Below are 113,091 nucleotides of genomic sequence, written 5' to 3' on the forward strand. Positions count from 1 at the left end.
GTCGAACAGTGGATGGGCGGCGCGGTCGAGACGCCGGGCTCCTGGTGGCCGCACTGGGCCGAATGGCTGCGCGCCAAGTCCGGCGGCCTCGTTCCAGCGCGAAATCCAGCGACGGGCAAGCTCGCCCCTATCGAAGAAGCCCCCGGCTCCTATGTGAAGGTCAAGTCGTAGGCGGCTGAGCGTTCGGGGGCGTGATGTTCAAGACGATGGCGCTGGGGCTGGCGGCTCTGCTGGCCCTGTGGATCGGCGCGGGTCTCGGGGTCGTCGCCCTCTCGGGCTCGTTCGAGCCCAGCGGCCGCTATATCGACATCGGCGGGCGCAAGTTACGGCTGGTCTGCGCAGGGCCGAAGTCCGACCTACCGGTGATCTGGATGGAGGCCGGCGCGTGGGGGCTGGCCGCTGACTTCGCGGCGATCCAACAACGGCTGGCCGCCAAGGGCATCCGGTCCTGCGCCTATGACCGCGCCGGCATGGGTTTCTCCGACCCGGGTCCGAAACCCCGCGACAGCGCCGCGGTCGCAGCTGACCTCGCCAAGCTGATCGCCGCTTCGGGAGAACGCGGACCGTTCGTATTCATGGCCCACTCGATGGCCGGTCAGCACATCCGGCAGTACGCTGGCCAGCACCCTGAGCAGGTCGCCGGCCTGGTGCTGCTCGAAGCGACGACTCCAGAGATGGCTGAGCGCCCAGAGGCCCAGAAGTTCCTCCACCGCGTCCAAATGGTCGCCCGGGCCAGCGCGATCGCCGGCAGCCTGCAGCTCACCAAGATCGCCTACTATATGGGCGACCGCATTGGCCTGCCGCCGCAAGGCCAGGCCGAGAAGCGTCACGCCTTCGTCTCCGGCCGCCATGCGCGCACCGCTGCCCACGAAGTGATGGTCTGGCCGCAGGGCGCCGTGCAGGCCGCCGCCGTACCGCTTGACCCCAAATGGCCCGTGGCGGTCATCACCGCTGGGAACGCCGAACTGATGGCGGGGTGGAACGTCGTCCGGCGTGCGCCCGAGCGAAATTCACGCGCCGGCTACTACGAGAACGAGCCGGCCGCCCAGCACGCAAGCTTGCTCGGCCTGACCCATTCCGACGCCGTGCTGCGCGGGGTCGACCACGTCCTCGCCGCACTGGCCAAGACGCCTTAGTCGGGAATCGCCTGCCAGGTCCGGCGGATGGCCAGCGTCCGCCGGTCGATCTCCAGCCAACAACCGCCGCCTGGATGCGCCGGCCGATCTTCCTGGCCGATTTCCACGCCTTGAAGGCTGGCCGCCAGCAGGCGTCCGACGCCGCCGTGCGAGACCACGAGAATGTCGCCCGTCGACTGTTCATTCGCGACTAGGCGCTTCACCGCACGGACGATCCTGTCCTGGGCGGCGCGAGCGGGCTCCCATCCCCGGATGCTCTCGTCAGGATGCTGGAAGAAGAGCTCGACAACCTGCCAGAATTCCGGCGGCGCGAGGTAGCCGGTGGACGAGCGATCGTTCTCGCCAAGCTCGGCGTCGATCACGTGAGGGATCCCGAGCACCGTCGATGCGATAGCCGCGCCGTCCGTCGCCTTACGTTCGGCGCTTGAATAGACCGCTGTCAGCCCTTGGCATCTGGCGTCGCCGATAAATCGCTCCATTCGTCGCCGGCCGACATCGGACAGCCCCCACTCGGCAATCGGGACCGCCGGATCGATGATGACTTCAGGATGAGTCAGGAAGTAAAGCGTCGCCATGGCGCGAAGCTAAGCGGGTATGAACCTCAATGCATCGCCATTGTTGCAGTAGCGCAGGCCCGTCGGCCGTGGGCCATCCGGGAAGACGTGGCCCTGGTGCCCCAGGCAGCGCGCGCAGTGGTATTCGGTGCGCGGCACGCCGATGGCGAAGTCGGTCTTCTTGCCCAGCGCGCCCTTGATCGCGGTGTAGAAGCTGGGCCAACCGGTGCCGCTCTCGAACTTCCACTGCGATGCGAACAGCGGCAACGCGCACCCAGCGCAGACGTAGGTCCCTTTCCGCTTTTCCTTGTTGAGTGGACTGGTGCCGGCCATCTCGGTCGCCTCGCGGCGCAGGACATTGTAGGTCGGCGTGTCGAGCCGCCGACGCCAGTCGGCGTCGGACAGCTTGCGCCACGGTGAAGCCGCGTAGGGATCTTCATTGGCGAGGGCCAGCGCCGGTGCGAACGCCAGGGCTGATCCCATCAGGAAGGCGCGTCGGTCGATCTTGCTCATGCAAGGAGATACGGCGCTCTCCTTGGACCGGATGCAAGCCTAGCGGCCGGCCCAGCGGTAGAGGGCATCCGGCGTCTTTTCTTCGTTGTCTGCCCCGTCCGTCAGGCGGACGAGTTCGAAGCCGCGCATCTCGTAGAATCGTCGGGCCCGCGCGTTTTGCTGGAACGTCCAAAGTTCGCGCGCAGTCCCATCCTCAAGCGCCTTCGCCAGCAGCTGCGGCCCGAGGCTTCGCCCCTGATGATCGGGATGTACGTAGAGGTGGCTCACCCAGCCTGGCTTGAACGCCACGTAGCCGACGATCACGTCGCCGGCTTCAGCGACCCAGACCTCGTTTTCCAGAAACAACCGCTCGCTGAAGAACCACAGGTCCTCCTCGGCCGTATGGAGCTCAGGCAAGTACGGCAACGATACCCGCATGACGTGGCGGTGCAGCCGGGCGACCGGCGCCGCATCAGCGGCGATCGCCCGGCGCAGGATCACAGCCCCTCGCCTTCCGCCAGGCCGAGGATCAGGTTCAGGTTCTGGACCGCGGCCCCGGACGCGCCCTTTCCCAGGTTGTCGAGCACGGCCACCAGCCGCGCCTCGCCCTCAGCCTCATTGCCAAACACGTAGAGCTTCATGCGATTGGTGCCGTTCAGCGCCTCCGGATCGAGATCGGCGTTGTAGCCGGCCGCTCCTGAGCGAGCCTTTTCAAGCGCCGCACACTCGGCCTCCGAGGCCACCGACACGAAAGCCTCGCCCTCATAGGCGGCGGCCAGCGAGTCGCGCAGCGCGCCCAGGGTCGGCCGCTTGGGCATCGCCCAGAGATGAAGCGGGATCTCGACCAGCATGCCCTGAGCGTAGCGCCCGACAGCCGGCGCAAACAGCGGCCGATGTTGCAAGCCGGTGTAGCCCATCATCTCAGGCAGATGCTTATGGGTCAGCGTCAGGCCGTAGGCGCGGTAGGCGTCCTGAGTGCCCTTCGGCGCAGGCTGCTGCTCGAACTCCTCGATCAGCCCGCGACCGCCGCCCGAGTAACCAGAGACGCCGTGCACGCTGAGCGGCGTGTCGGCCGGGACCAGCCCGTCCCGGACTAGGGGCGCCATCAGGCCGATGAACCCGGTCGACCAGCAGCCGGGATTGGTGATGCGCTTGGAAGCCACGATCGCCTCGCGATGCCCCGGCTTCCATTCCGGAAAGCCGAACACCCACGCCGAGTCCACCCTGTGCGCGGTCGACGGGTCGACGATCTTCACGGCCGGATTGGTGATCAGCGAAACAGCCTCGCGCGCGCCGTCGTCGGGCAGGCAGAGGATCGCAGCGTCCACGCCGTTCAGCAGTTCGGCCCGCGCGGCCGGATCCTTTCGCTTGGCCGGATCGATCGAAACGAGCTCGAGATCGCGACGGCCTTCAAGCCGCTGCCGGATCTGCAGGCCGGTGGTGCCGGCTTCGCCATCGATGAAGACTGTATGGGCCATGGTCGGAAATCCAGAACGGGTGGATCAGATAGCAGAAAGGGCGCCTCGGTTTCCCGAAGCGCCCTTCCCAAACGCGATTTCTCGCGCAGCTCTTAGCGCTTCGAGAACTGGAAGCTGCGGCGGGCCTTGGCCTTGCCGTACTTCTTACGCTCAACGACGCGGCTGTCGCGGGTCAGGAAGCCGTGCGGCTTCAGGACCGGGCGCAGCGCCGGTTCGTAATAGGTCAGAGCCTTGGACAGGCCGTGGCGGATCGCGCCAGCTTGGCCCGACAGGCCCGAGCCTTCAACCGAGACGATCACGTCGAACTGGCCGACGCGGTCGGTCACTTGGAACGGCTGGGCGATCATCATGCGCAGCACCGGGCGAGCGAAGTACACTTCCTGGTCGCGGCCATTGATCGTGATCGTGCCCTTGCCGGGCTTAATCCAGACCTTGGCGATCGCGTTCTTGCGCTTGCCGGTCGCATAGGCGCGGCCTTGAGCGTCGATCTTCGGCTCAGCCGGAGCAGCCTGCGGGTTGGACGAGAGGCCTTGCAGGGCCTCGAAACCTTGGGTCTCGGACATCTGTCTTACAGGCTCCGCACGTTCTTGGCGTTCAGCGAAGCGAACGCGATGGTCTCGGGGTTCTGCGCTTCGTGCGGATGCTCGCCGGCATTGTAGATGCGCAGGTGCGTCATCTGCTTGCGGGCCAGCGGGCTTTCCTTCGGCAGCATACGCTCAACGGCCTTTTCCAGGATGCGCTCCGGATACTTGCCGCCGAGGATCTTGTCCGCGGTGCGTTCCTTGATGCCGCCCGGATAGCCGGTGTGCCAGTAGTAGGTCTTGTCCTGCAGCTTCTTGCCGGTGAACTTCACCTTGTCGGCGTTGACCACGACGACGTAGTCGCCGCAATCGACGTGCGGGGTGTAGTCCGGGCGGTGCTTGCCGCGAAGACGCATGGCGATGAACGAGGCGAGACGGCCGACCACGGCGTTCTCGGCATCGATCACGATCCACTTCTTCTCGACGTCGGCGGGCTTCAGCGAAGCCGTCGTCTTCATCATGGGAACGGGTCCGTTAGGTTGGCGGGACGAGAAAGGTCCCGGCGAGGGCGCGGCTAGTACGGGGTTACCAACCGCCTGTCAACACCAATTGCATCGACTGAAGCGCAACGCGTTGCCACACAAGGCTTTGCCGCATCAGGTATTATAATACCGCCCGTTTCGGCGCTCAAGCTTCTATGGTCGCGGCCTGTCCCACAGTCCAGCTGGAAAGTCCTTCATGTTCGCGTCGCGCCGCCAGTTCCTTCAGACCGCTGCAGCCTCGGCCGCCTTCTCTGGGCTGGCGCGCTATGCGAACGCCCAGGTCACGGCCGACTCGGAGGACTACTCCAGCCCCGGCTATGCCAGCGAAGTCCACGGATACGGGCCGCTGCGCCGCGATCCGGCTGAAATTTTCGACCTGCCCGAGGGCTTTTCCTACGCGGTGATTTCCCGCGCCGGCGACAAAATGGACGACGGCCTTGTCGCCGCCGGCAAGATGGACGGGATGGGTTGCTTCCCAGCCGGCCGAAATCGGGTCGCCCTGGTCCGCAATCACGAGATCAGCCCCCCACCCCGCGACGTCCAGATCACCGCTTTTGGCGACGACCGCAGCCTGGCCGGCAAGGTCGACGCCGCCGACCTCTACGACACCGACAGCGGGGGCCTGCCCCTGGGCGGCGGGACCAGCACGCTCATCTACGATCTGAAGACGCGAGAGTTGAAGGCCCAGCACCTCAGCCTGGCGGGTACTGCAGTCAACTGCGCCGGCGGCGTGACCCCATGGGGATCGTGGCTGACCTGCGAAGAGACCGTCGTGAAGGCGGGTCAGGGCGTGAAGAAGGACCACGGCTGGGTCTTCGAGGTCCCGTCCCGCCTGCGCGGCCTGGCCGAGCCGGTCGCCCTCACCGGGATGGGCCGCTTCAAGCACGAGGCCTGCGCCGTCGATCCGCGCACGGGCGTCATCTACATGACCGAGGACGAGATCGACGGCAAAGGACTGTTCTATCGCTACCTGCCCAATGACCGGCGCAAGCTGCAGGCTGGCGGCCGCCTGCAGGCGCTAGCGGTGGTCGGCGACGGCGACCCGCGCAACTGGGATGCAGTCTCCTGGAAGCAGGGCGATTGGCGCAACGTGCGCTGGGTCGACCTGGACGGCGTCGACAACCCCAACAACGACCTGCGCCAACGCGGCAAGGCGGCCGGCGCCTCCTGGTTCGCCCGCGGCGAAGGCATATTCTTCGGCCAAGGCGAGCTTTACTTCACCTGCACCAGCGGCGGGCCGAAGTACCACGGCCAGGTGATGCGCTACGTGCCGAGCGCCCACGAGGGCCAGCCGGGCGAGATTGATGAACCCGGCCGCCTGCAACTGTTCGTCGAGCCGTCGGACATCCGGGTCATGGAGATGGCCGACAACCTGGCGATCTCGCCATGGGGCCATATCGTCACCTGCGAGGACAAGGTCGGGGGCACCAACTATCTGCGCGCCATCACGCCGAAGGGGCAGGTCTATACGATCGGCCGCAACGCCCAGACCCTGGCCGGCGCCAAGATCCGCGGCACGTCGGAGCTAGCCGGCGTCTGCTTCTCGCCCGACGGCTCGACCCTGTTCGTGAACATCTACGCGCCCGGCTGCACGCTCGCGATCACCGGGCCGTGGAGATCCCTTCAGGCCTAGGGACGGCGGACGCGCCAGGCGAAGGCCACCGCAAGCGAAAGCACCAGCGCGGCCGTCACCTGGTGCGCCATCCCCAGCCACACCGGGACGCCGGCGACCAGGGTGATGACGCCCAGCAGCGCCTGCAGCAGGATCGTCCCGCCGACGGCCAGAGCCAGCAGCTTGGCCTCGGCGGGCAGATATCGCGAGCGCGAGGCCACCCAGGCCATGACCAAGCCGACGACCGTCAGCAGGTAGGCCACGATGCGGTGGTTGAACTGCACGGCGGCCTGACTGTGCGCCAGCGTCGCCCAGAGCCCGTCATTCGCGTAGTCCTGTGGGAACAGTGCGCCGTTCATCAGCGGCCAGTCGTTGTAGACGAACCCAGCGTCGTTGCCGGCCACCAGGGCCCCCAGCAGGATCTGGAAGAAGATCAGACCGATCAAGGCCCAGGCGCCTCGCATCCAGGCGCTGGGCACGGTCTGGCGTGGGGCGCCGGACCAAGCGTCCAGCGCCGTCCAGACCAGCGCGCCGAGCAGGGCGAACGCTAGGCCAAGATGGATCGCCAGGCGCTCCGGGGCCACTGAGACCCGATCGACGAGCCCGCTGGCGACCATCCACCAGCCGACTGCACCCTGCAGTCCACCCAGGACGAACAGGCCTGCGCACCGCACGATGAGTCGCCGCGGCAGCTCCCGACGGATCAGGAAATAGGCGAACGGCAAGGCGAACGCCGCGCCGACCAGACGGCCGAGCAGCCGATGGCTCCACTCCCACCAGTAGATCGCCTTGAAGGCCTCCAGGGTCATGCCCTTGTTGACCTGCTGGTACTGCGGGATCTGCTTGTAGAGCGCGAACTCGTCGGCCCAGTCCTGAGCCGACATCGGCGGCAGCGTGCCCGTGACGGGCTTCCACTGGGTGATCGACAGACCCGAGTCGGTCAGGCGCGTCGCCCCTCCGACGACCACCATCGCCAGCACCAGGACGGCCACTATGGACAACCAAATCGCGACCGGGCGTGACCGATCGGAACGAAGGAACGAGGTCATGACTTAAAGTGCAGGCTCTTCAGGGCGTTCTTACGGCGATCCGCTATCGGAGATCGCGTCGCAGGTCCATGCTCGGAAGGCGGAACCACGGAAGCTTGACTGCATTTTGGGGAGTGGATCTCAACCAGAGGGCAAGACAATGCAGGGCGTGGGTATCATCGGGTGGATCGTCATCGGCATCGCCGCTGGCTTCGTCGCCGAAAAAATCATGAAGCGCGACCATGGTCTGATCACCAACCTCCTCGTCGGGGTGGTGGGCGCGTTGCTCGGCGGTTGGATCGCGGGCCTGGTCGGCTTCAGTTTCGGCGGCTGGATCGGCAGTTTCATCGTCGCCACGATCGGCGCGGTCCTGCTGCTGTTCCTCTTGGGGCTCATCAAGAAGCGCTAGGGGCTTAACGGCGCGCGCGCCGGCGCCTATAGGCATGGCATGAGCGCGCGCGTCCGGAAATTCATCGGTGGAATCGGCATCGTCCTGTTCCTGGGCTTCTACGCCTGGATCATGACGATGATCGGAGAGCGGTTGCCCGACCATTGGGCTGCACAGCTGGCGTTCTACGGAATCGGCGGCCTCGCCTGGGGCGTGCCGATCCTGCCGCTGATCAGCTGGATGAACCGCGGCCGGTGACGAGGCCGCCCGCAGCGGGCGACCGACACGTCATGCGCTGGCGCGGCAGGTAGCGATAGCCGAGATCCAGGCTGAACTTGTCGCTGACAGGAAAGGCGCCGCCGACCGGCGCCGTCGCTGGTCGCTGGTCGCTGGTCGCTGGTCGCTCTCGCCCGCGCATCCGCTCGCTGGGCGCAAGCTCGATCACGAAGGCAGGGGAAGAGACGACCATGAAGGTCAATTCGCCGATGGTCGGAGCGACAGGATTCGAACCTGCGACCCCTTGACCCCCAGTCAAGTGCGCTACCAGGCTGCGCCACGCTCCGACATCGGCGAGCGGCCCTTCTAACCACTTGGGCACAGCGGGCAAGCTGTATTTCGAAATCCGACCACGATCGCGCTCGGAAGCGTGACCTCATCCCTTGTCCAGCAACAGATCCAGTCGTCGCTTGGCGCTTTGCAGGTCGTCCAGCGCGAACAACAGGCGCTCGCGGCCTTCCTCGGTCAGGTCGTTGTTGGCGAGATCCAGGGCCAGGCCCTGGCGCGGGCCGACGTCCCCGTCGGCGGCGGCGAGAAGCCGTTTCAGCCCCTGCTCCTTGTGGAGCTTCTGCACGCCCTTGATGGTATAGCCGGCGTCGTGCAGCAGCACGCGAACGCCGCGCAGAACCGCAATGTCCTGCGGGCGGTAGAATCGCCGGCCGCCCGCGCGTTTCATCGGCCGGATGAAGGAGAATTTCGTCTCCCAGAACCGCAGCACATGCTGCGGAACGTTCAGCTCGTCGGCTGCTTCCGAGATCGTCCGAAAAGCGTCCGGCCCCTTGGCCACGTGGCCGCCTTCCTCACTTCGCCAGGGCGCGGTCCACCCGCGCCTTCATGACCTGGGAGGCCCGGAAGCCGATCACTCGGCGCGGCTCGATCGCCGCCGGTTCCCCGGTCTTAGGATTACGGCCCATGCGGGCGCGCTTCTCGCGCACCTGGAAGACCCCGAATCCGGAAAGCTTCACCTGCTCGCCCTTTTCGAGAGCCTGGGCCATGAGTTCCAGCGTCCGCTCGACCAGCTCGGAACAATCCTGCCGGGTCAGCCCCACTTCCTCATGAACCGCCTCGCACAGGTCGGCCCGCGTCACAGTAGCGCCTTTCATGAACGCCCCTACCCCGAAAAACACCGTTACTCTAATAGTCGACCCGCCGTCACTACCTGATTGTCACATCAGGTCAAAGACTTCAGGCCGCTCTCCTGAATGCACCCTCGCGCCTACGCGCGCCAGACGCAAGCGTCTCGCAACAAACGTTACAGTCGAACGACGCAGGCGCCCCAGGTCAGACCGCCGCCCATCGCTTCCAGAAGCAGCATCTGACCAGGCTTGATCCGGCCGTCCTGCGTGGCCTTCCACCACGCGAGCGGGATCGACGCCGCCGAGGTGTTGGCATGCTCGGAGACGGTTGAGACCACTTTCGATTCGTGGATGCCGACGCGCTTGGCGACACCCTCCAGGATCCGCTGGTTGGCTTGGTGCGGAATGAACCAATCGACGTCCTCGACCGCAACGCCGGCGTCGGCGGCGGCGGCGAAGATCGCCTCGGAGATGTTCACCACGGCATGGCGGAAGACCTGGTTGCCTTGCATGCGCAGATGACCGATCTGGCCGTTGGTCGACACCCCGCCGTCGACATAGAGCAGGTCCTGCTTCGTGCCGTCGGCGCGGAGCGCAAAGCCGAGCAGGCCGCGGTCCGCCGTGGTGCCCTCGCCTTCCTGCGGTTCGAGCACGACCGCACCGGCGCCGTCCCCGAACAGGACGCAGGTCCCGCGATCGGTCCAGTCCATCAGGCGGGTCATGGTCTCGGCGCCGATGACCAGCGCACACTTGGAGCGGCCGCGGGCGACAAAGCCGTCGGCGGTCGACAGCGCGTAGACGAAGCCAGAACAGACGGCCTGCACGTCAAAGGCCACGCCGACCGGGCACCCGAGCTTGCGCTGGACGATGGTGGCGGTCGCCGGGAAGGTCAGGTCCGGCGTGGTCGTCGCCACGATGATGAGGTCGACGTCGGCAGCCGTCTTGCCGGCCGCCGCGAGCGCCATGCGGGCCGCCTCGACGGCCAGGTCCGACACGGGCTGATCCTTGGCCGCGCGATGGCGCTGGCGGATGCCGGTTCGCTCGACGATCCACTCATCGGAAGTGTCGACGAACTCGGCCAGATCGGTGTTGGTGACGATCTCGTCGGGCAGATAGCCCCCGACGCCGGTCACGACGCTACGCAGAACTTTGGTCACTCAGGCGGCTCCATCCACGGCCGGCGGCTGTTGTTCGGCCACCGCGGTGGTGAGCCGCGTCATATTCCGTTCGATCTCCGCTGCGAAGTCGCTTTGAGCGAGTTTCGAGGCCATGCGGATCGCAGCGGCGATGTCCCGGTCTGACGCGCCGCCGTGGCTCTTCACCACCACGCCATTGAGGCCAAGCAGAGGCGCCGCGGCGTCGGGACTGAGCTTCTCGCGGAACTTCAAAAGGCCCGAGCGGGCCATCAACGTCCCCAGCTTCGCGGTCAGAGTGCCGGTGAGCGCCGCGCGCAGTTCGCCGGCGAGATACTTTGCAGTGCCCTCCGCGGTCTTCAGGGCGATATTGCCGGTGAACCCGTCGGTGACGACCACATCGACCTTATTCTGCGAGAGCTCGTCACCTTCGACGAAGCCGCGATAGTCCAGGTCGAACTTGCCCGAGCGCAGAATGGCGTGCGCCTGGCGCACCTCCTCGTGGCCCTTCATGTCCTCGGACCCGACGTTCAGCAGCCCGACAGTCGGCTTGGCCACGCCATGAGCCGCGCGATGGAACGCCTCGCCCATGATGGCGAATTCGACCAAGCGCTCGGCGTCGCAATCGACGTTGGCGCCGACGTCCAGGACCGTGGTGGTGCCCTTCACGCCCGGCCACCCGACGACCAGGCACGGACGCTCAACGTCCACGCTCATTCGCAGAATCAGCAGCGAGATGGCCATCAAGGCGCCAGTGTTGCCGGCCGAGACAGTGCCGTCGGCCTCGCCGGATTTCACCGACTGGATCGCGGCCCACATCGAGGTGCCCTTGCCCCGGCGCAGCGCCTGGGCGGGCTTCTCGTCCATAGCCACTACGCGGTCGGCGTGGCGAACCTCAACCCGATCCTTCAGGGCAGGATGCTTGGCGAGCTCGATCGAAATAGCCGCCTCGTCGCCATGCAGCAGAAAGCGGAGCGCGGGCGCCTCAGCCGCAGCCAGGGCGACGCCAGGGACCACGACGGAGGGACCGTGGTCGCCCCCCATTGCATCAATTGAAATGGTCAGGGATTTCGTCACGGCGCCGTTTCACCCCTCACAGCGTCGCGCCGCAAGCGAGGTCAGGATATGGCCCGAGGCGCCGCGATGCAAATGGAGAGCCGATCACGCACCGTCATCCTTCAAGCGCTTCAGGACCGCGAACGGCGAATCCTCCACGGTGTCCGGTTTGTAGTCGAATTCGACGCCGGGCTTACGCGGAAAGGGATCGATCTCAAGCGCCAGGTACTCGACCAGATAGCCCGCTAGGTCGATGTCATCTGAACTGAGGACGTCCGGCGGATCCGGCGCATCGAGATCCATCTCGATCTCGCCGCCCTCCGATTCGGCCGGAGCGTTCGGGCTGCCAGCCGGCACCGCCTGAACCAGGAAATCGCCTTTGAGCTGGGATTCGAACGGATCCAGCGTCACGCCGCAGATTTGTTCGACGCTAGCTGTGAACCGACCATTGATCTCAGCCCCGTCAAGCCACGGACGGACGCTGATCCGCCCCTGCAGGGCCGGCAGGCTCTCCAGGCCAAGTTCCTTGGCGAGGGTCGCGCGCGTCTCGGCGTCAGGCTCGAGCGAGACGCTGATCGAGCCGCGAGCCAGATCCGACAGGCGGATCATATGACGCCAGGCGCTCACGCCGCGCTCCAGTTCGGGCGACCGTCCAGCAGGGTCTCGAGCTTCTGCTCGGCAAGCGCTGCGCGCTGGCGCAGAACGTACTCGCCCAACTTGGCCACGTGCTCGGCTCCGCCCTGGGCGTAGACCGTCCGACCCAGCAGAGCGTGAAGATGGTCGGTTTGCGGCAAGGCTGCGAACGCCGACTCGTAGGATTTCACGCGGCCATAGAAGGCCTCGCCCAGCTTGCGCATCTTCTTGCCGACCGACAGATCGCCGACGCCCATCTCGCGCAAGGCGTCGTCCAGCGCGCCGAGATAGGTGTCGAACAGGGCCTGCGACGTTTCGCCCGCGCGGGCTCCCTGCCCGCGCAGCCGATCCAGCAGCAGGAAGACGTGCACGGTGTAGAGCTCGAATCGGCCCTCGACAGTGTCGGGCACGCCGTAGGCCTCGTAGAGTGCAGGCGTGCGCGCCTGTGCGACGACGCCGACGTACAACTTCTGACCCATGGCCAGGGTCGCGCGTGGGCGGAAGAAGCGGTCCAGGAACATCTCGGCCTCGATTTCGCCGTCAGGCGCAGATACAGGCGGCATTGAACTAAGGGGCGGCGAGCGATAGGTCAAAGCCTCGAAGAATTGAACAGGTCCGGTTCGCACATGTTTCGCCGCGTCGCCTATGCCGCACTCGCCGTCGGTCTGCTGACCTCCGCTACGGCTTGCGCGCCTATTACGACCTATTCCGGCTTCCAGGCCATCGAGGCCAATCCCAAGGACGTCAAGGTCGGGACGGACACCAAGTCGACCGTGCGCGCCAGCCTCGGCTCGCCGTCGGCGACTTCCACCTTCGACCCGAACGTCTGGTTCTATATCGACCAGGTGAAGGAGCGTGTGGCGTTCCGCCGCCCCGTGGTCACCTCTCGCAACGTCGTCGCGGTGACCTTCGACAAGGACTCCGAGGTCGTGAAGACCGTGGACACCATGACGCTGAAGGACGGCAAGGTCATCGCCTTCAACGGCCGCGAGACCCCGACCCGGGGCCGCGAGCTGACCATCCTCGAACAGCTGCTGGGCAACGTCGGCCGCGGCGGCATGCTTCCCAACGCCGACGACGAAGGCGTTCCCGGCACACGTCCTGGCGACCGCCGCTAACACAGCGAACGCCGCAGAATCAAAACAGGCCCCGGAGATCGCTCTCCGGGGCCTGAGTATTTTAGCGCGAACTGTCGGCTAGCCGACCGCGCCGTGCGCCAGCACCGCCAGCAACAGCAGCGCCACGATATTGGTGATCTTGATCATCGGGTTCACGGCCGGGCCGGCGGTGTCCTTGTAGGGGTCGCCGACGGTGTCGCCGGTGACCGCCGCCTTATGCGCCTCGGACCCCTTCCCGCCGTGATGGCCTTCCTCGATCAGCTTCTTGGCGTTGTCCCACGCGCCGCCGCCCGAGGTCATCGAGATGGCGACGAACAGGCCCGTGACGATCACGCCCATCAGCATCGCGCCGAGGCTGGCGAAGGCGTTCACCTTGCCGGCGATGGCGTTGATGATGAAGAACAGCACGATCGGGGAGAACACCGGCAGCAGCGACGGCACGATCATCTCCTTGATCGCCGCCTTGGTCAGGATGTCCACGGCGCGGCCGTACTCCGGCTTCACCTCCCCGGTCATGATGCCCGGGTTCTCCTTGAACTGACGGCGAACCTCGGCGACGACTGATTCAGCCGCCCGGCCAACCGCGGTCATCGACATGCCGCCGAACAGGAAGGGCAGCAGCCCCCCGATCAACAGACCAACGACGACGTACGGGTTCGACAAATCGAAGGCTACGGCTCCGAGCCCGTCGAAAAACGAGCCTGGGGTGGCGTTGGCCGCGAAATACTTCAGATCCTCGGTGTAGGCGGCGAACAGCACCAGGGCGCCGAGACCAGCCGATCCGATGGCATAGCCCTTAGTGACGGCCTTGGTGGTGTTGCCGACCGCGTCGAGAGCGTCGGTCGTGACGCGGACTTCCGGCGGGAGGCCGGCCATTTCCGCGATGCCGCCGGCGTTGTCCGTCACCGGACCGAAAGCGTCGAGCGCGACAATGAAGCCGGCGAGCGACAGCATCGCAGTCGTGGCGATGGCGATGCCGAACAGGCCCGCCAGGCCGTAGGTGACGATGATCCCGACCACGATGACCAGCGCCGGCGCAGCCGTGGATTCGAGCGACATGGCCAAGCCCTGGATCACGTTGGTGCCATGACCGGAGACCGAGGCCTTGGCGACCGACTTCACCGGACGGAAGCCGGTGCCGGTGTAGTACTCGGTGATCACGACGATGAGCGCCGTCACGATGAGGCCGGTGACGCCGCACCAGAACAGGCTCATGGCGTCGAAGGTCTTGTCGCCGACGGTCACGGGACCAGTGACCAGCGAGGTGATCACCCAGTAGATCGCCGCCACCGACAGCACGCCGGTGACAATCAGGCCCTGGTAGAGCGCGCCCATGATGTTGTTGGACTTGCCCAGGCGCACGCCAAAGGTGCCGATGATCGAGGTCACGATGCAGACGCCGCAGATGGCCAGCGGCAACAACATCATGTTGCCGACAATATCGCTGCCGCGGAAGAAGATCGCCGCCAGGACCATGGTGGCGACGGTGGTCACCGCGTAGGTCTCGAACAGGTCGGCGGCCATGCCGGCGCAGTCGCCGACGTTGTCGCCCACATTGTCGGCGATGGTCGCGGCGTTGCGGGGGTCGTCTTCGGGAATGCCGGCTTCGACCTTGCCGACCATATCGCCGCCGACGTCGGCGCCCTTGGTGAAGATCCCGCCGCCGAGACGGGCGAAGATCGAGATCAGCGAGGCGCCGAAGCCAAGCGCCACCAGCGAGTCGACGACCTCGCGGCTGGTGTTCTCATGGCCCAGCGGACCAATCAGGAAAGCATAGTAGCCGGCGACGCCGACGAGGGCGAAGCCTGCGACCAGCATGCCGGTGATGGCGCCTGATTGGAAGGCGAGCGACAGGCCCTTGGCCAAGCCCTCGGAAGCCGCCTGAGCGGTGCGCACGTTCGCCCGCACCGAGATCAGCATTCCGATGAAGCCGGCCGCGCCCGAAAGGATCGCGCCGATCGCAAAGCCAACGGCCGCGAGCGGACCGATCAGCAGCGCGGCGGCAAGCAGCACGACGATGCCGACGATGCCGATGGCCGTGTACTGGCGACGCAGATAGGCCTGCGCGCCTTCCTGGATCGCCGCGGCGATCTCCTGCATGCGTGGATTACCAGGTGAAGCTTGTAACAACTGCGCAGTTCGCACGATGCCGTAGAGCACCGCCAATAGGCCGGCGGCGATCACCAGCGTAAGCGTAAGACTCATGTTCTAAGCGCCCCTATCGATTGCGCGAAGACGCCGGCCGCCGCCCACGATTGGGCGGTGCTCGACGCTCCAGGCCCCTGTCGTTTTTCCCTCAAGTGGAGCGCCGTTGGTCCGCCGCTCGTTATTGATGGGCGAGACGTTGCCAGTTGTGACGGGTGCGTGCAACGCCCCGTTGACCACGGTTACGCGACGACAAGTGCGGGGACGCTGACCGTCAGGGCCGAATTTCAGCCCTAACGGGCCTCGGCCCCGGCTTCGGCAGGCCGCGGCGCTGTTTCGCGGTCTGGGCGGTGATCACGACGTTCTTGACGTCATTGCCGGCGATGGTGACCGCTTCACGCTGGAAGGCGGCGATCAGGCGCGGCGCATCGACCGCCGCGTAATCCTTCGAGTCGCCGAATGATCCCCGGCTCCCCAGCCGCGCCAGGGCGTCTCGGAAGAACGGTTCCTTGCCGCGCCACTTGCTGGCGTTGGCGCTCGACGTAAGGTTCACGCGCATCGTGACGAAGACGTAGTTGACCAGTTGTCCCTCCGCCAGGATGGGCACGGCCACCGGCAAGAGATCGACATACTGCCCGATCGGCGCGTCCTTCGACGGCTCCTCGGACTTAGCTGCGAGCGCCGGATGAACCGTAACGGCGGCGAGCAGAGCGGCGATGAAGGCGCGGCGGATCATGCGCCGATCCTTAGCGCTAAGGCGTTTCCGGAAGCTTTCCCGTCATTTGTGACGCCAACCGCCGGCGCCCGCCTCGACAGCGTCGCCACGGTAGACGACCTCCACCCCCTCGCCCGCGAGCACCTCGCCGATAACAGTGAACCCAGGGATCGCCGCAGCGCCCGTGCAGACGATCTCATAGTCGTCGCCGCCGGCCGCGAGCGACGTCAGGGCCTTCAGCCGCTCTGGCTGCCCCACTAGCCAGTCCTGGGCCGCGTGTGACAGCGGCAGAGCGTCCAGGTTCAGGCGCAGACCCACGCCGCTAGCGCGTGCGATGTGGCGCGCGTCGGCGATCAGACCGTCGGAGACGTCCGCCGCGCCGCTCGCGCCCGCACGGAGCGGCTCGCGCAGGTCCAGGCGCGGAGTCGGCAATCGGAAGCGTCCGGCCAGGAAGCCGTCGGGATCGGCGATCTCGCCGCGCGCGGCCGCCAGACCCAGCCAGCCGTCGCCGATCGCGCCCGAGACCATCAGGAGATCGCCAGGCTGCGCGCCGCCCCGGCGGATCATCTGTCCGGCGGGGACCCAGCCGAGCATCGTCAGCGAGACGGTCAGCGGCCCAGGGGTAGAGACGGTGTCCCCGCCCAGCAACACCAGCCCATAGGTCTCGCCGTCCTGAGCCAGGCCGGCGGCGAAGCGCCGCCGCTCCTCCCAGCCGAAGCTCGTTGGCCAGGCCGTCGCCAGGAAGTAGCCGTAGGGCTCAGCGCCCTTGGCGGCGAGGTCGGACAGGTTCACCCGCAGCAGCCGGCGCGCCACGATCTCAGGCGCCTCGCCCGCCAGGAAATGGACGCCCTCGACCATCGCGTCCTTGGTCACGATGAGATCGCATCCCTCGCGCGCCGGAATCGCCGCAGCGTCGTCGAGCAGGTCGAACGCCTCGGGCGCGCCCCGCGTCAGGGGGCGGTAAAGACGAGCGATCTGCCCGAACTCGTCGGGCAGATCCTCGGGCGGCTCGTCAGCCGCGGACATCGCGGGCCACCGCGTCCAATGCGCCGTTGACGAACCCGGCCTCGGGACCGTCGAAGAACGACTTGGTCAGTTCTACGTACTCGTTGATCGCAACTTCGGTCGGCACGTCGGGGCGATGCGAGAGCTCGAACACGCCCGAACGCAAAATGGCCCGCACCGTGGCGTCGAGACGCTCCAGGCGCCAGTTCGCCGCCAGCCGGCCGGCGACCGTCGCGTCGATCTCGCGCTGGTGGCCGACAACGCCGCGCACCAGATCAGCGAAGAAGGCTTCGTCGGCGGCGGCCAGGGTCGCCCCCTCGCCTTCAGGGTCGCCTTCCAGCGTCCGGTCGAACCGATGGTCCGAGAACTCGCGGATGACGGCCTCAACGCCGACGCCAGAAACCTCCATCTGGTAGAGGGCCTGGATGGCGGCGAGACGCGCGACGGATCGTTGGCTGCGGCTCATCAATCTTGTCCAAGCAGTTGGCGCTTGAGGCCGATCATCGCGAACGCCGCACGCGCCGCGCCGCCGCCCTTGTCGCCTTCGCTGGCCTTGGCGCGCGCCCAGGCCTGGTCTTCGTCCTCGACAGTCAGGATGCCGTTGCCGATCGCCAGGCGCTTGCCGACGGTCAGGTCCATGATCCCCCGCGCCGACTCGTTCGAGACGATCTCGAAGTGGTAGGTCTCGCCACGGATCACCGTGCCGAGCGCGACGTAGCCGTCGTAACGCTTGCCGGCCGGCCCTTGCCCGCCCTCTTCGGCGATCGCGATCGCGCCGGGAATCTCCAGCGCGCCGGGCACGCTGATGACGTCGTACTCAGCGCCGTGGGCGGTGATCACGTCAGCGGCGGCCTTCAGCATCTCGTCGGCCAGATCGTCGTAGAAGCGTGCTTCGACGATGAGGATGCGGATTTTGTCTTCGAGCATGGGGCTCCAGTCTCTGTTTGGAGGGACCCTTTAGGCCGTTTCTCGCCAGCGGGCGAGATAGCGAGCGAGCATGTCGATCTCGAGATTGACCTTCACACCCGGTTTGAGCCGTCCCAGCGTAGTCACATCCCAGGTGTGCGGGATCAGATTCACGCCGAACACGTCGTCCTCGACCTCGTTCACGGTCAGCGACACGCCGTCCACCGTGATCGAGCCCTTGGGCGCGATGAAGCGATGCAGCGGCCGCGGCACGCGGATCTTGACGCGATGCGAACCGCCCTCGGATTCGACCGATGTCACCTCGCCGACCCCATCGACGTGGCCCGAAACGATATGACCGCCCAACTCGTCACCAACGCGCGCGGCGCGCTCCAGGTTGATCGGATCGCCTTCTTTCCAGGTCCCCAGCGTGGTCAGGCTGATCGTTTCGCCAGAGATCTCGACCGCAAACCAGTTGTCGCCCTTCTCGACGATCGTCAGGCAGCAGCCCGCGTGGCTGATTGAAGCGCCCATATCGATCGTCGCCAGATCGAAGCTGGTCTCGACCTCGAAACGCAGGTCGCGGTTGGTTTCGCGGACGGCGCGCAGCCGGCCCACATCGGTGACAATGCCGGTGAACATTCAGATCCTCTCGTAACGCTCCCAAAGGTCGTCGCCGACCTCACGGATTTCAACTCGGCGCAGCCGCGGCGCGTCGGCCAGCGCCTCCAGCGCCAAGGCGCCGATCCCCGGCCGGCCCTCGCCGCCGATCACCATCGGCGCGCGAAACCATTCGATGCGGTCGACAAGGCAGCAACGCAGGAAGCTGCCTGCGACCTGGCCGCCGCCTTCGACAAACAGCCGCGGCAGGCCTTCTCTTGCCAGCGCTTCCACAACGTCATGCAACTCCGGCCGCGCCTCGCCGATGGCGTGGACCTGCAGCACGCGAACGCCCGCGTCCACAAGCCTTGGCTCTGGGGGCGTTGTGGCGATGACATAGGTGGGAATGTCGCGGGCGGTGGCCACCAGCTTGCAGTCGTCGGCGAGGCGTTGCCGGCTGTCGAGCACGACACGCGCCGGCTGACGGCCGGCCCAGCCATCCAGCCGCACAGTCAATTCAGGATCGTCAGCCAGGGCGGTTTCCACCCCGACCAGCACCGCATCGTGCGCGGCGCGCAGCTCGTGCACCGCCTGCCGCGCCTGCGGTCCCGTGATCCAGCGGCTTTCGCCGCGCGACGTGGCGATGCGACCATCGAGCGAGGTCGCGAGCTTGAGGGTGACGCTAGCGGCCATCCTCATCGCCGTCGCTCAGGCCCTCCTGGCCCAGGAAGGTCGCGAACTCGCCCGCCTCGCGGAAGTCCCGATAGACCGACGCGTAGCGGACGTAGGCGACATCATCGAGCCCCTTCAGGTGCTTCATGATCAGTTCGCCGACGACCGACGAGGGCAGCTCGGTCTCGCCCATGCTTTCGAGTTGCCGGACGATCGCCGAGATCATCTTCTCGATCCGGTCGGGCTCGATCGGCCGCTTGCGGGTCGCCAAGGCGATCGAACGCGCGAGCTTGTCGCGATCGAAGGGCGCGCGGCGGCCGGCGCGCTTAACGATCGTCAGCTCGCGCAGCTGCACACGCTCGAAGGTCGTAAACCGACCTTCGCACTCCGGGCACATACGCCGGCGACGGATGGCCGCGCCGTCTTCCGACGGGCGGCTGTCCTTCACCTGACTTTCGGCGTGGCCGCAGAACGGGCACCGCATGATCTAGCCCCTTCCGGCCAAGCAGACCCCTAAATACAGGGACTAGCTGTAGATGGGGAAGCGTTTCGTCAGCGCCAGCACTTCGTCGCGGACCTTGGCTTCAACGGCGCTGTTGTCACCGCCCTGGGCCAGACCATCGAGGACCTCGCCGATCCAGGTCCCAACCTGACGGAATTCTCCGGGGCCGAAGCCGCGGGTGGTCCCCGCCGGCGTGCCGACGCGCAGGCCCGAGGTCTGCATCGGGGGCAGCGGGTCGAACGGGATGCCGTTCTTGTTGGTGGTGATGTGCGCGCGCTCCAGCGCCACTTCGGCGTCCGAGCCCGACACGCCCTTCGGCGTCAGGTCGACCAGCATCAGGTGGCTGTCGGTCCCGTTGGAGACGATCTTGAACCCTGCGGCCTGCAGGCTGTCGGACAGCGCACGGGCGTTGTCGACCACCTGACGGGCATACTGCTTGAACTCCGGCTTCAGAGCTTCGCCGAACGCGACGGCCTTGGCGGCGATCACGTGCATCAGCGGGCCGCCCTGCAGCCCCGGAAACACTGCGGAGTCGATCTTCTTGGCCAGCTTCTTGGAGTTGGTCAGGATCATGCCGCCGCGCGGACCGCGCAGGGTCTTGTGGGTGGTGGTGGTCACGATGTCGGCGTGCGGGAACGGGTTCGGATAGACGCCGCCGGCCACCAGACCCGCATAGTGCGCGATGTCGACCATCAGCAGCGCATCGACGCTGTCGGCGATTTCCTTGAAGCGGGCGAAGTCGATGTGGCGGCTGTAGGCCGAGCCCCCGGCGATGATCACCTTCGGCTTCTCAGCCAAGGCGACCTCGGCGGCCATATCGTAGTCGATCAGGTGATCCTGCTGGCGCACGCCGTAGGCAACCGGGCGGAACCACTTGCCCGACTGGTTCACGTTCTTGCCATGGGTCAGGTGGCCGCCGGCCGCCAGGTCCATGCCCATGAAGGTGTCGCCCGGGCTCATGGTCGCCATGAACACCGCCTGATTGGCCTGGCTGCCGGAGTGCGGCTGCACATTGGCGAACTCACAGCCAAAGATCTGCTTGGCGCGGTCGATGGCGATCTGCTCGGCGACGTCGACGACCTCACAGCCGCCGTAGTAGCGCTTGCCCGGATAACCTTCGGCGTACTTGTTGGTCAGCACCGAGCCCTGAACGTCCATCACCGCCTTGGACACGATGTTCTCGGACGCGATCAGCTCGATCTGGTCCTGCTGGCGCTTCAGCTCGCCCGACAGCACGGCGGCGATGTCCTGGTCGGTGTCGGCGACGCTGGCCGAGAAGAAGGCGTCTGCGGGGGTCTGGGCGTGAACGGTCATGGGCGGGCCTTTCGGGAAACCTGGGAGGCGGATGGGGGCTGAGCGCCTCGTGCTGCGCTCTTTAGCGCCATCGGACCTACGATCCAACGGCATGGAACGATCTTCTGTGTGCGGCGTTGCAACCCCCACGGAGGGGCGCGCGCCGACGCGCCCGCTTCGCGTGTCATTGCGTTCTCAGGGGGTCCTGAATGAGTATTGAAGCCGAGCCCGAGGTTCGTTCGGGCGAGGAATTGATGCGGCTTGGGGCCGATATCGTGGCCGCCTACGTCAGTCGCAACGCTGTCGCCGCCGAGGCGGTCCCCGAGATCATCAGGTCCGTCTACGGCGCGCTCGAAGGCCTCAGCAAGGGTCCGGCGCCGGCTCCCGAAGAGAAGCCGAGGCCTGCGGTCCCGGTCGGTCGGTCGATCCAGCACGACTACATCATCTGCCTGGAAGACGGCAAAAAGCTGAAGATGCTGAAGCGCTACCTGCGCTCGCGGTACGACATGAGCCCGGAAGACTACCGCCGTCGTTGGGGCTTGCCGCCCGACTATCCGATGGTCGCGCCGGCCTATGCGGCGCGCAGGTCCGACTTCGCCAAGCAGATCGGCCTTGGCCGGGGCGTACGTCGCGGGAAGTAGGCGGGGCGGCTTGGCCGCCCTTGCTCTCGTTTGATCAGTGAACCCGGTGGGTCTCCAGAAAATCGAACTTGGGCGGGTATGCGCCCGCCCCGCGCCGGCGGCAAGGAAGAACCTTAGGCCGCCTGCCCGCCGACGCGGGCGACGTTGCAGTGAACCCAAAGCTTTTCAAGGGCTTCAGCCAGGGCGTCCATCATTCCGTCGGTGTGGGCCGGCGACGGCGTGAAGCGCAGCCGCTCGGTGCCGCGCGGCACGGTCGGATAGTTGATCGGCTGCACATAGATCCCGAAGTCGGACAACAGGATGTCCGAGATCATCTTGCAGTGAACCGGATCGCCGACCAGCACCGGCACGATGTGGCTGACCGACGGCATGACCGGCAGGCCGGCCTTCCGCAGGCGCGCCTTCAACGCTTCGGCGCGCTCCTGGTGGGCCACGCGGACCTCGTTGTGCTCCTTGAGCCAGCGGATCGAGGCCACCGCGCCCGCGGCCAGCGCCGGCGGGATCGAAGTCGTGAAGATAAAGCCGTCGGCGTAAGAGCGGATCGCGTCGACGATCACGGCGTCGGCGGCGATGTAGCCGCCCATGACGCCGAACGCCTTGCCCAGCGTACCTTCGACGATGTCGATCTGATCCATGACGCCGTCACGCTCGGCCACGCCGGCGCCGCGCGGGCCGTACATGCCGACCGCATGGACTTCGTCCAGATAAGTCATCGCGCCGTACTTCTTGGCCAGCGCCACGGTGCCGGCCATGTCGGCGATATCGCCGTCCATCGAGTAGACGCTTTCGAACGCGATCACCTTCGGCGCGTCGGCCGGAGCTTCGGCCAGCAGCTGCTCGAGATGCTCGAGGTCGTTGTGACGGAACACCCGGCGTTGGGCCCGGCCGCCGGCGCGAATGCCCGAGATCATCGAGTTGTGGTTCAGCTCGTCCGAAAAGATGATCAGGCCCGGAAGGATCTTGAACAGCGTCGAGAGCGAGGCTTCGTTCGAGACATAGCCCGAGGTGAACAGCAGCGCCGCTTCCTTGCCGTGCAAGTCGGCGAGCTCGTGCTCGAGTTCGACGTGGTAGTGCGTGGTGCCCGAGATGTTGCGCGTGCCGCCCGAGCCGGCGCCGGCCTCATCGATCGCCTTGTGCATGGCGTCGGTCACGATCGGGTTCTGGCCTTGGCCCAGATAATCGTTGGAGCACCAGACCACGACGTCCGACTGTCCGCCGTCCGGCCGGGTCCAGGTCGCCTGCGGGAATTGCCCGCGGTGGCGCTTCAAGTCGGCGAACACCCGGTAACGGCCTTCCGAACGAATCTGTTCGAGGGCGGTGCGGAAGGCGTTCTTATAATCCATCGACTTGAACTCCGCCCGAGGCGTTCGACGATCTCGCGCCGCGGGAGCGGTCCCCTTGCAATTGCCCGGCTTATCGCGCCGCGGGCATCGATTGTCTACAATTCGTCATACGTAATCATTCAGATTTCGATGACGTACCGTAAGCTCGCGCGTTCAGCCGTGCAGCTCGTCTAGCCGACCGCGCAGCATCTGCAGAACTCCGGAAAAGTCCGTAGTCCCGAAGCCGAGACGGTCAAATAGGGCATAAAGTCCCTCGGCCTGCGCGCCCATCGGAGCCGCCGCGCCGGCCGTGGCGGCCGCCTGCTGAGCCAGTTTCAGGTCCTTGAGCATCATCGCCGTGGCGAATCCGCCCTGGTAACCGCGGTTGGACGGCGCGGTCTCCACCGGCCCCGGCCAGGGGTAGTAGCTGGTGATCGACCAGCATTGGCCGGACGACTTGGAAGCGATTTCGAAGAAGCGCTCGGGATCGAGGCCGAGCTTCTCGGCCAGGGCGATCGCCTCGCAGACGCCCAGCATCGAGATGCCCAGGACCATGTTGTTGCAGATCTTGGCCGCCTGCCCGGCGCCGTGATCGCCGGCGCGGATCACCGCACGGGCCATGGGTTGGATGACGGCCTCGACGTCGGCGAAGTCGGCCTCGTCGCAGCCCACCATGAAGGCCAGGGTCCCGGCGTCCGCCGCCGCCGTGCCGCCCGAAACCGGCGCGTCAGCAAAACGAAACCCCCTGTCGCGGGCCATTTCAGCCACCGCTCTGGCGCTGTCGACGTCGATGGTCGAGCAGTCGATCAGCAGCGCGGTCTTCGGTGCGTTGGGGAGAATCTCCTCGGCGTAGACCTTGCGGACATGAGGGCCTGCCGGGAGCATCGTCACCACCGCGTCGGCGTCGCGAACGGCTTCGGCGACCGATCCGGCCGCCGTGCAACCGGCGGCCTTGGCGCGGTCGAGGGCCGCGGCGCCGAGGTCGAAAGCGACGACCTGGTGCCCGGCCTTCGCCTGGTTGGCGGCCATGCCGCCGCCCATGTTTCCCAATCCGATGAAGGCGATACGCATGTCAGATCCCTAATGCCGGTCGCCCTGAGCCGAGCGATCCTTGTTGTCTCTCAAGGTAGCGGCGACCACTCCTGGTCGGAAGGAAGCGGCGCGAAAATCTCGTCGAGCATCGCTTCGGTGACGCCCTCGGCGCTCGCGGGGTTCCAGCGGGGCGCATTGTCCTTGTCGACGATGACCGCGCGCACCCCCTCGATGAAGTCGTGACGCTGCACGACGCGGGCGCCGATACGGTATTCCATCGTCATGTTTTCGGCGAAGGACTCCATCTTCCCGCCGAGACGCAGCTGGCGCAGCGCGACCTTCATCGTTTGGGGCGACTTGGTCGCCAGGACCTTGAGCTGCTCGTCAGCCCACTCCGTCCCGGCTAACTTCAAGCCGGCGAGGATCTGCTCCAACGAGTCGGCGCCGAAGATCCGGTCGATTTCGTCCTGGTGTGCAGCCAAGGGCGGACGACCGGCGTCGCCTTCATACTCGGTCAGCAGGCCGTCGATCGCGGCCGGGTCGGCGACGATCGCCGCTTTCAGCGCTTCGATCTTGCCGCTCTCGACGAAGTCGGTGGCCACCCCGATCAACTCGCAGTCGGCCGCCTTGATGCGTCCACCGGTCAGGGCCAGCCAGGTTCCGATATGGCTGGGCATCCGCGGCAAGAACCAGCCCCCGCCGACGTCCGGAAAGAGGCCGATGCCGGTTTCCGGCATGGCGAAAGTCGTCCGTTCCGTGGCGACCCGGTAGCCGGCCGGCATCGCCAAGCCGACGCCCCCGCCCATAGTCACGCCATCCATGATCACCACCACCGGCTTGGCGTACTCGAACAGCAGGTGATTCAGGCGGTACTCGATGAAAAAGAACTCGCGGGCGTCCTTGCCGTCCGAAGCGCCGCTTTCGGCCAGCATGCGGATGTCGCCGCCCGCGCAGAAGCCGCGCTCGCCGGAATGGTCCATGAGCACAAGCTTGACCGCCGGATCATCGCGCCAGGCCAGCAGGGCCTCGGTCATGGCCGTGCACATAACGGTCGTCAGGGCGTGCAACGCCTTGGGTCGGTTCAGGGTGATTCGCCCGACTTCGCCTTCAACACGGATCAGGACTTCATCGGTCATTGCCGGGGTCATTGCCGGAACATCTCCCGGGCGATGATCACCCGCATGATTTCGTTGGTGCCTTCGAGGATCTGATGGACCCGCAGGTCGCGCACGACTCGCTCGAGCGGATAGTCTTTCAGATAGCCGTAGCCGCCGTGAAGCTGCAGCGCCTGGTTGGCGACGTCAAAGCCGGCGTCGGTGGCGAAGCGCTTGGCCATGGCGCAGTACTTGGTGGCCTGCGGATCGCGGTTGTCGAGCGCATTCGCCGCCCGCCGCACCATCAGACGCGCGGCCTCCAGTTCGGTCGCCATGTCGGCGATCTTGAACTGCAGCGCCTGGAAGTCGGCGAGCTGTTTCCCGAACTGCTTGCGCTCGGCCATGTAGGCCTGGGCGGTGTCGAGGGCGAAAGCTGCCCCCCCCAGCGAACAGGAGGCGATGTTCAGCCGCCCGCCGTCGAGCCCCATCATCGCGAAGCGGAAGCCCTCGCCCTCCCCGCCGATCCGATTCTCGACCGGCACGCGGACATTGTCGAAATTGACCTGGGCGGTCGGCTGGGCGTTCCAGCCCATCTTCTTTTCCTGGGCTCCGAACGAAAGGCCCGGGATCCCGTTCTCGACCACGATCGCCGAGACCCCCTTGGCGCCCGACTCGCCGGTGCGCGCCATGACCACGTAGAGGTCCGAGACCCCGCCGCCGGAAATGAACGCCTTGGAGCCGTTGAGCACATAGTGGTCCCCATCCAGCGTGGCCGTCGTGCGCAGGGCGGCCGCGTCCGACCCCGAGCCGGGCTCGGTCAGGCAGTAGCTGGCGATCAGCTCCATGGTCGTCAGCCGCGGCAGATACTTCCGCCGCAGGTCCGGCGAGCCAAAGCGGTCGATCATCCACGAGGCCATGTTGTGGATGGTCAGATAGGCGGCGACCGACACGTCGCCATAGCTCAGCGCCTCAAAGACGATCGAGGCGTCGAGCCGAGTCAGGGCCGAGCCGCCGACATCCTCGCCGATGTAGATTCCGGCGAAGCCCAGTCCCGCCGCCTTGCGCAGCACGTCGGTCGGGAAGTGCTTGTCCTCGTCCCAGCGCGCCGAATTCGGGGCAAGTTCAGCCTCAGCGAAGGCCTGAGCCGCCTCCTGTATTGCGCGCTGATCGTCGGAGAGGGTGAAATCCATTCGGTGGAACCCAGGTTTGAGAGGCTGACTTGAGCAAGTCGCTCCGCTGGAGCAACCTGTCAACGACGTGACGCGCGGGGGCGTGTCTTTCTCGGGGGCTTTTGCATGGCGATCCAAGGGGTCGACGGGCGCGTCGGCGAGTCCGCGCGCAATCTCGCCTTCATCAACTACGCCCTATTGTTCTCGGCGATCTTCTTCGCCGGCGTACCGGCGCTGGTCGCCGCGATCATCGCCTACTCGCAGCGCGACGAGGCGCCGCCGCTCATCAGCTCGCACTACAGCTTCCAGATTCGAATTTTCTGGGTGGCGTTCGCCATCGCGCTGACCGCCGGCCTCTGCTTCCTCGGAGCGGTGATCAGCATCGCCGGGGAGCTCTTCCAGGTAACGCGCCTGGAAGGATGGCGGGCGCCCGATCAAGTCCAGGTCAAGCTGTCCGACGTCACGGTCGACCGAACGCTGATCGTCCTGTTCGCCGGTACGGGCCTGTTTTCCGCGATCGGCGGCCTCTGGCTGGTGTTCGCGCCGGCCTTGGGCGTCATCAAGCTTGCGTCGGCGCAGGGGATGGGTCACAGCGCGCGCTCATGAGCATGCCCCCCCTCGCCGCCTACCCCGCCCTGCGTCTTCGTCGCTTGCGCCAGGCCGACTGGGTCCGACGCCTGGTCCGCGAAAGCGTCCTCACCCCTGCCGACCTGATCTGGTCGATGGTCGTCCACGAGGGCGAAGGCGAAATCCCGGTCGCCTCGATGCCGGGCGTTTCGCGCCTGTCAGTCGACCTCTGCGCCCAGGCCGCCGTCGAGGCCCGCAAGCTGGGTATTCCGGCCATCGCCATCTTCCCGCACATCGACGGCGCCAAGAAGGATGCCGCCGGTTCGCTGGCCGCCGATCCGAACGGCGTCGTCTGCCGCGCCGTGAAGGCGATGAAGGAAGCCGCGCCCGAGGTCGGCATCATGTGCGACGTCGCGCTTGATCCCTTTACCGATCACGGCCACGACGGCGTCATCGAAGACGGCAAGATTGCCAACGACGCCACCATCGACCGGCTGATCGAACAGGCCCTGGTCCAGGCGCGGGCCGGCTGCGACATCCTTGCGCCGTCCGACATGATGGACGGCCGCTGCGGCAAGCTGCGCGCGGCGTTGGAGGCTGAGGGCCTGCAGGACGTGATGATCATGTCCTATGCGGCCAAGTTCGCCTCGGCCTTCTACGGCCCCTATCGCGACGCGATCGGCTCGGGAAAGCTAGGCACCGCCGGGCCCGCCGACAAGAAGACCTATCAGATGGATTCGGCCAACACCGAGGAAGCCCTGCGCGAGGTCGCTCTGGACATCGCCGAGGGCTCGGACATGGTCATGGTCAAGCCGGGCATGCCCTATCTGGACATCGTCAGCCGCGTGGTGCGCGAGTTCAACATGCCGACCTTCGCGTTCCAGGTCTCGGGCGAATACGCCATGATCATGGCCGCCGCCCAGAACGGCTGGATCGACGAAGAACGCGCCATCCTGGAAAGCCTAGGCGCCTTCAAGCGCGCCGGCGCGGCCGGGATCATCACCTACTTCGCTCCGCGCGCCGCGCGGATGCTGGGGGCGTGAAGGCCGTCGAGATCGTCGCCGGCGTTATTCGTGACCACGGCGGCCGGGTGCTGACCGTGCGCAAGCGCGGCACGACCGCGTTCATGTTGCCCGGCGGCAAGCGCAACCCCGGCGAGGCCGACATCGACACGCTTTCGCGCGAGCTGGGCGAGGAACTCGGCTGCGACCTGATCAGCGCCGAGCACCTCGGCACCTACGACGCGCCGGCCGCCAACGAGCCCGACACCCGGGTTTATGGCGCCATCTACCTGGCCGAAGTCGCCGGCGGCGTGCTGCCGAAAGCCGAGATCGAGGAACTGCTCTGGATCGAGCCGAAGTCGCCGCCCAGCGTGCGGCTGGCGCCGCTGCTGGAGCGGCAGGTGCTGCCGCGGCTGGGGTGAACTAGCTGAAGGTCTTTTCCGGGCCTTCGGCATTCAGGCGATCCAAGATCGCCATAATTGTCGTCACCCAAAACACCGGAATGGCGATCAAGTTGACCAGGGGCAGGACACAAGCGATCGCCCAAGGCCAGGGGGTCACCCGACGCTTCAGGCAGGTCCTGTACACGGGGACCACCCAGATGAGCCCGATGACGAGGCTCGGAATGAACTGGATAATCATGTCTGCCGGCGTAACTGCATCTGGCATCGGTTTCCCCTCGACTGCAGCGAACCGAACTTGCCGGGATTCGCAACTCCACCCCTAATGGTTGCGAGACAACGATTAGGCGCGCGCCAGGACGCTCGCTACTTCTCTAGCCGCGCCACAAGGCTCGAGGTATCCCAGCGATGGCCGCCGAGCGCCTGGACCTCGGCGTAGTAGCCGTCGACCAGGGCGGTCATGTCGAGCTTGGCGCCGTTGGCCTGGGCTTCGTCGAGCACCAAGCCCAAGTCCTTACGCATCCAGTCGACGGCGAAGCCGAAGTCGAAGCGGTTCTCGGCCATCGTCGTCCAGCGATTGTCCATCTGCCAGGACTGCGCCGCGCCCTTGGAGATCGCCGCAGCCACCTCCAGCGGATCGAGACCCGCGCGCTTGGCGAAGTGCATGCCCTCGGCCAGGCCCTGGACGACGCCGGCGATGCAGATCTGGTTGACCATCTTGGTCAGTTGTCCCGCGCCTGGCCCGCCCATCAGGCGCGTGGCCTTGGCGAAAGCGTCGATCACCGGCTCGGCGCGCGCGAAAGCGTCCGAGTCGCCGCCGCACATGACGGTGAGCTGGCCGTTCTCGGCCCCCGCCTGACCTCCCGACACCGGCGCGTCAATGAACCAGCGGCCGCCCTCCTGGGCCAGCGCCGCCATCTCGCGCGCGACCTTGGCCGACGTGGTCGTGTGATCAACGACGATCCCGCCCGCCGCCATGGCCGGCAGCGCCTCCGCGACCACGCCGCGGACGTCGTCGTCATTGCCGACGCAGAGGAAGACGATCTCCGCCCCTTCGGCGGCCTCGGCGACGGTCGTGGCCGCGCGCCCGGAGTGTTGAGCCGCCCAGGTCTGAGCCTTTTGCGGACTGCGGTTGAACACCGCCACCTCATGGCCGGCCTTGGCCAGGTGCCCGGCCATCGGAAAGCCCATGACGCCCAGGCCCACAAACGCGACTCTCATTCCAACTTCCTTCTTAAGCTCAACGCCATCTTAACGGCCTCGCTCGCATTTTGCCGGAAATCAGGGCTTCCGAGGTAGAACACCATGGCGATGGGCGAAGCGCCTATCCTGATCAAGAAGGTCAAGAAAGGCCACGGGCACGCCCACCACGGCGGCGCCTGGAAGGTGGCCTATGCCGACTTCGTGACGGCGATGATGGCCTTCTTCCTCTTGATGTGGCTGATCAACACCACGAGCCCCGAGCAAAAGCGCGGCATCGCCGATTATTTTGCGCCAGCCAGCGTGTCGGAAAGCACATCCGGTTCCGGCGGCATTCTCGGCGGCACCGCCCTGGGCGACGACGGCGCCATGGCCGCCGGCTCGCAATCGATCGTCGAGGAAATGGCGCCTGAGTCGCGCAATCCCAACGACGGAACCCAGACCGACGCCGCCAAGGAGATGGCGCGCGAAGCCTCGACCGAGGCGCTGCGCGAAGCCGTTCTCCAGCGCGAGCAGGCCGCTTTCGCTTCGGCCGCCCAGTCGCTGCGCCAGGCGCTGCAGGACATGCCTGAGCTGGCCGAGCTCTCGAAGAACATCCTCATCGACGTGACGCCCGAGGGCCTGCGCATCCAGCTGGTCGATCAGGAAGGCCGCTCGATGTTCGCCAACGGTCGCACCGAGCCGAACGACCGCGCCAAGCTGCTGCTGCGCGCCGTGGCCCGGGTGATCAACCAACTTCCCAACCGGATAAGCGTTTCCGGACACACCAGCATGTCGCCAAACGGCGCCAAGGCCGATGGAGACTGGCAGCTTTCCGCCAGCCGGGCCGATGCGTCCCGCCGCGTCCTGCAGTCATCAGGCGTCGATCCCGACCGCGTCTATCAGGTTTCAGGCAAGGCCAATTCCGAACCGTTGTACCCTGACGATCCGACCCTGGCCGGCAACCGCCGCATCGCCATCGTGCTGCTGCGCGAGGCGCCGGTTCTGCCGCCGGATCATGGTCTGCAGTGAGGAGTTTGCATCGCTGACGCATGGGACCTTGCGCCCGAGCTTCCCATGACGCCTAATCGGTTCAGGCGCCCTGTTTTGAGAGCCGTCCGTGACGCAACACTTCCCGACGCGACAGCTCAGGTTCTTCCTGACCGCGCCAAGTCCGTGCCCCTACCTGCCGGACCGACACGAGCGGAAGGTCTTTGCACATCTGCCGCTGTCCGACGGGGCCACCGTCAATGACAGCCTGACCCAGGTCGGGTTCCGCCGCTCGCAGAACATCGCCTATCGCCCGGCTTGCGAAAGCTGCTCAGCCTGCGTGTCGGCGCGTATCCCAGCCCGTGACTATGAGTTCTCGCGCTCGGAGCGTCGCGTGCTGGGCCGCAACGAAGACCTGGAACGTCACCTGGTCGAGGCCGAGGCGACGATGGAGCAGTTCGACCTGCTCCGCCGCTACCTCACCACCCGACACGCCGATGGCGGCATGGCCGAGATGACCTGGCCCGACTATGTCGCCATGGTCGAGGACACTGCGGTCCGCACCCACATCATCGAGTACCGTCTGCGCTCGAAGGACGGCGGCCCTGGCGACCTGATCGCCTGCGCCCTCGTCGACCTGATGAACGACGGACTGAGCCTAGTCTATTCGTTCTACGACCCGGCGCTCGCTCGCCGGAGCCTTGGCTCGTTCGTGATCCTGGACCACGTGGTCCAGGCGCGGCTGACGCAGATCCCTTATGTCTATCTTGGCTACTGGGTCCGCGGCTCGGAGAAAATGGACTACAAGGTCCGCTTCTCGCCGATCGAGCTCCTGCGCCCAGAGGGCTGGTCGCTGATGTCGGCCCGCGACCGCGTTCGGCCGGCGGAAGTCTGAGCCCCCCGCCGGCGCACACGCGATTATTGCCGCGCCATCGCCACCTTCAGCCGTTCCTCAGGCGTCACCAGATGGTCGTGGTCGTCGCCGTTCTGGTCGAGCTGCACCCACTCGATCTGGCCGGTGAAGCTGTTGCCGGTGACGCCGTACTCGGGCGACGCCGGTGAGCCCGTGTCAGCGCCGACGTCGCAGGCCTCATCGGCTGAGTAGCCCATCGGCTGGGTCTTCTCGACACGCCCCTTGCCGGCCGGCTTGCCGTCATAGAACAGCGTGACGTCGCCGCCCTTGGCCAGCCCACCGCCATCGTACTTGAACTCCATCCGCACCTGGTGCGCGCCGGCCGACAGCGGAGCATCCGCGCCGACGATGAAGTACTCGATCCCGAAGAAGTTGACGCAGTACTTGAGCTTGCCGTCCTTGAAGTACAGCGACCAGCCCCCGGCTTCGCCGCCCTGGGTGATCACCACGCCGTTTGCGCCTCCTTCCGGAACCGTCAGCTGGGCGGTCACGGAGTAGGACTTGTTCTTGAGGGCCAGCACACACGACTCCGACACCCGCATGCCCGGGAACAGCAGCTGGCTGTCGCCCACAATCAGCTGCGGTCGGCCGGCTATGTCAGGATTGACCCGCTCGAAGCCTCGGTCGTCCATCGGCACCACGTTGTACTTGGTGGCCTCGATCAGCCACAGCCGCTGAAGCTCCAGGAGCTTCTTGGGCTCCTTGGCGACGATGTTGTTGGACTGGGTCCAGTCGTCGGGGCCGTAGAGTTCCCAGACGTCGTCGTCGAACGGCGGCGGCGCGTCGGCCTTCCAGGGCGTCCGGTGCCGGGTGCAGGCTGTCCAGCCGTTGTGGAAAATGCCCCGGTTGCCCATCATCTCGAAGTACTGGACGACGTGTGTCTCCTCGGCCTTCGGGTCGGTGAAGGTCGGAGACATGCTGACGCCCTCGAACGGGGCCTGGGCGATGCTGTTGACGATCGCCGGCTCGGGCAGACCGCAGACCTCAAGCACGGTCTTGGCGACATCGATCACGTGATGAAACTGGGAGCGGATCTCGCCCTTGGCCTTGATCATCCTCGGCCAATGAACGATCGCCCCGTTGCGGGTGCCGCCCCAGTGCGAGGCGATCTGCTTGGTCCACTGATAAGGCGCGCAGAGGGCGTGGGCCCAGCCGACAGCGTAGTGGTTGTAGGCCTTCGGCGTGCCGAAATCGTCGATCTTGCTGAGCAGGAACTCCGTGGTCTCAATGCCCGGCAGGCCGTTGAGCGTGCACATTTCGTTGAAGCAGCCGTTGATCGTGCCCTCCGCCGACGCGCCGTTGTCGCCGATGATCAGGTAGATCAGCGTATCGTCCATGATGCCGAGGTCATCGATTGCATCGAGCACTCGTCCGATCTCGTGGTCGGTCTGCTCCATGAAGCCAGCATAGATCTCCATCTGCTTGGCCAGGACCGGCTTGAGTTCGGCCGGCATGTCGTCCCAGGCGGGAATCTCGTCGTGGCGCTTGGTCAGCTGCGCATCCTGCGGGATCACGCCGAGCTTCTTCTGCCGCGCGACCGTCTCCTCGCGCAGCTTGTCCCAGCCGCCGTCGAACTTGCCCTTGTACTTGTCAGACCACGCCTTCGGCACATGGTGCGGGGCGTGGGTGGCGCCGGGGGCGTAGTAGACGAAGAACGGCTTGTCCGGCATCAGCACCTTTTGCTGACGGATCCAGGTGATCGCGCGGTCTGCAAGGTCCTCGTTGAGGGTGTAGCCCTCCTCCGGGGTCTTGGGCGGCTCGACCGCCTTGGTGCCTTCGTAGAGGCCGGGATAGTACTGGTTCGCCTCGCCGCCGACGAAGCCATAGAAGTGCTCGAAGCCCGATCCTGTCGGCCACTGCGTGAAGGGGCCCATCGGCGACACTTCCCAGATCGGCACCTCGTGGCACTTGCCGAACTGCGCCGTCGAGAAGCCGTTCAGCTTCAGAATTTCGGCCAGCGGCGCCTTGTTCTTGGGCCGCACGCCGCTGTTGCCCGGCGCCGAGGTGGCCATCTCGGTGATCGCGCCCATCCCGACCGAGTGATGGTTGCGGCCAGTCAGCAAAGCCTGGCGGGTCGGCGAGCAAAGCGCCGTCGTGTGGAACCGGTTGTACTTGAGGCCCCCAGCCGCCAGCCTCTCGAAGTTCGGCGTATGGCACGGCCCGCCGAACACCGATGAGGAGCCAAACCCAGCGTCGTCGACCAGGATGATCACCACGTTCGGCGCCTCCTTGGGCGGGCGCAGCGCCTTGATCGCTGGATACTTGGTGTTCGGATCCTTCGCGTCATAGGTCGTCAATCCGACGTGCTGCGCATCGGGAATGGGAAGGATCGTGCGCGACAGGGGCTGTTCGGCGGCCATGACGGAGCTCCATTGGGGTTTGCTCCATTTGACGGCCCCCTCGGGGTTCTATCCCTCAGGTTTCCACCTGAGCCCTTAGGGGGAAACCACCTGTGGCGCGGATTTCTCCCATGAAAACCGCAAGTCATCCCCAAGCCCAGCTTGCCGGCGCGGTGACCGGTCCGGTCCGACTTGGTAAATGAACAGCCTGTTTCAGTGGTCCGGACCTGGCGCATGACGCGGCAACTACGCCTGAAGCTGCGACGTCCTGTTTCGCACCGGCGCGAAGACTTCGTCGTCGGCCCTTCGAACGCCCAGGCCATTTCGGCCCTCGACGCCTGGCCGGCATGGCCGGGCGGCGCGCTGGCGCTGTTCGGGCCAGAGGGCAGCGGCAAGACGCACCTGGCGCGCGAATGGGCCCAGCGGGCCGGCGCGCTGATCATGGACCGCGTCATCCCCGACGTCGCCGCGGCCGCGGGTCGCCCTGTGCTGCTGGAAGACGTCGACCAGGGCGTCGACGACGAAGCGTTGTTCCACCTGATCAACATGGCCGGCCGCGAGGGCGCGGGCCTGCTGCTCACCGCGCGCGAGGCGCCGGCGGCGTGGCGCGCCGGGTTGCCGGACCTGCGCTCGCGCCTCAACGCCCTGCTCGTCGCCGAGATCGAGGAGCCGGACGATGAAGTGCTGGAGGGCGTTCTAAGAAAATTCTTCCGCGAGCGGAGCATTCGCCCGCCCAAGGAGGTTTATCCATATCTGCTGCGCCGCATGGAGCGGTCGATCCCATGCGCGCGTGAAATCGTGAAGCGGCTGGATGAAGCCGCTGACGATGAACAACGCCCCATTTCGCGCACGCTTGCGCGACAGATTCTTGAAGATGATACGGAGAATCTTGACCTTTTCGAGTGACGACTTGCGAGACCCGAACGGCTGGTCCAGAACCAGCCCATGTCTACGGAAGCGCCCTCGATGACCTATGCCGCCCCCGCGCCGCGGCCGGCCGACGCCGGCCCCCTGGCCCTCGACCCTGAGCTCTTCGGCTCCCCTGACCGCTTCTTCAATCGCGAACTCTCGTGGCTGGCCTTCAACGAGCGCGTGCTCGACGAGAGCAAAAACCCCCGACATCCGCTGCTCGAACGCCTGCGCTTTCTGTCGATTTCGGCCAACAACCTCGACGAATTCTACATGGTGCGCGTCGCCGGCCTGAAGGCCCAGGCCCGCGAAGGCGTGCGCGCCGTCAGCCAGGACGGCCTGACCGCTGCCGAGCAACTGGTGCGGGTCAACGCCGAGGCCGCCAACCTGATGGCCGACCAGCAGTCGCAATGGCGCCGGCTGCGCGAAGAGCTGGCTGGTGAAGGCCTGACGGTCGTCATGGCCGACGACGTCACGCCCGCTGAGAAGCAGGCGCTGGAAGGCATCTTCCTGTCACGTGTGTTCCCGGTGCTGACGCCGCTGGCCATCGACCCGGCGCATCCCTTCCCGTTCATTCCGAACCTGGCCTTCTCGATCGTGCTCAAACTGAAGGGCAAGTCGGACGGGCGCATGCTCTACGCATTGGTGCCGATCCCGGCGCAGGTCGCCCGGTTCTGGGAGCTTCCGGCCGCCACCAGCCGCCGGAAGCGGCCCGAGCGCCGGTCGATCAGCCTGGAGAGCCTGACCGCGCTCTTCCTGGACCACCTGTTTCCCGACAGCGAGGTCGAGGCCCTGGGTGTGATCCGGCTGATCCGCGACAGCGACGTGGAAATCGAGGAAGAGGCCGAAGACCTGGTCCGCGAGTTCGAGGTGCGTCTGAAGCAGCGTCGCCTGGGCTCGGTCGTGCGCGTCGAGATCGAGGCGACGATGCCTCAGGAACTGCGCAACTTCATCGTCGAGAACCTGCACGCCAAGGACGAGGACATCATCCTCATCGATGGCCTGTTGGGCCTAGACGAGCTGTCGCAGCTCATCCCGTCCAACCGGCCTGATCTGAAGTTCAAGCCGTTCGAGGCGCGCTTCCCCGAGCGGATCCGCGACTATGGCGGCGACTGCTTCGCGGCCATCCGGGCCAAGGACATCCTGGTCCACCACCCATTCGAGAGCTTCGACGTGGTGATCCAGTTCATCCGTCAGGCGGCTCGCGACCCCAACGTGCTGGCGATCAAGCAGACGCTTTATCGGACCTCCTCGGACAGTCCGATCGTCGCGGCCCTGATCGAGGCGGCCGAGAACGGCAAGAACGTCACCGCCCTGGTCGAGATCAAGGCGCGCTTCGACGAGGAAGCGAACCTGAAGTGGGCGCGCGATCTGGAACGCGCCGGCGTGCACGTCGTCTTCGGCTTCGTGGAGTACAAGACCCACGCGAAGCTCTCGATGGTCGTGCGCAAGGAAGGCGACCAGCTGCGCACCTACTGCCACTTCGGCACCGGCAACTACCACCCGGTTACCGCGCGCATTTACACCGACCTGTCGCTGTTCACCTGCGACCCGGCGCTCGGCCGCGACAGCGCCAAGGTGTTCAACTTCATCACCGGCTACGCCCGGCCTGAGCACCTGGAGAAGCTGTCACCCTCGCCGCTGACGATGAAGGCCGACTTGCTGACGTTCATCATGCGCGAGGTGCAGAACGCCCGTGACGGCAAGCCTGCCGGGATCTGGGCCAAGCTGAACTCTCTGGTCGATCCAGTAATCGTCGACGCCCTCTACGAAGCCAGCCAGGCCGGTGTTTCGATCGACCTGGTGATCCGCGGCATCTGTTGCCTGCGCCCCGGCGTGCCCGGCCTGTCTGAGAACATCCGCGTCAAGTCGATCGTCGGCCGCTTCCTGGAGCACGCCCGAATCGTCACCTTCGCCAACGGCGCGGCGATGCCCTCGGCCGAAAACCGGGTGTTCATCTCGTCGGCCGACTGGATGCCCCGCAACCTCGATCGGCGCGTGGAATGCCTGACGCCCGTCGAGAACCCGACGGTCCACCAACAGGTTCTGCAGCAGATCATGGTGGCCAATCTGAAGGATGAAGCGCAAAGCTGGACGCTCGACGCGGACGGCCGCTATACCCGGGACCCGTCGTGGGACCACCCGGGCGCTTTCTCCGCGCACGAGTACTTCATGACCAATCCCAGCCTGTCAGGCCGGGGGCAAAAGGTGAAGGACATGCCGCGCGCGATTGATCATGTGGCCCCGCGCGGATAGCCGGGCGTTTCAGGGCGACCCTGGGGCTAATGCGTTTCAGGATCCAAGTTCGCGCCAGACCGCCGTCATCGACGTCGGCTCCAATTCGGTGCGCCTGGTCATCTACCGACTTGAAGGACGAGCCATCTGGACCGTCTTCAACGAGAAGGCCTTGGCCGGCCTCGGCCGCGATTTGCCCGCCACCGGCCGGCTGTCGCCTGACGGTGTCGAGACGGCGATGGTCGCCCTGCGCCGGTTTCGCGCCGCCCTGAGCGGCTGGAACCGGGCCGACATCTTCGCTGTGGCGACCGCCGCGGTGCGCGAGGCTTCGGACGGGCCGGCGTTTCTGGCCCGGGTCGAGATGGAGACCGGCCTGCGGCTAAGGGTGATTTCCGGCTCAGAGGAGGCGCGCTACGCCGCGCTTGGCGTCGTCGCCGGCCAGCCGGACGCCGCCGGGGTCGTCGGCGACCTTGGCGGCTCGAGCCTCGAGCTCGTTCACCTGGATCCGGCCGCGCCGCGCGACGGGATCACCCTGCCGCTGGGCCCGTTCGCGCTCGGCGCGCCGCGCCCTCTCGAGGTCGACAAGGTCCGCAAGATCATCGACCAGCGCATCGACGGCGCCGGACTGGCTTTCCGGTCTCGAGAATTCCATGCCGTCGGCGGCGCCTGGCGGAACCTGGCGCTCCTCCACATGGAGATGGCCGACTACCCGCTCCGCGTCGCCCACCAGTACGAGATGAACCGCTCCGACGCAGTCGACGTCGCTCGCTTTGTCGCCCGGCAATCAAAGGGCAGCCTGGAGCGGATGCAAGGCCTGTCCAAGAAACGCTTCGATACCCTGCCCTATTCGGCCCTGGTGCTCGACGCCCTGATTGAGCGCCTGGGCATCGAACGCATCGTGATCTCGGCCTACGGCCTGCGCGAGGGGCTGCTACTCGAGGCCATGCCGCCCGAGGAAGCTGCACGCGACCCGCTAATCGAGGGCTGCGAGGCGTTGACCACGGTACGTGGACTGTCCGCGGACCTCGGCACGGCGCTTCACCAATGGCTGCAACCGGCCTTCGCCCAACTTGCGCCCGTGTTCGGTGCGCGGGAGCCGACCTTGATCGCTGCGGCCTGCCGCCTTGCCGACCTTGGCGCCCGACTACACCCCGACCATCGCGGTGAACTGGCTTTCGAACAGGTGTTGCGTGCGCCGATCGCCGGCATGAACCACCCCGAGCGAGCCTTCCTGGCCAGCGCCGCCTTCGCCCGGCACTCGTCGGCTCCCAGCACGCCAGATCCGCAAACCGTCGCCAAGGTGCTGTCGACGGAACGTCGCCAGCGGGCCCGCGCGCTCGGCTCGGCGATCCGGTTGGGCTGCGACCTCTCCGGACGCAACGCCAGCCTGCTGCCCCACTCGGCCCTGACCATCGACGGGGACCGGCTGGTGCTTTCGGCTCAGGAGGGCTGGGGCGACATGCTTTTGGGCGAGCAGACGACCAAACGCGCGCAGGCCCTCGCCCAGGCCTTGCGGCTGAAGCTCCAGGTCGGCTGAGGCGGACTGCAACCAAGCTGTCATCGGCGCGTCACGCCGCTGTAGCCAATCACCACCAAGAGGACGCCCAACAGTATGGAGGGCGTGAACCTTGGCGAACATCGGCGGCAAGTTGGCGGCGGGGCTCTGCGCCCTGGCCTTGGCGGCAGGACCGGCCTCGGCCGCCGAGCGGGCCAGGAACGTGATCCTGTTCATCGGCGATGGGATGGGCGTCTCGACCCTGACCGCGGCGCGGATCTATGACGGCCAAAAGCGCGGCGTCGACGGCGCCTCCAACGTGCTGTCCTTCGAGACGTTTCCCGACCTGGCGCTGGTTCGCACCTATTCGGCCGACAGCCTAGTCACGGATTCCGCCGCCGGGGCCTCGGCGCTACTGACTGGACGGCGCACGCTGAACGGAGCGCTCGGCGTCACCGACCAGATCAAGTTCGCCGACTGCGCGTCAGCCAAGGGGCAATCGGCCCCCACCCTGGCCGAGCAGGCCAAGCAGGCCGGGCTGGCGGTGGGCGTCGTCACGACCGCCGCGATCACCGACGCCACGCCGGCCTCGCTCTATGCACACACCCCGTCCCGGCGGTGGCAGGCGGACGCCGACCTGCCGCCGGAGGCCGTGGAAGCCGGCTGCATCGACATCGCCCGCCAGATGCTGGACGTTCCCAATGCGGCCCGGTTCGACGTCATGCTCGGCGGCGGCCAGGCGAACTTCGTGGCCGAGGACGGCAAGCGGATGGACGGCCGCGACCTGACGGCTGAGTGGCGGCAGGCAGGCGGCCTCTACGTGCAGACCGGAACCGAACTGGCCCAAGTCCCCAAGAACGGTGCTCCGTTGCTGGGCCTCTTCGCCCCGAACAACATGATGCGCGACACCGCCCGCCAAGCGACAGACACGGATGCGCCGACCCTGACGCAGATGACCACCCAGGCGATCGAGCGGCTGGCCGCAAACAGGAAGGGATACTTCCTGATGGTCGAGGGCGCCCTGATCGACAAGGCGCACCACGTCAGCCTGGCCGGCGAGGCCCTGAACGAGACCGTGGAGTTCGCCAAGGCGATCGCCGCGGCCGCAGCGATGACCGACCCGAAGGACACCCTGATCATCGTCACCGCCGACCACAGCCACGGCCTGACCATCAACGGCGGGGCGCGCGACTCCTCGATTCTCGGCGTCCTGCAAGGCAACGACGACGACCCGCCGGTGGCGCTCGACGGCCGCACGGTGCCGATCCTGATGTACGCGACCGGCCCTGGCGCCCCGGCCGCCGGCGAACCGCGCTCCGTGCCGAGCAAGAGCGACATCGACGACCCTGACCGCCTGACCTACGCCGCCGTGCCGTTGATGAGCGCCGCGCACACCGGCGAGGACGTCGCAGCCTATGCTCGCGGTCCCGGGGCCTCGAAGATCCGAGGCCTTATGGACCAGCCCGGCGTCAACCGCGTGATGCGCGAGGCGTTGGGTCTCTAGCTGCGCCGTCGCCACTAGCCACGCGGGCGTACCTCCCCCTAGAATTCGCACAACAAGAATCTCTGGGGGAACCGCCATGAGCATTACGCGCAAGGGCCTGCTCGTCGGGCTGCTGTCTTCGGCCGCCATCGTCGCCGGCCCCGCCTTCGCCGAGGTCAAGCTGGCGAACCCGGCCGAGGCAGGGATGTCCAAGGAGGGCCTGGCCGCCCTCGACAAGAGCTTCCACGGTCTGGTCGACGACGGGCGGCTGGCCGGCGTCACCACCCTGGTGGCGCGTCACGGGAAGGTGGTCCACTTCGACGCCTACGGCGTCCAGGATGTCGGCACTGCCGCGCCGATGAAGCGCGACACGATCTTCCGCATCGCCTCGATGACCAAGCCCGTGACCGGCGTGGCGATGATGATCCTCTTCGAAGAGGGCAAGTGGAAGCTGGACGACCCTGTCGCCAAGTACATCCCCGAGTTCGCCGACCTGAAGGTCAAAGGGCCGGATGGAACCCTGGTCGCCCAGACCCACCCGATGACCATGCGCGAACTGATGAGCCACACGGCGGGCTTCGACGTCTCCGGCGGATACGCCCCCGACGTCACCGACCGCAACCAGCCGCTGCAGGCGATGATCGACAAGCTGGCGAAGCTGCCGCTGGCGGTCCAGCCCGGCGCCGACTGGCGCTATGGGCCCAGCGTGAACATCCAGGGCTACATCGTCGAGAAGCTGTCGGGCCAACCGCTGGACGTCTTCTTCCAGCAACGCATCTTCGCGCCCCTGAAGATGACCGACACGGGCTTTGCGGTCCCGGCCGCCAGCGTTTCGCGGGTGGCCTCGATCCACAGCTACGACCCAGCCAAGAAGCTGATCGTGCCGCCGAACCCCGTTGATCCGTCGGTGAAGCCGGCGCTGCTGTCCGGCTCGGGCGGCCTACTGTCGACGACCGAGGACTACTGGCGGTTCTCACAGATGCTGTTGAATGACGGCGAACTCGACGGCGCGCGCATCCTGAAGCCGGAAACCGTCAAGCTGATGCGCAAGAACGTCCTGAAGGACGGTGTGCTGGTCGACCTCTACGGTCCCAGCATGCAGGGCGTCGGCTTCGGCATGGACTTCGCCGTCATCCTCGATCCGGGCAAGGCCGAAACCCCGCAGGGCCAGGACAGCTACTACTGGGGCGGCGCGTTTGGGACGTGGTTCTGGATCGACCCGACCAACGACCTGGTCTTCGTCGGCATGATCCAGAACCTGAACGGCTCGATCCCTGGCCGCGACACGCCAGAGGTCCGCTCGATCTCGTATCCGCTGGTCTATGGCGCGCTGACCGACACGGCCAAGCAGGACGCCCAATAGCAAGAAGGCGGCGCAGCGGTTTCCCGTCGCGTCGCCTTCTCATTCCAGGCCCGGAGGCCTGAAGGTCTGAGGTCTTCGACGTCCTTGGCGGGCGAGATTTCTCTGGTCGGCCATTTTCGTCGTCGTGACCCTTTGATCTGCTGCTTCGGGTCGCCCCTTGGCGGCGTCTCTTGGAGCCTTCCGCTCGCTTTTCGCTCCGGTCTCCCGGTTCGCTGCGCCGCGTTTCCTTTCGACAAGTCGAGCCTCGCGCCGATCCGGCCATCGCGCAAGCGCGGCCATGGGCAAATATATCCGCGTTCGGTGGAAAAGCGGTGCGCAAAGCTGTCGGCGAACCGCGATACGCCAAGCGCTGCTTGCTGTCGAAGTTATCCACAGCTTCGTCAAGGCAATGTGGGTAGGCGGATGTTCGCCGCCAGAAAGTCAATGAATGCGCGGACCCGGGCGGGCAATCGGCCGCCCTGGCCGACGAACACCGCGTGCGCCTCCAAGATGTCGCCCGGATTGAACGCCTCCAGCACCGGGACCAGACGTCCGGCACGGATGTCCTCGGCCGCAGCGAAGACGCTCATGCGCGCCAGGCCTGCGCCGGCCAAGGCCAGCCGGCGCAGGCTTGCCCCGTCCCCGACCTGAACGCCGCCACTCCCCGGCAGATAGACCACCTCGCCATCGGGACCGACGAACGGCCAGTTCCGGACGCTGCGGGTGAAGGTGAAGTCGAGCTGATGATGCCTGGCCAAGTCCTGCAGCCCTGTCGGAACGCCCCGTCGGGCGAGGTACTCCGGTGAGCCAACGACGACGGCCCGGCTCTGGCCGAGCTTGCGCGCCGTCAGGTTCGACGAACGCAGGGGCCCCATCCGGATGGCGACGTCGGCTCTTTCCTCCAGTAGATCAACGACCTGGTCAGTCAGCACAATGTCCAGCGTCACGTCCGGGTGCTGGTCGAGAAAGGCCGGCACCAAGGGCAGTACGAACTGGCCGCCGAGGTCGACGACGCTGTTGACCCGAACCCGGCCGCGCGGCGCAGCGCCGGCCAGCACCTCGCGCTCGGCCTCCTCGATGTCAGCCAGCACGCGAACGCTGCGGGCGAAGAACGCCTCGCCTTCCGGTGTCAGCTGCAAGCGGCGAGTCGAGCGATTCAGGAGCCGCGCGCCCAGCCGCGCTTCCAGCCTCGAGACGAGCTTACTCACCGCCGAAGGGGTCAACTTAAGCGCCCGCGCGGCCGCCGAAAGCCCGCCCGTCTCCACCACGCGGACGAAGACCTCCATTTCGGTCGAGCGGTTGACGTCCGAGCGTGACATTGATCTCAACTCACAAGTGATGTTCCCAGAGACAATCTACTTCACAGATCGAAAGAGCTCCATCTAGCGCCGATCGCTGCTTGGAGAACTCCGTTGCCTATCGCCCTTTATGCTCTGACCGCCGGCGCCTTCGGCATCGGCGTCACCGAGTTCGTCATCATGGGCCTGCTGCTGCAGGTGTCCGGCGACCTCGGCGTCTCGATCTCCGCCGCCGGCCTGCTGATCACCGGCTACGCGCTCGGCGTGTTCGCCGGCGCGCCGCTGCTGACCATCGCCACTCGCCGTCTGCCGCGGAAGACGACGCTGATCGCGCTGATGATCATCTTCACGCTCGGCAACCTCGCCTGCGCCCTGGCGCCGAACTATACGACCCTGATGATCGCGCGGGTGATCACCGCCCTCGCCCACGGCACGTTCTTCGGGGTCGGCTCGGTGGTCGCGGCCGGATTGGTCGCTCCCGACAAGCGGGCTTCGGCCATCGCCCTGATGTTCACCGGCCTGACCGCCGCTACCCTGGTGGGCGTGCCGTTCGGCGCTTGGCTGGGCGAGAGCTTCGGCTGGCGTTCGACCTTCTGGGCGGTCGCGGCGATCGGGGTCTTCGCTGCGGCGGTGCTGACCGCCTTCGTGCCCCGCGCCGAGCAGCCGGTCGAGACTGGCGCGCTGTCCGCAGAACTGGCGGTGCTGCGCCGCCCGCAGGTGCTGCTGGGCCTGCTGATGACCGTGCTGGGGTTCGGCGGGGTGTTCGCGGTCTTCACCTACATCCAGCCGATCCTGACCCAGATAACCGGCTTCTCGATCGCCGCCGTCTCGCCGATCCTACTGGTGTTTGGCGGCGGCCTGGTGGCCGGCAACTTCCTCGGCGGCAAGGCGGCCGACCGCGCGCTCAACCCGGCGCTGATCGGCACGCTGACCACCCTGACGGTGGTCATGCTTGCCATGACCTTCGCGCTTGAAAGCAGGATCGCGGCGATCGTGTTCACCGGACTGCTAGGCGCGGCGGCCTTTGCGACGGTCGCGCCGCTGCAACTGCGGTTGATGGAGGCGGCCGGCGGGGCGGGCCAGACCCTGGCGTCCAGTCTGAACATCGCCGCGTTCAACCTGGGCAACGCAGTCGGCGCATGGCTCGGCGGCGCGGTGATCGATCATGGCCCGGGCCTGGGCGCGGTGACCTGGGTCGGCGCGCTCATGCCCGCGGCGGCGCTACTGACGGCCGTGCTCAGCCAGCGGCTGGCGAGCCGAGCGGCGCTCGCCAGCTAAGGCCGTGCGGCGGAGGTCTACTCCGCCGCTTCGGTCGCCTTGGTCTTGGGCGCGCGGCGCACCTCGACGACCCGGACGCGGGCGCCGTCCAGGACCAGGGCCAGTTCACCCCGCTTCAGACGCAGGGCGTCTTCGCCGAACGCCTCGCGCCGCCAGCCGGTCAGGGCCTGGGTCTTGGCGTTGTCGTCATTGGCGATCTGCTCGAGGTCCGAGACCGTGGCGATTAGTTTCGACGCCACACCAGCGTCTTCCGAACGCGCCTTGAGCAGCACCTTCAGGAGCTCGACCACGGCGCCGGCGGCCGGCGACGGCTGGTGCTTGGTCTTTTCGATCACCGGCGCGTAGGCCTCCGGATCCTTCAGGGCCTCACGCACGGCGGCCAGCAGATCCGGTCCGAACCGCGAGCCCGAGAAGCCCTTCGGCACCGAGCGCAGGCGGTCGAGGCCGTCGGCGTCGGTCGGCGCCTGGGTGGCGATCTCGTCGATGGCGTCGTCCTTGAGGATCCGGCCACGCGGCTGGTCGCGCTGTTGGGCCGTGCGCTCGCGCCAGGCGGCCACAGCCTTGAAGACCGCCAGATACTTGGCCGTGTGCCGACGCGGACGCAGCCGCTTCCAGGCGTTTTCCGGGCTGACGTCGTACATCGCGGGATCGGTCAGCCCCTGCATCTCGTCGACGACCCAGGCCAGGCGGCCGTCCTTTTCCAGCCGGGCGCGCAGCATCGGATAGAGCTTGGCCAAGTGCGTCACATCGCCCACGGCGTAGACCAGCTGGGCGTCGGTCAGTGGCCGGCGCGCCCAATCGGTGAAGCGCGAGGACTTGTCGATCTCGATCTTCAGCATCTGGCGGACCAGAGCGTCATAGGCGATCTGTTCGCCGAACCCGGCGGCCATGCCGGCCACCTGGGTGTCGAACAGCGGCGTCGGCATCGCATTGAGGTTGTTGAAGATTTCAACATCCTGACGGGCAGCATGGAAGACCTTCTCGATCTTCGGATTGCGCAGGATCTCCAGGAATGGCTCGAGGTCGATGCCGTCGGCCAGCGGGTCGATCACAGCCTCGGCGTTCGGCGCAGCCGCCTGGATAAGGCACAGCTTGGGCCAATAGGTCGTCTCGCGCATGAACTCGGTGTCCACGGCGACGAAAGGCTGGTCTTTGATCTTGTCGCAGAACGCCTGGAGGTCGGCGGTAGTTGTAATCGGCGTCATCAAGTAGCTATACGCTCGCGCAGGGCCGAGTCTGCAAGCGCCCGATGCGCGCAGCGGCCAATTTCTAGTCGTCCTAGCACCAAAGGCGTCCCATGACCGACCGGCCCAATGGCCTCACCTACGCCCAGGCCGGCGTCGACATCGATGCCGGAAACGCCCTGATAGAGCGTATCAAGCCTCTGGCCAAGGCGACGCGTCGTCCCGGCGCTGATGCGGCGCTCGGCGGCTTCGGCGCGCTGTTCGATCTCAAGGCCGCCGGCTACGAGGATCCGCTGCTGGTCACGACGACCGACGGCGTCGGCACCAAGCTGAAGATCGCTATCGACACCGATCAGCACGACACGGTCGGAATCGACCTCGTGGCCATGTGCGTCAACGACCTGCTGGCCCAGGGCGCCGAGCCGCTGATGTTCCTCGACTACTTCGCCACTGGAAAGCTCGACGTCGACGCGGCCGCGCGCGTGGTGGCGGGCATCGCCGAAGGCTGTACCCAGGCCGGGGCGGCTCTGGTCGGCGGCGAGACCGCCGAAATGCCCGACATGTACTCGGAAGGCGACTACGACCTGGCCGGCTTCTGCGTCGGCGCGGTCGATCGTGGCGCCGTGCTGCCCAAGCTCGACGCCCAGCAGCCCGGCGACATCCTGATCGGAATCGGCTCGTCGGGGCCGCACTCAAACGGCTATTCGCTTGTCCGGCGGATCGTCGAGCGCTCGGGCCTGGCCTGGGACGCTCCTGCGCCGTTCGAGGACGGCAAGACCCTGGCTCAGGCGCTGATGGCGCCGACCCGGATCTACATCAAGAGCGTGCTGCCCCAGATCAAGAAGGGCCGCATCAAGGGCTGCGCCCACATCACCGGCGGCGGCCTGATCGAGAACCCGCCGCGCGCAATCGCCGAGGGCCTGGTTCCGAAGTTCGACTGGAACGCCTGGACGATGCCGCCCGTGTTCCAATGGCTTGCCGAGGTCGGCGGCGTCGCCGAGCACGAGATGCGCCGCACCTTCAACTGCGGCGTCGGCCTGATCCTGATCGTCGATCCGCACGACCTGCCGGACGTGCTCGACGGCCTGCTGCATGCGGGCGAAGACGCCTTCGTCTGCGGCGAGCTCGCCGCCGCCTAAGCCGAGATCAAGGGGGAGCTACTCCCCCTTGAACACCGCCGTCCGCTTTTGATTGAAGGCCGCTACGCCCTCGCGGCGGTCCTTGGTCTTGAACAGACGGTTGTACTCGACCAGCTCGAGCGCCATGGCCTTGCCCAGCGGCAGCGCCGCGCCGCCGCGCACGACCTTCTTCAGCGCCCTCACCGAAAGCGGCGCCTTTCCGGCGATGACCCGTGCGCGTTCGAGCACCTGCGGCATGAGCTCGTCGGGCGGGGTCACGTGGTTGACCAGACCAAAGTCCAGCGCCTGCGCCGCATCGATCGGCAGCCCCGACATCAGCAGCTCGGAGGCGCGGCGCTCACCGGCGGCGCGGACGATGTACTGGGTGCCGCCCAGGCCGGGGATGATCCCCAGGCCGACTTCCGGCAGGCCAAGCCGCGCCGTCTGCGAAGCCCAGGCGAAGTCGCACGCCAAAGCCATTTCGCAGCCGCCGCCCATGGCCGCGCCGTTCACAGCCGCGATGACCGGGAACGGACAGGCCAGCTGAGCGCGGATCATCGCCTCGAACATGACGTGTTGATCCGACCAGGCCTGGTCGCTCATGCCGTCGCGTTCCTTGAGGTCCGCGCCCGCGCAGAAGAACCGGCCCGCCCCTGTGAGCACCGTCACCCGAACCGAGGGATCCTTGGCCAGCGTCGTCCACAGCGCCAGCAGCTCCTCGCCCATGGCGGTGTTGAGGGCGTTGGCGGCGTCGGGTCGGCTGAGCGTGACGACCTTGACCCCCGGCGAAGGCTCGCTGACCTCGATCGTGCTGCTCATCGTCCCTCCGGGCCGGCCACGACGCCGGCGTCATGCAATCTGGCGATCTCGCCGTCCGAAAGCCTCAGCACTTGCGCCAAGACCTCGTCGGTGTGCTGGCCGAGGCGGGCGGCGCCGCGGGCGGGATGGCGCTCGTCCTGCGGAATAGTCCCGGCGAAGCCGGCCGTCGGATAGGTCCGACCGCTCGGATGGGCGGCATCGGCGAATATCGGGTTTCCCTTGATCAGGCGCGGATCTTCCGCCGCCGCGCTCATCGGCTGATACGGTCCCCAGCAGACGCCCTCCTTGTCAAAGGACGGCTTCAGCTCGGCGAGCGTCTTGCGGGCAAACGCGGCCTCGAAGAGCGGAAACAGCCGCTCGCGATGATCGAAGCGAAGTCCCTCATCGGCGGCGAAGCTGACGCCCAGTTCGACCTCCAGAGCCGCGACCGGCGCCTCGATCTCGAGGACCTGGGTCAGCCCCTTCCACTGGCGAGGCGTGATCGCCACCAGCATGATCCGCTGTCCGCCCTTGAGCAGAAAGTCGCGGCCGAAGGCGCCGAACAGGTCATTGCCCATCCGCTGGCGATCCTGACCGCCCAGGCTTTCAGCCAGGTAGCCGAGATTGGCCATGGTCGTGCCGGCGATGTCCGACAGCGGAATACGGATCTCGCGCCCCTTGCCGTCTCGTTGGCGGGCATGAAGCGCCGAGACCAGGGCGAACGCCGCAAAGGCGCCGGTCAGCAGGTCCCAGGCTGGCAGCACGTTGTTCACGGGCCGCGGCTCCTCGGGGAAGCCGTTCAGCATCGGCACGCCGACCGCGCTGTTGACCGTGTAGTCCACCGCCGGGCCGCCGTCGGCCCACCCCATGACGCGGGCGCAGATCAAATCCGGCCGCAGAGCGCTGAGCTTCTCATAGGAAAGGAAGCCTTCGACCGGGAAGTTGGTGACGAAGACGCCCCCCTCGTCGCCCGGCGCCGCCGCCAGCCGCGCGGCAAGCTCGCGACCCTCAGGCCGCGACAGATCGATGGCGATCGATTTCTTGGCCTTGTTCAGCCCTTCCCAGTAGAGGCTCTCGCCGCCCTCGCTGATCGGCCAACGCCGAAAGTCGGGGCCGCCGCCGATGTTGTCGAAGCGGATCACCTCGGCGCCGAGCTGCGCCAGATAGAGACCGCAGGTCGGGCCGGCCACGAAAGCCGAGCCCTCGACCACGCGCAGGCCTTTCAGAAGGTCATACATCCCCTGCCCTCAGAACGATTTCGGCATGCCCAGCACGTGGGTGCCCACGTGGCTGAGGATCAGGTTCGTGGAGATCGGAGCGACTTGATAGAGCCGCGTCTCGCGGAACTTGCGCTCGATGTCGTAGTCCTCGGCGAAGCCGAACCCGCCGTGCGTCTGGATCGCGGTGTCGGCTGCGAACCAAGAGGCCTCCGACGCCAGCATCTTGGCCATGTTGGCTTCCGTGCCGCACGGCAGGCCGGCGTCGAACATCGCGGCGGCCTTGTCGACCATCAGCGAAGCGGCGGTCACCTGTACGTGCGCTCTGGCGATGGGGAACTGGACGCCCTGGTTCTGGCCGATCGGCCTGCCGAAGACTTCGCGCTCAGTGGCGTACTTGCTGGCACGATCGACGAAGAAACGCCCGTCGCCAATGCACTCGGAGGCGATCAGAATGCGTTCGGCGTTCATGCCGTCGAGGATGTAGCGGAAGCCCTTGCCCTCCTCGCCTACGAGGTTCGCCGCCGGCACACGCAGGCCGTCGAAGAACAGCTCCGTGGTGGCATGGTTGAGCATGGTGCGCACTGGCCGGATGGTCAGCCCAGCGCCAACCGCCTCACGAAGATCAACGATCAGCACGCTCATCCCGTCGGAAGGCTTGGCGGCGTCCTCGCGCGCCATGGTCCGGCAGAGCAGCACCATGAGGTCGGAGTGTTCGGCCCGGCTGATCCAAAGCTTCTGGCCAGTGATCACGTAATGATCGCCATCGCGACGGGCGAACGTGGAGATCCGGGTCGTGTCGGTGCCGGCAGTGGGCTCGGTCACCCCAAAGGCCTGCAACCGCAGTTCTCCCGAGGCGATCTTCGGCAGGTAGGTTTGCTTCTGGGCCTCGCTGCCGTGCTTGAGGATCGTGCCCATGGTGTACATCTGGGCATGGCAGGCGCCGCCGTTGCAGCCCGACCGGTGGATCTCTTCGAGGACGGCTGTCGCCGCGGCCAAACCGAGCCCCGAGCCGCCATAGGCCTCCGGGATCAGGACCGATAGGAATCCTGCCTCGGTCAGCGCGGCCACGAACTCCTTGGGATAGCTACGTTCGCGATCATGCTCGCGCCAGTATTCGCCAGGAAACTGGGCGCAGAGTTTGCGCACGGCCTCTCGGATCTCAGGAAAACTCTCCGTTCCGCTCAAGCCGGCCTCCACCAACATACAAGGTCGCGCACCAGCTAGCCCAAAGCCCTCGGACGGGAAAGCCGTGCCGCTACGTCAGCGCCAACTCAAACAAGCTTCAGTGTTCGCGCCCCGAAAACTGCAGCGAACTCAAATACAACTTCCACCAATTTGCGAATCGTTAACCAACTTCTGGCGGAACTTCAGTGCGCTTGCGTTGTTCGAACCGGCATGGACAGCATGAACCGCAATGAACGCTTGCATAGAGAGGCCGTCAGCCTCTGGCGCGCGTTAAGCGCCGACCCTCCGCCGAGGGGCCTGCGCGGTGCGCGCCTGCTGGACGCCGCAATGCACCTGAAGACGGCCGACAAATACGACCGCTTTCACTCACCGCATCTGCGTCCCAGCCAGATCGTTCGCCCCCGCTGACCCTCATACGAGAAGGCCCCGCCCGGCGAACGCCGAACGGGGCCTGTCATGCGGCTGGTCCGCTGGAAGGACCGAGTGGGGCTCGTGGCCGCGCCTAATCAACGCAGCTAGAGCTCCGCCGTTCCCAAACTCAGCCGACGATTTGGTCGTCGGTGAAGAACTGGGCGATTTCGATCTTGGCGTTGTCGAGGCTGTCCGAGCCGTGGACCGAGTTTTCGCCAACGTTCAGCGCGAACAGCTTGCGGATCGTGCCGTCAGCGGCTTGTTCCGGATTGGTCGCGCCCATGACTTCGCGGTACTTGGCCACGGCGCCTTCGCCTTCCAGAACCTGTACGACGACCGGAGCCGAGGTCATGGTCTCGACCAGTTCGCCGTAGAACGGACGCTCGGCGTGGACTTCGTAGAACTTCTTGGCCTGAGCCTCGGTCATTTGAATGCGGCGTTGAGCGACGATGCGCAGGCCGGCGCCTTCGATCACGGCGTTGATCTGGCCGGTCAGGTTCCGCTTCGTGGCGTCCGGCTTGATGATCGAGAAAGTGCGTTCGGTCATGTCTTTTGCTTGTCTTATTCTTGGGGAGGCGCGGCGGCCCGCGCGGGTGGCGGGCTTATAACCGCCTGATGTGACAACGCCAAGCGCAGGACGGTCGCCTTCCGCGGCGCGCTCTGCTAAGGCCCCGCGCTCTCATGCTGCAGATCAACGACCTGACTTTCGACTCCTGGGGCCGCCGCTTCTTCGACCACGCGAGCGTCAGCGTACCCGTGGGCGCGAAGGTCGGCCTGGTCGGGCGCAACGGCGTCGGCAAGTCCACGCTGTTCAAACTGATCCTCGACCAGCTGCACGCCGGCGATGGCGAGATCGGCTATCCCAAGCAGGCCCGCATCGGATCGGTGGATCAGGAGCACCCGGCCACGCCCGTGCCGTTGATCGACACGGTGCTCGCCGCCGACGAAGAGCGCGCGCGCCTGCTGCACGAGCTCGAGACGGCCACCCCCGAGCGCATGGGCGATATCTATGGACGGCTGTCGGAGATCGGCGCCGACCGCGCCCCAAGTCGGGCGGCCGAAATCCTCTCTGGCCTCGGCTTCTCGAACGCCGACCTGACCCGGCCCATGGCCGAGTTCTCTGGTGGCTGGCGCATGCGCGTGGCCTTGGCGGCGGCGCTATTTGCTGAACCCGACCTCCTGCTGCTCGACGAACCGACCAACTATCTCGACCTTGAAGGCGCGCTCTGGCTGGAGAGCCGGCTGAAGAAGTATCCGCACACCGCGGTGATCATCAGCCACGACCGCGAGATCCTGAACAACAGCTGCGACCACATCCTGCACCTGCTGGACGGCAAGTTGACCCTCTATGTGGGCGGCTACGACCAGTTCGAGCGTCAGCGCGAGGAAAAGGCGCGTCTGCAGGAGGCCTCAAAGGCCAAGGTCGAGGCGCAGCGCGCGCACCTGCAGTCCTTCGTCGACCGGTTCCGCGCCAAGGCGTCCAAGGCGACCCAGGCCCAATCGCGTCTGAAGATGCTGGCCAAGCTGCCGCCGGTCTCGGCGGTGGTCATCGAGCACACCGCACCGTTCATTCTGCCTTCGCCCGAGCGGCCGCTGGCGCCGCCGCTGGTGCGCCTGGAGGGCGTGGCGACCGGCTATGCCGACGGACCGCCGATCCTCAAGGGCATGAACCTGCGCCTGGATCTGGACGACCGCATCGGCTTGCTCGGCGTCAACGGCGCCGGCAAGTCGACCTTCGCCAAGCTGGTCGCCGGCGCGTTGGAGCCGCAATCGGGCGAACTGAAGCGCTCGGCGCGACTGAAAGTCGGCTGGTTCCACCAGCACCAGATCGAAGCGCTTAATCCCAACGACACGCCGCTAGACATAATCCGCGCGGCCATGCCCGAGGCCTCTGAGGCCAGCCGACGCGCGCGCCTGGCCCAGTACGGCCTCGGCCACGAGAAGGTGGAGACCTCGGTCGCCAACCTGTCCGGGGGCGAGCGCGCACGCCTTCTGCTCAACCTGGTCGCCGCCGAGAAGCCTCACCTGCTGATCCTCGACGAACCGACCAACCACCTGGACATCGACAGCCGCCGCGCCCTGCTCGACGCGCTGAACGACTACGAAGGCGCGGTGATCCTGATCACCCACGACCGTTCGCTGATGGAACTAGTCGCCGACCGCCTGTGGCTGGCCACCGATGGCACGATCGCCCCGTTCGACGGCGACATGGACGACTACGCCAAGTTCGTCATCGACCGCGCCAAGCAGGCCGGCAAGGCCCCGACCCAGGTGCGCGAACCTGAGCCTGTGGCCGCGCCCAAGCCGCCTCCCGCTCCAAAGGCGAAGGTCCCGACCGGCACCGCCCGCCGACGCGCCGAGGCGGCCGAAGCGGCCCTGGCTCGAGCCAGCCAGTCGCTCTCCAAGATCGACGCGGCCCTCACCGACCCGAAGATATTCAGCCAGGACCCGGCCAAGGCGGCCGACCTGGGGCGCCAGCGCATGATGGCCGAAGCCGCGCTCGAGGCCGCCGAACTGGAATGGATGGAAGCCGTCGAGGCCTACGAGGCGATCAAGGGCGACGGCTGACGCGCGCGCCGTTCCCCCTTCCCCTCCGCGGCGGCGCATCTATGTTCGTTCAATGCCCGCCGACGCCGCTCCGCTTCCCGAACCTGGCCAGCGCCGTCTGGGACCGCGCATCCGAGCACGACTGCACGAGCTCTATTTCGGCAAATCCGACCGCTCGGTGCGCTTCCGGCTGACGGTGATCGCGATCGACTTCGTGATGATCGCCTTCTTCATCGCCGCGCCGCTGCTACGCGATACGCCGGTGTTCCTGTTCATCGACTACGCGATGGCCTTCGTGCTGGCGGCCGATCTGCTGGCCCGGGCCCTGGCGAGCGACAACCTGGGCGCCTGGATCAAGCGGCCTGTGACCTGGATCGACCTGTTCGTCCTGGTGACGCTGCTGTTCCCGCTCTGGCTGTTCAACCTCGCCTTCCTGCGGGTGCTGCGGCTGTGGACACTGGTCCATTCCGAGTTCTTCTGGGTCACGGTCGGCCGGCGTTACAACGAGACGCGCTGGGAGGACGTGATCCGGGCGACGTCGACCCTGATCACCTTCATCTTCATCATGACCGGGTTCGTCTATACGAGCTTCGCGCGGACCGAGGGCATCAGCGGCTACGTCGACGCGCTCTATTTCACCATCGCCACCCTGACGACGACCGGTTTCGGCGACATCACCCTGCCCGGCACCTGGGGCCGAGTGATCTCGATGGTGACCATGCTGACTGGGATCACGCTGTTCGTGCGCCTGGCCCAGACCCTGTTCCGGCCCTACAAAATCCGCTTCACCTGCCCGACCTGCGGACTGCGCCGGCACGACGTCGATGCCGTCCACTGCAAGGCCTGCGGCGAGTTGCTCAACATTCCGAATGACGACGAGGTCTAGGACCGTGCCAGAGGAAGCCCGCCTGATCTATCTGCTGGGAGTGCTGGTGCTGCTCGCGCCTGCGGGCATGGCGGCGCTACGCCGCCTGCTTCGCAAGCGCGACAAGTAGCAGGCGCCTAGAGCGCCCGCGCCAGGCGCAGGTTCTCCGCGTGCTCGGCCTGAGCGCGGCGCAGGTTGATCTCCAGCGACTGGCTGTCCTGGCCGTCGTCGACCACGGCTTCGATCATGTTTTCGGCGATGTCGGCGTCGTCGAACGGGGACGCGACTTCGAACGGCTGGTTCGGCATCGGAGGACCTCCTTGGCTGGTTGGCGAAACAGTTAAGCAAAGCTTGACGACAACCAAGCCCTTTCCCGTAACAGGCGCGTGAAATTCGCCCGGCTTCACAGCAACTTGAGCCACGGCAAGCTGCGCCTTAGCTGTCAGCTCCTCTGATGCGGCGCCCACGACATAAGTCGACGAAATCACCGACTTAGACGTCGAACGCTGCAAGAAATGTATTGGCTCACGCCACGATAGGGTCCTACCATCCTCTCGAACGCTGCGTCGCGGTAAGGCGAGTCTGCTTTCACTGACCCTCGTCTTCGCAACCGCGAAAGAATGGCGTGTGGGAAGGAAGCGATTGTGCACCGCACCAGTACCGAGGGGCCTGACTACTTTCATAAAGTCGTCGATTGCCAATGGGCCTGCCCGGCCCACACACCTGTTCCTGAGTACATCCGCCTGATCGCCGAAGGTCGGTACTCGGATGCCTACATGGTCAACTGGAAGTCGAACGTCTTCCCCGGAATCCTGGGGCGGACCTGCGACAGACCCTGTGAGCCGGCCTGCCGACGCGGCCGAGTCGAAGATGAGCCGGTCGCGATCTGTCGCCTCAAGCGCGTCGCCGCCGACAACAAGGAGGACATCACGGGCCGGCTGCCCGCGCCGGTCGCGGTGTCCAACGGCAAGCGCGTGGCGCTAATCGGCGCCGGCCCGGCCTCGTTGACCGTCGCGCGCGACCTCGCCCCGCTAGGTTACGAGCTGACCCTGTTCGATGGGGAAGCCAAGGCCGGCGGCATGATCCGCAGCCAGATCCCGCGCTTCCGCCTGCCTGAGGAGGTGATCGACGAGGAGGTCGGCTACGTCACCGGCCTGGGCATGGACATGCGGCTGGGTGAGCGGGTCGACAGCCTCAAGGCGCTGCTCGCCGAGGGCTATGACGCCGTCTTCGTCGGATCTGGCGCCCCGCGCGGCCGCGACCTCGATCTGCCAGGACGCCAGGAAGCCGCGGCCAACATCCACATAGGCATCGATTGGCTGAGCAACGTCTCGTTCGGCCATGTCGACAAGATCGGGCGGCGAGTGATCGTCCTGGGCGGCGGCAACACCGCCATGGACTGCTGCCGCACCTCGCGTCGGTTGGGCGGACAGGACGTCAAGGTGATCGTCCGCTCCGGCTTCGAGGAAATGAAGGCCAGCCCCTGGGAAAAGGAAGACGCGCTCCACGAGGATATTCCGATCCTCAACTACCTCGTTCCCAAGGCCTTCACCCACGAGAGCGGTAGGCTGACAGGCGTGCTTTTCGAGAAGGTCCGCCCCGAGTTCGACGCCAAGGGCCGCCGCAGCCTCGTCCCCTCGGGAGAACCCGACGAGCACTACGAGTGCGACGACGTACTGGTAGCGGTCGGCCAGGAGAACGCCTTCCCTTGGATCGAGCGCGACATCGGCCTGGCCTTCGACGACTGGGGCATGCCCAAGGTCGATCCCCTCACCTTCCAGTCGACGCTGGCCAAGGTGTTCTTCGGCGGCGACGCGGCGTTTGGGCCGAAGAACATCATCTGGGCGGTCGCCCACGGTCATGACGCAGCGATCTCCATCGACAAGTTCTGCAAGGCCGAGGACCTGGCCATTCGGCCGCCGCCGGGAACCTCGATGACCAGCCAGAAGATGGGCATCCACGAGTGGAGCTACGACAACGATCCGGCCAATGACGCCCGATATCGGGTGCCGCTGCTGGACAAGGGCGAGGCGCTGAAGGACGTCCGGCTGGAGGTCGAGCTGGGCTTCGACCGGGCCACGGCCTATCGCGAGACCCAGCGCTGCCTGAACTGCGACGTGCAAACCGTGTTCGCGGAAAGCGCCTGCATCGAGTGCGACGCCTGCGTCGATATCTGTCCGACCGACTGCATCACCTTCACCGAGAACGGCGACGAGGCCGACCTGCGCGGTCGGCTGAAGGCGCCCGCGCTCAACCAGGATCAAGCGCTCTACGTCTCCGGCGACCTGCCGACCGGCCGGGTCATGGTGAAGGACGAAGACGTCTGCCTGCACTGCGGCCTCTGCGCCGAGCGCTGCCCCACCGGCGCGTGGGACATGCAGAAGTTCCTGCTCGAAATGACCCATGCGGGGGGATCATGCCGCTAGAGGCGCTCAACGACTTCGTCGTCAAGTTCGCGAACGTCAACGGTTCCGGGTCAGCCAGCGCCAACAGCATGTTCGCCAAGGCGATCCTGCGCATGGGCGTGCCGGTGGCCGCGCGGAATATCTTCCCGTCCAACATCCAGGGCTTGCCGACCTGGTTCGAAGTGCGGGTGACCGAGGCCGGACATCTGGGCCGGCGCGGCGGCGTCGACCTGATGGTGGCGATGAATCCGCAGACCTGGGACCGCGACGTCGCCGAGATCGAACCTGGCGGCTACCTGTTCTACGATTCCACCAAGCCGCTGCCGGCCTCGAAATTCCGCGACGACATTACGGTCGTCGGGGTGCCGCTGACGGCGATGTGCAATGCCGCCTACCAGCTCCCGCGCGAACGCCAGCTGTTCAAGAACATCATCTATGTCGGGGCGTTGGCCGCCCTGCTCGACATCGAGATCGGGGTCATCGAACAACTGCTGGCCGAGCAGTTCGCCGGCAAGGACCGGCTGATCGCGGCCAACGTCGCGGCCCTGCACATGGGCCGCGACTATGTGGCCGAGCATCTCTCGCCGCTGCGGTTGAAGGTGAGGCGCGCCGACAAGGTCGGCGACCGGATCTTCGTCGAGGGCAACGCCGCCGCCGCCCTCGGCGCCGTCTATGGCGGGGCCACCGTTTGCGCCTGGTATCCGATCACCCCCTCGACCTCGCTCGCGGAGGCCTTCACGGGCTACTGCGAAGACCTGCGCATCGATCCCGAAACCGGCAAGGCGCGCTATGCGATCGTCCAAGCCGAGGACGAGATCGCCTCGATCGGCGTGGTGGTCGGGGCCGGCTGGAACGGCGCGCGCGCGTTCACGGCCACGTCGGGCCCAGGCGTGTCGCTGATGACCGAGTTCATCGGCCTGTCCTACTTCGCCGAAATCCCGGCGGTGATCTTCGACGTTCAGCGTGGCGGGCCATCGACAGGGATGCCGACCCGCACCCAACAGGCCGATCTGCTGGCCGCCGCCTACGCCGGACACGGCGACACCAAGCACCCGCTGCTGCTGCCGGCCGATCCGGGCGAGTGTTTCGAGATGGGCGCCCAGGCGTTCGACCTCGCCGACCGTCTGCAAACCACCGTCTTTGTGATGCTCGACCTCGATATCGGCATGAACGAGTGGCTGACGAAGCCCTTCGAATGGGATGACGACCGCAAGCTCGATCGCGGCAAGGTGCTCGGCTACGACGAACTGGAAGCCGGCGTCGAGTTCGGCCGCTACCTCGAGGTCGATGGCGACGGCATCCCCTACCGCACCTATCCCGGCGCCCACCCGACCAAGGGCGGTTACTTCACCCGCGGCACCTCGCGAAATCCCTACGCCCGCTACAGCGAGGAAGGCGCGGTCTATGTCGGCAACATGGAACGACTGCTGCGCAAGTTCGACACCGCCCGGCGGCTGGTGCCCAGCCCGGTCCTGCGCAGCGCGACACGTTCGACCCGCGAGGGCGTCATCTACTTCGGATCGAGCACGCCGGCGGTGCATGAAGCGCTCGGCAGCCTCGAACATGCGGGGCTGCACCTCGACGCCCTTCGCGTTCGCGGCTTCCCCTTCGCCGACGAGATTTTCGAGTTCATCGCCGCCCACGACCGGGTCTTCGTGATCGAACAGAACCGCGACGCCCAGCTGCGGACGCTGCTGATCAACGAAGGCGAGATCGATCCGTCGCGGCTGACCGCGGTGCTGCACTACGACGGCACGCCAATCACCGCCCGCTTCATCACCGAGACGGTGACGCGGCTGATGAGCGAACGCACGCCCATGCCGGAGGCGGCCGAATGACCTACATCACCAAGCCGCAACTGCATCACCCGCAGCTCAAGCCGAACGCGCTCGGATATACTCGGCGCGACTACGAGGGCGCGGTCTCGACCCTGTGCGCCGGTTGCGGCCACGACTCGATTTCGTCGGCGATCATCCAGGCCTGCTACGAACTGGACCTGCCGCCGCACCGGGTGGCCAAGCTGTCAGGCATCGGCTGCTCGTCGAAGACGCCCGACTATTTCCTTGGCAACTCCCACGGATTCAACACCGTCCACGGGCGCATGCCGTCAGTGCTGACCGGCGCCAATCTCGCGAACCGCGACCTGATCTATCTCGGCGTTTCTGGCGACGGCGACAGCGCCTCCATCGGGCTGGGCCAGTTCGCGCACTCGATCCGGCGCGGTGTGAACATGCTCTACATCGTCGAGAACAACGGCGTGTACGGCCTGACCAAGGGTCAGTTCTCGGCCACCTCCGACAAGGGCTCGAAGTCCAAGAAGGGGGTGGTCAACCATGACGCCGGCATCGACCTGGTCAGTCTGGCCCTGCAGATGGGCGCGACCTTCGTGGCGCGTTCCTTCTCGGGCGACAAGAACCAGCTTGTGCCGCTGATCAAGGCTGCGCTCAGCCACAAGGGGGCGGCCTTCATCGACTGCATCAGTCCCTGCGTTCAGTTCAACAACCACGCCGGATCCACCAAGTCCTACGACTATGTGCGCGAGCACAATGAAGCGGTGAACCGGATGGACCTCGTGCCGGCGCGCAGCGCCATCACCATCGACTACGCCCCGGGCGAGACCGTGCCGGTCGCCCAGCATGACGGCTCGGTCCTGCACCTGCACAAGCTCGCCGAGCACTACGATCCGTCCGACCGGGTGGGCGCGCTGGCCTATCTGCAGGCGCGGCAGGCGCTGGGCGAGATCGTGACCGGCTTGCTCTTCCTCGACCCCGGGGCGCGCGATCTGCACGAGAACCTCGGGACGGTCGACGTCCCGCTCAACACGTTGAGCGAACGCGAGCTTGGGCCCGGCGCAGCCGCCCTAGCCAAAATCAACGCTTCGCTTCGATAGCCACAACCCCCGCTAGCATCTTCTTCGCCGCACGTTGCTGACCTATGGTCGGCCACCGCTGATTCATCGGCGGACAGGAGGGGAGCGATCTGGGCATGTGGTTGCTGCGAGCGGTGCTTGGCGCGCTGGCGCTGCTGAGTATTGCGATCGCGCTCGCGCCTGAACCGCCGGCCTCGCCCATGCACGGCGTCCAGACCCACGTTGTCGTCGGACAGACGCAGACAGCGCCCCTCGCCGAGGTTACGGATCTGGACGCGGCGTTGCGGCCGGGGACCCCGCGGGACTCAGTCATCTACCGATCCTGGTCGCCGGCTGGCGTGCGCCCGCTGGCCCTCGAGATGGGACCGTTAGAGCCCGCGGACTATGTCGGGGTGCTGTATCAAGGCACGATCCGCGAGTACGAAACGCGCAACGCCCTCTATCTGCGGTGCTCCACGCACGAGCGGATAAAGCCCATAGCCGGGGGCGGAACCGCTGGCACGTACACCGAAACCATCGTGCCGCTCGGGGACAAGTGGTGCGCGGGCGGCGAGGTCTATCTTCGGCTGGTCGGAACGTCCGATTTCCGGAACGTCGGGGTGGCGCAGCCCTACGCTGTCTCGGCGCTAAGTTACCTCAAGCAATCCTACCTTGGTTACGTCGGCTTCTTTCTGACGGCGTTCGCGATCGTGCTCGCTCCGTTCTTTGCAGGGGGGCTGGTGGCCAGGGCCACGCGCAGCGGGGTGGATCCGGTGCTAGGCGGGTTCCTGGGGCTTGGGGCGGCCTGCCTGACCCTCTTCTACCTCTACGCCTGGACGCCGCTGCCCCCGCGCGGCGGGCTCCTCCCGGTCATGGCGCTCATCGGTGTTGCGGTCGGCGCGTGCTGGAAAGCTCCCGATCTGGCGCGGTCCGTCTGGCGCGCCCAACGGATCCCGGTTTACGTCTGGTTCCTCACCGGCTTTGTCGCCCTCACCGTTCTGCATCTCGGCGCTACGGGCTCGGGCGCGTGGGAGCCCGCCCATCGGTTTGCGCCGGCGATCTGGTCCTCCGATCACCTGCTTCCGGGCATGTTCGCCGAGGCCGTGCGACTGGGAACGCATCAACTCGTGACGATGCCCGGCGACTGGTCACTCAGCGATCGACCGCCGCTGATGGCCGGCGGGTACCTATTGTTCGCCGATGTCTTCGCCCTGCTCCAGGCGAACAATGACGGACCACACCTTCAACCCGTGGCGCTTGCCGTAGGCGGCGTGACGCTGACTTCGCTGTGGGCGGCGGCCCTCTACTGGGCGGCTCGCCGAGCCGGCAAACTGTCGCCGGCGATCGCCGCAATCGGCGTGCTGCTTGTTGCGCTCACTCCGTTCGCTTTGTTCAACACCGGCTACACTTGGCCAAAGCTGATGGGCGCGGCGTTCAGCATCGCCGCAACGGGTTACGCCTTCCGATTGCGGCCATCGCCGCGCGCCAGCGTCGGCGAAACGGCGACCTTTGGCGGCCTGGCCGGGTTCGCCATGCTCTGCCATGCGGCCTCGTCGTTCTTCCTCGCGCCTGCCGCGCTGGTCTACTTCGCAACGCGGCTATGGCGCTCGCCTAAGGCGCTGGTGGCCGGAGCGGCCGTCGGCCTTGCCTTGCTGGCCAGTTGGTCGGCCTACAAGGCGAGCGCCCTGCCCAGCCAGGACCCGCTGCTCGCCTACGCTCTGACCGGCGACCTGCATCTCGCCCCCAAGGAGTCGCTGCCAGAACGCCTCGCCGCGCGATACCAGAGCTTCACGGTGCTCCAGTGGCTCCAGACCAAGGCCGAGATCGCGGCCTATGTCTTTACGCCCAATCCTCCGCAGGGCCCCGAGCCGCTGGCGCGCCCTATCGTCCCTGGCGAGATCGATGTCGCGGGGCAGTTGCGGCGCTGGGATTTCTACGCGCTTAGCGCTGGCAATCTGTCGCTGTTGCTGTTGGGCGCGTTGGGCGTCTGGAGCTTCGCGCGCCCACGCGCCGAGCGGCCGCCCCAGGCGGCGATGGCGGCCCGCCTGCTCGCCTCCGCGGCTGGATGCTACGCGCTGTTCGTAGGCGTGACCTTCCTCGCGCTCTTCGTGCACCAATTCAGCTACGACGCCGTGCTGGCGCTGGCCTTGGCCGGCATCGTCGCGGCCGGCGCCATGCCTTGGGGCCGCAGCTTGCTGTTGGCCCTCGCCGCCGCGACAGGGCTCTATACGGGCGTCGTCTGGATTGCGGCGCCGCTCAGCAGCCTTGTCACCCTGGACCTCGCGGCTTTGGGAACGCTGGCTCTGGTCGGCATCGGCGTGGGTCTCGCCTTGAGCCGCGGAGGCGCAGCGCCGCGTGGGCGCACGGCCCTGCTGGGGCTTGGTCTCGCCGTCTCCGTCGGCGGCTGCCTCATGCTTCGGCCAGGCGCCGTCGTTCGCGAACTGAGCCCGCCAGACCTGACGTACATGGCTGAGCTCGTCGCCAACCCGGCGGTTGATCCGGCGCGGTGCCGCGGCAACCTTGACGGAACGGTGGCGCGGAAGGTCGGGGGCTGGCGGATGTTCGGCTGGGCCTGGGACGCCGCGGCCGGCGCGCCGGTGAAATCGATCGCCGTGCTCGACAACGGACTTCTCCTCGGCATGGCCGCCACCGGCCAGGCGCGCCCCGATGTTCCCAAAGGCCTGCCGACGGTGACCGATCCGGGCGTCGGCTGGCATCTCGACCTCAAGAAGCGTCCCGCGCATCCACAGATCGTAGCGACCCTGACCGACGGTTCGATCTGCGCGTTGTCGGCCGCGTCCTGATGAGCTGCAGAATCGTCCCATGCTCGCGGCGTCAGGCCGCAAGACCTGCGCCGGCGAGATCCGCCGGCAGTCCCCCTAGAGTGCGTGTCCTTCCATGATGCAGCGTGTTCTCGTCACCGGCGCGGCGGGCCTCGTCGGCCAGAACCTGATCGCCCAGCTAGCGCGCGCCGGCGAGTTCGAGCTGGTGGCCGTCGACAAGCACCCGCAGAACACCGCGGTCCTTCAGCAGCTGCATCCGCAGCTGCAGGTGATCACCGCCGATCTGGCCGAGCCGGGCGCCTGGGAGGATGTCGCGGCGGGCTGCGACGCCGTGGTCATGCTGCAAGCCCAGATCGGGGGACTCGATCCGGAAGCGTTCCGGCGCAACAACATCGTCGCGACGGAGCGGGTGCTGGCGGCCGCCGCGCGCGGCAAGCGGCCCTATGTGGCGCATGTCAGCTCGTCGGTCGTGAACTCCCAGGCCCATGACCTCTACACCGAGAGCAAGAAGGCGCAGGAGGCGATCGTCGCACGGTGCGAGCTGCCGCATGTCATCCTGCGGCCGACGCTGATGTTCGGCTGGTTCGACCGCAAGCACCTGGGCTGGCTGGCCCGCTTCATGCGCCGCGCGCCGGTGTTTCCGATTCCCGGAGACGGGCGCTATCTGCGCCAACCCCTCTACGCCGGCGACTTCGCCAGCATCATCGGCGCCTGCTTGCACGAGCGGAGGGAGGGCGCGTTCAACATCTCCGGCCAGGAGCGGATCGACTATATCGATCTCATCCGGCAGATCCGCGATATCGACGGATCGAAGACGCCTATCGTCAGGATACCCGTCTGGCTCTTCAGTATCCTGCTGAAGACCTATGCGATCTTCGACCGCAATCCGCCGTTCACCACCGCCCAGCTAAAGGCGTTGAGGACGCCGGACGTGTTCGAGGTGATCGACTGGCCGGCCATTTTCGGCGTGCGAGCGACGCCCCTGCGCGAGGCGTTGAGCGCCACCTTGAAGGACCCCGCCTACGCCGATGTCGAGCTGACCTTCTGATGGCCCGGGCGGACGACAAACTGCTGGTGATCGGCGCTGGGCCGATGGGACTAGCCGCGGCCTATTACGCCGCCAAGGCCGGGTGGAAGGTCGAGGTCCTGGAGGCCGGAGACCGGCCCGGCGGCATGGCCGCGCATTTCGATTTCAACGGTCTGTCGCTGGAGCGCTTCTACCATTTCTGCTGCCGCAGCGACGTCGACACCACCGCGCTGCTGGCCGAACTCGGCCTCCCGCCGATCCGCTGGGTCCCGACCAAGATGGGGTTCTTCGTCGACGGCAAGCTGCATCCGTGGGGCGATCCGATCTCGCTGCTGACCTTCCCCGGCATGAGCCTGGTCGAGAAGGTGCGCTACGGCCTGCAGGCCTATCTCTCCACCAAGCGGTCGGATTGGCGGCGGCTCGACAAGATCAGCGCCGCGGACTGGTTCCGCGCGTGGTGCGGGCCACGGGTCTACGACAAGCTCTGGCGGCCGCTGTTCGAGCTGAAATTCTACGAGCACGCCGAGAGCATCTCTGCAGCCTGGGTCTGGCAGCGGATCAAGCGGCTGGGCCGTTCGCGCCGCTCGCTGTTCCAGGAGGAGCTCGGCTACATCGAGGGCGGCTCGGAGGCGCTGGTCGCAGCCCTGACGGCGGCGATCGAGAAGATGGGCGGCAAGATCCATCTGTCGACCCCGGCCGCACGCCTGCTGATCGACCAAGGGCAGGTACAGGGCGTCGAAGCCCGCGACGGACGCCGGTTCGAGGCCAGCCAGGTCATCTCGACCGTCGCCATGCCGTATGCGGCCGCGATGCTGGCCGACCAGCCCGAGCTGGCGCGCGCCTATGCCCAGTTCGAGAATGTCGGCGTGGTCTGCGTCGTCCACCAGCTGGCCAAGCCGGTCACCGCGAACTTCTGGGTCAACATCTCTGATCCGGCCATCGGCGCGCCGGGTTTCGTCGAGTTTTCGAACCTGCGCCCGCTCGACCGACACATCGTCTACGTCCCCTACTACATGCCCTCGGACAACCTCGCCTTCGGGCGGCCTGATGAGACCTTCGTCGACGAGAGCTATGGCTATCTACAGCGCGTGAACCCGGCGCTCGGCCCTGAGGACCGCATCGCCAGCCATGTCGCGCGCCTGCGCTACGCCCAGCCAGTCTGCGATGTCGGGTTCGGCGACAAGATCCCCAATCCGCAGACGCCCGTGGCCGGGCTTCAGATCGCCGACACCTGCTTCTACTATCCCGAGGACCGCGGCGTATCCGAGAGCATCGGCTATGCCCGACGCCTGGTGGAGAGCCTTCCGCGTGCATGAGCGCCTGCGCCCATTGCTGAGCCGGCAGTTCGCGGCCTTCCTACTGGTCGGCGGAACCGCCGCCGCGGCCCAATGGCTGAGCCGTTTCGCCTTCAGCCACGCCCTGCCCTATGCCGCGGCCGTGGTTTGCGCCTATGCGGTCGGCGTGCTGGTCGCCTTCGAGCTCAACCGGCGCTTCGTCTTCCCGACCGCGCCGGGCGAGCGCCGCGGCCAGTTCATGCGCTTCGTGGCGGTGAACGTCGTGTCGTTCGCCGTCGTCTGGCTGGTCTCCATGCTGCTGGGTGAGTTGCTGCTGCCGCGGTTCATGGCGCGCCCCTGGGCCGAGGCGATCGGCCACGGCGTTGGCGTGCTGTCCCCCGCCGTGCTCAGCTTCGCCCTGCACAAGCGCTACACGTTCCGAACCCACGGGCCCGCCAAATGACCCTGAACGCTCAAGGTGCAGTCGCCAGCGTGCTGGTCGTCGACCTCGACGACACCCTGGTCCGCACCGACACCCTGGCCGAGCAGTTCGTGGCCCTAGTGTTCCGCAAGCCCCTGGCCGCGCTCACGCTGTTGCCGACGCTGCTGCGTGGCCGCGCGGCGTTCAAGGATCGTCTGGCGCAGTTGCAGCCGCTGGATCCCGCCGCCCTGCCGTACAACGAGCCTCTGCTGGACTTCCTGCGCGGAGAGAAATCGCAGTCGCGGCCGATCCATCTGGTCACCGCCGCGCACCAGTCCATCGCCGACGCCGTGGCCGACCACTGTGGCCTGTTCGACAGCGCCGAGGGCAGTGATGCAGGGCGCAACCTCAAAGGCGCACGCAAAGCCGAGCGCCTGGCCGAGCGCTTCCCGGAAGGCTTCTGCTATGCCGGCGACTCCCGGGCCGACCTCAAGGTCTGGGCGCATGCCGAAAGCATTGTGCTGGCGGGCGCGACCGCCAGCGTCGCCCAAGACGCGCGAAACCTGGGCAAGCCGCTCGAAGCCGAGTTCGGTCGCGACCGGCCCAGCCCGAAGACCTGGCGGCGCGCGCTGCGCCTGCACCAGTGGACCAAGAACCTGCTCGTGTTCCTGCCGCTGCTGCTATCGCAGAAGTTCACCGAGCCCCACGCCCTGCTGCTGAGCGTGGTGGCGTTCATCGCCCTCGGACTAACCGCCTCGGCGACCTATCTGGTCAACGACCTCTCGGACCTGGCGTCCGACCGGCGGCACGCCACCAAGCGGCATCGACCGCTGGCGGCGGGCGTGCTGCGCATCGAGCATGTCGCGGTCGCCGTCCCGCTGCTGCTGCTGCTCGCCGCCGGCCTGGCGCTGGCGACGTCGCCGATCCTGCTGCTGGGCCTGGCGGGCTACGCCGTCCTGACCCTGACCTACACCTTCCGCCTGAAGCGACTGGCGCTGTTGGACGTCGCGGCCCTAGCCGCGCTCTACGCCATCCGCATCGCGATCGGCGCAGCGGTGATCGGCACCCCGCAATCACCCTGGCTGGTCACCTTCTCGCTGTTCTTCTTCTTCTCGATGTCGCTGGCCAAGCGCTACGCCGAGATCCACAACCTGCGGGGCGGCGAAGCCTCCCGCCTCCTGCCGGGACGCGGCTATCGCACCGACGACGGGCCGGCGGTGCTGGCGCTCGGGGCGGCCTCCAGCGTCGCCTCGGTGCTGATCGTGGTGACCTATCTGATGGAAGAGGCGTTCCCCTCGAACATCTATGCGCGGCCCGATTGGCTGTGGGTCGCACCGTTTCTGCTGATGATCTGGGTCGCGCGGCTCTGGCTGATCGCCGGACGAGGCGAGCTGGACGAAGACCCGATCGCCTATGCCATCCGTGATCGCTTCAGCTGGAAGCTGATGGTCCCGCTGGTCGGGGCCTTCGTGCTGGCCACGCTCGCATGGCCCTGAGCTTTCACAGCCAGGTCGTCGAGCCCTGGGGGCGCACGCCGCGCCTGCCTCATCAGGTCGCCCGGCCCCTGCATCGGGACCAATTGCCGGGACTGATCGGAGAGGCCGCCGGAGGCGGCGGGCTGCTCGCCGCCGGCCTTCACCGTTCCTATGGCGACAGCGGCCTTAATCCCGACGGGCTGATGATCTCGATGCGCGGCGTCGACCGGTTCATCGCCTTCGACCCTGCGAGCGGCGTCCTGCGCGCCGAGGCCGGGGTCAGCCTGGATGAGATCTTGCGGATGGCGACGCCGCACGGCTGGTTTCTGCCGACGACGCCGGGCACGCGGTTCGTGACCTTGGGCGGGGCGATCGCCAACGACGTGCACGGCAAGAACCATCATCGCGCCGGTTCGTTCGGGCGGCATGTCCGCCGCATCGGGTTGCTGCGCTCGGACGCCGGCGCCCTGGAGCTGTCGCCGCAGGAGCGGCCCGAGCTGTTCCACGCGACCCTCGGGGGCCTGGGTCTTACCGGCCTGATCGCCTGGGCCGAGATCGCGCTTGCGCCGATCCCGAGCACCTTCGTCGACGAAGAGACCGTGCCTTTCGCAAACCTGGCCGAGTACTTCCTGCTAAGCGCTGAGAGCGACCCGCGCTTCGAGCATGTCTCGTCGTGGATCGACTGCACCGCCAGCGGCACGGCGCTGGGACGCGGCGTCATGTACCGCGCCAACTGGTCCGCGGCGGGCGGGCTGGCGCCGCACGCCCCGCGCCAGAAGCTGCAGGTTCCGATCACGGCGCCCCCGGGCCTCATGAACAAACTGTCGCTGCGGGCCTTCAACGCCGCCTATGGCGGGATGCAGCGGATGCGCCGCGGGACCGCCCGCAAGCACTATGGCGGGGCGTTCTATCCGCTCGACGCCATCGGCGGCTGGAACCGCTTCTATGGTCCGGCCGGCTTCTACCAGCACCAGTTCATGGCTCCCCTGGCGGCGCAGAAAGACGCCATGACCGAGGCGCTGCGGACCCTCGTCGCCGCTGGCCAGGGCTCGTTCCTGGCGGTGCTCAAGAGCCTGGGGCCGCTACGCTCGGGCGGCCTCGTCTCGTTCGAGGGGCCAGGCGCCTCGCTGGCGTTGGATTTCCCAAACCGTGGCGAAGCGACCCTGAAACTGCTCGAACGTCTCGACAGCATCGTCGTGGCGGCCGGCGGCAAGATCTATCCGGCCAAGGACGGGCGCATGTCCGCGGCCACATTCCGCGCGGGCTATCCGCGCTGGCGCGAGCTCGAGGCTCTGCGCGATCCCTTGTTTTCTTCACGTTTCTGGCGACGAGTGACACATGACCAATAACGCCTGGCGCGGACGCGGCGTCCTGATCCTGGGCGCCGCTTCGGCCATCGCAGAGGCCGTTGCGCGCGAGCTCGCCAGCCAAGGCGCGCAGCTGGTGCTGGTTGCGCGCGACGGCCCGCGGCTCGAGGCGATCGCCGCCGATCTGCGCGTGCGCGGCTCACCCAACGTCGCGGTCCGAGCGCTGGACCTGGTGGAGGCCGAGCCAACTGACGAACTGCTGCAGTCGCTGGCTGATCAAATCGGTGGTTTCGACACCGCGCTGATCGCGCACGGCCTGCTGGGCGACCAGACCCGCGCCGAGCAAGACGCCGCGCACGCCGCTGCGCTGATCGACGTCAACTTCACCTCCGCCGGTCTCTGGGCGTTGGCCCTCGCCCGCCGGCTGGAACGCACGGATGGCCGCAACGGCGTGGTCGCGGCGATCGGCAGCGTGGCCGGCGACCGCGGCCGCAGTTCGAACTTCGTCTATGGCGCCGCCAAGGCGGGACTGGCCGTGCTGATGCAAGGCCTGGCCCATCGCAGCGCGCTGCATGGCGGTCCCAAGGCGGTGGTGTTCAAGCTGGGCTTCGTCGACACCCCGATGACCGCCGACCTGCCCAAGGGCGGACCGCTGTGGGCCACGCCGGGCGCGGTGGCGAAGGTCATCGTCAAGGGCCTGAACGGGCGCAGCGCCATCGTCTACGGCCCCTGGTTCTGGCGCTATGTCATGCTGATCATCCGGCTGCTGCCGCAGCCGGTCATCGCCCGGATCGACATCTAGTCGTCCGGGCGGCCGTCTCAGCCCTTCGCGCGGCCTTCGCGCAGCCGCTCGATCGGGTCGAGCAGATAGGCGAAGTCCTGACGGCGGAAGCTGCGGAACAGCAGGATCACGCCGCTGAGCGTCAGCCAGGTCACGCCGCTGGCGACCGTGATGATCAGCGGGTGGTTGAAGCTCTCCCGCTTGGTGTAGTCCATGATGTGGATCATCCAGAAGATGTCCCACAGCCGCCAAGTGTCGTTGCGCAGCAGCTGCATCTCGCCGGTCGCCGCCGACATGAACAGCGTGGTGCGCTCCGCATCGGCGAACTCCACCCGCCAGGCCGGCAGTTCGGCGGTGCGTGACTCGACATCCGGCTTCTCGACTTTGCGGATAGACGTGACGCCTTCCGGACCGGCGAAGGCCGCGGCGGCCAGCGCCCCGGCCTTGGCCGCATCGATGACCACCGGCTGGCCGGTCGCCGCGTCGAGCAGCTTGATCCCCGAGGGCGTCGTCGCCTGGTAGACCTGCGACGTCCCGAGGGTCTTCAGCTGCAGTTTCAGCACCGGCTCACCCAGCGTGGCCGCCACCTGGGCCAGGGACAGCGCCTGGGCCGGCAGCATCGGCGGCGCGGCCTCGCGGACCGCCCCTTCTCCGGCGACCTTGTGATGGTCCAGCAAGGCCATCATCGCGCCGCTGATCGACCAGAGCAGCATCTGCAGGCCCAGCACCAGGCCGAACCACTTGTGAAGTGTGCGGATCAGAAACATCGGACGATCCCCTAGGCCGCTTTGCGCGCGCGGCGCCGGCGACGGAAACTGTAGAGCAGCAGCCAGCCGCCGGTGGCCGAGGTCGCGACAGCCATCCAGGTGGCCACGCGCAGCAGCAGGTTGTTCACGTCGGTGCGCGCCTCGTAGTCCATGATGTGGAGCATCCAGACGAAGTCGAAGGTGCGCCACAGGTCGTGGCGCTTGGCCACCAGCTCGCCGGACTGCGGCGAGATGTAGAGCGTCGGCTTCCACAGACCTTCGAACTCGACCCGCCAGATCGGCACCTGCCGCCCCTTGATCTCGCCGGGGGCGACGTCGAGCAGTTCGACGCTCTTGACCCCGCCCTTGCCGGCATAGAGCTCGATCGCGCGATTGCGGGCGGCGGTCTCGTCGATCGGCGACAGCAGCTCGCCGCTGCGGGCGTCGAACAGCATGCGGCCGGGGATCGCGTCGACCACGTAGACCGGCTGGCCAAGCTGGGCGCCCAGACGCACCGCGTGGGTTCCGCCAGGGACGAGGCTCGTCGGCTCGACCAAGCCGTCGAGGGCGATCGGCTGCTGGCGCGGCGCGCGCACCAGATGGTCGCCATGGATGATGTCGATGTGGACCGCGGTCATGTAGAGGCCGCTAAGCATCCAGAACACCGCCTGGACGGCGATGATCAGGGCGAGCCACTTGTGGGTCTTCCGGGCCAGGGCCGGCAGGCGCATGTCGAACTCTCTTCAGCAAAAAGCCGACGCCGGACGGGCCATGGGGCAGCCCGCCCGGCGCCGTGCGCCGACCTAGTTGAACTGATAGGTCAGACGCACATAACCGCGGCGACCCAGAAGGTCGTAGGTCATGGTGTCGGTGTTACCGTCAGTGAAGCTCTGGATGTACGGAGCTTTCTTGTCGAAGATGTTGTCCACGCCGACGGCGATGTCGGCGTTGTCGGCGATGCGATAGGCGAGCTGGGCGTTGTGGTAGAACACCCGCGGCGCCTCGTAGCCGATGTCCTTCGGCGCGGCGTTGAAGTCAGTCGCCTTGCCGATCATCTGCACCGAGTAGGTCCCGGTCCACTTTTCGTCGGTGACCGTGAAGCTGGCGTTCGAACGCCACTTCGGGAAGCCGCCGTTGCCGCCGCCGATGTGGCCGTCGAACCGGATCGGCTCGGCGCCGTCATAGGCGGTGATCAGGTACTCGCCGAGATAGGTCGTGTTCCAGTCGAAGCTCGCCTGGCGCTCGAACAGGTCGAAGTCGTAGTGGATGCCGATGTCCACGCCGGTCATCTCTTCCTTGCCGGTGTTCACCGGGATGGAGGAGAGGTAGCTGACCTCGCCCGTCAGCGCGCTGCGCGTGAAGTTGCTGGGACCGCAGAACGGATGGGTCATTCCGGTCGAGGCGTAGCAGACCGCCAGCTTGGTCGAACCCGGGATCGAGCGGATCGCATCGGTGATCTCGATGTCGAAGTAGTCGATCGTGACCGACAGGCCGCTGACCTGGGGCGGGGTGAACACCAGGCCGAGCGTGAAGGTCTTGGCCTCTTCCGGCTGCAGTTCGCTGTTGCCGCCGTTGGTGGTCAGGATCGTGGTGCCCAGTTGCCGGAAGCCGGCCGGAACGCCCGAGGCCTGGCAGTTGGCGATCAGGGTCGCGTTGCCGCTGGTGCTGTAGCCGCTGCAGGGATCGGTGGTGGTCAGGTTGCCTTCGGCGACGCCGCCGAACAGTTCGGGCACACTGGGAACTCGGAAGCCGGTGCCGTAGGTGGCGCGCAGACGCAGCCCCTCGATCGCGGTCCAGTTGAGGCTGGCCTTGTAGGTCAGGTTGCTGCCGAACAGGTCGTAGTCCGAGTAACGGACGGCCCCGTCGACATCCAAGCGCTTGATCAGCGGCAGGTCGGCCAGCAGCGGCGCGGAGACTTCGAGATAGGCTTCCTTGGCCTTCATCGAGCCGGAGATGGAATCTTGCTGGTTGGTGTTGCCGATGCCCAGAACGGTCAGGGCGTCGGGATCGCGCCAGCCTTCCTCCTCGCGATAGAGCAGGCCGACGGCCGCGCCGACCGGACCGGCGGGCAGCTCGAAGACCGTGCCGGAGAAGTCGAGCGTGGCGCTGCGCTGCTCGTTACCGCCGGTGTCGCGCGAGGTGTAGAGGATGTAGTCCAGCACCTCCTTGCTCAGGCTGCCGGCGCCCAGATAGTCGCCGCAGGGGGCGCCGGGCACGCAGTTCATGGTCTTCTGCACGCGTTCCAGGTTGGCGATGTTGGTCATCGCGTCGATGCCGGTGTTCCGGCCCCAGTTCACCGCCGCTTCCCAGGTCCAGTCGCCGACGACCTTGCCGCGGGCGCCCGCGACCAGGCGATAGGTGTCGGTTTCCTGGAAGAACTTGCGCGGGCCGCCCTCGCCGAGCCGGCGGGCCAGCAGCACCAGGTCCTGGCCGGTCGGGTTGTTCGGGTTCGAGGCCCGGATCGTGAAGTTGCGCAGCACGTCGGGCGTGCCGTCCGGGTTGGTCGGACGATGGGTCAGGCCGCCGGGGGTGGCCAGCTGGTTGCTCTTGCGGTGGGTGAAGAAGAACTCGCCGAACAGCTGGACGTCGTCGGTCAGGTCGTAGTCGGCCAGGAACGCCGTGCTGATCCGCTCGATCGGCGAGACCGCGTTGAGGAACGGGTTCGAATTGAAGCCGTGCTTGGCGCCGTTGTAGAGCTCGAAGTAGTTGCCGTCTGGGCCAGGCGTCTGGCTGAAGTTGACGACCCGGCCGTCGGCCAGCCGCGCACGGCCGCCCAGCGTGTTGCCGCTGTACGAACAGACCAGCTGTCCGCCGCTCTCGCCGAGGCTGCAAGGCGCCCGGGTGGCCATGTTGACCGCTTCGGTCTTCTGGTAGGTGACCGCCGCGGTGACGCCGCCGCGATCGCCGCGCATGCCCCACAGCAGGTCGAGCGTGTACTCCTCGCCATCGCTCTCGTCGGTGATGCCGAACTTGCCCGAGAGCTTCAGGCCTTCGTAGCCGTCGATGGTGACGATGTTGACCACGCCCGCGACGGCGTCGGCGCCGTAGATGGCCGAGGCGCCGTCCTTCAGCACGTCCATCCGACCGATGATCGAGGTCGGGATCATGTTCAGGTCGGGGGCGCTGTTGGCGCCGGTGCCGCCGTTCACGATGCGGCGGCCGTTGATCAGGGTCAGGGTGCGGTTGATGCCCAGCCCGCGCAGGTTCACCTGCGCCGTGCCATAGCCGTTTCCGGTCCAATAGGCGCTGGTCTGGCCGCCGGCGGCGCCGGCCGAGGCCGGCAGGCGCTGCAGCAGGGTCTCGACGTTGGTGATGCCGGTGTTCGAGATCTCTTCCTGGCTGACCACGGTCGCCGGGCCGACGCCGCTGATGTCGACGCGCTTGATGCGGCTGCCGGTGACGATGACTTCCTCAACGTCGTGAGCGCTCTGCGCCCATGCCGGAACGGCGGACATCGCACCAGTGAGCATCGCGCTCGCCAGCAGCAGACGCTTGGAAAAACGGTTCATACCTACCCCCTTGTCAGAAAGCGCCCTGCGCCACCCTCCCGGCGTTACGGAGCGCTTCGATGCCGTCGCGACGGACCGCCGACGACTAATGTCTATACATATTCAGCTTTGCACGTGCGGGAACGCTGTCCGTCGGCCACGCCGTCAAGCAATGGCCGCACGCCGCTTCGACGCGACGACGTAGAGCCGACGCATCTCCTTCCCTGCGGCATGTATTAGGAAGCTATCCCCACCCAGCGAGATACCGCATCGCGTGTATCAGGCCGTACTGCGACTTTTCTTGATTTACCCCGTTCTCACTACGCTGATCCCCTCACCTTGACGCAGGACGACTGCGCCAGCTCAGCGACCCATCGTCGCTTATTCGGGATACGCGCGGCCCCTCTCGACCCCTCAAATTTTTTCCGGGTACGGCAGGAATATTTGACCCGCGTCAAGGCGAGGTCTCCGGAACGGCGAGCCGCCCCGGAGACGAGCCGTTACTGCGGGCGGATGGCGGTGATGACCTGCCCGTTGAGGTCGAAGCGAACCTTCGCGCCGACCTTGACCTTGGCCAGCAGCGCCTTGTCGGCGACCTTGAACGGCATGGTCATCGCCGGCCAGTTCAGGGCCTTGATCGGGTCGTGAGCGATGGTCACCGAGCCGGTCTTGGCGTCGACCTTCTTGATCACGCCCGTGCCTTCGACGCTGCCGGCGGCGGCCGGCGCGGCGTGGCCGGAATGGTCGGCGCCATGGGCCAGGGCGCCGGTCGTGCTGACGCCGAGGGCCGCCAGGGCCAAAAGCAGGGTCTTCATCTGTTGATCTCCAACTAAGCTCGCGCCAGCGGCGCGACGACTAGAACCAGGCGCGCACGCCCAGAACGAAACGGGTGTCTTCGACGTCTTCCCCGGCCGCGCGGGCCAGATCGGCGGTGTCGCCGAACTTCCGCTCGTGGGAGACGCCGACGTAGGGGCCGAATTCGCGGCGGAACTCGTAGCGCAGCCGCAGGCCAAGCTCGGCGCTGGTGAGGCCCGAGCCGATCCCCAGTTCGGGAACCTCCTGCGCGGCCAGCTCGACCTCGGCGCGAGGCTCGAGGATCAGCTTCTGGGTGAGGCGCAGGTCGTAGGCGCCCTCGAGCCGAGCCGACAGATCGCCCTTCTCCGAGAGGAAGGCCGCGCCCTCGAGCTCGAACCAGTACGGCGCGACGCCCTCGAAGCCGACGGTGGCGTAGGTCCGTGAGGGGCCGGGCTCGAAGTCGTGCCGGACGCCGGCCTGAAGATCGAAATAGGGCCCGATGGCGCGCGAATAGAGCACCTGGGCCTCGGCCGAATGCAGATCGCCGCCGAACTCGCCCTCGCCCGCCGACTTCAGGACCAGACGGTTGATATCGCCGCCGTACCAGAACTCGCCCTCCCAGGCGTAGGCGTCCTCGTCGGAGCCCGGCCGGACCTCGGCGGTGCTCAGCATCACCTTCCAGGCCTTGCCGCCGCCGTGCTCCTTGGCGAGCTGGGCGCGGGCCGCGGCCATCGCCTGGCGGTCGAAGTAGCGTTCGGCCGCGTAGTCGCCCGGAACCGGCGGCGCCGGCTCGTTCCCAGCCGGCGGCACGTTCGCCGGCGCCGGCATGACGTGCCCGGCGTGGGGATCGGCGGCAGGCGGCGGCATGCTGTGGCCGGCATGCGGATCAGCCGCCGGGGCAGCGGGCATGGCGTGACCGGCGTGCGGATCGGCCGCCGGAGGCGTGGCGGGAGGCGCGTGATGCTCGTGCTGGGCGGCGGCGGGGGTGGCCAGGGCCAGCGGCGCCAGGGCGATCAGAAGCTGGCGGCTCACGCGGCGTCTCCTTCCAGGGGACGCACGGTCACCACGTTAAACATGCCCGCATGCATGTGGTACAGCAGGTGGCAGTGGAACGCCCAGTCGCCGCGCTCATCGGCGGTGAAGTCGAACGCCACCTTGCCGCCCGGCAGCACGTTGACGGTGTGCTTGCGCGGATGTCGCCCCGGATTGCCGGTCACCACCTCGAAGAAGTGGCCGTGCAGGTGGATCGGGTGGGCCATCATCGAGTCGTTGACCAGCACCACGCGGACCCGCTCGTTGTAGCGGAACGGGATCGGGTCCTTCAGGTGGCTGTAGCTCACCCCGTCGAACGCCCACATGAAGCGTTCCATATTGCCGGTCAGATGGATCTCCAGCTCGCGCGACGGCGGCCTGGGATCGGGATTGGGATCGAGCGAGACGAGATCCTTGAGGGTCAGCACCTTGTGGCCGACGTCCTCCAGCCCCTGCCCCGGATCGCCGGTGCGGTCGGCCGGCATCGGCGAGATCATCTGCACGCCGGGGCCCAGTTTCACCTGCGGCGCGTTGCGCGGATCGAGCATGGACATGCCCGAGTGGTCCATCTCCATGCCTTCCATGCCGGGCATGGCCGAGTGGTCCATGCCCATGTCGCGCATGTTGAGCAGCGGTCGCTTGCGGAGCGGCGGGACCGGCGACGTCATGCCGAGGCGTGGGGCCAGCGTGGCGCGGCCCATGCCGGAGCGGTCGGCCGCCTCTGCGACGAGCGTGTAGGCCTGATCGGCCATCGGCTGGACCACGACGTCGTAGGTCTCGGCCGGAGCGATCTGGAATTCTTCAACGTCCACGGGAACGACGTTCTGGCCGTCCGTCTGCACGACGCTGAGCTTCAGGCCCGGAATCCGGACGTTGAAGATAGTCATGGCGCCGGCGTTGACGAAGCGCAGCCGCACGCGCTCGCCCGGCGTGAACAGGCCCGTCCAGTTGTCCTTCGGCCCATGGCCGTTGATCAGGAAGGTGTAGGTCGACCCGGTGACGTCCATGACGTCGGTGGGGTCCATCAGCATCTTGGACCACTCTTTGCGGTCCTTGAACGACTGGTCCTCGCCCTTCAGCAGGCCGGCGACGGTCTGCTTCTGCATGTTGAAGTAGCCGGCGTGCGCCTTCAGCTTCCGGAAGATCTCGTGCGGATGCATGAAGCTGTAGTCGGACAGCACGATCACGTGCTCGCGGTCGGACTTCACCGGATCTTCGCCGGCGGGGTCGATGACGATCGGCCCATAGTGGCCCATCTGCTCCTGCAGGCCCGAATGGCTGTGATACCAGTAGGTGCCGGCTTGGCGGACCTTGAACTCATAGTTGAACGTCTCGCCCGGCTTGATGCCGGGGAAGCTGACGCCCGGCACCCCGTCCATCTCGAACGGCAGCAACAGGCCGTGCCAGTGGATCGAGGTGTCCTCGTCGAGATTGTTGGTGACCGAGAGGCGGACCTGCTGGCCCTCCTTCAGGCGGACCAGCGGCGCGGGCACCGTGCCGTTAACGGTGACCGCATGGCCGGCCCGGCCGTCGACCTTGAAGGGCGTGTGCCCGACGGTCAGGGCGATGTTCTCGCCGGACACGGTCGGCAGGGTGCTGGCGATGCCCGGGGTTCCGCTCTGCGCCCAGGCCGGCAGCAGCGCGCTCAGCGCCGCCCCGCCGCCCAAGGCGGACGCCCCGCGCAGCAGTTGACGTCGATCCAAGTGGTTCATGGGCGGCCCTTCGAAGCAAAGCCCGCCACGCGCAGGAAGGCGCCGACGGGTCGGGTACAGGTCGTTTCAGTCATGGCGGGAAAGGAACAGGTTCCCATGGTGGGAGGGTCAAGCGAGCGGTCAAAATGAGATACGCGCGTCCGATCGTTTTCCCTCAGGCCGGCCCCGCCAAATCCTCGATCTTCAGCAATTCGGCCAGCCGCCGACGTGCGCGATAGACCCGCGTCTCGATGGTCTTCGCCGAAACGCCCAGCACCTCGCCCGCCGCTTGCTGGGACAGCTCCTCGAACACCGTCAGGATCAACGGCTCCTTGAGCTTGGCCGGCAGCTGGGCGATCGCCCTGTCCAGCGCGCGGCGCCGTTCAGTGGCGATCAGGCTACTGTCGGCGCGGGGCTGCGGATCGGGCGCCGCGGCGACCTCCTCGCCGCCCGGATCGGCGCCGAAGAACACTCGCCTCACCGTCTCGCGGCGGCCGCGGTCACGGCATTTGTTGAGCGCGATGGCGCGCATCCAGCTGGAGAACGAGCGTCCAGGATCGTAGCGCGCCAGGTTGCGCCACGCGGCGACGAAACTCTCCTGGACGACTTCGTAGGCGGCGTCGGCGTCGCCGACGTAGCGACGGACGAAGCGGTACAGCCAGTCCTTGTGGCGACGCATGAGCTGGGTGAACGCGTGATCCTCGCCATCGAGCGCCCGTCGGGTCAGCTCGGCGTCGGACGCCTCGTCGGGCCCGGTCACTTCGCGTCTTCGGTCAGGGCCTCCGACACGCGTCTGTCGAAGATCGCGGCCTGTTCGGGGGTCAGGATCGCCCGCATCTGCAGGATATGGACGACCGTCTCCTTCTGGAGTTCGCCCATCACATCGTGGAAGTGCTCGATCGCGGTCCGCACTTCGGGGGAGTACTCGTGCTTGGCGTTGATCGCGCCGGCCAGCTCGGCGTTGGCCATCCGCAGTTCGGCTTCACGGGCGCTGCGGGTGATGGAGAACTCCCGCTCGATCGCCTGCAGCTGGCGGCTCTGCTCTGCGCTCAGGCTGAGCTTGTCGTGCATGAACTCGTGCAGCGACGGCTCTTGCTTGGCCTTGATGACATAGGTCGCCCCGCCCCAGGCGCCGAGTCCCGCCGCCAGGGCCGCGAGCAGCACCGTCAGGATCGCACCGCGAAGTCCGCTCACCGGCGCGCTTCCAGCAGGGTCGAAGGTGCAAGCCGGCTGTCCAGGGCGAAGACCGACGTTTCCTTCGGCGCGGCGACCGCGGCCACCGCCGAGGCGCTGCCGACCGCAGCGCCGACGACCAACGCCATGACCACGCTCGCCATGCGGACGGGGGCAAAGCCCAACGCGGAGGCGCGCTCGATACGCGCGCCGCCGATCCGCCGCCAGACAGCGGGTTCGAGCTGGCTCAGATCGCGGTCCGCTCCCTGCGATCGCAGGCCTTCGACCAGTTCATCCAGCGGGTGGTTCATCGACGACTCCGAATACGTCACGCCATGTAATACGCGACCGCCACGCAAATCCCTCAGCTTTTGCAGATGCACCGCGCCTCCGGGCGCGCGGGAGTTGCATCCACCGGGGCGCCACCTGACATCCATCGAGCGTCCACAGTCCCGCCGCACGGTGGATGGCGCCGTCGAGGATCATCCATGCCAGCCGCCATCGCCATCGAACCCCGCCTGACCGATCTGGCGATCAAGGCCGCGCCATTGCTGGAGGTGCGACTGGCGAAGTCACGCGCCCCGGCCCTCGCCGCCGCCGTGGTGAACCGCAACGGCGTGGTTTGGTCCGGCGCCGCCGGCGTGCGGCGGCGATCGCAGGAAACGCCGGTAAGCCACTCCGATCGCTGGCATCTTGGCTCCAACACCAAGGCCATGACCGCGGCGCTGTTCGCCCGCCTGGTGCAGGCCGAACTCGCACGCTGGGACGCTCCCCTCCCGAGCCTGTTTCCAGGCCTGCGGGCGCATCCGGCGTGGGAGGCCCTTACGATCGCCGATCTCCTGCGGCATCGATCGGGCCTGCGCGACCGCGGCCTGGTCGACGCCGAATGGATCGTCGCAGCGCGCTCCTCCCCTGCCCGGGCAAGCGAGCAGCGCAGCGAGCTAGCGGCGCGGGCGCTGGAAGCGCCGCCACGTCGCCGCGATCGCAGGTTCGCCTACGCCAACGCCAACTATGTGATCGCGGGCGCGGCGATCGAACGGATCACCGGCCAGACCTGGGAGGACGCCATGCGCACCTGGCTGATCGAGCCGCTCGGCATGAGCTCGGCCGGCTTCGGCGCGCCGCGCGGCGATCAGCCCTGGGGCCACCCGAGCCGGATGGCGGGGTTTGGCGTCGGGCCGGCGATCGACCCGCAGCAGCCCGAGGCCGACAATCCGGCCTTTCTGGGTCCCGCCGGGACGGCGCACATGTCGCTGAACGACCACGCCCGGTTCGTGCGGTTGTTCCTCGCCGACGGCGCCGGGTTCCTGACCCGCGCCAGCATCGGCGCCCTGACCACCCCGCCGACCGGCGAGCCCAACGACTATGCGTTCGGCTGGGGCGTGATCGCCGACCGCCCGTGGGCCCAAGGGCCCGTCCTGCTGCACGAAGGCTCGAACACGCTTTGGCATTCGGTGGTCATCGTCGGGCCGCAGCGCGGGCTGGCGGTGCTGACCGCCGCCAACGCCGCGGGGCCCGGCGGTCGCGCCGCCCAAGGACTGGCGCTGGACCTCCTCAAGCTATACGCAGGCGTCGACCGGCCGTGAGCATCCCACGGGTGGATGCGCACGGGCTGGCCTAGTTCTGCGCCAAATCTCCACAATCCCCCGGCTCGTGGCCCGCATGGACAACGCCCTCATCCTGATCGTCGAAGACGAGCCCGAAATCGCCGAGATCCTCGACGCCTATCTCGGACGCGACGGCTTCCGCACAGTGCGCGCGGCCGATGGGGTGACAGCGCTGCAGCACCACCGCATGCTGCGTCCCGACCTCGTCGTCCTCGACGTCAAGCTGCCGAAGGCTGACGGGTTCGAGGTCCTGGCCGAGATCCGCCGGCGCGGCGATACGCCGGTGATCATGGCCACCGCCCTGGCCGAGGACCTCGACAAGCTTTCAGCGCTGCGGATCGGCGCCGACGACTATGTGGTCAAACCGTTCAATCCGCTGGAGCTCGTCGCGCGCGCTCGCGCAGTCCTGCGCCGGACCCAGGCCCGCGGCGTCAGCCACCTGCTGCGCCTGGGGCCGCTGGAGATCGACCCGCAAGCCTATTCCGTCACCGTCCTGGGCGAGGCGGAGCCCAAGTCGCTCGACCTCACGCTCACCGAGTTCCGGCTGCTGGAACATATGGCCCGCACACCCCGCAAGGTGTTCAGCCGCGCCGAGCTGCTCGATGCATGCCTGCCAGACGGCGACGCCCTGGAGCGCACGGTCGACAGCCATGTCTCCAACCTTCGCCGCAAGCTGGAAGCGGCCGGCGCCGGCGAGTTGCTGGAAGGGGTTCGCGGGGTCGGCTACCGGCTCGCCCACCTGCCATGACCCGCCTGCGCCGCATGCCGCGCCGGCCATGGAAGCTGAGCGCCCAGTTGGTCGCGGCGATGACCGCCGTCGTCGCCCTGTCGGTGATCATCATGATCGGCGGCATGGCGCTGTACTACCTGATCCTCGACAAGGTCCTGCGACTACAGATGCCGCCGCAGGCGCTAGCGGCCTATCACGCCATCGAGGCCAATCGCACGCCGCAGCCGGCGGACTTCCAGATCCTGCTCGATGTCCACAAGGGACTGGAAACCCAGTTGAGCCTGATGGAGCTCGGCGCCCTGGCCGTTTGCGGCGCGGTGGCGCTGACCGCAGGCGTCGCCGCGGCGCTCTGGTTCGCCCGCAGCATCAGCGATCCTCTGCACCGGGTCGCGGCGACGGCGCGCCGGGTGGCGGGCGGCGACCTTGGCGCGCGCGTCGTGCAGCCGGAGATCGGCGGCGGCGCCGGCGAAACGCATCAGCTGATCGCCGACTTCAACCTCATGGCCGACGAAATGCAGCGCGCAGAACGCGACATGCGCGAGAGCGTGGCGGCGATCGCCCACGAGCTGCGCACGCCGCTGACCGTGCTGCGCGGCCGGCTGCAGGGGATGTCCGACGGGGTCTTCGTGCCCGACAGCAAGGGACTGGCTGGCCTGATCCTGCAGGTCGACTCGCTGACCCAGATCGTCGAGGACCTCCGCACCTTGAGCCTGGCCATGGCCGGCCGGCTCCTGCTGCAGCCCGCGAACCTGGACCTGGCGGTGGAGATCGAGGCGGCCGTCGACGCGCTGGCCCCCGATTTCACCGCCGCCGGGTTGATCATCGAGCGCGACCTGCGTCCCGCGCCGGTGCGCGCCGACCCGGCGCGACTGCGTCAGGTGCTGCTGGTCATGCTGGAGAACGCGCGGCGCTACGCGCTGGCCGGCGGGGTAGCCCGGGTCGAGACCCGCCGCGGCGAAGGCATGGTCTATCTGCGGGTCCTCGACCGTGGCCCTGGCCTGCGGGTCGGCGATGAAGAACGGGTGTTCGAGCGCTTCTGGCGGGCTGACGAATCCCGCTCGCGCGACGCCGGCGGCACTGGCCTGGGGCTAGCGGTGGTCAAGGCCATCGCCGAAGCCCACGGCGGCACTGCGATCGCTTTCGCCCGCCCGGGCGGCGGCGCCTGCTTCGAGATCCGTCTGCCGGCCTAGCGCTCCGTCGCCGCTCGGCGCGGCCTGCGCCCGGGCTCCACACTCCCGGCTCAAATGACCCTCGCGCGACCGAGTTGCGGCCGCGCTTCCGAGGAGAGTTGAGTATGAAATTCTGGATCATCCCCCTGGCCGGTGCCCTCTCGCTCGGCGCGACGGCCGCCAGCGCCGAACCGTTCCAGGGCTTCCATGTCGGCGCCGGGATCGGCGGCTCGAAAGTCCAATCTGAAGACGCCATCCCCGGCTTCACCCGCAAGGCCGACAATGACGCCAGCGGGTTCGCCTACCGCGCCTTCGCCGGCTACGACCTGCGAGTGTCGGAGCGAATTGTGATCGGCGCCGAGGCCGGGATCAGCGGCGGCGACAAGAAGATCGAGAGCCGCATCGACACCGCGCGGGTCAAGGTCGATCCGGGCCGCGGCTACGACGTCACCGCGCGGCTCGGCTTCCTGGCGACCGACAACCTGATGCTCTACGGCCGCGCCGGCTGGGCGCGCCAGGACTTCGAGCGCGAAATCCGCTTCACCAACAACGCGACAGTGATCCGCAGCGACAAGGACGTCGACGGCAAGCTGTTCGGCGCCGGCGTCGAGTACGCGGTCTCCGACAACATCGCCGTCCGCGCCGAGTATGACCGCACGGACTTCGACGGCGACCGCAAGCGCGACCGCCTGCTGGTCAGCGCCTCCTACCGCTTCTGATCCTTCGCGGCCGCGCAGTCCCCCATTGCGCGCGGCCGCAAGGGGGCGGCCCCTTGCCCCGGGGCCGCCCCATCCCGCCCAAGACACGCAGGGGTGGAAGCCGCGCCGTTCCGGCGCCATGCTCGATCCGAACGCCCTTGGGCCGTCAGATTCGGAGGCGAGATGGCCGCGCCGCGGTCCTGGATCCGCACGATCGCGACGTCATCGGCGGCCTGGGCCGTCCTCGCCCACGCGGCCGCGGCCCAGGACGGCGCAGCGCTAAGCTTCACCGCAGCCCAGGAGCAGCTGCTCAATCGCTCTGACAACCTCGCGGCGGCGCGGGCCGGCCTGCGCGCCAGCCAGGACCAGGCCGACGCCGTCCGGATGCTGGGGACCCCGTCGATTTTCCTCGACGCCCAACTGCTGCGCTACCAGAAGACCATCGACATCCCCCTCGACCCGGCCAAAGAGCTGGTGCAGTCGTCAGTCGACGGCTTCCTGGCGTCCTTGCCGGCGCTGTTGCCAAACGTGCCCGGCGGGCTGCTCGACGCCATCTCGAACAATGTGAGCCAGGGGCTGTCAGGCGTGCTCAGCGGCGTTCCGGGCGCCGCGCGGCTCAGCACCGAGCAGATCCTGTTTCGCCCCACCGTCGCCGCCGTCGCGCCGATCTATACCGGCGGCCTGATCACCGCGACCAAGGCGGCGGCCAATGCCGGCGTGCGCCAGGCCGACGCCGAACTGGCGAGCGCCGCGGATCTGGCGGTCCTGCGGTTGGTCCAGGCCTACTTCGGGCAGCAGCTCGCACATCAGGTTTTGACCGTAAGCACCGACAATCGCGACGGTTTTGAGCGCCACTACCAAGACGCCCTGAAATTCGAGCGTGAAGGGTTCATCAGCAAGGCCCAGCGCCTGCAGGTCCAGGTGGCGCGCGATGCGGCGGTCCGCCAGTACGACCGCGCGGCGGCCGAGTACGAGACCTCCCGCTCGGTGCTGGCCAAGTTGCTGGACGAGCCGGGCGCCGTGACGCCGACCTCGCCGCTGTTCGTGGGAGCTGCGCCGCTGGAACCGGCGCAAATCTATGTCGCTGCGGCTTTGGCCGACCAGCCGGAGCTGCGCAAGCTCGACGCCCTGCGCGATCAGGCCGCCCAGGGCGTGAAGGTCGCGCAGGCCGCGCAACGCCCGAAGGTCTACGGCTTCGCCGAATACAACCTCAACCCTGAGGACGCGTTCCTGATCGAGCCGGACTGGATCTTCGGGGTCGGGGTTCACTACACGCTGCTGTCCGGCATGAACCGCGGCAAGGCGGTCAGCGCCGCCCGCCAGAAGGAGTTGCAGGCCGGCCACGCCGTGCAGGCCGCGCGCGATGCGCTTGAGACCGCCACTCTGCGCGCGCATCGGCAGGTCGAGACCGCCCGCCGCCAGCACGCGTCGCTGGCGATCAACATCGAAGCGGCGAACGAGAACATGCGGCTGCAGGACCTCGCCTTCCGCGAGGGCCAGGCCAACCCCGCCGAGGTGATCGACGCGCGGGTGGCGCTGAGCATCGCCCAGACCCAGCGCGCGGCGGCGGCCTACGAATACGATCTGGCCCTGGCCGAACTGCTGATCGCGTCCGGCCGCATGCAGCAATACGGCGACTATGTCGCGCGATCGGAGAAGGCGACGCCATGACCGACGCAAGATCTCGCCGCAATTCATTGATCTGGCTGGCGATCGCCGCTGTCGTTGCGGTGATCGCGGTCGGGCTCTGGCTCGCCTACCGGCCCGCACCCGACCAGCTCCAGGGCATGGTCGACACCGACGAGATCACCATCGCCACCAAGGCGCCGCTGTCTCGCGTCGAAAAGCTGCTGGTCTCACCGGGGCAGAGCGTGCGCGCCGGCCAGGAGCTGGCGATCCTCTCCAGCCCGGAGATCGACGCCAAGGCTGCGCAGGCCGCGGGGCTGCTCACCACCGCCGAGGCGCTGCAGTCGCGCACCGACAAGGGCCTGCGCGACGAGGACGTGACCAGCCTGCGCGCGGCCTGGCAGAGCGCCCAGGCCGCTGCGACCTTGGCCCAGAAGACCTTCACCCGCACCGACAACCTGCACCGCGAGGGGGTGATCTCGACCCAGCGCCGCGACGAGGCGCTGGCCGCTCGCGACGCCAGCGCCAAGCAGGCTGAACTGGCGCGCTCGCAGTATCAGAAGGCGCTGAACGGCGCGACGGCCGAGGAAAAGGCGGCCGCCGACGCCCAGGTCCAGATCGCCAAGGCCGGCGTCGCAGAGACCGTCTCGTTGCGCAACGAGACGCGGCTGACCGCGCCGCGCCCCGGCGAGATCTCCAAGCGGATGGTCAACGGCGGCGAGATCGTGCCCCTCGCCTTCCCGATCTTCACGCTGGTCGACCTCGGCGACCTCTGGGTGAGCGTCAACGTCCGCGAGGACCAGTTCCACAGCCTCAAGACCGGCCAGGTCCTAAGCGGCTCGGTGCCCGCTCTGCAGCGCAAGAACGCCCGCTTCAAGGTCGATTACATCAGTCCGCAAGGCGACTTCGCCACCTGGCGCGCCACCCGCCAATCGCGCGGCTACGACGTCCGCTCCTTCGAGGTGCGGCTGCGTCCGGTCGAGCGGCTGGACGGCCTGCGCCCCGGAATGAGCGTGCTGTTCGACTGGCCGCAGTAGCGTGGCCTTCGCCGCCGCCTTCCGCCGCGAACTGGCCTGGCTGCGCGGCAGTCCGTGGGATCTCGGCCTGATGACCATCGGCCCGCTCGCCACCCTCGTCGTGCTCGGTTGGATGTTCGTCGCCAGCGTGGCCCTTCAGTTGCCCGTCGCCTATGTCGACCAGGATCACTCGACGGTCAGCCGGCAGCTGCTGCGCAACCTGGAGGCCTCGCCCCGCGTCGAGGTCGCAGCCCGCCCCGACAGCCTCGCGGCGGCTTGGCCGCTGATCCGCTCGGGCGAGGTCTGGGCGATCGTCTATGCGCCGGAGCACACCGAGCGCGAGATCCTCGCCGGCCGCCGGGCTACGGTCTTCGTCTACGAGAACGCCGCGTTCTATTCGCTGGGCACGCTAGCCTCGCTGGGGGCCTCGGAAGCGATCGGCGGACTGACCGCCGACCTCGCCCCGGAGCTGGCCAAGACCCGCAACCTGCCGCTCGTCCGGCTCTCAGCCCCGCACATCCAGTCGACCGTCCTCTTCAATCGCCAGCTCAGCTACGAGTGGTTCCTCGAGGCGCTGCTGCAGCCCGGGGTGCTGCACCTGATGATGAGCTGCGTGGTGGTGATGGCCGTCGGCCGCGAGCTGCGCGACGGTACGGCCAGGGAGTGGCTCGGTGACGCGCCTGTCTCGGCGCTGCTCGGCAAGCTCGGACCGTACGTCCTGGCCTTTACCGCCTGGAATCTGCTCGGCGTCGGCTGGCTGTGCGGGGTGCGCGGCTGGGGCGTCCACGGCGACATGGGCGTGCTGATCCTTGGCCAATTCCTGCTCTACGCCAGCTACGCGGCGCTCGCGGCGATGATCGTGCTGCTGGTCAGGAACATCGCCACCGCGCTGTCGGCGGTGGCCGTTTATGGCGGACCGGCGATCACCTTCTCGAACGCCACCCTGCCGACCATCGACGCGCCGTTGTTCACCCAGATCTGGAGCCACGCGCTGCCGTTCACCGCCTACATCGAGCTGCAGATGCAGCAGATGTTCATGGGCTCGCCGGCCTCCGCATCGCTGCCGCCGCTGGTGGCTCTGGCGGCCTTCACCGTCGTGCCGTTCGCGATCGCCGTCCTGCTGGCGCGACGCTCCCTTTCGCCCCAGCCAGCGACGGCGGCGGCATGAGGTTCGCCGCCGCCTTCATCGCAACCTGGCGCGCGATCCTGACCCATCGCGCCGCCTTCGCGATCCTGATCCTGGCGACGGTCGCCTACGGCTTCTACTACCCCCTCGCCTACCAGCATCAGACCGCCACCCAGATGCCGCTGGCGGTCGTCGACCTGGACCACAGCGGCCTGAGCCGTCGGCTGATCGCCGACCTCGGCGCCACCGAAGGCGTCCGCCTGGCCCGCGTCACCGGCGACTTCGCCGAGGCCCGCGGCCTGCTTGAGCGGCGCAAGATCGACGGCATCGTGCTGATCCCCGCCGACCTTGAGCGCGGCGTGCTGACCGGAACCGCGTCAGGCGGGCTCGCAATCTACGTCAACGGCGCCTACCTGGTCCGCGCCAGCACCATCGGCTCGACCCTGAAGTCGGTGCTGTCCGGCGCCGTGGAGAGCGCGCTGCAGCCGGCCGCCCGCGCCATCGGTCTCCAGACCCTGACGCCCATCGAGGTCGTCGTGCGGCCGATGTTCAACACCCGCGAGGGCTACGGCAGCTACGCCGTCTCCGGCGTCGCCATCCTCATCGTGCACCAGACCTTGCTGTTCGGCGTGGTGATGCTGGCCGCCGACCGCCGCCAGGCCCTGCTCGGCCACGTTTCCACCCCGGGCTTCTTCGGCGTGCTGGCGGCGTTCGGGGTGCTGGGCCTCGCCAGCACGCTGTTCTATGTCGGCTTCGTCTTCTGGTTTCAGGACTATCCGCGCGGCGGCAATTTCGCCGGCATGCTGGCGGCGACGGCGCTCTACGTGCCGGCCGTCGTGTTGATGGCGCTGCTGGTCGGCAGCTACTTCGACCGGCCTGAGCGCTCGACCCAGGTCCTGGTCTCGATCTCCGCGCCGCTGTTCTTCCTAAGCGGGCTTTCCTGGCCGCACAGCGCGATGCCCGGCCCCCTGGTCGCGCTCGCCTGGGCCGTTCCCTCGACGCCGGGAATCCTGGCGATGATCAAGCTGAACCAGATGGGCGCCCATCTGCGCGAAGTCACGCCGGAGCTGCTGGCCCTCGCAACGCAAGGTGCGGTCTACGGGGCGCTGGCCTACCGGCGCTGGACGCGCCCCGGCCGGGCGTCAGCGACGGCCTCCGAGAACGGCGGCGTCACCCCTTAACCGCGTACGGTAATAAAATTGCAACGCTGCCGAGAGCAATCTGACTCTGGGGCAAAACGCCCTGCGGGCGCGGGCGCTCGCCCCCTTGGAACCGAGGCTTCGTCATGCCGCTAAACAGCGTCAACACGAACACCAGCGCGATGATTGCGCTGCAGAGCCTCAACGCCATCAGTTCGGAATACGCCCAGGTCCAGCGTCGCATCTCGACCGGCCTGAAGATCGCCAGCCCCAAGGACAACCCGGCCATCTGGGCGATCGCCCAGAACATGCGGGCCGAATCCAAGTCGCTCGACGCGGTCATGAGCTCATTGCAGCGCGGCCAGTCGATCGTCGACACCGCGATGACCGCCGGCGAGACGATCTCCGACATCCTCTCGCAGATGAAGGAAAAGGCGCTCGCCGCCACCGAGGCCGGCCTCAGCACCGCCAGCCGCCAGGCGCTCAGCGACGAGTATGTCGCCCTGCGCCGGCAGATCGACCTGGTGGCCTCGAACGCCAGCTTCGACGGCGTGAACCTGATTTCGGCCGGCTCGACCGGCAATATCCGGGCCCTGGCCAACACCAAGGCGACCGCCACGATCAATGTCGACCACGTCGACCTGTCCACCACCGGGGGCGCAATCTCCTCGACCCTGGCCGACCTGATGGGCGGCGTTTCGGCCGCCGACATCAAGGCGCTGGAAACTTCGTCGCAGAAGGTGTCGTCGGCGCTCTCGAAGCTCGGCGTGGGCGGCAAGGCGCTGGACCGCCATCTCGAAATGAGCGCCAAGCTGCAAGACAGCTACGACTCCGGCATCGGCAACCTCGTCGACGCCGACATGGCCAAGGAAAGCGCCCGGCTGACAGCGTTGGACGTCAAGATGCAGCTGGCGATCCAGGCGTTGCGGATCGCCAACCAGGCCCCGTCGCTGCTGCTCGCCCTCTTCCGCTAGACGACGATTTCGCCCACGGCGCAGCCTGGCCTCTCGCAGCGGCCGGCAAAGCGACTATATCGCGCTGATGGTTGATCTCTCGGTTCTCGATCTCTCGCCGATCGTCGTAGGCGGCGACGCCGCCCAGTCGCTGCGCAACAGCCGCGACCTCGCCCAGAATGCCGAGCGCTTCGGCTACAAGCGCTTCTGGCTGGCCGAGCACCACAACATGGCGGGCGTCGCCAGCGCAGCCACCTCGGTGGTCATCGGCTATGTCGCCGAGGGAACCTCTACGATCCGGGTCGGCGCCGGCGGCATCATGCTGCCCAATCACGCGCCGCTGGTGATCGCCGAGCAGTTCGGCACGCTCGCTTCGCTCTATCCCGGCCGCATCGACCTCGGCCTCGGCCGCGCGCCCGGCTCCGACCAGGCGACCGCCCGCGCCCTGCGCCGCACGCTGGCCGGAGACATCGACGACTTCCCGCGCGATGTCATCGAGCTGATGAACTACTTCGAGCCGGTCAAGCCCGGCCAGCTCATCCGCGCAGTGCCCGGCGCCGGTCTGGATGTGGAATTCTGGATGCTGGGCTCCAGCACCTACGGCGCACAGCTCGCCGCCGCGCTCGGGCTGCCCTACGCCTTCGCCTCGCATTTCGCGCCCGCCCAGCTGGAGCTGGCGCTGAACGTCTATCGCAGCCAGTTCCGGCCATCTGAGCACCTGGACAAGCCGCACGTCATGTTGGGCGTGAACGTCACCGCCGCCGACACCGACGCCGAGGCCCAGCGGCTGTTCACCTCGCTCAAGCAGGCGTTCATCAACCTGGGCCAAGGCCGTCCCGGCCCGCTGCCGGCCCCGGTCGACGATCCAGACGGACGCCTCGACGAGATCGGCGGGGCGATGCTGCGGCAGAGCTTGAGCTGTTCGATTGTCGGCTCGCCCGAGCGCGTGCGTCAGGGCCTGGCCGACTTCGTGCGCCGCACCGGCGCCGACGAGCTGATGGTCACCGCCCAGGTCTACGATCACGCAGCCCGGGTCAGGTCGTTCGAGATCGCCGCACAGGCGCGCGATGAACTCGCACGCCTGGCGGACGTATCTGCTTAGGAGTTGTCTTCGACGGCCGCGTCCGGACCGTTCTTCTTGATGGAATCGATCGCGTTCTGGGCGCTCGCCTTCGACGAATAGCCTTCGGTCGAGAACATCGTTTCGCTGTTGTACTTGAAGCGAACCCGGAATTCTCCGGCCTTGTCCTTATAGATTTCGAACTTGTGCGCCACTGGTCGGCTCCGTTTGACGATTGAACATGCCCGTCCCCCGCCGGGCAGACTTGGGCGCCGCCCCCTTCAGGTCAAGCCTGATCCCGGGCCGCGCGCCACACTAAGGCCACGCTTGGATGATGGCTTTGCGACAGGCGGTCGTGCGCCCCATCTACTTAAACAGACTGCGTCGCCCTTTCGTTTGGAGCCAGTTATGCGCGCCCTGCTTTTCACCGCCTTCGCCACCTTCGCACTCGTGGGTTCAGCCTTCGCCGAACCCATGCCGACCGTCGCCAGCGTGGAGGTCAAGCTCAGCCCCGAGCTGCAGAAGAAAGCCGCCGAGGAATACGGCGTCCGCGACGTCGAACGCCTGGCCGTCGAACTGCGCAAGGATGTCGAACGCGAGATGCATCGCACCGGGGTTCTCGCCGGCGGCCGCCTGGAGCTGACCTTGGTCGACGCGCGCCCGAACCGCCCGACCTTCAAGCAGCTCGGCGACAGGCCGGGCCTGTCGATGGACAGCTTCGGCGTCGGCGGCGCCAAGATCGAGGGCCGCGCCATTTCGGTCGACGGCGAGGTCACCCCGGTCCGCTACGACTGGTACGAGACCGACATCCGCCAGTCGCGGCTGACCACCACCTGGTCGGACGCTGAGTATGCGTTCAACCGCTTCGCCTTCCAATTGGGCCGCGGCAATGTGTACGCACGTCGATAACGTCGATAGGCCTTGCCACCCCCGGGGCTGAGGGTTCACATCGCGCCGCTCGCCGGACGCCCGTAGATCCGGAAGCGTTAGGGGATGAGTGAGATGACCGCGCAGGCGGATCGGCGTTCCAACTGGACACTGGCGGCCCTCGCCGCCCCGTGTCTCCCTCTGGCGGGCCTCGGCCTGCCGCTCGTGGTCTATCTCCCCGAGTACTACGCGAACGAACTGGGCCTCAGCCTGGGCGCGGTCGGCATGGCGTTCATGCTGGTTCGTCTGCTCGACATGGCGTTCGACCCCTATATCGGCGGGGTCATGGACGGCACGCGTTCGCGGTTCGGCCGGTTCAAGCTGTGGTTTGCGATCAGCGCGCCGTTGCTGATGCTGGCCGCCTACATGCTGTTCATGGCCAAACCGGGCGTGTCCACGGCATACCTCTGGGTCTGGCTGCTGGTGGGTTATGCCGGCGTCTCGATCGCCGGCCTCTCGCAGCTGGCCTGGGCCGCGGTGCTGTCGCCCCAGTACGATCAACGCTCGCGGATCTATGCCTGGTGGCAGGCCGGCAATGTCGTCGGCATGATCTTCGTGCTCACCCTCCCCGCCCTGCTACCCTTGCTGGGCGTTACAGGGCACCGCGCCGGCGTGCAGGCCATGGGCTGGTTCATCGTCATCCTGCTGCCGATCACGGTGGCCCTGGCTGTTTGGCGCGTCCCCGAGCCGCAGGTCGTCTCCGAGGTCAAGAAATCGGGCTTCCGTGAGTACCTCGCGCTGTTCAAGCGCCCGAGCGTGGTTCGCATCCTGGTCGCCGACCTGCTGATCGGCACCGGCCCGGCGATCACCGGCGCCCTATTCTTCTTCTTCTTCGGCCGGGTGAAGGGGTTCAGCCACGCCGAGGCCAGCCTGCTGCTGCTGATCTACTTCATCGGCGGCCTGGTCGGCGCGCCGCTGTGGACCTGGCTCTCCTACAAGATCTCCAAGCACCGGGCGCTCGCCGTGTCCGGCGTGGTCTATGCGGCGCTGACGCTCTGCTCGCTGATCATCCCGCAAGGCGCGATGGTCCCGGCCGCCGTGCTGATGTTCATGATCGGCGTGCCCTATGCAGCCGGCGCGTTCCTGCTGCGGGCGATGATGGCCGACATCGGCGATGAAGAGCGGCTGGCCAGCGGCGTCGACCGCACCGGACTGCTCTACGCCATCCTTTCGGGCACGGTGAAGGTCGGCTCGGCCGCCGCCGTCGGCATCAGCTTCCCGCTGCTGCAGGCCATGGGCTTCGACCCCAAGGGCACGGGCGTCGACACCGGCCTGCAGGGGCTGGCCATCCTGTTCGCCGCGGTGCCGGCGGCCATGTCGATCGCCGCCAGCGTCATCGTCTGGGGCTTCCCGCTGACCTCCGAGCGCCACGCCGAGATTCGCGCCGCCCTGGCGGCTCGCGATATGAAGGACTCCGAACTCGCCGAGGCCGCCGAATAATCCATGAGCTCCAATCCCAGCGATCAGCGCCCCATCGACCGCCTGCTCTCCATCATGGCGCGGCTGCGCGACCCTGACGGGGGCTGCGCCTGGGATCTGGAGCAGACCTTCGCGACCATCGCGCCCTATACGGTCGAGGAGGCCTACGAGGTCGCCGACGCCATCGAACGGGGCGACCTGAACGACCTGCGCGAGGAACTGGGCGACCTGCTGCTGCAGGTCGTCTTCCACAGCCGCATGGCGCAGGAGCAAGGCGCGTTCGCCTTCGACGACGTGGCCGACGCCATTTCCGAGAAGATGATCCGCCGCCACCCGCATGTGTTCGGCGAAGACGAGCAGCGCACGAGCGCCGAGCAGACCCGCGCCTGGGAGGTCATCAAGGCCCAAGAGCGCGCGAAGAAGGGCAAGAACCAGAGCCTGCTGGACGACGTACCGACCGGCCTGCCCGCCCTCACCCGCGCCGTGAAGCTGACCGCCCGCGCTGCACGCGTCGGCTTCGACTGGCCCGACGTCTCGTTCGTGCTCGACAAGTTGCGCGAGGAGACCGCCGAGCTGGAGGTGGAAATCGCCAACGGCCGCGACGCCGCCCGGATGCGCGACGAGCTGGGCGACATCCTGTTCGTCTGCGCCAACCTCGCCCGCAAGCTCGACCTGGAGCCGGAAGACGCGCTGCGCTCGACCAACGCCAAGTTCGCGCGGCGCTTCCAATTCATCGAGGCCGAACTGGCCAAACGCGGCAAGTCCGCCGACCAATCCGACCTCGAAGAGATGGACGCACTCTGGGACGCGGCGAAGCTGGCCGAGAAGGCCTAGAGCGCCGTCAGCTCCGCCCTCGGGAACTGCTGCTCAAATTGTCCCAGGGCCTGGGCGTTGAGCCGCACGGCGATCCGGACGCTGCCGTCTTCCCCGTCGAAGCGGTCCATGACCCGACCATGGCGATAAAGCCAGGCCACCGCCGCGCCGTCCGCGGCCGTCAGGCTGACGGAAACGGGCGGCGCATCGTCGACCAGCCGCGCGATCGCCGCCAGCAGCGACTCGCAGCCCTCGCCGCTCACCGCCGAAACCATGACGGCCTGGGGATGATGCCGGCGCGCGTCGCCTGCGACCTGCTCGCGGTCCTCGGTCTCCAGCAGATCGGCCTTGTTCCAGACTTCGATCAGGTTGCGATCGGCGACGTCGATCCCGAGCCGCTCCAGCACCGTGCGGACATCCTGCGCCTCGGCGTCGGTCTCCTCGCTGGCGATGTCGCGGACGTGCAGGATCACGTCGGCTTCCTTCACCTCCTCGAGGGTGGCCCGGAAGGATTCGACCAGCTCGTGCGGCAGGTCCGAGATGAAGCCCACGGTGTCGGACAGGATCGCCGGTCGCCCATCGGGCAGGTCCAGCATGCGCAGGGTCGGATCGAGGGTGGCGAACAGCATGTCGGCCGCCATCACGTCCGCCTTGGTCAGGCGGTTGAACAGGGTCGACTTGCCGGCGTTGGTGTAGCCGACCAGGGCCACGGCCGGGAACGGATGGCGCTGGCGAGCGCCGCGCTGGAGGTTGCGGGTGCGGCGCACCTCGACCAGCTCGCGCTTCAGCTTGCCGATCTTCTCGGCCAGCAGCCGGCGGTCGGTCTCGATCTGGGTTTCACCAGGACCGCCCATGACCCCGAAGCCGCCGCGCTGGCGTTCCAGGTGGGTCCAGGTGCGGACCAGGCGCGAGCGTTCGTAGGACAGCCTGGCCAGTTCGACCTGCAGGATGCCTTCGCGGGTCCGGGCGCGCCGGGCGAAGATCTCGAGGATCATGCCCGTGCGGTCCATGACCTTGACCTGCCAGGCCTTCTCCAGATTGCGCTGCTGGACCGGCGTCAGGGCGTCGTCGACGACGGCGACATCGACCTCGAGCCGAGCGCAGAGCGCCCCGATCTCGTCGACCTTACCGCTGCCGAACAGCGTCGCAGGCGTGCGCTTGCGCAGGGGCGCGATGATCGCGTCCCTGATCTCCAGATCGAGCGCCTCGGCGAGGCCGACGGCCTCTTCCAGGCGCGCCTGGGAACTGCGCGCCGAGTCGCGGCCGTCTCGCTGGGGATGAATGACTAGCGCCCCCTGAGGGGGCGCTTCACGATCGATGGACTTGGAGGTCAATCGCCCTCGTCTTCCGCCGGTTCATAGAGCTGAACGGGCTGAGCCGGCATGATGGTGGAAATGGCGTGCTTATAGACCAGCTGCGACTGGCCGTCGCGGCGCAGCAGCACGCAGAAATTATCGAACCAGCTCACGACGCCCTGCAGCTTCACGCCGTTCACCAGGAAGATCGTCAGCGGCGTCTTCGACTTGCGGACGCTGTTCAGGAACGTGTCCTGGAGGTTCTGTTTCTTTTCGTTGCCGGACATGGCTTGTCGCCCTTTTCTCTGTTCCGGGAGGCAAAACGCCTCCCACACACATGCATGAGGCTAGACCGGCGGATGTGACCGGCGCAATCGCGCCGCTCGCATCAGACGGCGGTCGCCCTCGCGCGCTCGATATAGAGGCGTCGGAGCTTCATCGCCACCGGTCCGACCTCACCATTTCCAATCGGCTTGTCGTCGACGGCCACGACGGGCAGCACCAGACTGCCGGCGCCGGTGATGAACGCCTCTTTCGCAGCGACGGCCTCGGCGGGCGTGAACGGCCGCTCCTCAACCTTCATGCCCTCGTCGCGCAAGACGTCGAGCAGGGTGCGGCGGGTGACCCCGCGCAGGATGTTGGCGTTGGTGTCGCGGGTGCGCAGGACCCCGTCGGCGTCGATGATCCAGGCGTTGGACGAGGCGCCCTCGGTGACGAAGCCCAGCTCGTCGACGAACCAGGCTTCGGCCGCCCCGCGTTCCTTGGCCGCCTGCTTAGCCAGGGCGTTGGGCAACAGGCCGACGGTCTTGATGTCGCAGCGGCCCCAGCGGTTCTCCGGGGTGGTGATGACCTTCACGCCCTTGGCGGCCTTGGCCTCGCTCGCCGCGCGATCGACGGGAGACACCGTGATGACCACGGCCGGCGGGACCGGCTGGTCCGGGAAGGCGTGGCCGCGCGGGGCGACCCCGCGGCCGACCTGCAGGTAGAGCAGACCTTCGCTGATCCGGTTGCGGCGCACCGCCTCGCGCAGCACGATCGTCAGCGCCGCGCGGCTCATCGGCATCGGGATGCGCAGTTCGCCGAGGCTGCGCTCCAGGCGTGCGAAATGCCCCTCGGCGTCGGCCAGCTTGCCGTCGAACAGGGCCCAGACCTCGTAGACCGCGTCGGCCAGCTGGTAGCCGCGGTCCTCGATGTGCACCACGGCCTCGCCGTGCCGCACGAACTGCCCGTTCACATAGGCGATACGCCCCACCTTACGCGTCCTCTTCTTCCATTGGCCTGGCGCCCGACAGGCCCAGGGACTTCAGTTTGCGGTGCAGGGCCGAGCGCTCCATGCCGATGAAGGCCGCGGTCCGCGAGATGTTGCCCGAGAACCGCAGCATCTGAGCGTTGAGGTACTCGCGCTCGAACACCTCGCGCGCCTCGCGCAGCGGCAGGGCGATGATCTTCTCAGCGCCCAGGCTGGAGGGCTGATCGTTCACCACCGCGTCGTTGGGGAGCATCTCGGCGCTGATCGGCTCGCTGGGATCGCCGGCGGCCAGGATCAGCATGCGCTCGACGTTATTGCGCAGTTGGCTGAGGTTGCCCGGCCAGGCCCGCACCTGCAGCGCAGCCAGCGCGTCGTCGGCCAGCCGCCGACGCGGCATGCCGGTCGCCTCGCAGATGCGGTTGACGAAGTAGTCGATCAGCTCGGGGATGTCCTCGCGCCGCTCCGACAGCCCGGGCACGCTGACGGGCACCACGTTCAGGCGGTGGAACAGATCCTCGCGGAACCGGCCCGCATTGATCTCCTCGCGCAGATCGCGGCAGGTCGAGGAGACCACCCGAACATCAACCTGCACGTCCTGCTCTCCGCCCACACGGCGGAATCGCTGCTCCACCAGGACCCGCAGAATACGGCTCTGGGTCTCACGCGGCATGTCCGCCACTTCATCGAGGTATAGCGTTCCGCCATGGGCGCGTTCGAAGACCCCGATCTTGGCCGGCCGACCGCCCTCGTGCTCCTCGCCGAACAGTTCGGCGTCCACTCGTTCGGGCGTCATGCCAGCGGCGCTGATCACGACGAACTCGTTGCGCGTCCTGGGGCTTGCCGAGTGGATCAGTCGCGCCACAGTCTCCTTGCCCGAACCCGGCGGGCCGGCGATCAGCACGCGGCTGTTGGCCGAGGCCAGCTTGGCGATCAGGCCGCGCAGCTGCTGGGTGACCACAGATTTGCCGATCAGCCCGTCGGGCTGGATCGTCTGGGCGCGCAGGCGGCGGTTCTCGCGCTTGAGGTTGCTGGTCTCCAGGGCCCGCTCGACGCACAGCAGCAGGCGATCCGACTTGAACGGCTTTTCCAGGAACTCGTAGGCGCCGCGCTTGATCGCGCTGACCGCGGTCTCGATGTTGCCGTGGCCGGAGATCATGATCACCGGGATGTCGGCGTCCAGCGTTTTGACCAGGTCGAGCAGCTCAAGCCCGTCCATCCCTCCGCCCTGCATCCAGATGTCCAGGATCAGCAGGGCCGGCTTGCGCGACTTGATGGCGGCAAGGGCGCTCTCGGAGTCGTTGGCCGTGCGCACCGCATAGCCCTCGTCGGACAGGATGCCTGCGACCAGCTCGCGGATGTCCGCTTCGTCGTCGACCACCAGAACGTCAGCCGCCATCACATCACTCCTGCGTCTTGAGCTCTTGGCTCAGGTCCGGCGTCGGCGTCGGGCGCAGCCGGCGCCGCCGTGGGAAGTTTCAGCACTGCACGGGCGCCGCGTCCGCCCGTCGCATCGGTCAAAATCAGTTCGCCGCCATGGTCTTCCAGGATGCGCTTGACGATCGCCAGCCCCAGCCCTGTGCCCTTCTCGCGCGTGGTGACATAGGGCTCGGTCAGGCGGTCGCGGTCCTTGTCGGGCAGGCCGACGCCATTGTCCTCGACGATCACCTGCACCCCCTGTTCGTCGGAGAGCAGGCGGACCGAAATCCGGCCCTTGGGTTCCGGCTCGGCGGCGACCCGCGCCGCAACCGCCTCCGCGGCGTTCTTGAGGATGTTGGTCAGCGCCTGGGCGATCATCCGCCCGTCGGCCACCAGCGTCACATGCGGGGTCGGATCGAGCAGCTCGACGTCGATGTCCGGCGCGGCGACCCGCTGGGCGAACACCGCCGCGCGGACCAGCTCAGCGCCGTCCTGCGCCGCGAACTTGGGCGCTGGCATTCGGGCGAACGACGAGAACTCGTCAACCATCCGCCCGATCCCGTCGACCTGGCGCACGATGGTGTCGGTGCAGCGGTCGAAGGTCTCCAGGTCCTCCTGGGCGACGTCCTTGCGGAACTTGCGGCGCAGGCGTTCGGCCGACAGCTGGATCGGGGTCAGCGGGTTCTTGATCTCGTGGGCGATGCGGCGGGCGACGTCGCGCCAGGCCGCGTTGCGCTGGGCCGAGACGAGGCGGGTAATGTCGTCAAAGGTCAGCACCAGGCCGCCCTCGGAGCGGCTGGCGCGCACCCGCAGCCGATGGGTTTCGCGGGCCCGCGCCACATCCACCTCGGCCTCGGACTCGCCGGCCTGGTCGGCGCGATCGGCGATGGCGACGAATTCGGGCGCCACCTCCTGCAGCCGCCGGCCGCTGGTCTGGCCCTCGGCCAGATCGAGCAGGATCCGCGCCTGGCGGTTCACGGCCGAGATCCGGCCGTCGGAATCCAGGCCGATGACGCCGGCCGAGACTTCGGCCAGGACGGTCTCGATGAACTGACGACGCTCCTCGGCCTCGTCGCCCGCGCGCTTCAGCGCCGCCTGCTGGGCTTGCAGATCGTGCGTCATGCTGTTGAAGGCGCGCGACAACACGGCGAGCTCTTCGGGATCCTCGGAGGTGTCGACCCGCGCATCGAGATCGCCGCCGGCGACCCGCCCGGCCGCCTGCACCAGACGCCCGACCGGCGCCGAGATGGCGCTGGCCGCGCCCATGCCCAGCCACACTGCGCCGACCAGAACCAGCATCGCCGTCTCGATGTAGGAAAGCGCAAAGACCCGTTGAATCCGCGCGCGGCTTTCGGCCGCCTCGCGATAGGCGGTCACCGCCCGATCGGCCTCGTGCAGTTGATTGACGATCCCCGCCTGCACCGGTCGGGTCACATAGAGATAGGCGTCCGGATAGGCCGTCAGCCGCGTCAGCGCCCGCGTCAGGTTCGGCGACACCGAGATCGAACCCTCGTCGGCGGCGGCGAAGCTGGACGGCGGCGGGGCCTGGAAGCCCACCACGTCGACGGCCTCGGCCCGCGCCAGGATCCGCCCTTCGCGATCGATCAGATAGGCCGCGGGAAACGCGTGATAGGAGGCCTGGTAGGCCAGGAAGTGGCTGAAGGTGACCGGGCTGACCTGCAGCGCCGGAGCGGCGCGGTTGAGGTCGTTGGCCATCAGGGTCACGTGCTCTTCGACGAACTGGCTTTGGTCTTCGACATAAGAACGCATCACCGTCGCCGAGTTTTCGACCACGGTCTGGACCCGTTCGGAGAACCAGTTCTCGACGCCGCGGTTGACCAGCACCGTATAGAACAACGCCACGACCATGGCCGGGGCGACCGCCGCCAGGGCGAACAGGGTCACGAAGCGCACGTGCAGCCGGGCGGCCGGATCGACCGAACGGGCCCGAAGCATGGTCGCCACCCGGAACCCGACCTGGGCGGCGAGCGCCAGGATCAGCACCAGGTTGAAGGCCAGGATCGCCAGAATGTTCTTGGAGGCCGGAGCCAGCGGGCCGGTCTCGGGCGGCGACGCGGCCAGCAGGATCGCCACTGCGGTAAGCACCGCGGCCAGCGCATAGCCGCCGCCGAGCACGTAGCGTGATTGCAGCGCCCGCCAGAACCGCGCGGCGGGCGTCGCGTGAGTTCCGCCTTCGTGACTCAGAGACGCCATTACAACGGCGACCCTAACCACCTGTGCCCCAAATTCAACACTGATGTTGCGCTCAAGCTTCACAGTTGCTTGGGGATGACAGCGCTTTTCGACTGCGCTATCGATGGCGGTGATGATCCTCGCCACCAGCCAATATTCGTTTTGGTATTTTGGCTATTCCGATGCCGCTGGCGGAGGAAGGGGATCGCGCGACAGCACGCTGTCATAGGACGCAAGACCCACCCAGCCGCCAGCACCTGGCGGCTTTTCTTTTGCGCCGCCGGAGACTGAAACCACCCGGAGCGCACCCGTGAACACCGACGACCTACGTATCCTCGACATCAAGCCCCTCGCCTCGCCGGCGCAGGTGATGGGCGACCTGCCGGCCAGCGACGCCATCGGCGCACTCGTGGCGGGCAGCCGACACAAGATCCATGACATTCTCCACGGCGCAGACGACCGTCTGGTGGTCGTGATCGGCCCCTGCTCGATCCACGATCCTGTCGCCGCGATGGAGTACGCGCGACGACTGGCCGCACAGCGCGATCGCTTCGCCGGCCAACTTGAGATCGTCATGCGCGTCTATTTCGAGAAGCCGCGCACCACCGTCGGCTGGAAGGGCCTGATCAACGACCCCCACCTCGACGGCACGTTCCGGATCGACGAAGGCCTGCCGCTGGCGCGCAAGCTGCTACTCGAGGTCAACGCGCTCGGCCTGCCGGCCGCGGTCGAATTCCTCGACGTGACGACGCCGCAGTACCTGGCCGACCTGGTGGCCTGGGGCGCAATCGGCGCACGCACCACCGAGAGCCAGATCCACCGCGAGATGGCCTCTGGGCTCTCCTGCCCGATCGGCTTCAAGAACGGCACCGACGGCAATCTGCGCATCGCCGTCGATGCGGTGAAGGCTGCTAGCCAGCCGCACCATTTCCTGGCCATCGGCAAGGACGGCCGCGCCGCCATCGCCGCCACCCGCGGCAATGACGACAGCCACGTGGTTCTGCGCGGCGGCAAGACCCCGAACTACGACGCCGCCGGCGTCGCGGCCGCCTGCTCGGAGCTGGCGACCAGCGGCCTGCGTCAGAGCGTGATCATCGACGTCAGCCACGCCAACAGCGGCAAGAAGCCCGAGAACCAGCCGGCCGTCACCCGCGACGTCGCCGCCCAGGTCGCGTCCGGCGACCAGCGCATCGCCGGGCTGATGATCGAAAGCCACCTCGTGGCCGGGCGCCAGGATCTCGTCGAAGGCCAGCCGCTGGTCTACGGCCAGAGCATCACCGACGGCTGCATCGACTGGGACGCCTCGGTCGAGCTGCTCGAGGAGCTGGCCCTGGCGGTCGAGGCCCGTCGGCGGGTGCGCGCCGCCCAGCCGGCCGGCGAGACGGTTCAGGCCTGACCTGACAGGCGGGAGCGCGCACCGGGGTGCGCTCCCGTCGATATTCGCTCGTCCCGCCGCCGACGGGACTTGGCGCGCCCGATCGGTTCAGGTCTGTTGGCGTCCGCCTCGCCACCAACGACCAGGACCCGACATGGCCGATCCCCGTTCCCTTGGCTTCTGCCCCGACCGCCTCGCCAAGCTCGACCGCTTCATCAGCGAGAAGTACCTGCAGCCTGGCCGCATGCCCTGCGCCCAGGTGCTGATCGCGCGCCACGGCGAGATCGTGCACGAGTTCGTCGGCGGCCAGCGCGACTTGGCCCGGGGACTGGCCTGCGAGGCCGACACCGTCTTCCGCATCTATTCGATGACCAAGCCGATCACCTCCGTCGCCTTCATGATGCTGGTCGAGGAAGGCAAGGTCGCGCTCGACGATCCGGTCCACCGCTTCATTCCCGAATGGGCCAACCTCGGCGTCTTCAACGCCGGAAGCACCGGCGGCTTCCTGACCAAGCCCGTCACGCGCCCGATGCAGATGGTCGACCTGCTGCGCCACACGTCCGGACTGACCTACGGCTTCCAGAACCGCACCAATGTCGACGCCGCCTATCGCAAGGCCGGGGTCGGCGAGATCGGCAGCACCTTGCCGCTGGAGGCGATGATCGAGACGCTGGCGACCCTGCCGCTCGAGTTCTCCCCCGGCGAGGCCTGGAACTACTCAGTGTCCACCGACGTGCTGGGCTACCTGGTCGGCAAGATCGCCGGCATGCCCTTCGAAGAGTTCCTGCAACAGCGGATCTTCGCGCCGCTGGGCATGATCGACACCGGCTTCCGGGTCCGCGAGGGCCAGGGCGGGCGCCTCGCCGCCTGCTACAACGCCACCCCGAAGGGCGGACTGGACCTGCAGGACGACGCCACCACCAGCCCCTACCTGCAGCCGCCGTCGTTCGTTTCCGGCGGCGGCGGGCTGGTCTCGACCGCCGCCGACTACATGAAATTCTGCCAGATGCTGCTGAACCGCGGCGAGTACGGCGGCGTCCAGCTCATCGCCCCCAAGACCCTCGACCTGATGACCGCCAACCACTTGCCCGACGGCAAGGACCTGACCCAGCTGTCGCGCTCGCTGTTCTCGGAGGCGACCAACGCCGGCGTCGGATTCGGCCTCGGCTTTGCGGTGGTGCAGGACGCGCCGCGAACCCTGGTCCCCTGCAGCGACGGCGAGTTCTACTGGGGCGGCGCGGCCAGCACAGCCTTCTGGGTCGACCCGGCCGAGGACCTCTCGGTGGTATTCATGACCCAGGTGCTGCCCTCGTCGGCCTATCCCATCCGGCGAGAGCTGCGGACCCTGGTCTACTCGGCCCTGACCGAGCCAGCCGTCTGATCGGCCGCGCTAGACCCTTTCCGGTTCAGGTGGAATCACCTGAACCGGACAAAAAGGGTCTATCTTCAAAGATTTAGAGCGTGTCGGTCGCTTCAACCGGCTTCCACTTGAAGCTGTCACGCTCTAGCGGCGGCCGCGGGCCATCTCGACGCCCAGGTCCTGGATCTTCTTGCGCAGGGTGTTGCGGTTGAGACCCAGGATCTCGGCCGCGCGCACCTGGTTGCCACGCGTGGCGGCCAGGGTCAGCTGGATCAGCGGTCGCTCGATTTCCTCAAGCACCCGATCATAGAGTCCGGCCGGCGGCACGCCGTCCGGCTGCTCGGCGAAGTAGCCGCCCAGGTGCCGCTCGACGAGGGTGGCCAGGGTCACCGGCCCCTCGTGCCCCGGAATCGCCGGCTGCTGGTCGGCCAGTTCGCGCTCGACGATCCGCGCAGTAATCAGCTCCTCGGCATAGAGCGCGCAGATCCGCCGGATCAGGTTCTCCAGCTCCCGGACATTGCCCGGCCAGCCATGCAGCTTCAGGCGCTCCAGGGCGCTGGCGTCGATGGTCTTGGCCGGCAGGCCCTCGCGGTTGGCGCGCAGCAGGAAGGCCCGCGCCAGATCTGGGATGTCCTCGGTGCGATCGCGCAGCGGCGGCAAGCGCAACGGCGCGACGTTCAAGCGGAAGAACAGGTCTTCGCGGAACAGGCCCTGCTGGATCAACGCCCGCAGGTCGCGGTTGGTCGCCGCGATGATCCGCACATTGGGCGGTCGGCCGGTCTTGGGGTTCAGCGACTGCTCGGACCCGTCGATCACCCGCAGCAGGCGGGTCTGGGCATCCAGCGGCATGTCGCCGATTTCGTCGAGGAACAGCGTCCCGCCGTCAGCCTCGACCAGCTTGCCGTAGTCCCCGTCGTCGCGACCGAACAGCTCCGCCTCGACCCGCTCGCGCGGGACGGCGGCCAGGTTGATGACGACGAACTTGCCGTCCTTGCGTCGGCCCATGTCGTGCAGGGCCCGCGCCACCAGTTCCTTGCCGGTGCCGCTCTCGCCGAGGATCAGCACCGTCAGGTCGGCCCCGACCAGGCGGGCGATCGTGCGATAGACGTCCTGCATCGGCCCGGACCGGCCGATCAGCGGCAACCGCTCGTCGCGCACTGCTCGGGCCTGCGCCTTGGTGGCCTCGCTGTCGGCCGGCCGCGACAGCGCCCGCCGCGCCGCCGAGGTCATGTCGTCGAGGTCGAATGGCTTGGAGACGTAGTCGAACGCCCCGGCGTCGGCCGCGTTGACCGCGGTCAGCAGGGTGTTCTGTGCGCTCATCACGATGACCGGCAGTCGCGGCCGCTCCTTGCGGATGCGCGGCAGCACGTCGAACACGTTTTCGTCCGGCATCACCACGTCGGTAACGACCAGGTCGCCTTCGCCGTCCGAAACCCACTTCAGCAAGGTGGTGGCGTTGCCGGTGGCGCGCACCTGATAGCCCAGCCGCGTGAAGGCCTGGCTCAGCACCAGCCGGATCGACGCGTCGTCATCAGCGATCAGGATCTTCTTGCTGGCGTTCGTCATCGCATTCATGCCGGCGTATCCTCTCCAGACGCGATCGGCAGGAGCACACGGAAGGTCGTGCGCCCCGGCTCGGATTCGAAATCGATCAGGCCGCCGTGCCCGGCGACCAGTTTGGCGACCAGGGCCAGGCCCAGGCCCGCCCCGTGGGTCTTGCTGCTGACGAACGGCTGGAACAGGCTCTCGCGTAGATGCGCGGGCACCCCGGGGCCGTTGTCCTGGACCCGGATCTCCAGCGGCGCGCCGCGCAGGACGTGGCCCTTGGCGGCGCGAACCTTCACGCCATGACGGTATCCGGTGTGAACCGTGATCGCTCCGCGGCCGTCGCCGCGTCCATGCGCCGCCTCAGCGGCGTTCTTCACCAGGTTCAGGAAGATCTGGATCAGCTGATCCTCGTCGCCATAGGCGGGCGGCAGCGAGGGATCGTAGTCGTCGGTGAGCGTCAGGCCGTCGGCGACGCCGTTGGCGGCGAGCGCCTTCACCCTGTCGAGCACCTGGTGAATGTTGATCGGCTTGCAGTCGGGCAAGGCGTCGTCGGAGAACGCCTCCATTCGATCGACCAGGCGTCGAACGCGGTCGGTTTCGTCGACGATCAGCTGGGCGAGCGGGGCGTCCTCGGCCCGCGCGCCCGCCTTCAGGAGCTGGGCGGCGCCGCGAATGCCTGCCAGCGGATTCTTGATCTCATGGGCCAGCATGTGGCCCAGCCCTACGATGGTCCGCAGGCCCGCCTGCTCCGCGCCGGTCCGCTCGCCGCCCAGCGCCCCGCCCTTGACGTGCAAGGTCAGCAACACAGACCCATCGGCGAGCGGGGCCGCCGCGCCGTCCGCCTCGAAGGACGGGTGCCCGAACAGGCTGATTTCCACGCCACGCTCGCGGACCCGAACCCCTTCCTCCAGGGCCCGATCCAGCAGCGAGACCAGCGCCGATCCCGGCGGCAACGCCGCGCCGAACCGACCGCGGGTCAACAACCCCAGCCCTTGACCGAACAACGCCTCGGCCGCCTCGTTGACCGCGACCAGCGCTCCGTCACGGCTGACCACAAGGGCCGGTTCCGGAGAGACGTCGAAGGCGCTCGACTTCAGAAGCTCCAGGTTCAGGCCGGGCGGCGCCGCGCGGGTCTGGTTGGTCATGCGGCAAGTCTCGGTTGGGGTTCACGCCACAAAGCGGTCAGGCCGGCTTCGACCTCCGCCGGATCGTCCAGCCGGCACAGCGTCGAGCGTGCGGCGCGGCGCGCCTCGGCCGTCTCCGGCCAGGGCGCATTCTCGATGTAGGAGGCCAGATGCTTGCGGAAGATCCGCAGCCCGAGCCGATCGCCGTAGAAGTTCAGGCTGTCGCGGAAGTGCTCCAGCGCGATCTCCAGACGCCGCTCTGCATGCGGTTCCTCGAACGCGCGGCCGGCCAGTTCGGCTTCGATCTGGGTGGCGACCCAGGGCCGCCCGTAAACGCCGCGGCCGACCATCACCCCGTCGGCACCCGAGGCCGCGAGCGCTTGGCGCGCGCTGTCGCCGTCGATGATGTCGCCATTGACGATGACCGGGATCGAAACCGCTTCCGTCACCGGGCGCACGGCGCTCCAGTCGGCGGTGTCCTTGTAGAATTGGCAGCGCGTGCGGCCATGAATGGTCACCGCCCGTGCGCCGCGGGCCTGGGCCCGCGCGGCGATGTCCGGCGCGTTCTTCGAGGCTGCATCCCAGCCCAGCCGCATCTTCACCGTGACCGGCACGTCGACGGCGTCGACCGCCGCGGCGATCAGGCTCTCGGCCAAGTCCGGCTCGCGCATCAGCGCCGAACCGGAGAGTACGCCAGTCACTTCCTTGGCCGGGCAACCGAAGTTGAGATCGATGATCTGGGCCCCGGCCTGCGCCGCCAGGCGCGCGCCTTCGGCGATATGGGCCGGGTCGCGACCGACCAGTTGCACGACCATCAAGGGCAAACCCTCGCCCACCGCCGCGCGGCGCACGACGTCGGGTCGGCCCTTGGAGAACTCGGCGCAGGCGACCATCTCGGTCGCGACATAGCTCGCGCCCAGCTTGCTAGCGGCCTTGCGGAACGGCAGGTCGGACACGCCGGTCATCGGCGCGATCCAAGCGCGGCCGCCGACTTCCACATCCCCGATCTTGAGCGTGCTGCTCATTTTGTAATCACCCCTACCGCCTCTGTTTTAGGCAAATTGTGCACCGCCGTAAAGCCTAGACAGCAGGCGTGCGCGCCCTAAACAGACCCCATGGATTTCTCAGCCGTCATCGTCGCCGCCGGTTCCAGCACACGCGCCGGCCCAGGCGCGCCCAAGCCTTGGCGCAGCTTGGGAGGACGCCCGATCCTGTCATGGTCGATCGAAGCCCTCGCCGCGGCGGGGGCGCGACAGATTGTCGTCGTCGTCGCCGAGGCCTGGATCAGCGAAGCAGCCGAACTGCTGCAGGGCGTTCCGGGCGCGCTCGCGGTTCGCGGCGGGGCGACACGGGCGGAATCGGTGCAGCAGGGCCTGGCCGCGCTGCCGGCCGGCGACACCGCAGCCGTTCTGGTGCACGACGCCGCCCGCCCTTTCCTGACGACCGCTCACGTCCGCGGCCTGCTCGCCGCCCTTGAGGTCGCGGACGGGGCGGTCCCTGCCCTGCCCGTCGCCGACACCCTCAAGCGCGGCCGCGACGTCGTCGCTGAAACCGTGTCGCGCGACGGGCTTTGGCGAGCCCAGACCCCGCAGGCCTTCCGGCTGGACGTCCTGCGCGCAGCCTACGCCGCCTGGCCGGCGGACGCCGAGCCCACCGACGACGCCGCGGTCGTGGAACGCGCCGGCGGCAAGGTCGCCATCGCTCCCGGCGATCCGCGGCTGATGAAACTGACCTATCCGGAGGACTTCGCCATGGCCGAGCAACTGGCGGGCGGCGCACGCATCACCCGTATCGGCCAGGGCGTCGACGCCCACCGCTGGGGCCCTGGCGAGGCGGTCTGGCTATGCGGGGTGAAGATCGAGCACGACCAGACCCTGATCGGCCACTCTGACGCCGACGCCGGGCTCCACGCCCTGACCGACGCCATCCTGGGCGCCATTGGCGAAGGCGACATCGGCGAACACTTCCCGCCGTCCGACCCGCAATGGAAGGGCGCGGCCTCCGACAGGTTCCTGCTGCACGCGGTCGAAATCCTGACGAACAAGGGCGGCCGGATCGTCAACGCCGACGTCACCCTGGTCTGCGAGCGACCCAAGATCCGCCCGCACCGCGACGCCATGCGCCAACGCCTGGCCGAACTGTTGGGCGTGCCGCTCGACCGCGTCAGCGTGAAGGCCACGACCACCGAAGGCATGGGCTTCACCGGCCGCCAGGAGGGCCTGCTGGCCCAGGCGATCGTGGCGGTGGAAACGCCCGCCTAGGGCAGCCAGGGCCAGCTCACCTTCAGCTGAGCGTACATCGCCCCGGCGAGGTTCATGTAGTCGTCGGTCCAAGGCCGGACCGCGGTCGGATCGGTCGGCGACCAGCGCTTGTCGGCCTCGTAAGGCGCCAGGGCGGCCACGCTGCGGGTCACGATCATCGCGTCCTCGGCCGACTCCCAGAGCGGGGGGCTGCCCTTGGCCGGGCTGTGGCGCTGGATCAGCGCAAAGCCGCCCGCCGCCTCAGCGACCGCCATGGCCGGCGCGCGCAGCTCGAGATTGCGGTTCGACAGGTGCACGATGAGCACGCCGTCGGGCTTCAGCTTGGCTAGATAGCCCTTCATCGCTTCGACGGTCAGCAGATGCGCCGGCACCGCATCGGATGAGAAGGCGTCGATAAGCAGCACGTCGAAGGTTCCGTCCGGCTGCTTGGCCAACGTCAGGCGCGCATCGCCGACCACATAGTCGATCGCCCCGCCCGCGCAGGTCGTCGTGTAGCTGAAGAGTTTGGGATTGGTCGCCAGCCGGATCACCAGCGGATCGATCTCGAAGAAGGTCAGGTGATCGCCCTTGCGGGTGTAGGCCGCGACCGCCCCGGTGCCGAGGCCGACGGCCCCGACCCGCAGGGGCGTCGGACGCTTGATCTCATGGCTGAACACCTGCCCGATCGGCGTCTCCGGCGCGTAGTAGACCAGCGGTCGGCACATGTAGCGCGGGTCCTGGGCTTGGGCGCCGTGCAGGGTCGTGCCGTGCGACAGCATCTTTACCGGCCCGCCCATCGCCGGCACTGGCATTTCCGACTGTCGCAACACCCCGAAGAAGCTGCGCCAGCTCTGGCGCACGTCGACGCGGTCGCCGACCAGGGTCGCAGACATCGACAGAACCGCCACCAGGCCGAAGAAGACGATCATCTGACGGCGGATCACGAACGCGCAAACCGTCGCCACGAGCAACAGCCCGATGACGATGAACTTCAGGTGGTCGGCCATCCCGAACTTCAAGGCGATCACCGGCGCAGCAGCCGCTGCGACGGCTCCGAGCGTGAAGGTCGTCCAGCGCCACGGCTCGACGGGCTGGAGCCCTGGCCTCGCCAGACAGGCCAGCACCAGGACCAGCGGATATTCCCAGACGTTGACGAAGATCACCGGCGCCAGGAAGGCGTTGAACGCCCCGCCGACCACGCCGCCGAACGACATCCAGAGATAGAACTCCGTCAGATGGGAAGGATTGGGCCGCCTGGCGACCAGCGCCTGATGGCACATCAGCGCCGTCAGGAAGAAGGCGCCCAGGTGCACAAAGAGCTGATGCGCGAAGTTGGCCTCCTTGAACGGCATCAACGCCGCGCAGGCGACCACCGCCGCGGCCTGCAGCGTCAGCGTCAGTTCCGACGAAATGATCGGCTTGTCCGAGAAGGCGATGATGAAGGTCAGCAGATAGAGGGCCAACGGGATGACCCAGAGGAACGGCGCCGAGGCCACGTCCGTGGTGATGTGGGTGGTCACTCCCAGCATCAGGCTGGACGGGATCGCCGCCAGCCCGACCCAGATCGCCCGATCGCGCCAGGACGGCGCAGGCCCAGCAGCAACGGCAGGCGCTTCGATCGTCGCGACGCGCGCTCTCGACACGAACAGCGCCAGGATTGCCATCAGCACGACGAAGGCCACGTACCCGGTGCTCCAGCCAGCCGTCTGGCCGTGCAGGGTGGCGAGCGGCTCGACCAGCGCCGGATAGGCCAGCAGCGCCAGCAGGCTGCCCAGGTTGGACGCCGCATACAGCGCGTAAGGCTCGGCCCCGGTCTCGGCATGGATGGTGCGCGCGTGCCAAGCCTGCACCAGCGGCGCCGTGGCCGACAGGATGGCGAACGGCGCGCCTATCGACACCGCCAGCACCCCCAGCAGCCAGAGCGACGGATAGTCGGACGACGGCTCGCCCAGCACGCCCGTCACCCGCAGCGGCAAGGCCAGGGCCGCGACCAGCAGCGCTGCCACGTGCACCAGAGCCTGACCCCGCACCGAGCGGATCTTCTGGAGAAAGTGGGCGTAGCCATAGCCGACCAGCAGTGCGGCCTGGAAGAAGGCGATGGAGGTGTTCCACACCGACGAACTGCCGCCCAGCAGCGGCAGCACCAGCTTGGCCACCATCGGCTGGACCAGAAACACCAGACCCGCGCTGGCGAAGGTCGTCACCGCAAAAAGGACCGGAGAGATCGAGGCGGCTGGCCGTTCGGCCCGTTCTAACGTGGTCATGGGATCGAATCGGCTTGTGTGGGGGGCTTCGGCGATGTTGTGGTCAGCCTTCGCCCTTGCCTAGAGCCCGCTGGAGTCGCCCCGCATGTTTTCCCTTGAGATCGAAACCCTGGCGCGGCTGCTGATCGACGAAGCGCGCGAGCGCTCGCTGCGCATCGTCACGGCCGAAAGCTGCACGGGCGGGCTGGTCGCCGGCGCGATCTGTTCGATCCCGGGCGCCTCCGACGTCTTCGAGCGCGGCTTCGTCGTCTACACCAACCGCGCCAAGCAGGAACTGCTGGGCGTGCCCGGAGATCTGATCGCCGACCTGGGCGCGGTGTCCGAGCCGGTCGCCCGGATGATGGCCGAGGGCGCGCTGGAAGCCTCGAACGCCCACGTCGCGGTCGCCGTCACCGGCGTGGCGGGGCCCGGCGGCGGCACGCCGATGAAGCCGGTCGGCACCGTGCACATCGCCACGGCGCGCTCGAACCAAGCGCTGATGCATCGTTCCGAACTGTTCGACGGCGTGACCCGCGCCGATATCCAGGAGCAGGCGGTGCAGGCCGCGCTGCAAGCGCTGCGCGACCGCATGACCTAGGCGGGGTAAAGCGCCCTCGCCCGCCCTTCGAAGCAGGCCATCAGCCGATCGACGGCGTGGTTGAAGTTCGCATCCAGCACCCCAGTCAGCAGCCGGGTCTTGAACTCGAAGTCGATGTCGAACTCGATCCGGGTTCCGCCCGGCGCCTCCACGAAGCGCCAGCGGTTCACCAGGTGCTTGAACGGCCCTGACAGCAGTTGCACGTCGATCTGCCGCGCATTGGCGTCGCGCCGCACGCGCGTCGAGAACGCCTCCTTGAGGAACGCAAAACCCACCCCGACCTTGGCGTCGAGCTGGCTCACGCCCTCGGCCGGCGAGGTGTGGTTCCAGGTCCGCAGGGATTGGACCCACGGCACGAACTGCGGATAGGCCTCCACGTCGCCAACCAGCGCAAAGAGCTGGTCGGGCGCAAAGGGCAGCACCTTCTCGATATGATGGCGCGGCAAGCGGTTAGGCCGCCGCGTCCTTGGCGAGCCGCGCCGCCTTGAGCCGGGCGAAGTCCTCGCCCGCATGGTGGGACGAACGGGTCAGCGGGCTGGCCGAGACCATCAGGAAGCCCTTGGCGCGGGCGATCTCTTCGTAGGCCTTGAACTCTTCAGGCGTCACGAAGCGGTCGATGGCGGCGTGCTTGCGGGTCGGCTGGAGGTATTGGCCGATGGTCAGGAAATCGACGCCGGCCGAACGCATGTCGTCCATGACCTGCATGACCTCTTCCTTGGCCTCGCCCAAGCCGACCATGAGGCCCGACTTGGTGAACTGGTTAGGGTCGCGTTCCTTCACTCGCTCCAGCAGGCGCAGCGAGTGGTAATAGCGCGCGCCCGGCCGGATCGAGAGATAAAGCCGCGGCACGGTCTCGAGGTTGTGGTTGAAGACGTCGGGCTTGGAGTCGATGACGATCTCGGCCGCGCTCGGCGCCTTGCGCAGGAAGTCCGGCGTCAGGATTTCGATGGTCGTGCCGGGCGCCGCGGCGCGGATCGCATGCACCACCGCGGCGAAGTGCGCGCCGCCGCCATCGGCCAGGTCGTCGCGATCGACCGAGGTGATGACCACATGCTTCAGACCCATCTTCCGCACGGCGTCGGCGACGCGCGCGGGCTCAGTCGGATCGAGCGGCAGCGGCTTGCCGGTGCTGACATTGCAGAAGGCGCAGGCGCGGGTGCAGATTTCGCCCATGATCATCATGGTCGCGTGGCTCTGGCTCCAGCACTCGCCGATGTTCGGGCAAGCCGCCTCTTCACAGACCGTGGTGAGCCCATGCTCTTTCACGATCGAGCGCGTGGCGTTGTAGCCGGGCGAGCCCGGAGCGCGCACACGCAGCCATTCCGGCTTTCGCAGGATCGGCGTATCGGGGCGTGACTGCTTTTCGGGATGTCGGGGCCGTGGCCCCCCGATGGTGTCGATGACGGTCGCCATAAGGCCTAGATCGGCTTTCTAACCCTCCGGATCAAGGCGTGATTGAGCGGCCCGGCGACGCATGGTCAAACTCGGCCATGGTTCGCGCGTGTCTGCTCGCCGCTCTGGTCCTTTCCCTTGCGGCCTGCGGGCGCGACGGCGGCCGCGAGCCCTTCGCCGAAAGCCGCACCCCAGCCTCGCTGGCGCCGCGGTTCTACCCGCCGGAAGGCTGGGCCTGGGGCTATATCGGCGTTGGCGACCAGCCGCTGCAGCGATACGGCGTCGCCAGCACCAAGCGAGTTCCGGTCGCCACTGTGGTGATCGTGCCCGGCTACGGCGAAACCGCAGAGCTTTGGTTCGAGACCGCGTCGGACCTGATCGGGCGCGGCTACACGGTCTGGATCCTCGACCGCGCCGGCCAGGGCGGATCAGGCCGCTACGCCCTGCCCCGCGACCTCGGCTTCACCCCCTCGTTCGATCCGGAGGTCGCAGCCCTGCGCGAATTGGTGCGGGTGGTTGTCCGCCCGACGCCTACAGCGCCGCTCGTTCTGCTGACCCAGGCCGACGGCGCGGTGGTCGCGCTCAGCGCGGTCCGCTCGGGCCTGAAGGTCGACGGCGTCGTCGCCAGTGCGCCGCAGATGGCCGCCGCTCCGGAGAAGGCCCTGCTCGGACCGGTGAAGCGCGCCTCCGCGCCGCCCCCCGGCTGGAAGCCCTGGAGCCGGGAGACCCCAGACGATCGGGCCGCGGGCCGCACGCACGACGCCTGGCGCGGACAGGTCGGTCACGCCTGGATGGCCGCCAATCCCGACCTGCGGCTGACCGGCCCCAGCCTCGGCTGGGCGAACGCCTTCGAGACCGCCAGCCGGGTGCTTGAGTCCGGCGCACAGCAGGTCAGGCCGCCAGTGCTGATGCTCAATCCCGAGGCGCGGGCCGCCGCCTTCTGCGGGCGACTGCCAGACTGCACGGTCAACAGGTTGGCAGGCGCACGCAGCGCCCTGCACCTCGAAGCCGATCGTTGGCGGCGTCCCTGGCTCGATGCAGTCGGGGCGTTCATCGACGCCCGCCACGCCGCCCCTGCGACGATTTCAGCAGCCGCGGCAAGAGCTTAAGCGCCTGACCACACTTGACGCGCAAGTCGAAGCTCACGACCTGTTACACATCTTTTCAACCTCGGGCGTCAGCTATAGGCTCGCGCCCAACAATAATCGGCGAGACGTTCGGGGAGGTTTTCGCCTTTGTCGCGTTCTTTTGATCCGCGTTCGTGCGAGCGCTCTCTTTTCGATGCGCTGGTCGACGCGCGCGCCACCTACGGCGCTAAGAAGCCGATCCTGGAAGACCAGGAGCGCAAGCCGCTCACCTATACCGATCTGATCCGCGCCTCCTTCGCGCTGGGCCGGAAGATCGCGGCCATGACGACCGAAGGCGAGCGGGTCGGCGTCATGCTGCCGGCCAGCGCCGGGGCCGTGGTCACCTTCTTCGCGCTGCATGCGTTCGGCCGCACGCCGGCGATGCTCAATTTCACCGCCGGCATCCGCAACCTGAAGGCCGCCTGCGAGCTGGCCGGGGTCAAGCGCGTGCTCACGTCGCACCGCTTCATCGAGCAGGGCAAGCTGCACGACCTGATCGACGCGCTCGAGCCGATCGCGACGGTCACCTATCTTGAGGACGTGCGCGAGACGGTCGGCTTGTCGGACAAGCTGTTCGCCGCCGCCGCCGGGGCCTTCCCCAAGCGGTTCCGCGCGGCGACCAAGCCATCCGATCCAGGCGTGATCCTGTTTACGTCCGGCAGCTTCGGCGCGCCGCGCGGCGTGATCCTCAGCCAGGCGAACCTGATCGCCAATGTGGAGCAGGTCGCGGCGCACATTCCCCTCGATCCGTCTTGGGTGATGTTCAACCCGCTGCCGACCTTCCATTGCTTCGGCCTCACCGGCGGGGTGCTGCTGCCGTTGATGAAGGGCATGAAGGCGTTCGAGTACCCCTCGCCGCTGCACGTCAAACAGATCCCGCCGCTGATCAAGGACACCGGTGCCTCGATCCTGTTCGCCACCGACACCTTCCTCAACCAGTACGCCCGCGCCGCAGAGCGCGACGAACTGTCGGGTCTGAAGTTCATCGTCTGCGGCGCCGAGAAGGTGCGTGACGAGACCCACAATCTGATCCGCGATCGCTTTGGCGACATCCCGGTGCTGGAAGGCTATGGCGCGACCGAGGCCTCGCCCGTGATCGCTGTGAACAAGCCCACCGACAACCGCCGCGGCACCGTCGGCGGGCTGCTGCCGGGCATCGAGACCAAGCTTGAAAAGGTCGAGGGCATTCCCGGCGGCGGGCGGCTGTTTGTACGCGGCCCGAACATCATGTCCGGCTACCTGACCGAGAACGGGCTCGAGCCGCCGCCAGGCGGTTGGCACGACACCGGCGACGTCGTCGACATCACCTCCGACAACTGGATCAAGATCCTCGGGCGAGTGAAACGCTTCGCCAAGGTCGGCGGCGAAATGGTCTCGCTGACCGCCGCCGAAGACATCGCCACCGCCGTCTGGCCTGACAGCCGCCATGCGGTGATCGCCATGCCCGACCCGAAGAAGGGCGAACGACTGGTGTTGGTCACCGACCGACGAGACGCCGACTCCAGCCCGCTTGTCGCCCACGCCCAGGCGATCGGTGCGCCGGAACTGGCCGTGCCGCGCAAGATCATCCGGGTCACCGAGATCCCTGTGCTGGGCACCGGCAAGACCGACTACGTGGCGATCACGCGGATGGCGGAGGCCGACGGGCGCCGCGCCGCCTGATCCCGACTGCATCGCGCCGCTCCGGCGCCGATTGGGAGGGACTGCTATGCCGAACCTCGAGGCCTGGGCGCCGCGGGTGCTGAGCCTGCTGCGCATCATCGCCGCCCTGCTCTTCATGGAGCACGGCCTGATGAAGCTGTTCCACTTCCCGGCGCCGCAGCCCGGCGCGCCCGATCCGTTGCCGATGATGCTTCTCGCCGCCGCCTGGATCGAGGTGATCGGCGGCGGTTTGCTGGCGCTGGGCCTGTTCACGCGGCTGGCGGCGTTCGTCTGTTCGGGACAGATGGCGGCGGCCTACTTCATCGCCCACGGCTCGCAGGGCTTCTGGCCGGCGCTCAACGGCGGCGAGCCGGCGATCCTGTTCTGCTTCGTGTTCTTCTATCTGGTCTTCGCGGGCGGCGGCGCCTGGAGCCTCGACGCCATGCGGCGCGGACGCCGCCGACGCCTGTAGTCAGAGGGCGCCTGGAAAGGCGCCCTCGTCTCCATCAGATGTGCAGGACGCGGCCGTAGGCGTCGAGCGCGGCCTCGTGCATCGCTTCGCTCATGGTCGGGTGCGGGAAGACGGTGGCGAACACCTCTTCCTCGGTCGCCTCCAGGGTGATGGCCAGGGTGAAGCCCTGGATCATCTCGGTGACTTCCGCGCCGATCATGTGCGCGCCGATCAAAGCGCCGGTCTTGGCGTCGAACACGGTCTTCACGAAGCCCTCGGTCTCGCCGGACGCGATGGCCTTGCCGTTCACCTTGAACGGGAAGCGGCCGACCTTGGCCTCGATCCCCTGCTCCTTGGCCTGCGCCTCGGTCAGGCCGACGGAGGCGATCTGCGGGGTCGAATAGGTGCAGCCGGGGATCGGCGAGCTGAGGTTGTTCGGCTTAAGGCCAGCGATGTGCTCGACGCAATGCACGCCCTCGTGGCTGGCCTTGTGCGCCAGCCAGGGCGGACCGGCGACGTCGCCGATGGCGTAGAGGCCCGGGACGCCGGTGCCGCCGTGGCCGTCGGTGACCACGTGGGTCTTCTCGACCTTCACGCCCAGGCCTTCGAGCCCAAGGTCCTCGACGTTGCCGACGATGCCGATGGCCACGATGGCGATGTCGGCTTCCAGCGTCTCGGCCTTGCCGCCGACTTCCAGTTCGATCGACACGCCGGTCTTGGACTTGGCGAGTTTCTTGACGCTGGCGCCGACCCGGAACTTCAGGCCGCGCTTTTCAAACGCTTTGTGAGCGGCCTTGGAGACTTCCTCGTCCTCGACCGGCAGGATGCGCGGCAGCGCCTCGATCACCGTCACGTCAGAGCCCAGGGCACGATAGAAGCTGGCGAACTCAATGCCGATGGCGCCGGATCCGATGACGATCAGCGACTTCGGCGCCGCCTTCGGAACCATGGCCTCGCGATAGGTCCAGATGCGATCGCCATCCGGCTCCATGCCGACGGCGGGGACCGTGCGCGCCCGCGCGCCGGTCGCCAGGATCACGTGCTTGGCCTGAACGGTCCGCGAACCGCCAGCCTTCAGCGCCACGACCACCTTCGGCGCGCCCTGCCCCTTCTCGAGCTTGGCGACGCCTTCGATGACCTCGATCTTGTGCTTCTTCATCAGGAAGCCGACGCCGGAGTTCAGCTGGCCGGCGACCTTGCGCGAGCGCTCGACGATCTTGCTGAAGTCGAAGCTCGCCTTCTCGATCTTGAGGCCGTAGTCGGCCAGGTGGCCGAGGTTCTCGTAAGCCTCGCCCGACTTGAGGAGCGCCTTGGTCGGAATGCAGCCCCAGTTCAGGCACACCCCGCCCAGCGCCTCGCGCTCGACGATAGCGGTCTTGAAGCCCAGCTGGCTGGCGCGGATGGCGGTCACAT

109 protein-coding genes and 1 tRNA gene (2 of these 110 running past the window's edge) are annotated in these 113,091 nt (G+C 67.4%); 51 read left to right on the forward strand and 59 right to left on the reverse strand.

The features are described from left to right. Nucleotides 1-171 carry the 3' end of a class I poly(R)-hydroxyalkanoic acid synthase gene (gene phaC, locus C0481_RS07930; RefSeq protein ID WP_293402413.1) on the forward strand. 1,758 nt of this gene lie to the left of the window's left edge, so the window shows 171 of its 1,929 coding nt (coding positions 1,759-1,929); its start codon lies off the left edge, out of view; its stop codon occupies nt 169-171. Between the two features lie 23 nt (nt 172-194). Then, nucleotides 195-1,136 (forward strand): alpha/beta fold hydrolase, encoded by a 942-nt coding sequence (locus C0481_RS07935; protein ID WP_293402415.1) that lies wholly within the window; start codon nt 195-197, stop codon nt 1,134-1,136. Here the strand turns inward: C0481_RS07935 and C0481_RS07940 are convergent. The 6 genes from C0481_RS07940 to rplM form a co-directional block, all read right to left on the reverse strand. Next, nucleotides 1,133-1,711 carry a histidine phosphatase family protein gene (locus C0481_RS07940; RefSeq protein WP_293402417.1) on the reverse strand — a complete coding sequence of 193 codons (579 nt, stop codon included), beginning with the start codon at nt 1,709-1,711 and terminating at the stop codon, nt 1,133-1,135. The two genes, C0481_RS07935 and C0481_RS07940, sit on opposite strands and share 4 nt — an antisense overlap. 9 nt (nt 1,712-1,720) lie before the next feature. Then, nucleotides 1,721-2,203, reverse strand: a complete 483-nt coding sequence (gene msrB, locus C0481_RS07945) for a peptide-methionine (R)-S-oxide reductase MsrB (RefSeq protein WP_293402419.1) — start codon at nt 2,201-2,203, stop codon at nt 1,721-1,723. Nucleotides 2,204-2,242: 39 nt separating this feature from the next. Beyond that, nucleotides 2,243-2,683: a GNAT family N-acetyltransferase gene (locus C0481_RS07950; RefSeq protein WP_293402421.1), complete on the reverse strand. Its 441-nt coding sequence runs from the start codon at nt 2,681-2,683 to the stop codon at nt 2,243-2,245. Next, nucleotides 2,680-3,660 carry an N-acetyl-gamma-glutamyl-phosphate reductase gene (argC, locus tag C0481_RS07955; RefSeq protein WP_293402423.1) on the reverse strand — a complete coding sequence of 327 codons (981 nt, stop codon included), beginning with the start codon at nt 3,658-3,660 and terminating at the stop codon, nt 2,680-2,682. The genes C0481_RS07950 and argC overlap by 4 nt, the downstream gene beginning before the upstream one ends. Nucleotides 3,661-3,752: 92 nt before the next feature. Continuing rightward, entirely contained in the window at nt 3,753-4,223 is a 471-nt protein-coding gene (rpsI, locus tag C0481_RS07960; protein WP_056019023.1) for a 30S ribosomal protein S9, read from the reverse strand. A gap of 5 nt (nt 4,224-4,228) precedes the next feature. Continuing rightward, a complete protein-coding gene (rplM, locus tag C0481_RS07965) occupies nt 4,229-4,702 on the reverse strand; it encodes a 50S ribosomal protein L13 (RefSeq protein ID WP_267230177.1) in 474 nt (157 codons plus the stop codon). Between the two features lie 217 nt (nt 4,703-4,919). Here rplM and C0481_RS07970 point away from each other — a divergent pair, with 217 nt between their 5' ends. After that, nucleotides 4,920-6,356, forward strand: a complete 1,437-nt coding sequence (locus C0481_RS07970) for an alkaline phosphatase PhoX (RefSeq protein WP_293402431.1) — start codon at nt 4,920-4,922, stop codon at nt 6,354-6,356. Here C0481_RS07970 and C0481_RS07975 read toward each other — a convergent pair. Beyond that, entirely contained in the window at nt 6,353-7,384 is a 1,032-nt protein-coding gene (locus C0481_RS07975) for a COX15/CtaA family protein (RefSeq protein WP_293402433.1), read from the reverse strand. The genes C0481_RS07970 and C0481_RS07975 overlap by 4 nt on opposite strands. A gap of 139 nt (nt 7,385-7,523) precedes the next feature. On the opposite strand from C0481_RS07975, the gene C0481_RS07980 reads away from it, so the two are divergent. Together C0481_RS07980 and C0481_RS07985 are read left to right on the forward strand one after the other, a co-directional pair. Next, nucleotides 7,524-7,772 (forward strand): GlsB/YeaQ/YmgE family stress response membrane protein, encoded by a 249-nt coding sequence (locus C0481_RS07980; RefSeq protein WP_293402435.1) that lies wholly within the window; start codon nt 7,524-7,526, stop codon nt 7,770-7,772. 39 nt (nt 7,773-7,811) lie between these two features. Further along, nucleotides 7,812-8,009 (forward strand): DUF2842 domain-containing protein, encoded by a 198-nt coding sequence (locus C0481_RS07985; RefSeq protein WP_269625859.1) that lies wholly within the window; start codon nt 7,812-7,814, stop codon nt 8,007-8,009. 228 nt (nt 8,010-8,237) lie between these two features. Here the strand turns inward: C0481_RS07985 and C0481_RS07990 are convergent. The 7 genes from C0481_RS07990 to C0481_RS08020 form a co-directional block, all read right to left on the reverse strand. After that, nucleotides 8,238-8,314 (reverse strand) — tRNA-Pro (locus C0481_RS07990). Nucleotides 8,315-8,403: 89 nt separating this feature from the next. Continuing rightward, the gene (locus C0481_RS07995; protein WP_293402439.1) at nt 8,404-8,814 is read right to left on the reverse strand and encodes a MerR family transcriptional regulator; all 411 of its coding nucleotides are present in this window, start codon (nt 8,812-8,814) and stop codon (nt 8,404-8,406) included. A gap of 13 nt (nt 8,815-8,827) precedes the next feature. Continuing rightward, complete coding sequence (locus C0481_RS08000; RefSeq protein ID WP_056019003.1) at nt 8,828-9,130, reverse strand: integration host factor subunit alpha; 303 nt, start codon at nt 9,128-9,130, stop codon at nt 8,828-8,830. Between the two features lie 149 nt (nt 9,131-9,279). After that, nucleotides 9,280-10,260 carry a beta-ketoacyl-ACP synthase III gene (locus C0481_RS08005; protein ID WP_293402442.1) on the reverse strand — a complete coding sequence of 327 codons (981 nt, stop codon included), beginning with the start codon at nt 10,258-10,260 and terminating at the stop codon, nt 9,280-9,282. Continuing rightward, nucleotides 10,261-11,313 (reverse strand): phosphate acyltransferase PlsX, encoded by a 1,053-nt coding sequence (gene plsX / locus C0481_RS08010; protein WP_293402444.1) that lies wholly within the window; start codon nt 11,311-11,313, stop codon nt 10,261-10,263. It lies immediately after the preceding gene. An 84-nt stretch (nt 11,314-11,397) separates the two neighbouring features. After that, the gene (locus C0481_RS08015) at nt 11,398-11,919 is read right to left on the reverse strand and encodes a DUF177 domain-containing protein (RefSeq protein WP_293402446.1); all 522 of its coding nucleotides are present in this window, start codon (nt 11,917-11,919) and stop codon (nt 11,398-11,400) included. Next, nucleotides 11,916-12,446: a ubiquinol-cytochrome C chaperone family protein gene (locus tag C0481_RS08020; protein WP_293402448.1), complete on the reverse strand. Its 531-nt coding sequence runs from the start codon at nt 12,444-12,446 to the stop codon at nt 11,916-11,918. Before C0481_RS08020 ends, C0481_RS08015 begins: the two co-directional genes overlap by 4 nt. A gap of 105 nt (nt 12,447-12,551) precedes the next feature. Here C0481_RS08020 and bamE point away from each other — a divergent pair, with 105 nt between their 5' ends. After that, nucleotides 12,552-13,043, forward strand: coding sequence for an outer membrane protein assembly factor BamE (bamE, locus tag C0481_RS08025; protein WP_293402450.1), 492 nt, complete (start codon nt 12,552-12,554; stop codon nt 13,041-13,043). A gap of 78 nt (nt 13,044-13,121) precedes the next feature. Here the strand turns inward: bamE and C0481_RS08030 are convergent, their stop codons facing one another. From C0481_RS08030 to glyA, 9 genes are all read right to left on the reverse strand, one after another. Next, nucleotides 13,122-15,248 (reverse strand): sodium-translocating pyrophosphatase, encoded by a 2,127-nt coding sequence (locus C0481_RS08030; protein ID WP_293402452.1) that lies wholly within the window; start codon nt 15,246-15,248, stop codon nt 13,122-13,124. A 214-nt stretch (nt 15,249-15,462) separates the two neighbouring features. Next, on the reverse strand, nt 15,463-15,924 hold the full coding sequence (locus C0481_RS08035) for a hypothetical protein (RefSeq protein ID WP_293402454.1): 462 nt from the start codon (nt 15,922-15,924) through the stop codon (nt 15,463-15,465). A gap of 42 nt (nt 15,925-15,966) precedes the next feature. After that, the gene (thiL, locus tag C0481_RS08040; RefSeq protein ID WP_293402456.1) at nt 15,967-16,929 is read right to left on the reverse strand and encodes a thiamine-phosphate kinase; all 963 of its coding nucleotides are present in this window, start codon (nt 16,927-16,929) and stop codon (nt 15,967-15,969) included. Next, nucleotides 16,916-17,374 carry a transcription antitermination factor NusB gene (gene nusB, locus C0481_RS08045; protein WP_267230164.1) on the reverse strand — a complete coding sequence of 153 codons (459 nt, stop codon included), beginning with the start codon at nt 17,372-17,374 and terminating at the stop codon, nt 16,916-16,918. The genes thiL and nusB overlap by 14 nt, the downstream gene beginning before the upstream one ends. After that, nucleotides 17,374-17,835 (reverse strand): 6,7-dimethyl-8-ribityllumazine synthase, encoded by a 462-nt coding sequence (ribH, locus tag C0481_RS08050; RefSeq protein WP_293402458.1) that lies wholly within the window; start codon nt 17,833-17,835, stop codon nt 17,374-17,376. Before ribH ends, nusB begins: the two co-directional genes overlap by 1 nt. A gap of 30 nt (nt 17,836-17,865) precedes the next feature. Beyond that, a complete protein-coding gene (locus C0481_RS08055) occupies nt 17,866-18,456 on the reverse strand; it encodes a riboflavin synthase (RefSeq protein WP_293402460.1) in 591 nt (196 codons plus the stop codon). Beyond that, entirely contained in the window at nt 18,457-19,107 is a 651-nt protein-coding gene (locus C0481_RS08060) for a RibD family protein (RefSeq protein ID WP_293402462.1), read from the reverse strand. After that, on the reverse strand, nt 19,097-19,570 hold the full coding sequence (nrdR, locus tag C0481_RS08065; protein ID WP_293402464.1) for a transcriptional regulator NrdR: 474 nt from the start codon (nt 19,568-19,570) through the stop codon (nt 19,097-19,099). Before nrdR ends, C0481_RS08060 begins: the two co-directional genes overlap by 11 nt. A gap of 42 nt (nt 19,571-19,612) precedes the next feature. Continuing rightward, on the reverse strand, nt 19,613-20,902 hold the full coding sequence (gene glyA, locus C0481_RS08070; protein ID WP_293402466.1) for a serine hydroxymethyltransferase: 1,290 nt from the start codon (nt 20,900-20,902) through the stop codon (nt 19,613-19,615). 188 nt (nt 20,903-21,090) lie between these two features. Between glyA and C0481_RS08075 the strand changes: the two genes are divergently transcribed. Next, nucleotides 21,091-21,522, forward strand: coding sequence for a MucR family transcriptional regulator (locus tag C0481_RS08075; RefSeq protein ID WP_293402468.1), 432 nt, complete (start codon nt 21,091-21,093; stop codon nt 21,520-21,522). A 113-nt stretch (nt 21,523-21,635) separates the two neighbouring features. Here the strand turns inward: C0481_RS08075 and hemA are convergent, their stop codons facing one another. The 4 genes from hemA to C0481_RS08095 form a co-directional block, all read right to left on the reverse strand. Continuing rightward, nucleotides 21,636-22,865, reverse strand: a complete 1,230-nt coding sequence (gene hemA / locus C0481_RS08080; RefSeq protein WP_293402470.1) for a 5-aminolevulinate synthase — start codon at nt 22,863-22,865, stop codon at nt 21,636-21,638. Between the two features lie 153 nt (nt 22,866-23,018). Then, entirely contained in the window at nt 23,019-23,915 is an 897-nt protein-coding gene (gene mmsB / locus C0481_RS08085; RefSeq protein ID WP_293402472.1) for a 3-hydroxyisobutyrate dehydrogenase, read from the reverse strand. Nucleotides 23,916-23,965: 50 nt separating this feature from the next. Further along, nucleotides 23,966-25,012: an enoyl-CoA hydratase/isomerase family protein gene (locus C0481_RS08090; RefSeq protein WP_293402474.1), complete on the reverse strand. Its 1,047-nt coding sequence runs from the start codon at nt 25,010-25,012 to the stop codon at nt 23,966-23,968. 8 nt (nt 25,013-25,020) lie between these two features. Beyond that, entirely contained in the window at nt 25,021-26,160 is a 1,140-nt protein-coding gene (locus tag C0481_RS08095) for an isobutyryl-CoA dehydrogenase (protein WP_293402476.1), read from the reverse strand. Nucleotides 26,161-26,265: 105 nt separating this feature from the next. Here C0481_RS08095 and C0481_RS08100 point away from each other — a divergent pair, with 105 nt between their 5' ends. The 3 genes from C0481_RS08100 to C0481_RS08110 are packed head-to-tail and all read left to right on the forward strand — an operon-like array spanning nt 26,266 to nt 28,129. Beyond that, nucleotides 26,266-26,745, forward strand: coding sequence for a hypothetical protein (locus tag C0481_RS08100; protein ID WP_293402478.1), 480 nt, complete (start codon nt 26,266-26,268; stop codon nt 26,743-26,745). Then, the gene (gene hemB / locus C0481_RS08105) at nt 26,742-27,749 is read left to right on the forward strand and encodes a porphobilinogen synthase (protein WP_293402480.1); all 1,008 of its coding nucleotides are present in this window, start codon (nt 26,742-26,744) and stop codon (nt 27,747-27,749) included. The genes C0481_RS08100 and hemB overlap by 4 nt, the downstream gene beginning before the upstream one ends. After that, on the forward strand, nt 27,746-28,129 hold the full coding sequence (locus tag C0481_RS08110; RefSeq protein ID WP_293402481.1) for an NUDIX domain-containing protein: 384 nt from the start codon (nt 27,746-27,748) through the stop codon (nt 28,127-28,129). Before hemB ends, C0481_RS08110 begins: the two co-directional genes overlap by 4 nt. Nucleotide 28,130: 1 nt before the next feature. On the opposite strand, the gene C0481_RS08115 is transcribed toward C0481_RS08110, so the two are convergent. Continuing rightward, entirely contained in the window at nt 28,131-28,376 is a 246-nt protein-coding gene (locus C0481_RS08115) for a hypothetical protein (RefSeq protein ID WP_293402482.1), read from the reverse strand. Between the two features lie 98 nt (nt 28,377-28,474). After that, a complete protein-coding gene (locus C0481_RS08120; protein WP_293402483.1) occupies nt 28,475-29,329 on the reverse strand; it encodes an NAD(P)-dependent oxidoreductase in 855 nt (284 codons plus the stop codon). 84 nt (nt 29,330-29,413) lie between these two features. On the opposite strand from C0481_RS08120, the gene C0481_RS08125 reads away from it, so the two are divergent. Both C0481_RS08125 and C0481_RS08130 read left to right on the forward strand, forming a co-directional pair. Then, the gene (locus C0481_RS08125) at nt 29,414-30,319 is read left to right on the forward strand and encodes a flagellar motor protein MotB (protein WP_293402484.1); all 906 of its coding nucleotides are present in this window, start codon (nt 29,414-29,416) and stop codon (nt 30,317-30,319) included. An 88-nt stretch (nt 30,320-30,407) separates the two neighbouring features. Continuing rightward, nucleotides 30,408-31,172 carry an arginyltransferase gene (locus tag C0481_RS08130; RefSeq protein WP_293402485.1) on the forward strand — a complete coding sequence of 255 codons (765 nt, stop codon included), beginning with the start codon at nt 30,408-30,410 and terminating at the stop codon, nt 31,170-31,172. Between the two features lie 23 nt (nt 31,173-31,195). On the opposite strand, the gene C0481_RS08135 is transcribed toward C0481_RS08130, so the two are convergent. After that, nucleotides 31,196-33,550, reverse strand: coding sequence for an arylsulfatase (locus tag C0481_RS08135; RefSeq protein ID WP_293402486.1), 2,355 nt, complete (start codon nt 33,548-33,550; stop codon nt 31,196-31,198). Between the two features lie 195 nt (nt 33,551-33,745). Between C0481_RS08135 and C0481_RS08140 the strand changes: the two genes are divergently transcribed. The 5 genes from C0481_RS08140 (at nt 33,746) to C0481_RS08160 (ending at nt 41,014) form a co-directional block, all read left to right on the forward strand. Next, complete coding sequence (locus tag C0481_RS08140; RefSeq protein ID WP_363223313.1) at nt 33,746-34,435, forward strand: DnaA/Hda family protein; 690 nt, start codon at nt 33,746-33,748, stop codon at nt 34,433-34,435. A 39-nt stretch (nt 34,436-34,474) separates the two neighbouring features. Next, on the forward strand, nt 34,475-36,694 hold the full coding sequence (locus C0481_RS08145; protein WP_293402488.1) for an RNA degradosome polyphosphate kinase: 2,220 nt from the start codon (nt 34,475-34,477) through the stop codon (nt 36,692-36,694). Continuing rightward, nucleotides 36,675-38,210 carry a Ppx/GppA phosphatase family protein gene (locus C0481_RS08150; protein ID WP_293402490.1) on the forward strand — a complete coding sequence of 512 codons (1,536 nt, stop codon included), beginning with the start codon at nt 36,675-36,677 and terminating at the stop codon, nt 38,208-38,210. The genes C0481_RS08145 and C0481_RS08150 overlap by 20 nt, the downstream gene beginning before the upstream one ends. A 91-nt stretch (nt 38,211-38,301) precedes the next feature. Then, nucleotides 38,302-39,672 carry an alkaline phosphatase gene (locus C0481_RS08155; RefSeq protein WP_293402492.1) on the forward strand — a complete coding sequence of 457 codons (1,371 nt, stop codon included), beginning with the start codon at nt 38,302-38,304 and terminating at the stop codon, nt 39,670-39,672. 76 nt (nt 39,673-39,748) lie between these two features. Further along, nucleotides 39,749-41,014, forward strand: coding sequence for a serine hydrolase domain-containing protein (locus C0481_RS08160; protein WP_293402494.1), 1,266 nt, complete (start codon nt 39,749-39,751; stop codon nt 41,012-41,014). A gap of 380 nt (nt 41,015-41,394) precedes the next feature. Here the strand turns inward: C0481_RS08160 and C0481_RS08165 are convergent, their stop codons facing one another. Beyond that, nucleotides 41,395-42,279: a LysR family transcriptional regulator gene (locus tag C0481_RS08165; protein WP_293402496.1), complete on the reverse strand. Its 885-nt coding sequence runs from the start codon at nt 42,277-42,279 to the stop codon at nt 41,395-41,397. A 126-nt stretch (nt 42,280-42,405) separates the two neighbouring features. Between C0481_RS08165 and C0481_RS08170 the strand changes: the two genes are divergently transcribed. Beyond that, a complete protein-coding gene (locus tag C0481_RS08170; RefSeq protein ID WP_293402498.1) occupies nt 42,406-43,569 on the forward strand; it encodes an MFS transporter in 1,164 nt (387 codons plus the stop codon). A gap of 17 nt (nt 43,570-43,586) precedes the next feature. On the opposite strand, the gene rnd is transcribed toward C0481_RS08170, so the two are convergent. Continuing rightward, on the reverse strand, nt 43,587-44,774 hold the full coding sequence (gene rnd, locus C0481_RS08175; protein WP_293402500.1) for a ribonuclease D: 1,188 nt from the start codon (nt 44,772-44,774) through the stop codon (nt 43,587-43,589). Between the two features lie 92 nt (nt 44,775-44,866). Between rnd and purM the strand changes: the two genes are divergently transcribed. Next, nucleotides 44,867-45,892 carry a phosphoribosylformylglycinamidine cyclo-ligase gene (gene purM, locus C0481_RS08180; protein WP_293402503.1) on the forward strand — a complete coding sequence of 342 codons (1,026 nt, stop codon included), beginning with the start codon at nt 44,867-44,869 and terminating at the stop codon, nt 45,890-45,892. Nucleotides 45,893-45,910: 18 nt separating this feature from the next. Here the strand turns inward: purM and C0481_RS08185 are convergent, their stop codons facing one another. The 4 genes from C0481_RS08185 to ndk all read right to left on the reverse strand — a co-directional run bounded on the left by C0481_RS08185 (nt 45,911) and on the right by ndk (nt 50,032). Next, nucleotides 45,911-46,690 carry an enoyl-CoA hydratase-related protein gene (locus C0481_RS08185; protein ID WP_293402505.1) on the reverse strand — a complete coding sequence of 260 codons (780 nt, stop codon included), beginning with the start codon at nt 46,688-46,690 and terminating at the stop codon, nt 45,911-45,913. After that, a complete protein-coding gene (locus tag C0481_RS08190) occupies nt 46,687-47,907 on the reverse strand; it encodes a CoA transferase (protein WP_293402507.1) in 1,221 nt (406 codons plus the stop codon). Before C0481_RS08190 ends, C0481_RS08185 begins: the two co-directional genes overlap by 4 nt. Before the next feature lie 9 nt (nt 47,908-47,916). Continuing rightward, entirely contained in the window at nt 47,917-49,074 is a 1,158-nt protein-coding gene (locus C0481_RS08195) for an acyl-CoA dehydrogenase family protein (protein ID WP_293402509.1), read from the reverse strand. A gap of 538 nt (nt 49,075-49,612) precedes the next feature. Then, nucleotides 49,613-50,032: a nucleoside-diphosphate kinase gene (gene ndk / locus C0481_RS08200; RefSeq protein WP_267230125.1), complete on the reverse strand. Its 420-nt coding sequence runs from the start codon at nt 50,030-50,032 to the stop codon at nt 49,613-49,615. A 134-nt stretch (nt 50,033-50,166) separates the two neighbouring features. Here ndk and C0481_RS08205 point away from each other — a divergent pair, with 134 nt between their 5' ends. Both C0481_RS08205 and C0481_RS08210 read left to right on the forward strand, forming a co-directional pair. Beyond that, a complete protein-coding gene (locus C0481_RS08205; RefSeq protein ID WP_293402513.1) occupies nt 50,167-52,053 on the forward strand; it encodes an ABC-F family ATP-binding cassette domain-containing protein in 1,887 nt (628 codons plus the stop codon). A 52-nt stretch (nt 52,054-52,105) separates the two neighbouring features. Further along, nucleotides 52,106-52,918: a potassium channel family protein gene (locus C0481_RS08210; RefSeq protein WP_293402515.1), complete on the forward strand. Its 813-nt coding sequence runs from the start codon at nt 52,106-52,108 to the stop codon at nt 52,916-52,918. Nucleotides 52,919-53,034: 116 nt separating this feature from the next. Here C0481_RS08210 and C0481_RS08215 read toward each other — a convergent pair whose 3' ends face one another. Then, on the reverse strand, nt 53,035-53,205 hold the full coding sequence (locus tag C0481_RS08215; protein ID WP_293402517.1) for a hypothetical protein: 171 nt from the start codon (nt 53,203-53,205) through the stop codon (nt 53,035-53,037). 336 nt (nt 53,206-53,541) lie between these two features. Between C0481_RS08215 and C0481_RS08220 the strand changes: the two genes are divergently transcribed. The 10 genes from C0481_RS08220 (at nt 53,542) to C0481_RS08265 (ending at nt 67,239) form a co-directional block, all read left to right on the forward strand. Continuing rightward, entirely contained in the window at nt 53,542-55,323 is a 1,782-nt protein-coding gene (locus C0481_RS08220; RefSeq protein ID WP_293402519.1) for an FAD-dependent oxidoreductase, read from the forward strand. Beyond that, nucleotides 55,314-57,140, forward strand: a complete 1,827-nt coding sequence (locus C0481_RS08225) for a 2-oxoacid:acceptor oxidoreductase subunit alpha (protein ID WP_293402521.1) — start codon at nt 55,314-55,316, stop codon at nt 57,138-57,140. The genes C0481_RS08220 and C0481_RS08225 overlap by 10 nt, the downstream gene beginning before the upstream one ends. Further along, nucleotides 57,137-58,192, forward strand: a complete 1,056-nt coding sequence (locus C0481_RS08230; RefSeq protein WP_293402523.1) for a 2-oxoacid:ferredoxin oxidoreductase subunit beta — start codon at nt 57,137-57,139, stop codon at nt 58,190-58,192. The genes C0481_RS08225 and C0481_RS08230 overlap by 4 nt, the downstream gene beginning before the upstream one ends. Before the next feature lie 101 nt (nt 58,193-58,293). Next, nucleotides 58,294-60,954 carry a hypothetical protein gene (locus C0481_RS08235; protein WP_293402525.1) on the forward strand — a complete coding sequence of 887 codons (2,661 nt, stop codon included), beginning with the start codon at nt 58,294-58,296 and terminating at the stop codon, nt 60,952-60,954. A gap of 94 nt (nt 60,955-61,048) precedes the next feature. Then, a complete protein-coding gene (locus tag C0481_RS08240) occupies nt 61,049-61,981 on the forward strand; it encodes an NAD-dependent epimerase/dehydratase family protein (protein WP_293402527.1) in 933 nt (310 codons plus the stop codon). Continuing rightward, nucleotides 61,981-63,276, forward strand: a complete 1,296-nt coding sequence (locus C0481_RS08245) for an NAD(P)/FAD-dependent oxidoreductase (RefSeq protein WP_293402529.1) — start codon at nt 61,981-61,983, stop codon at nt 63,274-63,276. Before C0481_RS08240 ends, C0481_RS08245 begins: the two co-directional genes overlap by 1 nt. Beyond that, complete coding sequence (locus C0481_RS08250; protein WP_293402531.1) at nt 63,239-63,697, forward strand: GtrA family protein; 459 nt, start codon at nt 63,239-63,241, stop codon at nt 63,695-63,697. Before C0481_RS08245 ends, C0481_RS08250 begins: the two co-directional genes overlap by 38 nt. Continuing rightward, complete coding sequence (locus tag C0481_RS08255) at nt 63,694-65,151, forward strand: UbiA family prenyltransferase (RefSeq protein WP_293402533.1); 1,458 nt, start codon at nt 63,694-63,696, stop codon at nt 65,149-65,151. The genes C0481_RS08250 and C0481_RS08255 overlap by 4 nt, the downstream gene beginning before the upstream one ends. Then, a complete protein-coding gene (locus tag C0481_RS08260) occupies nt 65,142-66,479 on the forward strand; it encodes an FAD-binding oxidoreductase (protein WP_293402535.1) in 1,338 nt (445 codons plus the stop codon). Before C0481_RS08255 ends, C0481_RS08260 begins: the two co-directional genes overlap by 10 nt. Beyond that, nucleotides 66,469-67,239, forward strand: a complete 771-nt coding sequence (locus C0481_RS08265; RefSeq protein WP_293402537.1) for an SDR family NAD(P)-dependent oxidoreductase — start codon at nt 66,469-66,471, stop codon at nt 67,237-67,239. Before C0481_RS08260 ends, C0481_RS08265 begins: the two co-directional genes overlap by 11 nt. A 17-nt stretch (nt 67,240-67,256) precedes the next feature. Here the strand turns inward: C0481_RS08265 and C0481_RS08270 are convergent, their stop codons facing one another. From C0481_RS08270 to C0481_RS08310, 9 genes are all read right to left on the reverse strand, one after another. Beyond that, complete coding sequence (locus tag C0481_RS08270) at nt 67,257-67,985, reverse strand: PepSY domain-containing protein (protein ID WP_293402539.1); 729 nt, start codon at nt 67,983-67,985, stop codon at nt 67,257-67,259. Between the two features lie 11 nt (nt 67,986-67,996). Further along, nucleotides 67,997-68,695: a hypothetical protein gene (locus C0481_RS08275; RefSeq protein ID WP_293402541.1), complete on the reverse strand. Its 699-nt coding sequence runs from the start codon at nt 68,693-68,695 to the stop codon at nt 67,997-67,999. A 72-nt stretch (nt 68,696-68,767) separates the two neighbouring features. Beyond that, nucleotides 68,768-71,473, reverse strand: a complete 2,706-nt coding sequence (locus C0481_RS08280; RefSeq protein WP_293402543.1) for a TonB-dependent receptor — start codon at nt 71,471-71,473, stop codon at nt 68,768-68,770. A gap of 479 nt (nt 71,474-71,952) precedes the next feature. After that, the gene (locus tag C0481_RS08285; protein WP_293402545.1) at nt 71,953-72,267 is read right to left on the reverse strand and encodes a copper-binding protein; all 315 of its coding nucleotides are present in this window, start codon (nt 72,265-72,267) and stop codon (nt 71,953-71,955) included. Nucleotides 72,268-72,307: 40 nt separating this feature from the next. Then, the gene (locus tag C0481_RS08290; protein WP_293402547.1) at nt 72,308-73,279 is read right to left on the reverse strand and encodes a copper resistance protein B; all 972 of its coding nucleotides are present in this window, start codon (nt 73,277-73,279) and stop codon (nt 72,308-72,310) included. Continuing rightward, nucleotides 73,276-74,991 carry a copper resistance system multicopper oxidase gene (locus tag C0481_RS08295; RefSeq protein WP_293402549.1) on the reverse strand — a complete coding sequence of 572 codons (1,716 nt, stop codon included), beginning with the start codon at nt 74,989-74,991 and terminating at the stop codon, nt 73,276-73,278. Before C0481_RS08295 ends, C0481_RS08290 begins: the two co-directional genes overlap by 4 nt. Nucleotides 74,992-75,145: 154 nt before the next feature. Further along, entirely contained in the window at nt 75,146-75,730 is a 585-nt protein-coding gene (locus C0481_RS08300; RefSeq protein WP_293402551.1) for an RNA polymerase sigma factor, read from the reverse strand. Further along, on the reverse strand, nt 75,727-76,164 hold the full coding sequence (locus C0481_RS08305; protein WP_293402553.1) for a periplasmic heavy metal sensor: 438 nt from the start codon (nt 76,162-76,164) through the stop codon (nt 75,727-75,729). The genes C0481_RS08300 and C0481_RS08305 overlap by 4 nt, the downstream gene beginning before the upstream one ends. Next, a complete protein-coding gene (locus C0481_RS08310) occupies nt 76,161-76,526 on the reverse strand; it encodes a hypothetical protein (protein ID WP_293402555.1) in 366 nt (121 codons plus the stop codon). The genes C0481_RS08305 and C0481_RS08310 overlap by 4 nt, the downstream gene beginning before the upstream one ends. A 105-nt stretch (nt 76,527-76,631) precedes the next feature. Here C0481_RS08310 and C0481_RS08315 point away from each other — a divergent pair, with 105 nt between their 5' ends. The 10 genes from C0481_RS08315 (at nt 76,632) to C0481_RS08360 (ending at nt 87,309) form a co-directional block, all read left to right on the forward strand. Then, nucleotides 76,632-77,729 (forward strand): serine hydrolase domain-containing protein, encoded by a 1,098-nt coding sequence (locus tag C0481_RS08315; RefSeq protein WP_293402557.1) that lies wholly within the window; start codon nt 76,632-76,634, stop codon nt 77,727-77,729. Between the two features lie 76 nt (nt 77,730-77,805). Further along, nucleotides 77,806-78,498, forward strand: coding sequence for a response regulator (locus tag C0481_RS08320; RefSeq protein WP_293402559.1), 693 nt, complete (start codon nt 77,806-77,808; stop codon nt 78,496-78,498). Next, nucleotides 78,495-79,670: an ATP-binding protein gene (locus C0481_RS08325; protein ID WP_293402561.1), complete on the forward strand. Its 1,176-nt coding sequence runs from the start codon at nt 78,495-78,497 to the stop codon at nt 79,668-79,670. Before C0481_RS08320 ends, C0481_RS08325 begins: the two co-directional genes overlap by 4 nt. 104 nt (nt 79,671-79,774) lie before the next feature. Continuing rightward, nucleotides 79,775-80,368: a porin family protein gene (locus tag C0481_RS08330; RefSeq protein WP_293402563.1), complete on the forward strand. Its 594-nt coding sequence runs from the start codon at nt 79,775-79,777 to the stop codon at nt 80,366-80,368. Between the two features lie 162 nt (nt 80,369-80,530). Continuing rightward, nucleotides 80,531-82,018, forward strand: a complete 1,488-nt coding sequence (locus tag C0481_RS08335) for a TolC family protein (protein ID WP_293402565.1) — start codon at nt 80,531-80,533, stop codon at nt 82,016-82,018. Further along, nucleotides 82,015-83,010, forward strand: coding sequence for an efflux RND transporter periplasmic adaptor subunit (locus tag C0481_RS08340; protein WP_293402567.1), 996 nt, complete (start codon nt 82,015-82,017; stop codon nt 83,008-83,010). Before C0481_RS08335 ends, C0481_RS08340 begins: the two co-directional genes overlap by 4 nt. A gap of 1 nt (nt 83,011) precedes the next feature. Beyond that, nucleotides 83,012-84,157, forward strand: a complete 1,146-nt coding sequence (locus C0481_RS08345; protein ID WP_293402569.1) for an ABC transporter permease — start codon at nt 83,012-83,014, stop codon at nt 84,155-84,157. Continuing rightward, nucleotides 84,154-85,296 (forward strand): ABC transporter permease, encoded by a 1,143-nt coding sequence (locus C0481_RS08350; protein ID WP_293402571.1) that lies wholly within the window; start codon nt 84,154-84,156, stop codon nt 85,294-85,296. The genes C0481_RS08345 and C0481_RS08350 overlap by 4 nt, the downstream gene beginning before the upstream one ends. A gap of 104 nt (nt 85,297-85,400) precedes the next feature. Beyond that, nucleotides 85,401-86,228, forward strand: a complete 828-nt coding sequence (locus C0481_RS08355; protein ID WP_293402573.1) for a flagellin — start codon at nt 85,401-85,403, stop codon at nt 86,226-86,228. A gap of 67 nt (nt 86,229-86,295) precedes the next feature. Beyond that, nucleotides 86,296-87,309 carry an LLM class flavin-dependent oxidoreductase gene (locus C0481_RS08360; protein ID WP_293402575.1) on the forward strand — a complete coding sequence of 338 codons (1,014 nt, stop codon included), beginning with the start codon at nt 86,296-86,298 and terminating at the stop codon, nt 87,307-87,309. Here C0481_RS08360 and C0481_RS08365 read toward each other — a convergent pair. Further along, entirely contained in the window at nt 87,306-87,482 is a 177-nt protein-coding gene (locus C0481_RS08365) for a YegP family protein (protein ID WP_293402577.1), read from the reverse strand. The two genes, C0481_RS08360 and C0481_RS08365, sit on opposite strands and share 4 nt — an antisense overlap. Before the next feature lie 193 nt (nt 87,483-87,675). Between C0481_RS08365 and C0481_RS08370 the strand changes: the two genes are divergently transcribed. The 3 genes from C0481_RS08370 to mazG all read left to right on the forward strand — a co-directional run bounded on the left by C0481_RS08370 (nt 87,676) and on the right by mazG (nt 90,447). Further along, nucleotides 87,676-88,176: a hypothetical protein gene (locus C0481_RS08370; RefSeq protein WP_293402579.1), complete on the forward strand. Its 501-nt coding sequence runs from the start codon at nt 87,676-87,678 to the stop codon at nt 88,174-88,176. 93 nt (nt 88,177-88,269) lie between these two features. Beyond that, complete coding sequence (locus C0481_RS08375) at nt 88,270-89,634, forward strand: MFS transporter (protein WP_293402581.1); 1,365 nt, start codon at nt 88,270-88,272, stop codon at nt 89,632-89,634. Nucleotides 89,635-89,637: 3 nt separating this feature from the next. Next, nucleotides 89,638-90,447 carry a nucleoside triphosphate pyrophosphohydrolase gene (mazG, locus tag C0481_RS08380; protein ID WP_293402583.1) on the forward strand — a complete coding sequence of 270 codons (810 nt, stop codon included), beginning with the start codon at nt 89,638-89,640 and terminating at the stop codon, nt 90,445-90,447. On the opposite strand, the gene hflX is transcribed toward mazG, so the two are convergent. The 5 genes from hflX to C0481_RS08405 all read right to left on the reverse strand — a co-directional run bounded on the left by hflX (nt 90,444) and on the right by C0481_RS08405 (nt 96,600). After that, nucleotides 90,444-91,760 (reverse strand): GTPase HflX, encoded by a 1,317-nt coding sequence (gene hflX / locus C0481_RS08385; RefSeq protein ID WP_293402585.1) that lies wholly within the window; start codon nt 91,758-91,760, stop codon nt 90,444-90,446. The genes mazG and hflX overlap by 4 nt on opposite strands. Beyond that, a complete protein-coding gene (hfq, locus tag C0481_RS08390; RefSeq protein WP_183770024.1) occupies nt 91,757-92,008 on the reverse strand; it encodes an RNA chaperone Hfq in 252 nt (83 codons plus the stop codon). The genes hflX and hfq overlap by 4 nt, the downstream gene beginning before the upstream one ends. 101 nt (nt 92,009-92,109) lie before the next feature. Continuing rightward, nucleotides 92,110-92,973 (reverse strand): D-amino-acid transaminase, encoded by an 864-nt coding sequence (locus tag C0481_RS08395; RefSeq protein ID WP_293402588.1) that lies wholly within the window; start codon nt 92,971-92,973, stop codon nt 92,110-92,112. A gap of 1 nt (nt 92,974) precedes the next feature. Beyond that, nucleotides 92,975-94,366: a sigma-54 dependent transcriptional regulator gene (locus tag C0481_RS08400; RefSeq protein ID WP_293402590.1), complete on the reverse strand. Its 1,392-nt coding sequence runs from the start codon at nt 94,364-94,366 to the stop codon at nt 92,975-92,977. Further along, a complete protein-coding gene (locus C0481_RS08405; protein ID WP_293402592.1) occupies nt 94,366-96,600 on the reverse strand; it encodes a PAS domain-containing sensor histidine kinase in 2,235 nt (744 codons plus the stop codon). The genes C0481_RS08400 and C0481_RS08405 overlap by 1 nt, the downstream gene beginning before the upstream one ends. A 289-nt stretch (nt 96,601-96,889) precedes the next feature. On the opposite strand from C0481_RS08405, the gene C0481_RS08410 reads away from it, so the two are divergent. Further along, nucleotides 96,890-97,975, forward strand: coding sequence for a 3-deoxy-7-phosphoheptulonate synthase (locus tag C0481_RS08410; RefSeq protein ID WP_293402594.1), 1,086 nt, complete (start codon nt 96,890-96,892; stop codon nt 97,973-97,975). Between the two features lie 133 nt (nt 97,976-98,108). Further along, nucleotides 98,109-99,335 carry a serine hydrolase domain-containing protein gene (locus C0481_RS08415; RefSeq protein ID WP_293402596.1) on the forward strand — a complete coding sequence of 409 codons (1,227 nt, stop codon included), beginning with the start codon at nt 98,109-98,111 and terminating at the stop codon, nt 99,333-99,335. 123 nt (nt 99,336-99,458) lie between these two features. Here C0481_RS08415 and C0481_RS08420 read toward each other — a convergent pair whose 3' ends face one another. Genes C0481_RS08420 through dusB form a run of 3 tightly spaced genes read right to left on the reverse strand, consistent with a single transcriptional unit; the run spans nt 99,459 to nt 103,011 of the window. Then, nucleotides 99,459-100,880 (reverse strand): sigma 54-interacting transcriptional regulator, encoded by a 1,422-nt coding sequence (locus C0481_RS08420; protein WP_293402691.1) that lies wholly within the window; start codon nt 100,878-100,880, stop codon nt 99,459-99,461. 5 nt (nt 100,881-100,885) lie between these two features. Continuing rightward, on the reverse strand, nt 100,886-102,007 hold the full coding sequence (locus tag C0481_RS08425) for an ATP-binding protein (protein ID WP_293402598.1): 1,122 nt from the start codon (nt 102,005-102,007) through the stop codon (nt 100,886-100,888). Continuing rightward, complete coding sequence (gene dusB, locus C0481_RS08430; protein ID WP_293402600.1) at nt 102,004-103,011, reverse strand: tRNA dihydrouridine synthase DusB; 1,008 nt, start codon at nt 103,009-103,011, stop codon at nt 102,004-102,006. The genes C0481_RS08425 and dusB overlap by 4 nt, the downstream gene beginning before the upstream one ends. A gap of 90 nt (nt 103,012-103,101) precedes the next feature. Here dusB and C0481_RS08435 point away from each other — a divergent pair, with 90 nt between their 5' ends. Beyond that, a complete protein-coding gene (locus tag C0481_RS08435) occupies nt 103,102-104,247 on the forward strand; it encodes a bifunctional 2-C-methyl-D-erythritol 4-phosphate cytidylyltransferase/2-C-methyl-D-erythritol 2,4-cyclodiphosphate synthase (protein ID WP_293402602.1) in 1,146 nt (381 codons plus the stop codon). Here the strand turns inward: C0481_RS08435 and C0481_RS08440 are convergent. Then, nucleotides 104,244-106,490, reverse strand: a complete 2,247-nt coding sequence (locus tag C0481_RS08440) for a fused MFS/spermidine synthase (protein ID WP_293402604.1) — start codon at nt 106,488-106,490, stop codon at nt 104,244-104,246. The two genes, C0481_RS08435 and C0481_RS08440, sit on opposite strands and share 4 nt — an antisense overlap. A gap of 85 nt (nt 106,491-106,575) precedes the next feature. Here C0481_RS08440 and C0481_RS08445 point away from each other — a divergent pair, with 85 nt between their 5' ends. Then, the gene (locus C0481_RS08445) at nt 106,576-107,067 is read left to right on the forward strand and encodes a CinA family protein (RefSeq protein ID WP_293402606.1); all 492 of its coding nucleotides are present in this window, start codon (nt 106,576-106,578) and stop codon (nt 107,065-107,067) included. On the opposite strand, the gene C0481_RS08450 is transcribed toward C0481_RS08445, so the two are convergent. Beyond that, a complete protein-coding gene (locus C0481_RS08450) occupies nt 107,064-107,513 on the reverse strand; it encodes an SRPBCC family protein (protein ID WP_293402608.1) in 450 nt (149 codons plus the stop codon). The two genes, C0481_RS08445 and C0481_RS08450, sit on opposite strands and share 4 nt — an antisense overlap. A 4-nt stretch (nt 107,514-107,517) precedes the next feature. After that, the gene (gene lipA, locus C0481_RS08455) at nt 107,518-108,480 is read right to left on the reverse strand and encodes a lipoyl synthase (protein ID WP_293402610.1); all 963 of its coding nucleotides are present in this window, start codon (nt 108,478-108,480) and stop codon (nt 107,518-107,520) included. A gap of 77 nt (nt 108,481-108,557) precedes the next feature. Here lipA and C0481_RS08460 point away from each other — a divergent pair, with 77 nt between their 5' ends. The 3 genes from C0481_RS08460 (at nt 108,558) to C0481_RS08470 (ending at nt 111,699) form a co-directional block, all read left to right on the forward strand. Beyond that, the gene (locus C0481_RS08460) at nt 108,558-109,568 is read left to right on the forward strand and encodes an alpha/beta hydrolase (protein WP_293402612.1); all 1,011 of its coding nucleotides are present in this window, start codon (nt 108,558-108,560) and stop codon (nt 109,566-109,568) included. Between the two features lie 126 nt (nt 109,569-109,694). Further along, on the forward strand, nt 109,695-111,248 hold the full coding sequence (locus C0481_RS08465) for an AMP-binding protein (RefSeq protein ID WP_293402614.1): 1,554 nt from the start codon (nt 109,695-109,697) through the stop codon (nt 111,246-111,248). Between the two features lie 46 nt (nt 111,249-111,294). Further along, entirely contained in the window at nt 111,295-111,699 is a 405-nt protein-coding gene (locus C0481_RS08470; RefSeq protein ID WP_293402616.1) for a DoxX family protein, read from the forward strand. Nucleotides 111,700-111,733: 34 nt separating this feature from the next. Here C0481_RS08470 and lpdA read toward each other — a convergent pair whose 3' ends face one another. After that, nucleotides 111,734-113,091: the 3' portion of a dihydrolipoyl dehydrogenase gene (gene lpdA / locus C0481_RS08475; RefSeq protein WP_293402618.1), read on the reverse strand. It continues 43 nt past the right edge of the window; only the last 1,358 of its 1,401 coding nucleotides appear in the window; its start codon lies beyond the right edge, outside the window; the stop codon is at nt 111,734-111,736.

Source organism: Phenylobacterium sp., from assembly GCF_013822795.1.
GTDB lineage: Bacteria > Pseudomonadota > Alphaproteobacteria > Caulobacterales > Caulobacteraceae > Phenylobacterium.

Bases quoted from the DNA above. Each gene is read 5' to 3' on its own strand.
- C0481_RS08210 (WP_293402515.1), top strand. From the start codon at position 52,106: ATGCCCGCCGACGCCGCTCCGCTTCCCGAACCTGGCCAGCGCCGTCTG.
- C0481_RS08075 (WP_293402468.1), top strand. From the start codon at position 21,091: ATGAGTATTGAAGCCGAGCCCGAGGTTCGTTCGGGCGAGGAATTGATG.
- rnd (WP_293402500.1), bottom strand. From the start codon at position 44,774: ATGACGCCGATTACAACTACCGCCGACCTCCAGGCGTTCTGCGACAAG.
- rplM (WP_267230177.1), bottom strand. From the start codon at position 4,702: ATGATGAAGACGACGGCTTCGCTGAAGCCCGCCGACGTCGAGAAGAAG.
- C0481_RS08360 (WP_293402575.1), top strand. From the start codon at position 86,296: ATGGTTGATCTCTCGGTTCTCGATCTCTCGCCGATCGTCGTAGGCGGC.
- mmsB (WP_293402472.1), bottom strand. From the start codon at position 23,915: ATGCGTATCGCCTTCATCGGATTGGGAAACATGGGCGGCGGCATGGCC.
- C0481_RS08440 (WP_293402604.1), bottom strand. From the start codon at position 106,490: ATGACCACGTTAGAACGGGCCGAACGGCCAGCCGCCTCGATCTCTCCG.
- C0481_RS08100 (WP_293402478.1), top strand. From the start codon at position 26,266: ATGGCGATCCAAGGGGTCGACGGGCGCGTCGGCGAGTCCGCGCGCAAT.
- C0481_RS08420 (WP_293402691.1), bottom strand. From the start codon at position 100,880: ATGACGAACGCCAGCAAGAAGATCCTGATCGCTGATGACGACGCGTCG.
- C0481_RS08280 (WP_293402543.1), bottom strand. From the start codon at position 71,473: ATGAACCGTTTTTCCAAGCGTCTGCTGCTGGCGAGCGCGATGCTCACT.
- C0481_RS07935 (WP_293402415.1), top strand. From the start codon at position 195: ATGTTCAAGACGATGGCGCTGGGGCTGGCGGCTCTGCTGGCCCTGTGG.
- C0481_RS08405 (WP_293402592.1), bottom strand. From the start codon at position 96,600: ATGGCGTCTCTGAGTCACGAAGGCGGAACTCACGCGACGCCCGCCGCG.
- C0481_RS08120 (WP_293402483.1), bottom strand. From the start codon at position 29,329: ATGAGAGTCGCGTTTGTGGGCCTGGGCGTCATGGGCTTTCCGATGGCC.
- thiL (WP_293402456.1), bottom strand. From the start codon at position 16,929: ATGTCCGCGGCTGACGAGCCGCCCGAGGATCTGCCCGACGAGTTCGGG.
- glyA (WP_293402466.1), bottom strand. From the start codon at position 20,902: ATGACCGTTCACGCCCAGACCCCCGCAGACGCCTTCTTCTCGGCCAGC.
- lipA (WP_293402610.1), bottom strand. From the start codon at position 108,480: ATGGCGACCGTCATCGACACCATCGGGGGGCCACGGCCCCGACATCCC.
- C0481_RS08265 (WP_293402537.1), top strand. From the start codon at position 66,469: ATGACCAATAACGCCTGGCGCGGACGCGGCGTCCTGATCCTGGGCGCC.
- dusB (WP_293402600.1), bottom strand. From the start codon at position 103,011: ATGAGCAGCACGCTCAAGATCGGGGATGTGGAAGTCGGCGGCCGCGCT.
- C0481_RS08425 (WP_293402598.1), bottom strand. From the start codon at position 102,007: ATGACCAACCAGACCCGCGCGGCGCCGCCCGGCCTGAACCTGGAGCTT.
- argC (WP_293402423.1), bottom strand. From the start codon at position 3,660: ATGGCCCATACAGTCTTCATCGATGGCGAAGCCGGCACCACCGGCCTG.
- C0481_RS07980 (WP_293402435.1), top strand. From the start codon at position 7,524: ATGCAGGGCGTGGGTATCATCGGGTGGATCGTCATCGGCATCGCCGCT.
- hemA (WP_293402470.1), bottom strand. From the start codon at position 22,865: ATGGATTATAAGAACGCCTTCCGCACCGCCCTCGAACAGATTCGTTCG.
- C0481_RS08275 (WP_293402541.1), bottom strand. From the start codon at position 68,695: ATGCGCCTGCCGGCCCTGGCCCGGAAGACCCACAAGTGGCTCGCCCTG.
- hfq (WP_183770024.1), bottom strand. From the start codon at position 92,008: ATGTCCGGCAACGAAAAGAAACAGAACCTCCAGGACACGTTCCTGAAC.
- C0481_RS08035 (WP_293402454.1), bottom strand. From the start codon at position 15,924: ATGATCCGCCGCGCCTTCATCGCCGCTCTGCTCGCCGCCGTTACGGTT.
- C0481_RS08340 (WP_293402567.1), top strand. From the start codon at position 82,015: ATGACCGACGCAAGATCTCGCCGCAATTCATTGATCTGGCTGGCGATC.
- C0481_RS08445 (WP_293402606.1), top strand. From the start codon at position 106,576: ATGTTTTCCCTTGAGATCGAAACCCTGGCGCGGCTGCTGATCGACGAA.
- C0481_RS08190 (WP_293402507.1), bottom strand. From the start codon at position 47,907: ATGTATGACCTTCTGAAAGGCCTGCGCGTGGTCGAGGGCTCGGCTTTC.
- ribH (WP_293402458.1), bottom strand. From the start codon at position 17,835: ATGCTCGAAGACAAAATCCGCATCCTCATCGTCGAAGCACGCTTCTAC.
- C0481_RS08185 (WP_293402505.1), bottom strand. From the start codon at position 46,690: ATGAGCAGCACGATCGAGGTCAGCGAGCCTTCGCCGGGGGTCAAGGTC.
- C0481_RS07975 (WP_293402433.1), bottom strand. From the start codon at position 7,384: ATGACCTCGTTCCTTCGTTCCGATCGGTCACGCCCGGTCGCGATTTGG.
- C0481_RS08270 (WP_293402539.1), bottom strand. From the start codon at position 67,985: ATGTTTCTGATCCGCACACTTCACAAGTGGTTCGGCCTGGTGCTGGGC.
- C0481_RS08285 (WP_293402545.1), bottom strand. From the start codon at position 72,267: ATGAAGACCCTGCTTTTGGCCCTGGCGGCCCTCGGCGTCAGCACGACC.
- C0481_RS08245 (WP_293402529.1), top strand. From the start codon at position 61,981: ATGGCCCGGGCGGACGACAAACTGCTGGTGATCGGCGCTGGGCCGATG.
- rpsI (WP_056019023.1), bottom strand. From the start codon at position 4,223: ATGTCCGAGACCCAAGGTTTCGAGGCCCTGCAAGGCCTCTCGTCCAAC.
- hemB (WP_293402480.1), top strand. From the start codon at position 26,742: ATGAGCATGCCCCCCCTCGCCGCCTACCCCGCCCTGCGTCTTCGTCGC.
- C0481_RS08335 (WP_293402565.1), top strand. From the start codon at position 80,531: ATGGCCGCGCCGCGGTCCTGGATCCGCACGATCGCGACGTCATCGGCG.
- C0481_RS08240 (WP_293402527.1), top strand. From the start codon at position 61,049: ATGATGCAGCGTGTTCTCGTCACCGGCGCGGCGGGCCTCGTCGGCCAG.
- C0481_RS08435 (WP_293402602.1), top strand. From the start codon at position 103,102: ATGGATTTCTCAGCCGTCATCGTCGCCGCCGGTTCCAGCACACGCGCC.
- ndk (WP_267230125.1), bottom strand. From the start codon at position 50,032: ATGACCGAACGCACTTTCTCGATCATCAAGCCGGACGCCACGAAGCGG.
- C0481_RS08375 (WP_293402581.1), top strand. From the start codon at position 88,270: ATGACCGCGCAGGCGGATCGGCGTTCCAACTGGACACTGGCGGCCCTC.
- C0481_RS08055 (WP_293402460.1), bottom strand. From the start codon at position 18,456: ATGTTCACCGGCATTGTCACCGATGTGGGCCGGCTGCGCGCCGTCCGC.
- bamE (WP_293402450.1), top strand. From the start codon at position 12,552: ATGTTTCGCCGCGTCGCCTATGCCGCACTCGCCGTCGGTCTGCTGACC.
- C0481_RS08090 (WP_293402474.1), bottom strand. From the start codon at position 25,012: ATGACCGATGAAGTCCTGATCCGTGTTGAAGGCGAAGTCGGGCGAATC.
- C0481_RS08060 (WP_293402462.1), bottom strand. From the start codon at position 19,107: ATGGCCGCTAGCGTCACCCTCAAGCTCGCGACCTCGCTCGATGGTCGC.
- C0481_RS07970 (WP_293402431.1), top strand. From the start codon at position 4,920: ATGTTCGCGTCGCGCCGCCAGTTCCTTCAGACCGCTGCAGCCTCGGCC.
- C0481_RS08000 (WP_056019003.1), bottom strand. From the start codon at position 9,130: ATGAAAGGCGCTACTGTGACGCGGGCCGACCTGTGCGAGGCGGTTCAT.
- C0481_RS08330 (WP_293402563.1), top strand. From the start codon at position 79,775: ATGAAATTCTGGATCATCCCCCTGGCCGGTGCCCTCTCGCTCGGCGCG.
- C0481_RS08205 (WP_293402513.1), top strand. From the start codon at position 50,167: ATGCTGCAGATCAACGACCTGACTTTCGACTCCTGGGGCCGCCGCTTC.
- C0481_RS07985 (WP_269625859.1), top strand. From the start codon at position 7,812: ATGAGCGCGCGCGTCCGGAAATTCATCGGTGGAATCGGCATCGTCCTG.
- C0481_RS08295 (WP_293402549.1), bottom strand. From the start codon at position 74,991: ATGAACCACTTGGATCGACGTCAACTGCTGCGCGGGGCGTCCGCCTTG.
- nusB (WP_267230164.1), bottom strand. From the start codon at position 17,374: ATGAGCCGCAGCCAACGATCCGTCGCGCGTCTCGCCGCCATCCAGGCC.
- C0481_RS08095 (WP_293402476.1), bottom strand. From the start codon at position 26,160: ATGGATTTCACCCTCTCCGACGATCAGCGCGCAATACAGGAGGCGGCT.
- C0481_RS07940 (WP_293402417.1), bottom strand. From the start codon at position 1,711: ATGGCGACGCTTTACTTCCTGACTCATCCTGAAGTCATCATCGATCCG.
- C0481_RS08230 (WP_293402523.1), top strand. From the start codon at position 57,137: ATGACCTACATCACCAAGCCGCAACTGCATCACCCGCAGCTCAAGCCG.
- C0481_RS08125 (WP_293402484.1), top strand. From the start codon at position 29,414: ATGGCGATGGGCGAAGCGCCTATCCTGATCAAGAAGGTCAAGAAAGGC.
- C0481_RS08215 (WP_293402517.1), bottom strand. From the start codon at position 53,205: ATGCCGAACCAGCCGTTCGAAGTCGCGTCCCCGTTCGACGACGCCGAC.
- C0481_RS08400 (WP_293402590.1), bottom strand. From the start codon at position 94,366: ATGGCGGCTGACGTTCTGGTGGTCGACGACGAAGCGGACATCCGCGAG.
- C0481_RS08145 (WP_293402488.1), top strand. From the start codon at position 34,475: ATGTCTACGGAAGCGCCCTCGATGACCTATGCCGCCCCCGCGCCGCGG.
- C0481_RS08030 (WP_293402452.1), bottom strand. From the start codon at position 15,248: ATGAGTCTTACGCTTACGCTGGTGATCGCCGCCGGCCTATTGGCGGTG.
- mazG (WP_293402583.1), top strand. From the start codon at position 89,638: ATGAGCTCCAATCCCAGCGATCAGCGCCCCATCGACCGCCTGCTCTCC.
- C0481_RS08355 (WP_293402573.1), top strand. From the start codon at position 85,401: ATGCCGCTAAACAGCGTCAACACGAACACCAGCGCGATGATTGCGCTG.
- nrdR (WP_293402464.1), bottom strand. From the start codon at position 19,570: ATGCGGTGCCCGTTCTGCGGCCACGCCGAAAGTCAGGTGAAGGACAGC.
- msrB (WP_293402419.1), bottom strand. From the start codon at position 2,203: ATGAGCAAGATCGACCGACGCGCCTTCCTGATGGGATCAGCCCTGGCG.
- C0481_RS08160 (WP_293402494.1), top strand. From the start codon at position 39,749: ATGAGCATTACGCGCAAGGGCCTGCTCGTCGGGCTGCTGTCTTCGGCC.
- C0481_RS08135 (WP_293402486.1), bottom strand. From the start codon at position 33,550: ATGGCCGCCGAACAGCCCCTGTCGCGCACGATCCTTCCCATTCCCGAT.
- C0481_RS08470 (WP_293402616.1), top strand. From the start codon at position 111,295: ATGCCGAACCTCGAGGCCTGGGCGCCGCGGGTGCTGAGCCTGCTGCGC.
- C0481_RS08320 (WP_293402559.1), top strand. From the start codon at position 77,806: ATGGACAACGCCCTCATCCTGATCGTCGAAGACGAGCCCGAAATCGCC.
- C0481_RS08020 (WP_293402448.1), bottom strand. From the start codon at position 12,446: ATGTTCCTGGACCGCTTCTTCCGCCCACGCGCGACCCTGGCCATGGGT.
- C0481_RS08370 (WP_293402579.1), top strand. From the start codon at position 87,676: ATGCGCGCCCTGCTTTTCACCGCCTTCGCCACCTTCGCACTCGTGGGT.
- C0481_RS08250 (WP_293402531.1), top strand. From the start codon at position 63,239: ATGCCCGACGCCTGGTGGAGAGCCTTCCGCGTGCATGAGCGCCTGCGC.
- C0481_RS08325 (WP_293402561.1), top strand. From the start codon at position 78,495: ATGACCCGCCTGCGCCGCATGCCGCGCCGGCCATGGAAGCTGAGCGCC.
- C0481_RS08460 (WP_293402612.1), top strand. From the start codon at position 108,558: ATGGTTCGCGCGTGTCTGCTCGCCGCTCTGGTCCTTTCCCTTGCGGCC.
- C0481_RS08415 (WP_293402596.1), top strand. From the start codon at position 98,109: ATGGCCGATCCCCGTTCCCTTGGCTTCTGCCCCGACCGCCTCGCCAAG.
- C0481_RS08165 (WP_293402496.1), bottom strand. From the start codon at position 42,279: ATGGAGGTCTTCGTCCGCGTGGTGGAGACGGGCGGGCTTTCGGCGGCC.
- C0481_RS08255 (WP_293402533.1), top strand. From the start codon at position 63,694: ATGACCCTGAACGCTCAAGGTGCAGTCGCCAGCGTGCTGGTCGTCGAC.
- purM (WP_293402503.1), top strand. From the start codon at position 44,867: ATGACCGACCGGCCCAATGGCCTCACCTACGCCCAGGCCGGCGTCGAC.
- C0481_RS08115 (WP_293402482.1), bottom strand. From the start codon at position 28,376: ATGCCAGATGCAGTTACGCCGGCAGACATGATTATCCAGTTCATTCCG.
- C0481_RS08350 (WP_293402571.1), top strand. From the start codon at position 84,154: ATGAGGTTCGCCGCCGCCTTCATCGCAACCTGGCGCGCGATCCTGACC.
- C0481_RS08150 (WP_293402490.1), top strand. From the start codon at position 36,675: ATGTGGCCCCGCGCGGATAGCCGGGCGTTTCAGGGCGACCCTGGGGCT.
- C0481_RS08225 (WP_293402521.1), top strand. From the start codon at position 55,314: ATGCCGCTAGAGGCGCTCAACGACTTCGTCGTCAAGTTCGCGAACGTC.
- C0481_RS08315 (WP_293402557.1), top strand. From the start codon at position 76,632: ATGCCAGCCGCCATCGCCATCGAACCCCGCCTGACCGATCTGGCGATC.
- C0481_RS08260 (WP_293402535.1), top strand. From the start codon at position 65,142: ATGGCCCTGAGCTTTCACAGCCAGGTCGTCGAGCCCTGGGGGCGCACG.